87 protein-coding genes are annotated in these 88,807 nt (G+C 51.2%); 41 read left to right on the forward strand and 46 right to left on the reverse strand.

Going from position 1 to position 88,807, the window contains the following annotated elements:
• Positions 1-294: 294 nt before the first annotated feature.
• Positions 295-1,227 carry a LysR family transcriptional regulator gene (locus tag H8L47_RS18110; RefSeq protein WP_186955005.1) on the reverse strand — a complete coding sequence of 311 codons (933 nt, stop codon included), beginning with the start codon at positions 1,225-1,227 and terminating at the stop codon, positions 295-297.
• A 101-nt stretch (positions 1,228-1,328) separates the two neighbouring features.
• Here H8L47_RS18110 and H8L47_RS18115 point away from each other — a divergent pair, with 101 nt between their 5' ends.
• Positions 1,329-1,508: a hypothetical protein gene (locus tag H8L47_RS18115; RefSeq protein ID WP_186955006.1), complete on the forward strand. Its 180-nt coding sequence runs from the start codon at positions 1,329-1,331 to the stop codon at positions 1,506-1,508.
• A 31-nt stretch (positions 1,509-1,539) separates the two neighbouring features.
• On the opposite strand, the gene H8L47_RS18120 is transcribed toward H8L47_RS18115, so the two are convergent.
• Positions 1,540-2,094 (reverse strand): GNAT family N-acetyltransferase, encoded by a 555-nt coding sequence (locus tag H8L47_RS18120; protein WP_230413810.1) that lies wholly within the window; start codon positions 2,092-2,094, stop codon positions 1,540-1,542.
• Between the two features lie 100 nt (positions 2,095-2,194).
• Here H8L47_RS18120 and H8L47_RS18125 point away from each other — a divergent pair, with 100 nt between their 5' ends.
• The 3 genes from H8L47_RS18125 to H8L47_RS18135 are packed head-to-tail and all read left to right on the forward strand — an operon-like array spanning position 2,195 to position 4,224.
• Entirely contained in the window at positions 2,195-2,806 is a 612-nt protein-coding gene (locus H8L47_RS18125; protein ID WP_186955007.1) for a GyrI-like domain-containing protein, read from the forward strand.
• Positions 2,807-2,839: 33 nt separating this feature from the next.
• On the forward strand, positions 2,840-3,322 hold the full coding sequence (locus H8L47_RS18130; protein ID WP_186955008.1) for a GyrI-like domain-containing protein: 483 nt from the start codon (positions 2,840-2,842) through the stop codon (positions 3,320-3,322).
• 29 nt (positions 3,323-3,351) lie between these two features.
• On the forward strand, positions 3,352-4,224 hold the full coding sequence (locus H8L47_RS18135) for an AraC family transcriptional regulator (protein ID WP_186955009.1): 873 nt from the start codon (positions 3,352-3,354) through the stop codon (positions 4,222-4,224).
• A gap of 108 nt (positions 4,225-4,332) precedes the next feature.
• On the opposite strand, the gene H8L47_RS18140 is transcribed toward H8L47_RS18135, so the two are convergent.
• Both H8L47_RS18140 and H8L47_RS18145 read right to left on the reverse strand, forming a co-directional pair.
• Entirely contained in the window at positions 4,333-5,091 is a 759-nt protein-coding gene (locus H8L47_RS18140; RefSeq protein ID WP_186955010.1) for a head GIN domain-containing protein, read from the reverse strand.
• A gap of 151 nt (positions 5,092-5,242) precedes the next feature.
• The gene (locus H8L47_RS18145) at positions 5,243-5,449 is read right to left on the reverse strand and encodes a DUF4124 domain-containing protein (protein WP_186955011.1); all 207 of its coding nucleotides are present in this window, start codon (positions 5,447-5,449) and stop codon (positions 5,243-5,245) included.
• Between the two features lie 295 nt (positions 5,450-5,744).
• Between H8L47_RS18145 and H8L47_RS18150 the strand changes: the two genes are divergently transcribed.
• Both H8L47_RS18150 and H8L47_RS18155 read left to right on the forward strand, forming a co-directional pair.
• A complete protein-coding gene (locus H8L47_RS18150) occupies positions 5,745-6,539 on the forward strand; it encodes a class I SAM-dependent methyltransferase (RefSeq protein WP_186955012.1) in 795 nt (264 codons plus the stop codon).
• A gap of 72 nt (positions 6,540-6,611) precedes the next feature.
• Complete coding sequence (locus H8L47_RS18155; RefSeq protein WP_186955013.1) at positions 6,612-7,175, forward strand: YceI family protein; 564 nt, start codon at positions 6,612-6,614, stop codon at positions 7,173-7,175.
• On the opposite strand, the gene H8L47_RS18160 is transcribed toward H8L47_RS18155, so the two are convergent.
• The gene (locus tag H8L47_RS18160) at positions 7,172-8,023 is read right to left on the reverse strand and encodes a DMT family transporter (RefSeq protein WP_186955014.1); all 852 of its coding nucleotides are present in this window, start codon (positions 8,021-8,023) and stop codon (positions 7,172-7,174) included. The genes H8L47_RS18155 and H8L47_RS18160 overlap by 4 nt on opposite strands.
• A 184-nt stretch (positions 8,024-8,207) precedes the next feature.
• On the opposite strand from H8L47_RS18160, the gene H8L47_RS18165 reads away from it, so the two are divergent.
• Positions 8,208-8,672: a GNAT family N-acetyltransferase gene (locus tag H8L47_RS18165; protein WP_186955015.1), complete on the forward strand. Its 465-nt coding sequence runs from the start codon at positions 8,208-8,210 to the stop codon at positions 8,670-8,672.
• Positions 8,673-8,721: 49 nt separating this feature from the next.
• Here H8L47_RS18165 and H8L47_RS18170 read toward each other — a convergent pair whose 3' ends face one another.
• Entirely contained in the window at positions 8,722-10,437 is a 1,716-nt protein-coding gene (locus H8L47_RS18170; RefSeq protein ID WP_186955016.1) for an alkaline phosphatase D family protein, read from the reverse strand.
• A gap of 191 nt (positions 10,438-10,628) precedes the next feature.
• On the opposite strand from H8L47_RS18170, the gene H8L47_RS18175 reads away from it, so the two are divergent.
• On the forward strand, positions 10,629-11,240 hold the full coding sequence (locus H8L47_RS18175; RefSeq protein WP_186955017.1) for a glutathione S-transferase family protein: 612 nt from the start codon (positions 10,629-10,631) through the stop codon (positions 11,238-11,240).
• A gap of 243 nt (positions 11,241-11,483) precedes the next feature.
• Positions 11,484-12,827, forward strand: a complete 1,344-nt coding sequence (locus H8L47_RS18180; RefSeq protein WP_186955018.1) for a reverse transcriptase family protein — start codon at positions 11,484-11,486, stop codon at positions 12,825-12,827.
• Here H8L47_RS18180 and H8L47_RS18185 read toward each other — a convergent pair.
• Together H8L47_RS18185 and H8L47_RS18190 are read right to left on the reverse strand one after the other, a co-directional pair.
• A complete protein-coding gene (locus tag H8L47_RS18185; protein WP_186955019.1) occupies positions 12,824-13,195 on the reverse strand; it encodes a DUF423 domain-containing protein in 372 nt (123 codons plus the stop codon). The two genes, H8L47_RS18180 and H8L47_RS18185, sit on opposite strands and share 4 nt — an antisense overlap.
• 126 nt (positions 13,196-13,321) lie before the next feature.
• The gene (locus tag H8L47_RS18190) at positions 13,322-16,906 is read right to left on the reverse strand and encodes an indolepyruvate ferredoxin oxidoreductase family protein (protein WP_186955020.1); all 3,585 of its coding nucleotides are present in this window, start codon (positions 16,904-16,906) and stop codon (positions 13,322-13,324) included.
• A gap of 379 nt (positions 16,907-17,285) precedes the next feature.
• On the opposite strand from H8L47_RS18190, the gene H8L47_RS18195 reads away from it, so the two are divergent.
• The 4 genes from H8L47_RS18195 to xerC are packed head-to-tail and all read left to right on the forward strand — an operon-like array spanning position 17,286 to position 22,135.
• Entirely contained in the window at positions 17,286-19,616 is a 2,331-nt protein-coding gene (locus H8L47_RS18195) for a methyl-accepting chemotaxis protein (protein WP_186955021.1), read from the forward strand.
• 52 nt (positions 19,617-19,668) lie between these two features.
• Positions 19,669-20,532 carry a diaminopimelate epimerase gene (gene dapF / locus H8L47_RS18200; protein WP_186955022.1) on the forward strand — a complete coding sequence of 288 codons (864 nt, stop codon included), beginning with the start codon at positions 19,669-19,671 and terminating at the stop codon, positions 20,530-20,532.
• On the forward strand, positions 20,529-21,188 hold the full coding sequence (locus tag H8L47_RS18205; protein ID WP_186955023.1) for a DUF484 family protein: 660 nt from the start codon (positions 20,529-20,531) through the stop codon (positions 21,186-21,188). Before dapF ends, H8L47_RS18205 begins: the two co-directional genes overlap by 4 nt.
• 26 nt (positions 21,189-21,214) lie before the next feature.
• Positions 21,215-22,135, forward strand: a complete 921-nt coding sequence (gene xerC, locus H8L47_RS18210; RefSeq protein ID WP_186955024.1) for a tyrosine recombinase XerC — start codon at positions 21,215-21,217, stop codon at positions 22,133-22,135.
• Here xerC and H8L47_RS18215 read toward each other — a convergent pair.
• Together H8L47_RS18215 and H8L47_RS18220 are read right to left on the reverse strand one after the other, a co-directional pair.
• Positions 22,102-23,205 carry an OmpA family protein gene (locus H8L47_RS18215; protein ID WP_186955025.1) on the reverse strand — a complete coding sequence of 368 codons (1,104 nt, stop codon included), beginning with the start codon at positions 23,203-23,205 and terminating at the stop codon, positions 22,102-22,104. The genes xerC and H8L47_RS18215 overlap by 34 nt on opposite strands.
• 234 nt (positions 23,206-23,439) lie before the next feature.
• Positions 23,440-25,695, reverse strand: a complete 2,256-nt coding sequence (locus H8L47_RS18220; RefSeq protein WP_186955026.1) for a PhoX family protein — start codon at positions 25,693-25,695, stop codon at positions 23,440-23,442.
• A gap of 321 nt (positions 25,696-26,016) precedes the next feature.
• Between H8L47_RS18220 and H8L47_RS18225 the strand changes: the two genes are divergently transcribed.
• The 11 genes from H8L47_RS18225 (at position 26,017) to H8L47_RS18275 (ending at position 35,887) form a co-directional block, all read left to right on the forward strand.
• Complete coding sequence (locus tag H8L47_RS18225; RefSeq protein ID WP_186955027.1) at positions 26,017-26,514, forward strand: Fur family transcriptional regulator; 498 nt, start codon at positions 26,017-26,019, stop codon at positions 26,512-26,514.
• 22 nt (positions 26,515-26,536) lie between these two features.
• Complete coding sequence (locus tag H8L47_RS18230) at positions 26,537-27,625, forward strand: CobW family GTP-binding protein (protein ID WP_186955028.1); 1,089 nt, start codon at positions 26,537-26,539, stop codon at positions 27,623-27,625.
• Positions 27,626-27,831: 206 nt separating this feature from the next.
• Positions 27,832-28,236, forward strand: coding sequence for an RNA polymerase-binding protein DksA (dksA, locus tag H8L47_RS18235; protein ID WP_110256573.1), 405 nt, complete (start codon positions 27,832-27,834; stop codon positions 28,234-28,236).
• 261 nt (positions 28,237-28,497) lie between these two features.
• On the forward strand, positions 28,498-28,887 hold the full coding sequence (locus H8L47_RS18240; protein WP_186955029.1) for a hypothetical protein: 390 nt from the start codon (positions 28,498-28,500) through the stop codon (positions 28,885-28,887).
• A gap of 122 nt (positions 28,888-29,009) precedes the next feature.
• Positions 29,010-30,992 carry a TonB-dependent receptor gene (locus tag H8L47_RS18245; RefSeq protein WP_186955030.1) on the forward strand — a complete coding sequence of 661 codons (1,983 nt, stop codon included), beginning with the start codon at positions 29,010-29,012 and terminating at the stop codon, positions 30,990-30,992.
• Between the two features lie 296 nt (positions 30,993-31,288).
• A complete protein-coding gene (locus H8L47_RS18250) occupies positions 31,289-32,680 on the forward strand; it encodes an STAS domain-containing protein (RefSeq protein ID WP_186955031.1) in 1,392 nt (463 codons plus the stop codon).
• Positions 32,681-32,862: 182 nt separating this feature from the next.
• Positions 32,863-33,399, forward strand: a complete 537-nt coding sequence (gene hslV, locus H8L47_RS18255) for an ATP-dependent protease subunit HslV (RefSeq protein ID WP_186955032.1) — start codon at positions 32,863-32,865, stop codon at positions 33,397-33,399.
• 13 nt (positions 33,400-33,412) lie between these two features.
• Positions 33,413-34,750, forward strand: a complete 1,338-nt coding sequence (hslU, locus tag H8L47_RS18260; protein WP_186955033.1) for an ATP-dependent protease ATPase subunit HslU — start codon at positions 33,413-33,415, stop codon at positions 34,748-34,750.
• Positions 34,751-34,776: 26 nt separating this feature from the next.
• Entirely contained in the window at positions 34,777-34,986 is a 210-nt protein-coding gene (locus tag H8L47_RS18265; RefSeq protein ID WP_186955034.1) for a hypothetical protein, read from the forward strand.
• Between the two features lie 18 nt (positions 34,987-35,004).
• On the forward strand, positions 35,005-35,517 hold the full coding sequence (locus H8L47_RS18270) for a GAF domain-containing protein (RefSeq protein ID WP_186955035.1): 513 nt from the start codon (positions 35,005-35,007) through the stop codon (positions 35,515-35,517).
• 190 nt (positions 35,518-35,707) lie between these two features.
• The gene (locus H8L47_RS18275) at positions 35,708-35,887 is read left to right on the forward strand and encodes a hypothetical protein (protein ID WP_186955036.1); all 180 of its coding nucleotides are present in this window, start codon (positions 35,708-35,710) and stop codon (positions 35,885-35,887) included.
• Positions 35,888-35,894: 7 nt separating this feature from the next.
• Here H8L47_RS18275 and H8L47_RS18280 read toward each other — a convergent pair whose 3' ends face one another.
• The 5 genes from H8L47_RS18280 to H8L47_RS18300 form a co-directional block, all read right to left on the reverse strand.
• Positions 35,895-36,893 (reverse strand): NAD(P)H-dependent glycerol-3-phosphate dehydrogenase, encoded by a 999-nt coding sequence (locus H8L47_RS18280; protein ID WP_186955037.1) that lies wholly within the window; start codon positions 36,891-36,893, stop codon positions 35,895-35,897.
• 108 nt (positions 36,894-37,001) lie between these two features.
• The gene (locus H8L47_RS18285) at positions 37,002-37,451 is read right to left on the reverse strand and encodes an SH3 domain-containing protein (RefSeq protein WP_186955038.1); all 450 of its coding nucleotides are present in this window, start codon (positions 37,449-37,451) and stop codon (positions 37,002-37,004) included.
• A 50-nt stretch (positions 37,452-37,501) separates the two neighbouring features.
• On the reverse strand, positions 37,502-37,978 hold the full coding sequence (gene secB, locus H8L47_RS18290; protein ID WP_186955039.1) for a protein-export chaperone SecB: 477 nt from the start codon (positions 37,976-37,978) through the stop codon (positions 37,502-37,504).
• Between the two features lie 163 nt (positions 37,979-38,141).
• Positions 38,142-38,408, reverse strand: a complete 267-nt coding sequence (grxC, locus tag H8L47_RS18295) for a glutaredoxin 3 (protein ID WP_186955040.1) — start codon at positions 38,406-38,408, stop codon at positions 38,142-38,144.
• 14 nt (positions 38,409-38,422) lie between these two features.
• A complete protein-coding gene (locus tag H8L47_RS18300; RefSeq protein ID WP_186955041.1) occupies positions 38,423-38,824 on the reverse strand; it encodes a rhodanese-like domain-containing protein in 402 nt (133 codons plus the stop codon).
• Between the two features lie 107 nt (positions 38,825-38,931).
• Between H8L47_RS18300 and gpmA the strand changes: the two genes are divergently transcribed.
• The 6 genes from gpmA to H8L47_RS18330 all read left to right on the forward strand — a co-directional run bounded on the left by gpmA (position 38,932) and on the right by H8L47_RS18330 (position 44,837).
• A complete protein-coding gene (gene gpmA, locus H8L47_RS18305; protein ID WP_186955042.1) occupies positions 38,932-39,678 on the forward strand; it encodes a 2,3-diphosphoglycerate-dependent phosphoglycerate mutase in 747 nt (248 codons plus the stop codon).
• A gap of 7 nt (positions 39,679-39,685) precedes the next feature.
• Positions 39,686-41,023 carry a murein hydrolase activator EnvC family protein gene (locus H8L47_RS18310; protein ID WP_186955043.1) on the forward strand — a complete coding sequence of 446 codons (1,338 nt, stop codon included), beginning with the start codon at positions 39,686-39,688 and terminating at the stop codon, positions 41,021-41,023.
• 16 nt (positions 41,024-41,039) lie between these two features.
• Positions 41,040-42,524, forward strand: coding sequence for a S41 family peptidase (locus tag H8L47_RS18315; RefSeq protein WP_186955044.1), 1,485 nt, complete (start codon positions 41,040-41,042; stop codon positions 42,522-42,524).
• Positions 42,525-42,591: 67 nt separating this feature from the next.
• Complete coding sequence (locus H8L47_RS18320) at positions 42,592-43,350, forward strand: HesA/MoeB/ThiF family protein (RefSeq protein ID WP_186955045.1); 759 nt, start codon at positions 42,592-42,594, stop codon at positions 43,348-43,350.
• Between the two features lie 33 nt (positions 43,351-43,383).
• On the forward strand, positions 43,384-44,028 hold the full coding sequence (locus tag H8L47_RS18325; protein WP_186955046.1) for a glutathione S-transferase family protein: 645 nt from the start codon (positions 43,384-43,386) through the stop codon (positions 44,026-44,028).
• A gap of 29 nt (positions 44,029-44,057) precedes the next feature.
• On the forward strand, positions 44,058-44,837 hold the full coding sequence (locus H8L47_RS18330; RefSeq protein WP_186955047.1) for a spermine/spermidine synthase domain-containing protein: 780 nt from the start codon (positions 44,058-44,060) through the stop codon (positions 44,835-44,837).
• 22 nt (positions 44,838-44,859) lie between these two features.
• Here the strand turns inward: H8L47_RS18330 and H8L47_RS18335 are convergent, their stop codons facing one another.
• The 7 genes from H8L47_RS18335 to pabB all read right to left on the reverse strand — a co-directional run bounded on the left by H8L47_RS18335 (position 44,860) and on the right by pabB (position 52,886).
• Positions 44,860-45,255, reverse strand: coding sequence for a VOC family protein (locus H8L47_RS18335; protein WP_186955048.1), 396 nt, complete (start codon positions 45,253-45,255; stop codon positions 44,860-44,862).
• Between the two features lie 28 nt (positions 45,256-45,283).
• Complete coding sequence (locus H8L47_RS18340; RefSeq protein WP_186955049.1) at positions 45,284-45,649, reverse strand: hypothetical protein; 366 nt, start codon at positions 45,647-45,649, stop codon at positions 45,284-45,286.
• Positions 45,650-45,666: 17 nt separating this feature from the next.
• Positions 45,667-46,470, reverse strand: a complete 804-nt coding sequence (locus H8L47_RS18345; protein ID WP_186955050.1) for an ABC transporter ATP-binding protein — start codon at positions 46,468-46,470, stop codon at positions 45,667-45,669.
• Positions 46,470-48,299, reverse strand: coding sequence for a branched-chain amino acid ABC transporter ATP-binding protein/permease (locus tag H8L47_RS18350; protein WP_186955051.1), 1,830 nt, complete (start codon positions 48,297-48,299; stop codon positions 46,470-46,472). The genes H8L47_RS18345 and H8L47_RS18350 overlap by 1 nt, the downstream gene beginning before the upstream one ends.
• The gene (locus H8L47_RS18355; protein WP_186955052.1) at positions 48,299-49,348 is read right to left on the reverse strand and encodes a branched-chain amino acid ABC transporter permease; all 1,050 of its coding nucleotides are present in this window, start codon (positions 49,346-49,348) and stop codon (positions 48,299-48,301) included. Before H8L47_RS18355 ends, H8L47_RS18350 begins: the two co-directional genes overlap by 1 nt.
• 265 nt (positions 49,349-49,613) lie before the next feature.
• The gene (locus H8L47_RS18360; RefSeq protein WP_186955053.1) at positions 49,614-50,777 is read right to left on the reverse strand and encodes an ABC transporter substrate-binding protein; all 1,164 of its coding nucleotides are present in this window, start codon (positions 50,775-50,777) and stop codon (positions 49,614-49,616) included.
• A 243-nt stretch (positions 50,778-51,020) separates the two neighbouring features.
• Complete coding sequence (gene pabB, locus H8L47_RS18365) at positions 51,021-52,886, reverse strand: aminodeoxychorismate synthase component I (protein ID WP_329605466.1); 1,866 nt, start codon at positions 52,884-52,886, stop codon at positions 51,021-51,023.
• 202 nt (positions 52,887-53,088) lie between these two features.
• Between pabB and H8L47_RS18370 the strand changes: the two genes are divergently transcribed.
• Positions 53,089-54,399, forward strand: a complete 1,311-nt coding sequence (locus H8L47_RS18370) for a sensor domain-containing diguanylate cyclase (protein ID WP_222616589.1) — start codon at positions 53,089-53,091, stop codon at positions 54,397-54,399.
• Positions 54,400-54,403: 4 nt separating this feature from the next.
• Here the strand turns inward: H8L47_RS18370 and H8L47_RS18375 are convergent, their stop codons facing one another.
• From H8L47_RS18375 to argB, 5 genes are all read right to left on the reverse strand, one after another.
• Complete coding sequence (locus H8L47_RS18375) at positions 54,404-54,847, reverse strand: Mpo1 family 2-hydroxy fatty acid dioxygenase (RefSeq protein ID WP_186955055.1); 444 nt, start codon at positions 54,845-54,847, stop codon at positions 54,404-54,406.
• 40 nt (positions 54,848-54,887) lie between these two features.
• Complete coding sequence (locus H8L47_RS18380; RefSeq protein ID WP_186955056.1) at positions 54,888-55,655, reverse strand: helix-turn-helix transcriptional regulator; 768 nt, start codon at positions 55,653-55,655, stop codon at positions 54,888-54,890.
• Positions 55,656-55,783: 128 nt separating this feature from the next.
• Complete coding sequence (gene slmA / locus H8L47_RS18385; RefSeq protein ID WP_186955057.1) at positions 55,784-56,359, reverse strand: nucleoid occlusion factor SlmA; 576 nt, start codon at positions 56,357-56,359, stop codon at positions 55,784-55,786.
• Positions 56,360-56,476: 117 nt separating this feature from the next.
• The gene (locus tag H8L47_RS18390; protein WP_186955058.1) at positions 56,477-57,175 is read right to left on the reverse strand and encodes a pyrimidine 5'-nucleotidase; all 699 of its coding nucleotides are present in this window, start codon (positions 57,173-57,175) and stop codon (positions 56,477-56,479) included.
• 33 nt (positions 57,176-57,208) lie between these two features.
• Positions 57,209-58,141, reverse strand: coding sequence for an acetylglutamate kinase (gene argB, locus H8L47_RS18395; protein WP_230413811.1), 933 nt, complete (start codon positions 58,139-58,141; stop codon positions 57,209-57,211).
• Between the two features lie 98 nt (positions 58,142-58,239).
• Between argB and H8L47_RS18400 the strand changes: the two genes are divergently transcribed.
• The 5 genes from H8L47_RS18400 to H8L47_RS18420 all read left to right on the forward strand — a co-directional run bounded on the left by H8L47_RS18400 (position 58,240) and on the right by H8L47_RS18420 (position 60,482).
• Complete coding sequence (locus H8L47_RS18400) at positions 58,240-58,824, forward strand: sigma-70 family RNA polymerase sigma factor (protein ID WP_186955059.1); 585 nt, start codon at positions 58,240-58,242, stop codon at positions 58,822-58,824.
• On the forward strand, positions 58,821-59,051 hold the full coding sequence (locus H8L47_RS18405; protein WP_186955060.1) for a zf-HC2 domain-containing protein: 231 nt from the start codon (positions 58,821-58,823) through the stop codon (positions 59,049-59,051). Before H8L47_RS18400 ends, H8L47_RS18405 begins: the two co-directional genes overlap by 4 nt.
• Positions 59,048-59,269, forward strand: a complete 222-nt coding sequence (locus H8L47_RS18410) for a cysteine-rich CWC family protein (protein WP_186955061.1) — start codon at positions 59,048-59,050, stop codon at positions 59,267-59,269. The genes H8L47_RS18405 and H8L47_RS18410 overlap by 4 nt, the downstream gene beginning before the upstream one ends.
• A gap of 67 nt (positions 59,270-59,336) precedes the next feature.
• On the forward strand, positions 59,337-60,044 hold the full coding sequence (gene folE, locus H8L47_RS18415; protein WP_186955062.1) for a GTP cyclohydrolase I: 708 nt from the start codon (positions 59,337-59,339) through the stop codon (positions 60,042-60,044).
• A gap of 12 nt (positions 60,045-60,056) precedes the next feature.
• On the forward strand, positions 60,057-60,482 hold the full coding sequence (locus H8L47_RS18420; protein WP_186955063.1) for a BLUF domain-containing protein: 426 nt from the start codon (positions 60,057-60,059) through the stop codon (positions 60,480-60,482).
• 175 nt (positions 60,483-60,657) lie between these two features.
• On the opposite strand, the gene H8L47_RS18425 is transcribed toward H8L47_RS18420, so the two are convergent.
• The 4 genes from H8L47_RS18425 to H8L47_RS18440 all read right to left on the reverse strand — a co-directional run bounded on the left by H8L47_RS18425 (position 60,658) and on the right by H8L47_RS18440 (position 63,140).
• Positions 60,658-61,221, reverse strand: a complete 564-nt coding sequence (locus tag H8L47_RS18425; protein WP_186955064.1) for a LemA family protein — start codon at positions 61,219-61,221, stop codon at positions 60,658-60,660.
• Between the two features lie 46 nt (positions 61,222-61,267).
• A complete protein-coding gene (locus H8L47_RS18430) occupies positions 61,268-61,927 on the reverse strand; it encodes a BON domain-containing protein (protein WP_408057715.1) in 660 nt (219 codons plus the stop codon).
• Positions 61,914-62,510, reverse strand: a complete 597-nt coding sequence (locus H8L47_RS18435; RefSeq protein WP_186955066.1) for a phosphoheptose isomerase — start codon at positions 62,508-62,510, stop codon at positions 61,914-61,916. Before H8L47_RS18435 ends, H8L47_RS18430 begins: the two co-directional genes overlap by 14 nt.
• A gap of 231 nt (positions 62,511-62,741) precedes the next feature.
• Positions 62,742-63,140 carry a YraN family protein gene (locus H8L47_RS18440; RefSeq protein WP_186955067.1) on the reverse strand — a complete coding sequence of 133 codons (399 nt, stop codon included), beginning with the start codon at positions 63,138-63,140 and terminating at the stop codon, positions 62,742-62,744.
• Between the two features lie 58 nt (positions 63,141-63,198).
• On the opposite strand from H8L47_RS18440, the gene rsmI reads away from it, so the two are divergent.
• Positions 63,199-64,113 carry a 16S rRNA (cytidine(1402)-2'-O)-methyltransferase gene (gene rsmI, locus H8L47_RS18445; RefSeq protein ID WP_186955068.1) on the forward strand — a complete coding sequence of 305 codons (915 nt, stop codon included), beginning with the start codon at positions 63,199-63,201 and terminating at the stop codon, positions 64,111-64,113.
• A 101-nt stretch (positions 64,114-64,214) separates the two neighbouring features.
• On the opposite strand, the gene H8L47_RS18450 is transcribed toward rsmI, so the two are convergent.
• The 6 genes from H8L47_RS18450 to H8L47_RS18475 all read right to left on the reverse strand — a co-directional run bounded on the left by H8L47_RS18450 (position 64,215) and on the right by H8L47_RS18475 (position 71,281).
• Positions 64,215-65,363, reverse strand: coding sequence for a septal ring lytic transglycosylase RlpA family protein (locus tag H8L47_RS18450; protein ID WP_186955069.1), 1,149 nt, complete (start codon positions 65,361-65,363; stop codon positions 64,215-64,217).
• The gene (gene rodA, locus H8L47_RS18455; RefSeq protein WP_370868654.1) at positions 65,360-66,469 is read right to left on the reverse strand and encodes a rod shape-determining protein RodA; all 1,110 of its coding nucleotides are present in this window, start codon (positions 66,467-66,469) and stop codon (positions 65,360-65,362) included. Before rodA ends, H8L47_RS18450 begins: the two co-directional genes overlap by 4 nt.
• 2 nt (positions 66,470-66,471) lie before the next feature.
• On the reverse strand, positions 66,472-68,481 hold the full coding sequence (gene mrdA, locus H8L47_RS18460; RefSeq protein WP_186955071.1) for a penicillin-binding protein 2: 2,010 nt from the start codon (positions 68,479-68,481) through the stop codon (positions 66,472-66,474).
• Between the two features lie 41 nt (positions 68,482-68,522).
• Positions 68,523-69,041, reverse strand: coding sequence for a rod shape-determining protein MreD (mreD, locus tag H8L47_RS18465; protein WP_186955072.1), 519 nt, complete (start codon positions 69,039-69,041; stop codon positions 68,523-68,525).
• A complete protein-coding gene (gene mreC / locus H8L47_RS18470) occupies positions 69,038-70,072 on the reverse strand; it encodes a rod shape-determining protein MreC (protein ID WP_186955073.1) in 1,035 nt (344 codons plus the stop codon). Before mreC ends, mreD begins: the two co-directional genes overlap by 4 nt.
• A gap of 165 nt (positions 70,073-70,237) precedes the next feature.
• Entirely contained in the window at positions 70,238-71,281 is a 1,044-nt protein-coding gene (locus tag H8L47_RS18475) for a rod shape-determining protein (RefSeq protein ID WP_162061166.1), read from the reverse strand.
• Positions 71,282-71,570: 289 nt separating this feature from the next.
• On the opposite strand from H8L47_RS18475, the gene gatC reads away from it, so the two are divergent.
• The 4 genes from gatC to gatB all read left to right on the forward strand — a co-directional run bounded on the left by gatC (position 71,571) and on the right by gatB (position 75,346).
• Positions 71,571-71,873: an Asp-tRNA(Asn)/Glu-tRNA(Gln) amidotransferase subunit GatC gene (gene gatC / locus H8L47_RS18480; RefSeq protein WP_186955074.1), complete on the forward strand. Its 303-nt coding sequence runs from the start codon at positions 71,571-71,573 to the stop codon at positions 71,871-71,873.
• Between the two features lie 14 nt (positions 71,874-71,887).
• Entirely contained in the window at positions 71,888-73,342 is a 1,455-nt protein-coding gene (gatA, locus tag H8L47_RS18485; RefSeq protein WP_186955075.1) for an Asp-tRNA(Asn)/Glu-tRNA(Gln) amidotransferase subunit GatA, read from the forward strand.
• Complete coding sequence (locus tag H8L47_RS18490; RefSeq protein WP_186955076.1) at positions 73,339-73,815, forward strand: hypothetical protein; 477 nt, start codon at positions 73,339-73,341, stop codon at positions 73,813-73,815. Before gatA ends, H8L47_RS18490 begins: the two co-directional genes overlap by 4 nt.
• 73 nt (positions 73,816-73,888) lie before the next feature.
• Positions 73,889-75,346, forward strand: coding sequence for an Asp-tRNA(Asn)/Glu-tRNA(Gln) amidotransferase subunit GatB (gene gatB, locus H8L47_RS18495; RefSeq protein WP_186955077.1), 1,458 nt, complete (start codon positions 73,889-73,891; stop codon positions 75,344-75,346).
• Positions 75,347-75,414: 68 nt separating this feature from the next.
• Here gatB and H8L47_RS18500 read toward each other — a convergent pair whose 3' ends face one another.
• The 9 genes from H8L47_RS18500 to H8L47_RS18540 all read right to left on the reverse strand — a co-directional run.
• The gene (locus H8L47_RS18500; RefSeq protein ID WP_186955078.1) at positions 75,415-76,776 is read right to left on the reverse strand and encodes a TolC family outer membrane protein; all 1,362 of its coding nucleotides are present in this window, start codon (positions 76,774-76,776) and stop codon (positions 75,415-75,417) included.
• Positions 76,777-76,778: 2 nt separating this feature from the next.
• Entirely contained in the window at positions 76,779-78,134 is a 1,356-nt protein-coding gene (locus tag H8L47_RS18505) for an HlyD family type I secretion periplasmic adaptor subunit (protein ID WP_186955079.1), read from the reverse strand.
• Positions 78,131-79,978 (reverse strand): type I secretion system permease/ATPase, encoded by a 1,848-nt coding sequence (locus tag H8L47_RS18510; protein WP_186955080.1) that lies wholly within the window; start codon positions 79,976-79,978, stop codon positions 78,131-78,133. Before H8L47_RS18510 ends, H8L47_RS18505 begins: the two co-directional genes overlap by 4 nt.
• A 598-nt stretch (positions 79,979-80,576) precedes the next feature.
• Positions 80,577-81,884: a glycosyltransferase family 4 protein gene (locus H8L47_RS18515; protein WP_186955081.1), complete on the reverse strand. Its 1,308-nt coding sequence runs from the start codon at positions 81,882-81,884 to the stop codon at positions 80,577-80,579.
• A 97-nt stretch (positions 81,885-81,981) separates the two neighbouring features.
• Positions 81,982-83,598, reverse strand: coding sequence for a tetratricopeptide repeat protein (locus H8L47_RS18520; RefSeq protein ID WP_186955082.1), 1,617 nt, complete (start codon positions 83,596-83,598; stop codon positions 81,982-81,984).
• Between the two features lie 16 nt (positions 83,599-83,614).
• Complete coding sequence (locus tag H8L47_RS18525) at positions 83,615-84,208, reverse strand: class I SAM-dependent methyltransferase (protein WP_186955083.1); 594 nt, start codon at positions 84,206-84,208, stop codon at positions 83,615-83,617.
• A gap of 86 nt (positions 84,209-84,294) precedes the next feature.
• The gene (locus H8L47_RS18530) at positions 84,295-84,999 is read right to left on the reverse strand and encodes a SapC family protein (RefSeq protein WP_186955084.1); all 705 of its coding nucleotides are present in this window, start codon (positions 84,997-84,999) and stop codon (positions 84,295-84,297) included.
• 252 nt (positions 85,000-85,251) lie between these two features.
• Entirely contained in the window at positions 85,252-86,742 is a 1,491-nt protein-coding gene (locus H8L47_RS18535) for a tetratricopeptide repeat protein (RefSeq protein WP_329605467.1), read from the reverse strand.
• 200 nt (positions 86,743-86,942) lie between these two features.
• Positions 86,943-88,807: beta strand repeat-containing protein (locus tag H8L47_RS18540; protein ID WP_408057716.1), on the reverse strand; the 1,865-nt coding region annotated here is incomplete at its 5' end.

Raw genomic sequence — 88,807 nt, forward strand, 5'->3', positions numbered from 1 at the left:
TCATTCTCACCGGCTGGTTTTGCATGTCTATGCAAACCGGGAAATGGTGTAGTGAAGTGTTGAAGGATCTCATTCGTGGTACCTCCTGTCATGGACCGAACTATAGCGGACCAGCAGGAACAGGCAAACACCCCCACATTGCACCGCGCAGATAGCACGGGTGATGGACCAAGCAGTGGCACTATGCAGATAGCATGGGTTGTTGTAAGTTTGCCGGAATGAATGGAATGCCCACCCCTGGTGGGCTTTTTGCGTTTACGGCTCGTTCTTAATTGCAGTGCATCAATCTTTGCACTATTTCAATGCCGCTTCCAGTGCATTACCGGCAATCTGCATAAAGGCGCGGACCCTTGCTGTATTGCGCAGATCCACATGGGTCAGCATCCATAAGGGCGACTGCAGAGCTGGAATTGGTTCAGACAGCGCGCGCAAACCGGGCACATCACTGGCCACAAATTCCGGCAAGATACTAATACCCATGCCGGTCTTGATCAGGGCTGTCGCACTGGGAAAATGATCTGCACGTGCCACCACGACTTGGGATGGCACATGGGTATCAACCCAGCGGTCATAACTCCTGTCCTGACCATCAAAACCTATCCAGGGAAAATCCCGCGTTAATGCCTCCAGCGGCAACAGGCTTTGTGGCTTGATTGTTGCTAAACAAGGTGCCGCATGCCAGCCATACACGCGTATCCTGACTTGTCCTAGTTGGCGCCCAACCAGGGTATCAGGCACGTCAGCCGACATGCGTATTGCCACGTCGGCTTCGCGTCGCGCCAGATCCACTCTGGCACGAGCAGTGCGCACCTCAACTTCAATCTGGCTGTGGTGGGCATGAAATGTTGCCAATGCAGCGGGGAGCAAGTACATGGCGACAACATGGGCGGTGGTGACACGCACGTGTCCAGTGAGACGGGTATCGCCACCGACGATTTCGCGTTCAGCCTGTGCGATCAGGGTTTCACATTGTTCAGCGGCACGCCGCAGGCTTTCGCCAGCTTCTGTGCAGACATAGCCTGTGCGCAAACGCTCAAACAGGCGCACGGCCAGCTTTGCTTCCATGGCTTCTACACGGCGTAATACTGTGGAATGTGTGACTCTCAACACTCTTGCGGCGGCTGATAACGAACTGCCTCTGGCTACTGCGAGGAGATAGCGCAAGTCATCCCAGTCCAGACGTGCGGCATCTGGACCTTCAGGGATGGGTATATTTGAAGCGGGCATACTGTGCATTTATGCGTATGAAAAGCGCAAATTTGTCGATTTCCTGTGCGTAGCTTAACACCTATACTGCCCCGGTGAACAGTATTGCATAGGGAAACAACATGAATAGAAAAACTGGAAATGGCGCCAAGCTTGCCACACAAGACCAGCCTGACAGCATATTCGGCAACTTATGGGCAAGCTGGCGCGCCTGGATCGACAGGCTCAATGCGCGCATAAATGCGCAGCCCATGCCACGCCATCATCGTCTGGGTTCGTGGCAGCACATCAAGCATAAATAAACAGTATGCAAATAAATCAATCGTGCATGCATCAAGCCAGCAGTTTGCGCATGCGGCTGAGCGGGGCAATCACGCCGCCTGGCAAATCGATCTGGAAGCGTTCAAACACCTGGAAACCACAGGCAAGATAAAGCGGCTCACCCGGCATGGTAGCCGCGAGCTCCAGCACGGCAAAACCTGCGGCCTGCGCCTGGGCGCTACAATGTTCCAGTAAAAGACGGCCCAGGCCACGTCGTGCCGCTGACGGTTCTACAAAGAAAGCGCGTATTCGTGCCGCTTCTGTCGCCGGATCTAGCAGTTCATCTACGCCGCGCTTGGCCTGGTCGCCGCCAAACAGGGTCTTGCGTTTGCTCCAGCCACCGCAGGCCATCATCTTGCCATGTTCTTCAATGACAAAATAAGTCTGGTCATGGATGAGCTGGGTGTCGACTCCAAATACATGCGTCAACAGGGCCAGTGCTTGCTCTGGTGTGTAAAAGTTTGCGCTGAGCTGTATTGCGGAACGGGCAATCAGTGCTTGCATGGCGGCGATGTCAGCTTCCGTGGCACAACGTATCGTCAAATTGGTGTCCATTATGGTATTCATCATTTCCCTTTTATAGCGATCTGCTGCAAGTCCGCAAGATTTGTCAAATCCCTTCATGCTAAGGTACCTACTTCTCTGACAAGAAGAACAGCCCATCATCATGGAAAAACTGGATTTGAAGAAACAATTGAAATCTGTCTATCAGGCATCAGCCAAGAGTGTGACTGGGGTAGATGTCCCTGCATTTAATTTTCTCATGATAGACGGCCAGGGTGATCCAAATTCTTCTGATCACTATAGCGCCGCCGTGGAAGCCCTGTTTACGGTGTCCTATACCCTGAAGTTCATGATCAAGAAAAGCAGTGCGGCGATTGACTATGTCGTCATGCCACTGGAAGGTCTGTGGTGGGCAGATGACATGGCCGCCTTCGTGGCGGACCGTAAAGGAGAATGGCGCTGGACCATGATGATCATGCAGCCGGACTTTATCACTGAAAAGATGACGGCCGAAGCCATCGCTGCAGCGGGCAAGAAGAAATCACTGCCAGCATTGCAGCAATTACGTTTTGAAAGTTTTGCAGAAGGTCACTGCGCACAAGTCCTGCACAAAGGCCCATTCACTGAGGAAGGCCCGACCATAGACCGCCTGCATCAGTACATCAACGAGCACGGCAAGCTGACAGGCAAGCATCATGAGATTTATCTCAGTGATATACGTAAGGCAGCGCCGGAAAACTGGAAGACCATCATACGTCAACCCATGAAAAAGTAAGACACCTCAACCATTCAAGAACAGGATAAAACCATGCAAACAAAAATCGTAGAAAAAGATGTAGAAAAAGTTGTAGAAATAAGCAGCTTCCAGATCAGTGGCCTGCAAGTACGCACCCGTAATGCCGATGAAGCTGATAATGCCAAGGGCAAGATAGGCCCTTTGTGGGGCCAATTCTTTGCCAGGAATTTACCGGAGACCTTGCCCGCAAAAACTGGTGATGGAAAAATCTATGGCGTGTATTCAAATTATGAAAGTGATGCAAATGGCTTGTTTGATGTGACTGCTGGTGTCGCTGTCATGGCAGCCTCGGCAGATTTGGCCAACCTCAGCATCGCTGCCGGGCGCTATATGATGTTTAACTGCGAAGGGGAAATGCCTGCCGCCATCATAGAAGGCTGGGGCAAGGTCTGGTCTTATTTTTCCAGTGATACAGCACATGAACGCCTTTATCTGACTGATTTTGAAGAATATCAGGGGTCACAACAAGCAGCCATCTACATAGGTATAAAATAAGCAGCAACAACATTTCCACCAAGGCCAGCATGTCCGCATTGTCCACCAGTCCAGCCCTGCAAGTCAGCTATGAACGTCGTCTCTCACGCGTCACCAATTACCTGCATGCCCATCTTGATGAAGATCTGGACTTGAACAAGCTGGCCGAAATCGCCTGCATGTCGCCCTATCACTGGCACCGTATCTACCGCGCCATCCATGGCGAGAGCGTGGTGGCAACCGTCAAACGCCTGCGTCTGCAAAGAGCGGCAACTCTGCTGGCGCGTAGTGACATGGCGATAGACCAGATCGCAGAATTTTCTGGTTACCCCAACCTGCAATCTTTCACCCGTATCTTTGCTTCGGTATATGGGCAACCACCTGCACGTTACCGCAAGGAAGGCAGCCATCAGCAGTTCCCGCTGCCGGATGAACTCAGTGGCGACCTGCACTTCCCGGTCAGCATCACCAGTATCGCACCGGTACAATTGCTGAGCATAGAGAATACCGGCAGTTACATGAGCATCAGCAAGACCTTCGATATCCTGACTGGCTGCGCAGCGTCACGGCAATTATTCAGAGAAGATACCCGCTGGATAGGGATTTACTATGACGATGCGATGACAGTGGAAGAAGACAAGTTGCGTTCCAAAGCCTGTATCAGTGCGCCACATCCTTTGCCTGAACAGGCCTTGCAAGCACCCCTGACAATGACTGAACTGCGCGGGGGTAAATATGCGGTGCTGACATACAAGGGACCTTATTCAGACATGCAGCCAGTATACCGCTGGTTCTTTGGCGTCTGGCTGCCAGCATCCGGTGAAGAGATAGATGATGCACCGCCGTTTGAAGAATATCTGAACAATCCGCGAGATACTGCACCCGCAGATTTGTTGAGCAATATTTATATGCCTTTGCGATAAGAAAGGGATTTAGGATCTTTAGCGAGCGTGTGTCGACAGGGTTAGAGCAACATAAACACAGCACATCAGCCTCGATCACACACGCCCAATAAGATCTTAAACACGCTCTCAACCAGGCATATTCCCCTTGCGTGTCAGTTTGCCAGAACCACCTATGGATTTACTGATATTGGGGTCGCCATAATAGGCAACATCTCCTGAGCCACCTATGCTGACATCAAGTTTGTCCCGGGCCCAAACCAGGGCTACACCCGAGCCACCTATCTTGATTTTGACATTTTTTGCTTCCAGCTTGCCGACTTTGATATCACCTGAGCCGCCTATGGTACCGTCAAATTCAGTGGCACTGCCTGCTGCCATGAAATTTCCACTACCACCTATCGCAACTTTCAGGTTGCCAGCCTGCAAGGACTTGATTTGTATATCGCCTGAACCGCCTATCCTGGCTTGCAAGTCTTTGGCTAGCAGTTTGTCAGTCCAGATTTTGCCCGAGCCACTGACAGCAATCTTGTCCAGATTTTTGCAATAGACAATAATGTTCAGTACCTTGGTCCTGGGGTAAGTATTTTTCTCTGCGTTGCGGATTTTCAAATGGCCATTTTCGACTACTGTTTCCACCAGGGCTAGCAAATTATCGTCAGTCTCTACTTGCACACCTTCCTTGTCGCCCTGGCGCAATTCCAGTGTGGCAGGCAAGGCCAGGTCTATGCTGGTGTAGTCACTCATGGGGCGGTCTTGTTTCTGGATATTGCCAGAACCTTCAACACTCTTGCCTGAAAACCAGCCTGCAACAGCAGGCAGACTGGCCAGTGCCAGCAAGACAGCCATTGCCCCCGTGGCATAACGACGAGAAATCGATTTGTTCAACTTGGTCTCCTCAATAGTTTATTGTCGTCAGACTATAGTCAATAAGCCAAGTTCCTGCAAAGGAAAACTATTTGTGACAGGCTTCCTGACGGTTACCTATCGAAGAGATGCAAGGCAAGGTAAACCAGGCAACGGCCAAACTACAATGCGCCTATTTGGCTTTACCGTTGGTATTATTGGGCACTCCGGACTTCAATGGCTTGACTTTGACGACCTTGCTATTGCCCTTGCAGGGTCGGTCTGACCAGGTGACGCGGCCATCAACTTCGCAGCGGAAAACAGGGGTTTGGGCAGATGCCGGTAATGGCAGCAATAGTGTCACCGTCAACGGCAGCGCTAATAGGGAAGATTTTTTCATGGTGTATCTGATGGCTCACTCTGATTTTCCTTCATGAAATCATCTGACAGTGTGGCCAGGTTGCTGACCTGATGATAGGCATGACGGAATCGCGACAGTCTGAGCCTATAATCATTTCTGCGCAAGCATCACAAGCGAGTATTTGTTGATTGCCTGGCGGAATGTGTACTGATCCTGCGCCAAGGCAGCACCAACCGCTATAAGCAAATGATGCGCTGCACGATCAAAGCTTGCCATCTGCGTGGAACGTTTACAGATTCACCCTGTCATATGTTTTTTCCTTAGGAGATTTTGCATGAAACAATTTCTGCTCGCTGTGAGCCTGATCACAGGTATAGGTGCCAGTCAGGCTGCTCTGGCTGACGATGCTTTGAAAGCCGCAATCGCAGGGCAACAACGCACCCCAGCCAATACCGTACGTGACAGTGCCCGCCACCCCTATGAAACCCTGAATTTTTTTGGCATCAAACCCAATATGACAGTGGTAGAGCTGGCACCTGGCGGCGGCTGGTATACCGAAATCCTGGCGCCGTATTTGCGTGAAAATGGCAAGATGATCGTCGCCCTGGGTGACCCGGCCGTCAGTAAGGGTGCCGCCAACTTCAAGCAAAAACTGGACGCCACACCAGCCGTCTACGGCAAAGTAGAAATGGGTGTGTTCACACCGCCAGCCAAACTTGAGTACGCAGCCAAAGGCAGTGCCGACATGGTGCTGACGTTCAGAAATGTCCATAACTGGATAGCAAATGGCGAGCCAGCCATGAAAACCCTGTTCCAGAGTGCTTATGACACCTTGAAACCAGGTGGCGTATTTGGCGTGGTTGAACATCGTTTGCCAGCCGGTAAAACCCAGGACGAAAAAGCCAGCACAGGTTATGTGCATGAAAGCTATGTCATCAAACTGGCCGAGAGCGTAGGCTTCAAGCTGGCGGGGAAATCTGAAGTCAATGCCAATCCAAAAGATACTGCCGACCATGAAAATGGCGTGTGGGCCTTGCCACCTACCCTGGCCAACAAGGAAAAAGACAAAGCCAAATACCAGGCCATAGGTGAAAGTGACCGGATGACACTGAAGTTCGTCAAACCTTAAGGCAAGCTCACTGGCAAGACAGGCAGTAACAGCCTATGATGACTGTTACTGCCTTTTTGATTGGGTGCTTTCATGTTCAAGAAATACCTTTTAGTGTTTGTATGTGGCTATTGCCTGCCTGTAGCCGCTGCTGACAAATACCTGATCGACTCTGAGCATACTTTCAGCAATTTTGAATACAAGCACTGGGGCTTGTCCTTGCAGCGCGGCCGCTTTGACAAGAATAGTGGCAGCATAGAACTCGACATGGATAACAAGACTGGCAGCCTGCAAATTGCCATCGAAGCTGACTCCATCAATACTGGCTCTGATACTTTCAACAATATCCTACGCTCAGAAAATTTTTTCAATGCTGCAAAATATCCAAAGATCTCTTTTCTGTCGAACAGGCTGATCTTCAATGAAGACAAGCTGGTGCAGGTGGAAGGTGATTTGACAATCAAGGATGTTACCCGCAAGGTGACCGTAGATATCACGCATTTCGAGTGCCGCTTCATGATCCTCTACTTGAAGCGTGCCTGCGGTGCAAATGGCAATACCAAAATCCTGCGCAGCGATTATGGTGTTGGCCGCTACGTGCCCTTTGTCAGCGACGAAGTGACTTTGTCCTTCAGTGTTGAAGCCATCAAAGATTAGGTGTACCGGATCACGACTGCGCCTGCTACTGCCAGCATGATGGCAGCCAGGCGTCTGGCAGAAATTGTTTCGTGCAGCACCCAGGCAGCAATTGCCGTGGCAAACAGGATGGAAGTTTCACGCAAGGCCGCGATGGCGGCCACAGGTGCCAGCGTCATAGCCCATAGTGCCAGTCCATACGAAGCGACAGAACCTGCACCACCGGCTATGCCGAATAAATATTTGCCCCTGATATAGGCAAGAAAAGTCTGCCTGTTTCTGAGCATGACAAGTGCCAGCAACACCAACGCCGTCAGCAAGAAAATCCACATGGTATAGGCAGCAGGCGCACCCGACTTGCGTACACCTATACCATCTACAACGGTATAACCGGCGATGAAACACGCATTCAGCAAGGCAAAGCCACGGCTCAATAATGCTTGATTTCCAGCCCCTGTTTTGCGTTCACCAGACAGGCTTAAACCAAGTATGCCCAGTACCAGCATAGCCAGCCCCAACCAGCGCAAGACGGGCACAGCCTCGCCTAAGACAGTGCCGCTGACCAGCGCGACCAGCAATGGTGCCGTCCCGCGCATGAGTGGATAAGCCTCGCTCATGTCACCATGCCGGTAAGCTGCTGCCAGCAAATAGAAATATACCACCTGCAAAGCTACCGATGCCAGCATGAATACCCAGCTACTTGCATCCGGCTGGCGTACAAAAGGCAAGAGCACTACACAAACCGCGCCAGCACCGGAAGTCACCAAGACGGTATTAAAGTATTTATTATTGCCAACCTTAATGACCGCATTCCAGGCAGCATGCAAGAATGCTGCGAACAGGACGACGAGTACAACCAGTGTTGACATGGATATGCAGGCTAAAAGAAGTCGATAAAAAGTAAGCGGATATTAACATTTCCTGCATATGAATTGCTGCGGTGCTTTTCACGGCATTCTCCATATTGTCAACGTAACGGGCAATTTCGCATTTCTCATAAATGCCACTGTAAAATCATGAATGCCAAACATCACTTTCTTACCGTTTATAAAAATGTCGCCAAGCTTACGCCCCGTCCTGATGGATGACTATGCTGTGATCGCTCGCTGGATAACCAGTGCGCAAGCTTGCTCACGCTGGGCTGGGCCCACCGTAACTTATCCTTTTAAGCAAAATGACTTGCCCGCACTACTGGCAAAGCCGCAAGCACAGTCGATAGTCCTGGTTGACGCCAACTTGAAGATCGTCGGATACGCCCAGTTCTGGCCACGGGATGAACAACGTGTGCACCTGGGCCGCATCATCGTTTCGCCAGCGGCACGTGGGAAGGGCTATGGCAGACTATTGTGTGAGCAACTGATGCAGTTGGCCATCACTGAAACAGGCTTGCCCGTGCTCAGCCTGCGCGTCTACCGCGACAATCCGGGTGCGCTGCATTTGTATCAGCAACTAGGCTTTGCAGAGATCGAGGCGGATTCCAATGACGAAGTACTGGCAATGGAATACAAAGTGAAATGAATGGCGAAGCCAGATAGCGGCTTCGCCAGAGAGCCTGTCTCAGTTCATCTTAACCAGCGTAAGTGAAGGTATCCACGCTGGTGGTATAGCTGGAACTGGTGACGGTGCTGACATACACATACTCACCCTTGGCCTGAGTAGGCGTGACGGTGATCAGCATATAGCCACGACGATAAGTGTCTATGTAAGTGATGTCATCCACCAAGGCCTTGATGGTGCCTGCCAGTGTTGCAGGAGGCACGACTGATGGCGGGAACACACTTTCAAAACCGGAGGAAGTCACCGACATGCCAGCAAATTCTGCACCTACTTGCGTGCCATCTGGCAGTGTCAGTTTATTGAACCAGGCATTATGGCTATCACCGGACAAGACCAGGAATTTCTTGCCTGCCGTTTTCAATTTCGCAGCGGAGTTGAACACGGCATCGCGCGCATTTGGATAACCTTCCCAGTTGTCGAAGGTATAGGAAATTTTGGGATTCTTCAGCGGATCAAGCAAGTCTTTTTGCGTCTGTGTTTGCGCCGCTGTCGGGGTCGCTTTGGCCGTCAGATAGGCAGTCACGGATTCTGCGCTCAGATTGGTTTGCAGTACAGACACTGGCAATTGAACGCGCCCCATGACAGTCTGGTTACCCAAGATTTGCCAGGTTGCCTTGGACGAACTCATTTGGCTATCCAGCCAGGCTTGCTGGGTAGTGCCCAGCAACTGTTTGTTTTTGTTAAAGGCATAAGGCAGGAACTTGGGATCAGCCACATCACGGCCTTGTGCATCGACCATGCGGTCTGGTGCCTGTTCGCGACCGATGATGCGGGTATCGAGCATGTGCAGGGACAACAAATTGCCGAAATCAAATGAACGGTAAATTTTCAGCAGATTGGCTGCGTCTGGTGAACGTATTGGCATCCACTCATGATAGACCTGGCTGGCCGCTGCCTTGCGTGCAGCCCAGGTACCCTGCGTTGCAGGATTATGGTTTTCTGCATTATCTATCCAGGCATTGTTGGCGAACTCATGATCATCCCAAATGGTGATCATGGGCATACGCGCATGCAGGGCTTTCAAATAAGGGTCTGCCTTGTGCAGGGCATGGCGGGCGCGGTAATCGGCTACTGTAACGATCTCGCTGGCAGGTGCAGATACGCGGCCTGCGACTTGTGAAGCGGCTGGTGGATAGACACCATCCTTGTATTCATAAATATAGTCACCCAGGTGCAGGGCGAACTGGGCACCTGAAGATACCGCACTGTCATAGGCATTGAAGTAGCCAGCAGGATAATCACTGCAAGAGAACACAGCCAGCTTGACCTGGTCTATATTGCCTACTGGCAGCGTGCGGGTTCGGCCAACCGGGGATACGCTATTATTCGGCGCGACAAAGCGGTAGTAGTATTCAGTATTTGCAGCCAGGCCAGTAGCATCGACCTTGGCGGTGAAACCTGAACCAGAACTTGCTGTTACCTTGCCAGAGAACAGTACAGTCGCAAAACTCGCATCGGCCGCCATTTGCCAGGTCAGGTCCACGCTGACATCTGTCGATATCTTGGCGTGGGTCCACAAGATCACGCGGTCAGCCAGAGGGTCGCCACTGGCGACACCGTAATTAAAAGCTGCCATCTCGCCATTTAACACCGTGGAAGAACCGCCACAGGCAGTTAATACACCGCCAGATGCCATCACGGCAGCGACGGAAGACATCTTGATAACGAAGCCACGTCTGGCAATATTTGCTGGCGCTTTTGAATTTTTCTTCTGATCGTTTTGCATCTGGCTACTCCCCTGGAAAATGAGAGATAGTAGGACTGCCTTATGTCAGGGATATGACGCTAACGACGATTCTCTAAAGAAAGTCTAGAGCATGCACTCTAGTGAATAAAAAGGCGCTGGCGCAGAGTTTGCAAAAACTGGGCATAATGAGTTTTTCCAATTTTTCCAGTATCCCACACCGAGAGGCTCCCATGATAGAAGTCCACCACTTAAAAGAATCACGCTCACGTCGTATTACCTGGTTGCTGGAAGAACTGGGGCTGGATTACACCGTCATCTCGTATGACCGCGATCCCAAGACGCGTCTGGCACCGCCTGAGCTGCAAAAGATACACCCTCTGGGTAAAGCCCCTGTCATACGAGATAAAGACCAGACGCTGATAGAGTCCGGTGCCATCATCGATTACCTGATCCGCACTTATGGTAATGGCAGCCTGGCTCCTGCCGTGGGCACGGCTAACTACAACCGCTATGTACAGTTCCTGCACTATGCCGAAGGTTCAGCCATGTTGCCACTACTGCTGAAGCTGTATGTGAGTCGCCTTGGTGAGGCTGGCGCACCGCTGCACCCACGTATCAACGGCGAGGTGGCAAACCATTTCAGTTATCTGAATAGCGAGCTGGAAAGCCGTGATTACTTTGTTGGCGACAGCTTGACGGGCGCAGACATACAATTATCCTTCGCCATACAGTCAGCAGTGCGCGGCGCAGGTCGTGAAGCCTTCCCTAACCTGACACGCTTTGTCGATATGGTAGCGGCTCGTCCTGCCTATCAAAGAGCCGTAGAAAAATATAGTGAGTAATATCAGCGGCCTGCAATTCGATGCCAGGATTGACAGGTACGATTGCATGCTCTATCTTCGCATTGCGGCGGACCCTGCAAGCTGGCGCTCAGACGCAAGTCCATAGTGCCTCTGCGGGGTTACCCCGCGGCATAAATTTACCTGGTATTTCATCGCGTGAGCCTGCCTGCACTTCATGCAGGACAGCTCACACTATACGAGACTGGTTGCAGGCTCTCCGCCGCCCCTTCATTACCTGAAAGCATGGACACACCCAAGCAGGTCGCCTTAGCCATTGCCGATGCCTTACTGGCAGGTGAATTCAGTCATATCGCACTGATGAAAAACATGAGCTGGGTATTGGGGAAAAAATGGCCGTGGATACCGTCACTGTGCCAAAAAATTTACCTGCATGCTGGCCCGCATTTTTATCATTACAGTCGTCATGAAATGGCCGCACTTATAGTGGATGACCGTGGTTTCGACGATGCCTGGCGTGGTAAAGATAAACCGCAAATCAAACAGTATTGCCTGCAGCCAGCCATTGCACCAGAAAAACCAGCATGGCTGCAAGCTTTGGCCTTGCCTGAACTCAGCAACTCTGCTGATCTGGCAAAACACCTCAACCTGAGTATCGGTGATTTGGCCTGGTTTGCCGATCAATGGCGGCAGGATGCGCAAGCATCATCACAACTGGGACACTATCATTACCGCTGGCTGGAAAAAGCTACTGGCGGTTGGCGCTTGCTGGAAGTACCCAAGTCACGCCTGCGCAATATACAAAGAAAAGTTCTGCAACAGATACTGAACCGTGTGCCGCCGCATGCAGCAGCGCAGGCATTCCAACATGGTCGCTCCAGTCTCAGCCATGCTGCACAACATACCGGGCAGCGCGTTGTGGTGAGACTGGATTTGAAAGATTTCTTTACAAGTATTACCGGCTCCCGCCTGCATGCCCTGTTTGCCAAGCTAGGTTATCCGGAAAAAGTTGCAGGCACGCTGGCACGACTATGCAGCAACCGCACGCCCACCGCCATCGTCAAAGACAAGGCCAGCAACTCACAGGCCTCAGTCAGTTCAGGTCATTTACTACGTAGCCCACATCTGCCGCAAGGTGCACCGACCTCCCCTGCCCTCGCCAATCTCTGTGCATACCGACTTGATATTCGTCTGCAGGCTTTGGCAGATAGGATGCAGGTCAGCTATAGCCGTTATGCGGATGACCTGACGTTTTCTGGTAATGCGCAATTTGAGCAAAGCCTGGCGCGCTTCATCCCGCAAGTAGCAGCTATCGCGATAGAAGAAGGTTTTGTATTGAACTATAGAAAAACCCGCATCATGCGGGCCGCGACCAGGCAGCAAGTCACAGGCATTGTCGTGAACAGCCACTGTAATGTCAAACGCAGCGATTACGATACTCTGAAAGCGATATTGACTAACTGCCTGCGCAGCAACCCGGCATCACAAAACCGCGAAGGACATGCCAACTTTCGCATCCACCTGGCAGGCAAGCTGGCCTATATGCGCATGATCAATCCTGCACGCACGGCAAAGCTGCAAGCCTTGTTCGACCAAATCAACTGGTCAGACACACCAGTGGTGGCTTAACGACGAATTGCCGCCCAGGCCAGCATCGCCCAGCCCGCCAGGAAGGCCACACCACCTATCGGCGTAATCGCACCCAGCACACGTATGCCAGTCAAGGCCAGTGCATACAGGCTGCCACTGAAAATGATGACCCCTGCCAGCATGGCCCAGGCTGCCTTGCGTAACAGGGCATTATCCTGCTGTTGCAACATGATGCCCAGCGCCAGCATACCCAGGCCATGCACCATCTGGTAAGTCACAGCCGTTTGCCAAATAGCCAGCATGTCGGCACTCAGCATTTGCTTCAAGCCATGTGCACCAAAGGCACCGGCAGCCACGCCTATGAACATGAGGATGGCGGCGGTAGCGACGAAGAAACGAGCTTGCATGATGGGTTCCGGGCTAATAGAGAAACGCTATTTTAAAGCCTTGCGGCTTTGCTGACTGAGCAAATAGTCAGGCGAAAAAAAACCGCCACGCAAAACATGGCGGTTTCAAAATTATTTAAGGCTTGATTACGCAGCTTTTTGCGCAGACTGTGCAGTATTAAACTCTGCAATCAGCGTCGCTTCCTTGGCCTTGGCGGCCTTGAAATGCCTTTCCTTGACGTGGCCATAACCGCGTATGTCTTCAGGAATGCTGGCAATCGCCACTGCTTTGGTCAAATTATCTGCATTCAGCAAAGGCAGCAACTTGTTCAGGGTTTGCTTGTACTCGACTGGCAAGGCTCGTTCCATCCTGCGCTCTTCGGTGTAACCGAAAATATCAAAAGTGCCGCCACGCAGGGACTTGAACTTGGCCAGTACGCCAAAAGCTTTCATCATCCATGGGCCAAACTGTTGCTTGATCAAATGGCCCTTGTCATCACGCTTGGCCAGCAGCGGCGGAGCGAGGTGGAAGTTGATGGCGTAGTCACCTTCAAACATGTCAGCAATTTTCTTTTGGAATTTGCCGTCAGTGTACAGGCGGGCGACTTCATATTCGTCTTTGTACGCCATCAGTTTGAACAGGTATTTGGCTACTGCTTCAGTCAGGCGCAAAGGCTTGTTGCCATCGACGAGTTTGCTTTCTGCTGCTTTGACTTGCGCAACAAACTCACTGTACTGGCTAGCGTAAGTTGCATCCTGGTAATCTGTCAGGAAAGCCACGCGCTTGTTGATGGTGTCTTCCAGTGTCGATGCACGTTTCAGTTCTATGACTTGAGCAGGCGTTACCAGACGCTGTACTGCTGCCAGATCATGCGCAGCCAGGCGGCCCCAGTTGAATGCCTGCTTGTTGAAGTCTATCGATACGCCATTGAGTTCAATGGCGCGCATCAAAGCGACTTCTTCCAGCGGAACCCAGCCCTTTTGCCAGGAATATCCAAGGATGAACATATTGGTGGCGATATTGTCACCCATCAAGGCCGTGGCTATCGAGGCTGCATCTATCATGTCTACGCGGTCGGCACCACAGGCTTTACGAATATCATTCTCTGCTGATTCAGCCGGGAATTGCCAGTTCGGATTCTTGATGAAAGTAGAAGTTGGTGAACCATTGGCATTGATGGCGGCATGCGTGCGGCCATCACCCATGCGTGACAGCGCATCCTTGCCTGCTGTCACGATGAGGTCACAGCCTATGACCAGATCAGCCATGCCTGTGCCTACACGGGTTGACTGTATGTCGTCAGCCTTGTCAGCCAGGCGTACATGTGACATCACCGCACCACCTTTTTGCGCCAGACCTGTCATGTCCAGCACGGAGCATGCTTTACCCTGTAAATGCGCAGCCATGGCCATGATCTGGCCTATGGTGATAACGCCAGTACCACCGACACCGGTAACCAGTACACCGAAAGGTATCTTGGTATCAGGCAAGGCTGGATAAGGCAGTGTATTCACGTCGAGTGCATTGCCCGGTTCAATTTTTGCTTTTGCCGGTTTCTTGAGCTTGCCGCCTTCAACGGTGACAAAGCTGGGGCAGAAACCTGTGACGCAAGAAAAATCCTTATTGCAAGAAGACTGGTTGATCTGGCGTTTGCGACCAAATTCGGTTTCCAGCGGCTCTACTGACAGACAGTTCGATTGCACTGAGCAATCGCCACAGCCTTCGCAGACTGCTTCATTGATGACTGCACGTTTGGCAGGATCAGGGAAGCCAGGTTTGCCATCCTTGTCGAATTTTTTCCTGCGGCGGCGTTTTTCAGACGCACAGGTCTGGTCATAAATCATGGCCGACACGCCTTTGGCCACGCGCAGTTCGCGCTGCACGGCATCCAGTTCGCTACGATGGCGCACGGTGACGCCTGGCGCCCATGGATAGCCTGCACCATATTTTTCTGGCTCATCAGTAACGACGATAATAGGGCCGACGCCTTCAGCAGCGATCTGGCGGGAGATCATGCCAGGGTCCAGCGGGCCATCAAATTCTTGCCCACCCGTCATGGCGACGGCATCATTGAACAGGATTTTGTAGGTGATATTGACTTCACCCGATACCGCAGCGCGTATCGCCAGCAAACCCGAGTGATAGTAAGTACCATCACCCAGATTACAGAACACATGGTTCTCGGTGGTGAACGGTGCCTGGCCTACCCAGGTCACACCTTCCGCACCCATGTGGGTGAAGGTGGAAGTTTCACGGTCCATCCAGGTCACCATGTAATGGCAACCGATACCAGCCAGGGCACGACTGCCTTCAGGTACTTTAGTCGATGTATTGTGCGGGCAGCCGGAACAGAAATGCGGCACACGGTCTTTGTTAGGATCAGGTTTGGAGATCACATTCAGCATGGATTCCTTGGCTTCCAGATAGGCCACGCGCTCTTTGACGCGTTGCTCTACCGGATGACCAGCGAAGTAGCGGCTGATGCGTGAAGCAATCGCCCTGGCGATCTGTGCCGGGTTCAATTCATAAGTCGCGGGCAGCAGCCATTCACCATGGCCTGATCCATGCAGATTACTCCACTCACCACTGTCATCGAATTTGCCGACCACGCGTGGACGGACTTTGTCTTCCCAGTTATACAGTTCTTCTTTTAAAGCGTATTCAAGAATCTGGCGTTTTTCTTCGACGACGAGAATTTCTTCCAGGCCGGTAGCAAATTCACGCACACCTTCCGATTCCAGCGGCCAGGTCAATCCTATCTTGTACAGGCGTATGCCTATGTCTTTGGCGACTTGTTCATCAATACCCAGGTCAGCCAGTGCCTGACGGGTGTCGAGGTAAGATTTACCGGCAGTGATGATGCCTATCTTGGCAACCGGGCTATCCCAGATAATTTTATTGAGCTTGTTGGCACGCGCATAGGCCAGGGCCGCATACCATTTGTAGTTGTTCATGCGGATTTCTTGCGCCAGCACCGGGTCTGGTGTGCGGATGTTCACGCCATCGGCGGGCAAGACAAAATCTTCAGGAATAACTGGTTTGACGCGATCAGGATCAATGTCGACCACGGCACCGGATTCCACGATGTCAGTCACGCATTTCATCGATACCCACAGGCCGGTATAACGCGACATGGCGATGCCATGCAGGCCGTAGTCCAGATATTCCTGCACGGTAGATGGATACAAGACCGGGATACCGCAGGCTTTGAGGATATGTTCACTCTGATGCGCTGCAGTGGAAGACTTGGCGGCATGGTCATCACCAGCCACTACCAGTACACCACCATGTTTTGAGGTGCCAGCCAAATTTGCATGTTTGAATACGTCGCCGCAACGGTCTACACCAGGGCCTTTGCCATACCACATGGCAAACACACCATCATATTTCGCGCCAGGGAACATATTCACCTGTTGCGTGCCCCAGACTGTCGTGGCTGCCAGATCTTCATTCACGCCCGGGTGAAATTTGACATGGTGCTTGCCAAGATGTTTTTTTGCCTTGGCAGCGGTCAGATCGACGTTGCCCAGAGGTGAGCCACGATAACCGCTGATATAGCCGCCGGTATTGAGGCCCGCTTTTTCATCGGCCTGGCGCTGCAACATCATCAGGCGTATCAGGGCCTGGGTGCCGGTCATGAAGGCGCGGCCGCGCTCCAGCGTAAATTTATCGTCCAGGGAAATATTGTTGTCGATCAGCGCCTGCTGCTCGGCTTTGAGGGGTGCGTTCATGGGGTCTCCGTGCTTTTTTATCGTGTGGCAATGGTGTGCGCAACAAAACAGAATCACCTTGTGAGTGAATCATATACTTTTTAATGTAGATTGAATGATGAAAGGCGAACTAGTTCAATCTACTCAGTTATGGGTCGCACATTACCATGCTGTATTGCTCAACCCAATGGACAGTGCCTCACAAAAAGACCAGTACAGTATGACTGACACCCAAGAAAAGTGTACTGGTCACCATGAATTCAGTATTGAAATATTTGTTTTTTATGCATTCAATTTCTATCGTATCAATATCAATAATCTGGGAGAATAGGCTGTAAGCAGAAGCAGGCCCACAGCAAATCAGGCAGTGAGGCAATGATGCCGTAACGCAAGGATTCGTATGTCCGTGAATAAAACCAGTCTGACCGACAAGATCATGCACCCCTGTACAGTGCTGATGAGTAAGCTCAGTTTGCGTAGCAAATTGCTGGGCATCTTTATTCTTTTGCTACTGCCTTTGTTGTTTTTTGCCAGCCTGACGCTCAAGCAGACCCACGATGAAGCCTTAAAAGCGCATGGGGGCTTATTGGGAGTTGAGGCGAATGGCCTGATCATGAAAGTCGTGATACAGACACAGAAACACCGCGGCCAGGTGAACCTCAAACTATCTGGCCAAAATCTGGATGATGACCTGCTTAAAACCCGGTCTGACTTAAAAACCAGCCTCGATCAGCTTGATTTGTTCCTCAATAACAACACCACCCTGGGCTTGCAAGCGCCATGGAAAGCCAGTGCTGACGAACTCAGGCAACTCGCAGCAGGCCAGATCGCCGCCAATGTGAAAGACAATGTTGCCCAGCATAGCCGCCTGATCAGGCAAAGCTTGCAGTTTTCTGCCCTGCTCAATGAAAGGGCGGGATTGCTGACGAATAGCGACAGTGCAAATTTTCTTTTGCTGGACGTCTCCATGCGCAAGCTGCCAATCTGGATAGAACATCTGGCACTGTTGCGGGGGCTGGGTGCCAGCTATATCAAAACCGGGACCATGGAATTCCCGGAAAAAGCAGGCATATTCTCACGGCTGGATGCCTTGCAGGCTTCCATGAATGGCGTGGTTGATCTGGATGAGGCAATGCAGCGCGCAGGCTTGAACGTGGCCACAGCAGAACAGACCGCTTTCGAGGCATCGCAGGCATTTGCAGCGCTAACCCGTAAAAACCTGTTGGCAGAAAGCATCAACGGCGAAGCCAATACCTATTTTGCCCAAGGCACACTCGCCATAGAAAAAGCCCTGGTATTGCAAACCCAGATGCAAGGCAAGCTGAGCGGGATACTGACAGACAGCAGCAAACAGATGGATTTGTATCAAAACCTGCTGAGCCTGGGCATAGCGCTTATTGTCATCCTCAGTTGTTATCTGGCACTGGGCTTTTATCGCGACTTCATTTCCGCCTTGAACCAGGTCGGGCGGGCAGCCCATGCTGTTGCTGCTGGCGACCTGACAAATCACATACGCATCATAGGCAAGGACGAGCTTGCGAAAACCGGCAATTTGCTGGAAGCCATGAATGGCAATTTGTCACGACTGGTCGCCAATGTGCGCAGCAATGCCAGCATGGTGGCTCAACTTGGCGAGGGCCTGGCGACGAACATCAGTGACCTGACTGTCAGAACCGAGCAACAGGCATCGAGCCTGGAACAAACATCGGCCAGCGTAGATGACCTTGCCGATACAGTGAAAAAAAATGCCGACAGTGCCAGGGCGGTCGACAACCTGGCAGCAAACTTGCGATTGATTACCGAATCGACAGGCGACGACATGCGTGCAGCAGTCGATTCCATGAATGGCATACACCAGAGCGCCCGCAAAGTGCAGGAAATCGTCAGCCTGATTGATGGCATATCTTTCCAGACCGATATTCTGGCGCTGAATGCGGCAGTAGAAGCTTCGCGTGCGGGTGAACATGGGCGCGGTTTTGCTGTTGTTGCCAGTGAAGTGCGCAGCCTGGCGCAACGCAGTGCCGACTCTGCCCGTCAGATCAGACGCCTGATTGATGATTCTGTGCAGAGGGTGGATCAGGGTGTCAATCAGATCAACAATGTCAACATGACACTGACTGATATCGTCGGCGGCATCCGCGAACTGGCGAATAATATCAATGCTATTTCTGTCGCTTCCAGTGAGCAAAGCAATGGCCTGTCGCAAATCTCTGAAGCCTTGCGCCATCTCGATGAAATTACCCAGAGCAATGCACAGATGGCAGAACAGGCCAAACATGCCTCCATCAGCCTGGAAGACAAGGCCCATGCGCTAACCAGGGCGGCATCTGCCTTCAAATTATTGCAAGGTACAGCCGATGAAGCGCATGCCCTGGTCAAGAAAGCCGTGACCTTGTATCAGTCCAGAGGCAGGCCTGCACTGCAAATCATCACAGCCAATACCGACAAACTGTATGCCGACCGCGATATGTATGTGTTTGCCTTTGACCGCAATGGGCAATACCTGGCTTTTGCAGGCAATGCCGCCAAGCTCAAGATCAACCTGTTTCATGTGGATGGCCTTGATGGCCGCAAACTGGTCAGGGATGCCTTTGATTTGCCTGAAACCGGCGGATGGGTCAATTACACGATTGTTAATCCAGTCTCGAAAAAGACGGAAGCAAAAACTTCTTATATAGAAGTGGTCGATGACAATCTCGTATTGGGTTGCGGGGTCTATCAACTGGAGTGAGATGAAAACGCCAGAAGCACATGGGCTGTGCGACTGAGGATATAATCACTGCATGAAACTCAAATTCACCAAAATGCATGGTGCAGGTAATGACTTTGTCGTTATTGATGCCATCAACCAGCACATCAATTTCACTCCTGCGCAGTGGAGGCTGATTGCCGACCGCCGCTTTGGCATAGGTGCAGACCAGATCCTGGTGGTTGAACGCCCGGAAAGCCAGGATGTTGACTTCCGCTACCGCATCTATAACGCTGACGGTGGCGAAGTTGAGCAATGCGGCAATGGCTCGCGTGCCTTCGTGCAGTTTGTCCTGGAAAAAGGCCTGACCAGCAAGTCCAGTATACGGGTGGAAACCATGTCCGGCATCATAGAACCACGCATGGGGGAGGATGGTAATATCACTGTCAACATGGGCGCACCAATACTGGAAGCTGCCCAGGTGCCATTCAATGCCGAAGGTCTGGAGTCCAGACCAGAGGGAAATGACAGCTTGTGGCCGCTGGACATCAATGGCAAGCAGGCCTGGATTTCTGCTGTGTCCATGGGAAACCCGCATGCGGTGCAAATCGTAGCTGCTGTGAATGACTTCCCGGTTGCCGTTGATGGCCCGCTCATAGAGCACCACCCACGTTTCCCGCGCCGGGTGAATGCTGGTTTCATGGAAATAGTGGCACGCCAGCAGATACGCCTGCGCGTGTTTGAACGAGGTGCCGGTGAAACCCTGGCTTGCGGTACGGGTGCCTGTGCGGCAGCCGTGGCTGGAATACGCCGTGGCTTGCTTGATAGCCCGGTACGTGTCAGCATGCGAGGTGGCGAACTCTCTATTGCCTGGGCAGGAGAAGGACAGCCAGTCTTCCTGAGCGGCCCCGCCGTCACCGTCTTCGAAGGCGAAATTAATTTAACAGAAACACAATGAATTCTACCGATATCGCCACCTACCTGATACAGCATCCGCATTTTTTTGAAGAACATGCCGAGTTGCTTGGTTCCATCAAGCTCACCAGCCCGGTCATGGGACGTGCCATCTCACTGCAGGAAAGGCAGATGGAAGTCGTTCGCGAAAAATATCGCAGCCTGGAATTGCGCATGGCAGACTTGCTGCGTATCGCCGAAGAAAATCATGATATCAGCCAGAAATTCCAGCGCTGGACGCGGGCGCTTTTATTGGCACGCAATGATGTTGATCTGCCACATGCCTTGACCCAGGGTTTGCAAGACATTTTTGAATTGCCACATGCCACCCTGCGTTTGTGGAATGTCGCAGAAGATTTTGCTCATACCTGGTTTGCCAGCTCCACCAGTGATGATGCGCAATTGTTTGCCAAGGGCTTGACTACACCTTATTGTGGCAAGAACCATGATTTTGAAGCGGCAGCCTGGCTGGAAACTGATCAGGTGATTGAATCCCTGGCGATGCTGCCTTTGCGCCTGTCGGCAACCGGGCCTACCTTTGGCTTGCTGGTATTGGGTTCACCTGACCCTAATCGCTATACCAAGGACATGGCCACAGATTTCCTCAGCAAAATTGCCGATACCAGTAGTGCGGCCCTGAGCTGTATGGTGGACATGTAAGGTTTCACTTCCCGCTGAAGGTTGGTATGAATACGCAAGATCAGTATCTGGCCAATTATCTGGAAGTCTTGCGCAGTCAGAGGCAATTGTCGCAGCACACGCTGGACAGTTATTTGCTGGATTTGCATGAACTTATCAAGCTCGCCGGGACCGCCGAACTGCTGAGTCTGACGACACATCATATACGGCGTTTTGCTGCACAGATGCATGCGGGCGGACAAAACGCCCGTAGCATTGCCCGCAAGCTATCCAGCTGGCGCGGCTTTTACCGCTGGCTGCTGGAAGAGCACGATCTGGCCGCGAACCCGGTAGAGGGAGTACGCGCCCCCAAGAAAGGCAAACCCTTGCCCAAAGCGCTGGGGGCGGATGATGCGGTGCACCTGGTCGCCCATAAGGGTGGGGACCTGCCCACAGCACGCGCCAACCGTGCCATGTTTGAACTCTTGTATTCCAGTGGATTGCGGGTATCTGAACTGGCCAGCCTGGATGTGATGGCTGTCAATGAGTCCGGCTATAGCTCGGCGGGCTGGGTTGATCGCCAGGAGGGTGAAGTGCATGTCACTGGCAAAGGGGGCAAGCAACGTATCGTGCCTGTTGGCAAACCCGCGCTGGACGCATTACAGGACTGGCTGGCTATTCGTCCTACGCTGTTAAAAGCTGACCCGCACCCGCTATTCTTAAGCGAGCGTGGCACACGTATTTCTGTCCGTCTGATACAACTGCGCCTGAAGGCACATGCACAAACGCTGGATATACCAGCGAATGTGCATCCACACATGTTGCGCCATTCCTTTGCTTCGCATGTACTGCAGTCGTCCGGTGACTTGCGCGCAGTGCAGGAAATGCTGGGCCACAGTTCGATTTCAGCGACCCAGGTCTATACCTCGCTAGACTTCCAGCATCTGGCCAAAGTCTACGACCAGACCCATCCGCGCGCTAAAAAATAGCGCAAGACATCAACGCAATACCATTTCAACGCGGCGATTTTTGGAACGCCCGGCTTCAGCCGCATTGGATGCGCGTGGAGCCAGCGGCCCGACACCTTTGGGATCAGACGGCCATCAGGGATACCATAGGTTTTCAGTGCATCCACCACGGCCTGGGCACGTTTACCGGACAAAGTCATGTTGTAGTCGAGTACTCCCTGGGTATCGGTATGGCCAACAATGTAGACAGCTGCGGTATTGCCCTTCAGGTATTTCGCCATTTCATCGAGTTGTGGTTTGGATTCTGGCTTGATCACCGCTTTGTCGGTGTCGAAATACAGTCCATAAAAACTCACCGCGCCATTGGCAGCCAATTCCTTGCTGATCGCATCAGCGTCAACGGTGACGATATTTTGTTCCATTGCTTTGGGTTCCAGCACTTCTACCAAAACGGCAACGCGGTCATTCATGCTGTCGGTAACATCACCCATGGCGCCACCAGAATTGAGTGCTGCATACACACCCACATAAGTCGTCGCTGGCCCCGTACCTTTTTGCAGCAAGGTATAGCGCAGATCCTTGACACCATCAAACACTGCCTGCACAAAACGATTGCGGTTGGCATCATACCCCTCACCCTGGACATGGGTACGCTTTTCGTTCCAGTTGTATTTCAGGTTCTTGAAGGAGGGGCCGCAGCTGTCGTTATCACACTGGAATGCAGGCTTGAAGCCTTTGCTGGCCAGGCTGTCAGTGAAGTTGCGGAACACTTCCAAAGACGAGCGCCCTTTCGGCACTATGTAAACTGTGCGGGTCAGCGCACCTTCGGCCTTTTGCACTTTGGAGAATTTCTTGTTGCTGCTGTAGTCTGGCTCAGTCGCAGGGCCAGCCGGGAAGGAAAATTCATCATAGGCTTTGCGCGTCTGCAACAGGATACTTGAGCCCTGGTAACGCCCGGTCAGTGGATGATCCTTGGCATTCGGTGCATCTGTTGTCAACACTTTTTCATAGGCTGGATCCGTTGCCGCATGGGCCAGCGAACTGATGAGCAACGGTAGGACCAGCAAAGACGATTTCAGCACATTGTGCATGATTTTCCAAGCTCTTTGGGAATAAAGTTCTCCACAATAGCTAACAAATGTGGCACAGGATTTTGCTAGAAAGTGCCCATTTCTATTTACTTATAAAAAAAGATGAAAGCAGTGTATCCACGCTCCCAATAGTAGAAAGACGAAGGCCGTTCGAGAAATGGCGACAGCACAAACTCGCTCCCCAAAAAAAACGGCACATTCACATGTGCCGTTTTTTCGAAGCAAAAACTATTATCAACTACCGATACGGCCACCGTCATTTTTTGTAATCACGATAGTAGCTGAGCGTGGGCGTTTGCCTGCACCATAGCCAGCGTTGCTTGGCCACTGGCTGGTGTATTTGCTTGGATCAGCAATGTTTGCCATTGCTGTCGTCTCGCCAGGATGTTGTATATTGACAAACAACGCTTTTCCATCTGGAGTTTCGGCGATACCAGTCAATTCACAAGCCACTGGACCAACCAAGAAGCGTTTCAGTGTATCTGCTGTTGGTTTTTTACCTACATAAGTGCTGACATCCAGTGTCCCACCTTCTTTTTTTGGATAGCTCAAAGTGACTTTCGCGCCATCACCGACTTGCCCTGGCAAACCTGCAAGCATCATGCAATTAGTCACATCAGTGTAAGCACCGTCATCTGTCTGTATCCAGCAGATTCCGGTAGCAGGGCTGAAAGCAAGTCCGTCTGGGCTGGACATGTCTTGATCATTTGTCAGGCTGGACAAATTGATTTTGCCAGCATCTGCGCTTGCTTCAGCGGCAAACAGATAGACATCCCATGTAAACACCAAAGCAGCAGAACCATCGGCACCTTCCTTCATGCGCAGAATATGGCCATTCGGATTGCCGTTTTGAGCGGTCGTACCCTTCATGTCGGTATAGGCACGTGGGTTGGCAGAATCAGGTACCAGTTGTGAGGAGCCTGTTGGATCAACATTGCGATTGCTGTTATTGGTCAGTGAGTAATAGATTTCACCATTGGCCGGGTTTGTTGAACACCATTCTGGTCTATCCATCTTGGTTGCACCCACTGCATCTGCAGCTAGGCGTGCATTCACGCAAATATCTGCTTGATCAGCAAATTTGTAAGTAGCAAAGTTCGCGATGAGAGGATTACTCATACTCAACTCTACCCATTTACCGCTTCCGTCTGCGGAGAACTGAGCTACAAACAATTTTCCACTATCAAGATACTTGTCGCCTGTAGCCAAAACATTGCTTGACGTTGCATCCGCGGCATCCCAGTTTGCTGTCGACACAAACTTGTAGATGTATTCGTTACGGGAATCATCACCCATGTAAACCGCCAGCGGTTTACCTGCGACTGGCTTACCAAAAGCTGCACTTTCATGCGCAAAGCGACCAAGGGCAGTACGTTTTTTTGCCAGTTTGGTTTTATCATAGGCGTCCATCTCGACGATGTAGCCCATACCGTTCATCTCATTACGGTAGTCATCGCTACCATTTGCAGAAGTGCCAAGCTTGCTGATATTCCAGCGTGCATATTTGTCATCCGTACCACCTGTTTCCCAGCCATGACGGGAATTACCTCCCTGGGAACTGCCATAACGCTTAAGTGCAACAACACTCTTGTCACTTGCCCGTGCTGCATCATCAGCTGCGCCGCGTGTGAAGTAACCTGCCCAGTTTTCCTCACCTGTCAGGAAGCTATTCCAGGGTGTTTTTCCTGTACCACAGTTATTCAACGTGCCACGCGTTTTTTGTCCATTGCCAGAGTACTTTGTGACAGCCAAGGCGTTTCCACGCACAGGGCCCGAGAGCTCCATGTCAGTCAAGCAAGTGAAGCGACGATTGAAGCTGGAATCTTTGACATATTCCCACTTGCTGCCAGTTTTGCGAACCTCAACAAAAGACACACCGTGCAGGGCCGTTTCTTTATCAACTTCCACTGCGGGGCGTGGCAATGTGGAAGTTCCGCCATTAGCATGAATGAAAAATGAAGAGCGCGTCTGGTCAGTAGTCGCCTCGTGATTTACGCCAAGCAAGCCACGTTCTACTGAACTAGCAGACGGCTTGCCATCCGCTGATAAACCGAACCATTCCATGCCGTCATGATGATCGCCGGCACGGTTCTCAAAATCGGTATCCGTACCGTCGTTTTTGTAAGCTGGTGTAGCTGCTGTCAGCGGATCACCCAAAGCATATATAGCAGTAGCGGTATAGCCAGCAGGCACAACAACTACGTCAGCCAGACTCTTTGCAACTGCGGTGAAACCTAACAGTTTTTCAACTGGTGTAGTAACAACCGGTGTTGTTGAGATTGGTGCAGCGGTGTCATTTGATCCACCGCAAGCTGCCAGACCGACACTGCCAAACATGGCACTGACTGCCGTAGCTACGCCACCACGCAGCATATTGCGACGGCTGACACGAGTCTCCAGGACTGAGCTGAAGTGCTCGTTCGTCGTTTCGTTGTATCCAATGTCATCAGGATCAATTGCTTTGATGTTGCGATCGCTAGGTTTGTTCATGGCTGAGTTTCCTTGGTATCTTAGGGAGGGACAGAAGCGCAGGAGTCTAGCTGGCAAACATGACATGTAAATGACATAGTAACGATTGCATGCTGCAGGAATGCGCATTCAGAAGATGAAAGTTACGCGACAGCTGATGCAGTAGTTGATTTTGGAGATAGTGATATTGCCTGCACCTGGGCTTGCAAGACTTCCTGAATTCCATTTACAAACATGCGGCTAGCAATCACACATGTTTTGCAACTGAATTGCATTTTGAGGCATAATACAGCTATGGCGCATGCCAGTTCTTGTGTCAGCCAGTAAAACCATGGACTTACGATGAAATTGCCGACCAACCGAGCCAGACCGGCCGCCCCTGCATATCACAACACAGCCTCCAGCCTGCTGTCGGGAGCGGGTGTGCGTGTGACCGGTGCACGCCTGAATGTCTTGTCAGAATTACTGGCCAGCCAGCGCGCCCTGTCCCATCTCGAAGTACAGGATGCTTTGCCAGAGATGGACAGAGTCACCTTGTACAGAGCGCTGGATTGCCTGACCGATGCCGGGCTGGCACATAAAATTTCTGGCGATGACAGGGTGTTTCGCTATAGCACAGGCAGTGAAACTGCCGGTAGCAAGGAACATCCGGCCCAGCATCAGCATGGGCATTTCAAATGTACGCGCTGTGCAAGGGTATTTTGCCTTGATGATGCCAAGCAACCAGTTGGCTTGCGTGAGCAATTGCAGGCAAGCTTGCAAACCTCTCTGGGACGAGGCTTTCAAAGTCACGATATAGAGCTGACCATCAAAGGCTGGTGCGCCGACTGCGCAAAGTAAACTGTAACTGTGAGAAAAAATCATGGCATTAATTCCTACCACTATCCTCACCGGCTTTCTCGGTGCTGGCAAGACCACGCTGCTGAACCGTATTTTGCAAGAAGAGCATGGCCACAAGATTGCTGTCATTGAAAATGAATTCGGCCAGGAAAATATAGACAATGAAATCCTGGTGCAGGACAGCAATGAGCAAATCGTGGAAATGAATAATGGCTGTGTCTGTTGCACGGTGCGCGGTGACCTGATCGTCGCGCTAAGCAAGCTGATACAGCAAAAGAATGAAGGCAAGCTGAGCTTTGACCGCGTCATCATAGAAACCACAGGCCTGGCCAACCCCGGCCCGGTGGCGCAAACGTTTTTTGTCGATGAAGAAGTTGGCACCTATTACATGTTGGATGCAGTTGTTACGGTAGTCGATGCCCGCCATGGCATGCAACAACTTGACGAACATGAAGAAGCCCAGCGCCAGGTTGGTTTTGCCGACAAGATCCTGCTGTCGAAAACTGATCTGGTCGATGCAGAAGCAGTGACGGCATTACGCGCCCGCCTGGCACGCATGAACCCGCGTGCACCCATCAGCGCCGTCGATTTTGGCAAGATTGCCATCAGCGAAGTGCTGGATCTGAAAGGCTTCAACCTGAATGCCAAGCTGGATCTGGACCCCGACTTCCTGCGTGCGGAAGAAGAAGAGCATGCGCACGAGCATGATGCCTGCGCTGACGATTGCACCCATGAACATCACCAGCACAAAGAACATGGTGATCACGGTGACCATGCTCCACACGTACACAACCACCATCACGCCCACCATTCTGACGATATCGCTGCCTTTGTCTTCAAGAGCACCCGCCCTTTCAATACCGGTCAACTGGATGAGTTTTTGGGTGGCCTGGTACAAGTCTTTGGACCGCGCATGTTGCGTTATAAAGGCGTATTGTTGATGGAAGGCGCAGACCGCAAGGTCATCTTCCAGGGCGTGCATCAAATCATGGGGACGGATGTCGGGGCCAAGTGGGGAGAAGATGAGTTGCGCGAAAGCAAGATGGTGTTTATTGGCAAAAATCTACCTAAAGACATATTTATTCAAGGTTTGGAGCATTGTTTGGTATAAACTAGCGGGCTATTGAAGTCAGACGTTGTCTGTCGTGCAAGTGGCATTCATGCAAATGTCATTTACTTTATCAATAAGGGGAGGATAATTGTCTGGGACAAATGTTGTTTCAGATTTGTTCTATGTATTAACCCGTCGTATCGAAAGTTAGCGAAGTGGCAACTAAATCACCTAAATCGACTGCTACAGTCAGCGCACCCGAAGCTCTGCTCACGGAGGAAGAAATCCTCAAGATGGGCGAGAAGGACTATATGAACGCTGCACAACTGGCATTTTTCAAGGCCCGTTTGCAGCAGCTTGAGAAGGATTTATTGAAGAACGCCGACGAAACCACCGAGCATCTTCGTGAAACCGTATTAGTACCAGACCCGGCAGACCGTGCCACGATAGAGGAAGAACACGCGCTGGAATTGCGCACCCGCGATCGTGAACGCAAATTGCTGAAGAAGGTACAGCAATCCATCAATAGTATTGATGAAGGCGATTACGGCTGGTGCGAAGAAACCGGTGAACCCATTGGTGTTCCACGCCTGCTGGCGCGTCCAACAGCGACCCTGTCGCTGGAAGCACAGCAAAGACGTGAAATGAAGCAAAAGTTGTACGGTGACTGAGCATTAACATCAATTTGTAACGCTTCTGGCTCACAAAAGCGTGCGGTGGCAACTGCGCGCTTTTTTATTGCCACAATATGCAACCAAGTTGCATACCAATGAACTTTTGCGCGATAATTCGTTCTTAATGCTGGTTCTTATTTGTCACACATAATGTGCTTTAATCCATTTAATTTGTACAATGACAAATAAATGTCGGTTTTTTACGACATATTCTCCAGCATTTTTTACTGCAAGATAAACCGGAAATTCAAACTGAAGATGTTACGGCCCCTACAGATCAATACGCACAATAGCAAACGCTGGTTGCTGTGCCTGCTATTGCCTGTCTTATTGTTCACACAATGGCTGGGGCTGGCACATAAGATTTCGCATGCTGGCTGGAACGGCAATCAAGCCCCTGCTGTTGTGCTGCAGCCTGCTGCGCAACTTGGCGCTTTCCTGTTCGGCAGCCAGGACGATGGCAATATCTTGCACTCTTGCGCCCTGTATGACGCTGCGACAGCAGCAGAATACCTGCAACATCTACCGGATGCCATGGCCAGCCATAGCAGCAAGGCAGTCGCTGGCTCCCGCGCAGCCATACTGAGCTGGCTGGCAGCCCTGCAAGTCCCCTTCTCTTCCCGCGCCCCACCTTCCCTGCTTGCATGATGAAAGCCCTGGCTTCCTTTACGAGGCCTGAGGTTATTTGATTTTTCAGGCGCAATGCTTGCGCCTGAGGTCTTGTCATTCTTCGCTCTATTTTTTGCCTCATTTCGCAAACAGGAAACACCATGGTTTTTCAACGCACACTGATCACCAGCGCCGTGCTGGCCCTTTTGACGCCTACCACTCAGGCCCTGGCCGAAAGTGCCCCCGGCAATACAATCAACACTGTCACCGTCACTTCCAATCCCATCAGTAACGATGAGAATATGCAAGTGCTTACCCCCGCCAAGATTCTTTCTGGACCTGAACTCAGGGCCAAAGTCGGCACTTCTCTGGGCGACACGCTGGGGAGCGAACTGGGTGTATCCGCTTCCGGTTTTGGTGCTGGCGCATCGCGCCCGATTATCCGTGGCCTGGAAGGCCCAAGGGTCAAGATCCTGCAAAATGGCATGTCTGTGGCGGATGTATCGAGCCTGTCGAATGACCATGCAGTCGCCAGTGAAAGTGCTACTGCACAGCAGATAGAAGTCTTGCGAGGTCCGGCGGCCTTGCTGTACGGCAGTGGCGCCATAGGCGGGCTGGTCAATGTCATCGACAACCGCATACCCACTGTTTTGAACAAGAAAGTGACGGGCGAAGCTGAAGTACGTCTGGGTACGGTGAATCAGGAAAAGAGCCTGTCGTTTTCCCTCGACGGCTCCAGCGGCGTCATTGGCCTGCATGTGGATGGCAGCAGCCGCGACACGGGAAACTACAAAATACCTGGCAATGGAAGTATGCCTTCCAGCTTTACCCGTGAATCTTCTTTGACAGCCGGCGCCTCGCTCATCCAAAACTGGGGGTATATAGGTGCGGCTGTACAAACACTGAATGACCGCTATGGCATACCAACGGAAGAACGTTCTTTCATCGATTTGAATCAAAACCGTCTGGATATTGATGGCTTGCTGAATTCACCATTAAGTGGTTTCGACAGCCTCAAATATAAATTCAGCGCGACCGACTACAAGCACACAGAAAAATCCGAAGATGGCACACCCATCACCAATTTCAAGAACCAGATGCTGGAAAGCCGCATCATCTTGTCTCATCCATCCTGGGCAGGTTGGCAAGGTAGCTGGGGTTTGCAGACCGAGCAGGTAAAGTTCTCTGCCTTGTCTGCTGAAACTGGCCGTGCCGACACTGTGCCCAACACCAAATCCACTTCTGTTGCTGCCTTTTTTGTAGAACAAAAACAATTTGCCGATGTCATGGCCAGCACAGGTATGCGCTTTGAAAATGTGAAGCGCACCCCGGACGCCAGTACTGGACTGAAAGCGCGTGATTTCAACTTGTTCTCAGCCTCTCTAGGTGGTCTGTGGCAATTTGATAAATCTTATGGTGCAGGCTTGAGTCTGTCATGGGCGCAGCGTGCACCGGCGACAGAGGAATTGTATTCAGCTGGCCCACATGAATCGACGGCCACTTTCGACATTGGTAGTGTCGATATGAAGAAAGAAGCTTCACGTAATCTGGAACTCAGCCTGCAAAAGACGCATGGCCTGCTGCGCTGGAAAATCAATGCCTTCTTGAACAAGGTGAATAATTACATCTACGGCCATACTAACGGTATCAAAGTAGATGAAGCAGGCATGCCCGATGCTGATGCCGAATTCACTTTGCGCAACTGGTCGCAGGCATCGGCCACCATACGCGGCGGTGAAGCCGAGATCAGTTACAATCTGCTGGGTGAAGGCTGGTCAGGCCGTGCTTTTGCCGATTATTCGCGCGGCAGTCTCGATAATTTGGGCAATTTGCCGCTGCAACCAGCAACCCGTACCGGCTTTGACCTGACTTACCGCACTGGTGGCTGGCGTGCGGGTGTGAATGTCTTGCATGCTCAGCGCCAGGACAGACTGGCTAGTTTTGAGGCTTTTGTTACACCAGCTTATACCAAGGTTGATACCAGCGTGACTTACACCCACCCTTACCAGAATATGCAACTGACCTGGTTCCTGATGGCGAAGAATCTCCTGAATCAGGATATCCGTCTTTCTACTTCAGTGTTGAAAGAAACCCTGCCACAACCTGGTAGAAATGTCATGGCAGGGCTCAGAGCCAGCTTTTAATGTTAAAAAATCAGCTAAGAATTGCAAGAAAAATGTAAGCAGATGTAATTGACACTTAAGTTATTAATTCATAAGCTGTTTGTATAGGAGGCGGTATCCGCCTCCATTTTCTGCAAAAATGCTGCTTTTTTGCAAGGTTTTCGACGATCATGGGGAGCAGTTAACAGAACATTCGACGAAAAACTGTTTCTTGTAGTTGAGCCCAGTCAACCATTCACACGGAAATCAGAATATACTAAGCACTCGTCAAATTCGCTGCCGGACTGTCAGCGCTTCTATTCTTATTCGGGAACAAAGTGGGGATTTTTTCTCTTTTCGGTAAAAAAGGTGTCAAGCAAGAAGATCGCTCCACCGAGAAATCTTCTTCGAGAAAGACGCGCTCCAAGAATGGTAATACCGTCATTGGCGGTTTCCAGGACAGTGAGGTTTTTAGCAATTCGATTATTGCTCAGCGCCATATCGCCCGCGCTACCGAGAGAAAAATAGATGCCATAGAATTTGAAATGTCGCGCGACATCGTCAAAACCCGTCCGCCGACCTTTACCAAAACTGATCTGGGCGCACCGACCGAGCCGCTGGAAAGAAAAGCGCCGCCAGTAGAATTCCAGACCACATTGCCGATGATGATGCCTACAGATTATCTGTTGGGGCAAAATTCGGAAATGTCAGCATCTGCTCTCGCCTATAGCGAAACCGTCCCGGTACTTGAAGAAGCAGCCATCCTGTTTGCCAGCGGCCAGAATGAAGTCGCCGAGCAAATGCTGGCTTCTGCCGTGCATAACCACGAGCTTGGTGGTGCCACGGAAATTGGCTGGCAAATGCTGTTTGACCTGTACCGCATTACCAATGACCAGCACAAGTTTGAAAGCCTGTCGCTCGATTACGCCAATAAATTTGAAACCTCACCGCCACTGTGGCCTGAAAATCAAACCGCCAACGACAACGATGCCGAAGTTCAGGGCGACACCACGGTAGCGAATGTCAGTTTTCCTGCCAAACTCGATAGCGGCACCATCAAGTCACTGGAAAAATTGCAGGTAGCTGCAGGCAAGAGCAAAAGCTTGCGCCTGGATTTTTCGCGCGTCAAGGAAGTAGACCCCATAGGCTGCGGCTTGTTATTGCGCGCACTCAAGGGCTTAAAAAAATCCGGTCATGACTTGATGCTGGTAGGTGCCAAAGACCTGGCAGATAAAATCCGCAGCATTTTGCTGGTGGGCCGCCGTGATGAAACCGAAGCACCCTGGTTGTTGTTGCTGGAAATTTTGCAATTACTGCATTTTGAACAAGCCTTCGAAGAAGTCAGTATGGATTACTGTATTACTTTCGAAGTGTCGCCTCCTTCATTTGAAGCGCCGAAGAACAATATCACCAGCGCCATGCCTGAAGTCCAGGAGCAGGAAGAAGCAACTGACCGCTATATGATGCCAAAAGTGGTCGAAGGCAAGACAGAATTCCTGATATCCAATATTGCCCTGCAGGCAGAACAGCACAATCCGCTGATTCTTGATTGCACCCGTCTGGAAAGGGTGGAATTTGGGGCCTCTGCACAATTGCTAAATGGCCTGGCACCGATTGCCAGCAAAGCTGGCATGAATATACGCTTTGAAGGCGTCAATTATCTGGTCATGATGTTATTCAATGCCATGGGCCTGAAAAACATCGCCAGCATCATCCCCCGCAAGCACTAAACTCAAAAAGGCAGGCAAGCAGCCTGCTGCCGGGTGAAACATGCACCCGGTTTTTTCATGCTTGCAATTCAGAAAAAACACCCCATTTTCAACAAAACAGGCAATTTGGCCTGCTTTCCCTGCTTGCTACTGGCTTATGGCTTGATCAGTTTGCAGGAATGGCAATATTCTTTGAGGTTCATATGGAACAATTTCACGGCACCACCATTTTGACGGTGCGACGCGGTAATCTGGTGGCCCTGGGTGGCGACGGCCAGGTGACACTGGGCAATATCGTCATGAAGGGGACTGCCCGCAAGGTACGCAAGCTGTATCACAACAAGGTGCTGGCAGGTTTTGCTGGCGGAACTGCAGATGCCTTCACCCTGATAGAACGTTTTGAATCCAAGCTGGAAAAACACCAGGGCCATTTGATGCGCGCCTCTGTGGAACTGGCCAAAGACTGGCGCACAGACCGCATGTTGCGACGCCTGGAAGCCATGCTGCTGGTAGCTGACAAGGATACAACACTGGTCATCACCGGTAATGGGGATGTGCTGGAACCCAACCAGGGGATAGGCGCGATAGGCTCGGGTGGCACGTTTGCTCAGTCCGCCGCGATTGCCCTGTTTGAAAATACTGACTTGTCGCCCATCGACATCGTCAAAAAGTCACTGACTATTGCTGGTGAGTTGTGCATTTATACCAACTTGTCGCACACCATAGAAACACTGGAATAGATTGGAATATGCAATGAACATGACCCCGCAAGAGATAGTCTCTGAACTTGATAAACATGTGGTTGGCCAGTCCAAGGCCAAGCGCGCTGTCGCGATCGCCCTGCGTAACCGCTGGCGCCGTCAACAGGTGCAAGAACCGCTGCGCCATGAAATCACGCCTAAAAACATCTTGATGATAGGACCTACCGGCGTAGGCAAAACCGAGATCGCCCGTCGCCTGGCCAGGCTGGCTGATGCACCCTTTATCAAGATAGAAGCCACCAAGTTCACTGAAGTTGGTTATGTCGGTCGTGATGTTGATACCATCATACGCGACCTCGTCGATATCGGCATCAAGCAAACCCGCGAAGCGGCTACCCGCAAAGTGCGCGCCCGCGCCGAAGATGCGGCAGAAGACCGCATCCTCGACATCCTGTTGCCGCCAGCGCGCGATTTTGGTTTCCAGCCTAGCGAAACCGAAGCTGCACCTGCTGACAATACTACCCGCCAGACTTTCCGCAAGCGTCTGCGTGAAGGTGCGCTGGATGACAAGGAAGTTGAAATCGAAGTGGCAGAAGGTGTAGCACACATGGAAATCATGGCCCCACCTGGCATGGAAGAAATGACCGAGCAAATCAAGACCATGTTTTCGGGCATGGGCAATGGCCGCAAGAAATCACGCAAGCTGAAAATCAAGGAAGCGATGAAGCTGCTGATAGAAGAAGAAGCGGGCAAACTGGTCAATGAAGAAGAATTAAAGCAGGATGCGATTCGCAATGTAGAGCAAAATGGCATCGTCTTCCTCGATGAGATCGACAAGATCGCTTCGCGTTCAGAAACTGGTGGCGCAGAAGTTTCACGCGCTGGTGTACAGCGCGACTTGCTGCCACTGGTAGAAGGCACGACAGTGAATACCAAGTACGGCATGGTCAAGACTGACCATATCCTGTTTATTGCTTCCGGCGCTTTCCATCTGGCCAAGCCGTCTGACCTGATCCCTGAGTTGCAAGGCCGCTTCCCTATCCGTGTGGAACTGGAATCTTTGTCCATTGCTGATTTTGAACGTATTTTGACAGGCACCGATGCCTGCCTGACACGCCAGTACCAGGCTTTGCTGGCAACGGAAGAAGTGCAGATAGACTTCACACCTGAAGGCGTCGAACGTCTGGCTGGTATCGCTTATTCAGTCAATGAAACGACAGAAAATATCGGTGCCCGCCGCTTGTACACGGTCATGGAAAAGCTGTTGGAAGAGATTTCTTTCAATGCCCACCAAAATACCGGCAAGACTGTGATCATTGATGCGGCCTATGTCAATGAACGCCTGGAAGCCCTGTCGGTGAATGAAGATCTGTCACGCTACGTACTGTAAATTAATTTATAAATCCGGGGTTTGGTATGGCAAACAAGGCGCTGGCAACACGACAACGCATGCAGTTTCGCGTTGAGCCTTCACAAGCCCCGGCCAAAGGCCGAGGTAGTCAGACCAAGAAAGTCTTGCCTGACTACCTCGGCAGCAAGAATAGAAATACCAAACCCCTATCTCCACCTGTGAATGCTACAGTTCATGTCACGGCCAAAAGCACAGACAAGCAGGGGAAAGATTAACTTTTCTGGAATTCACCCATGTTTACCACTTCTGCTGCCAGCGACCAACCCGATTACCCCATGCTGGCACGCCAGTTGGCCAGCGTACTGGAAGGTGAGCGCAATCTAGTCACCAATGCAGCCCAGTTTTCTGCCTTCATCTACAGCAGCATCAGCGATTTGAACTGGGCAGGTTTTTACCTGTGCGCACCGGCCAGCAAACCGGATGCAGAGTTTCCCAATGATTTGCTGTTAGGCCCTTTCCAGGGCAAGGTTGCCTGTACCCGTATTCCTTTCAAACGCGGGGTATGTGGTACGGCAGCTGCAGAGCGGCGTACTGTGCTGGTAGAGGATGTGCATGCATTTCCCGGACATATCGCCTGCGACTCTGCCTCGAATTCTGAAATCGTCATCCCCTTGATTAAGGATGGCGTCATTTACGGTGTGTTTGATATCGACAGCCCTCGTCTGAAGCGCTTCGGAGCAGAAGACCAGTTGGGTCTGGAAAATCTGCTCTCCATCTTTATTGCGGCGACGGATTTGAACCAGTAACAATACCAGCCAGAAATGTGGCAAGCAACAGACAAAGACCATGGTAGCCATGGTCATTTTTGTTAAGCTATGTCAAAACTGCTTAAGTTCGTGCTTTGCCGCTCTACACTGAGTTATCCACACTTGGTAACCACAGCAGCATCAGGGAGATGGCATCATGGCAGGATGCAGACGCCGGAAAATGCTACACATGCACAAACAGCCTTTGCGCAGACGTGATGTGTTGACACGCTTTATGGTCGACCTGGGCATTCACTATCTTGAGCTCATGGGCCTGACAAAAGCCATGCACTTCTTGCGCAGGCACCATGTGCCTGATACCGTCATCGCCCGTGTCTTGCATTCCCCTGAGAATCGACGGCGCTATTAAGATAGTCTTAGTGGATTTCCTGCTTGGCATCCCTGGCCAGCAAACGACTGATCATCTCTTGCAAGGATATTCCATCAAACAAGACACCTGCCACTGCATCGGTAATCGGCATTTGCACCCCCAGGCGCTGAGCCAGTAAACGCACTGCCTGGGCGCAACGCACGCCTTCTGCGACATGACCCAATTCCTGCACGATGGTCTCCAGAGATTTGCCCTGGGCCAGTGCCAGGCCAACCTTGCGGTTACGAGACAGGTCTCCAGTACAGGTCAAGATCAGATCACCCACGCCCGTCAAACCCATCAGGGTTTCTGAGCGGCCACCAAGAGCGACGCCGAGACGGCTGATTTCTGCCAGACCACGGGTGATCAGGGCGGCACGCGCATTCAGGCCCAGGCCCAGGCCGTCGGCCACGCCAGTAGCTATCGCCAGGATATTCTTGACGGCACCGCCTACTTCAACGCCGACCATATCGTCACTGGAATACACGCGCATGGCATTCACATGCAGGGCTTGCACCACCAGGCGGCTGAGTTCGCTCGATGTAGATGCTATTGTCAGCGCACAGGGCAAGCCTTTGGCGACTTCTTGTGCAAACGAGGGCCCAGACAGGGCACCAAAAGACACCCCCGAGCCCAGCACTTGCCCGGCCACCTGATGTGGCAAAAGCTGGGTTGATTCTTCAAAACCCTTGCATAGCCAGATGATGTTATTGGGCTGGTAGGCCTTACAGGCTTCCAGCGTAGAGCGCAAACCCGAGACTGAGGTGGCGATCACCAGCAAGCCTTCGGAGCCAGCCGCATGCGCCATGGCAGCAGCAAAATCCGCCGTGACCTGCAAGCTCTCAGGGAACGGGAAGCCGCGCAGATAGCTTTCGTTTTGCCTGTCTGTCTGCATGGCAGACATGGCAGCCTGATTACGCCCCCAAAGCAAGACATTATTTTTTGCTGCAAAGGCAATTGCCATCGCCGTACCCCAGGCCCCTGCACCCAATACGCTGATATTCATACTAGTCCCTGACTCCTGCTTATTTTAATAACCGGGTAGATGTAAAAAAAGGACAGCAGGCTGTCCTTTTTTGCAAACTGTCATCTGCCTAAACATGCAATCCAGGCACTACAAGCCCCAGACTTCATTGACTTTGACAAAACCAAGCTGGCCGTCGCGGTGCTTCACTTTAACCCAACCCGCCACCGCAGGCTCGGCCATTTCCAGCAAGACATGCTTGTCGGCACTGAACACAAGGGGCGAGGATTCGTCTGCAGTTGCCCTGATCTTGGCATTGGCTGCACGTACGATGAGACTGCGGCGGGTGATCAAGTCTTTTGACTCGACCCAGCTCATGTCGCCACTGACATCACGTACTTTACTCCATGCGCCGGAAGTAAACACCACTTCCACCGGCATACCTCGTGGGGCGACCGCCAATTTACCACCTTTGGCAGAAGGTGCATCGTACATGATCACCGGCGAAGCACCGATAGCACGGAACTCCAAAGCCTGAGCAGCACTACTCGCGAGCAGCGTCAAAAACAGCAGAGGCAAGGGCTTCAGCAGGCGTGGCATGGCTATCTTTCTCATACTAATCCGGCCTGGGCCGGATTAGTATCAATTAATTACTGAATTGTTGTAGGCGCTTCAGTGTTGGCATTTGCCTGTTCAGCAGCAATTGTCAAACGTTGCGCATAGAAAGCTTCAAAATTGATTTCCGACAAATGGATAGGAGGGAAACCAGCACGTGTGATCGCATCAGCTACGTTGGAACGCAGATATGGATAGACGATGTTAGGGCAGCCGATACCCAGCAGAGGATCGAGTTGATCTTCAGGGATATTGCGCGCTTCGAAAATACCAGCTTGTTTGCCTTCAACCAGGAAAGCCACTTTTTCGCCGATTTTTGCAGTAACAGTCACTGTCACTGTGGATTCGTAGATGCCATCTGCAAGCTTTTCAGAGCCAACATCAACGGACACTTCTATGCCAGGGGCTTCTTGTTCCAGGAAAATTGCTGGAGAATTAGGCTGTTCAAGCGACAAATCTTTCAGATAAACGCGTTGAATTTGGAATACGGGCTGCAGATTTTCGTCAGACATGTGAAACTTTCTAAAATTCTAAAAGATTAATAATGAACAGCGAGACTGGCAGATAAGGCCGTTTCCAGCCATTTCAAGATCGCAGCGCGCTATTGTAGCAAGTAGTCTGCAAAAACAGCAATTTACCGCGCAAACCCATAGAAAATCTGGCAAATCCCTGTTTTTACTCAAGCGGATTCAGCAAAGGATCAAGTTTACCCGCCCTGTCGAGGGCCGAAATGTCATCAAAACCACCTACATGGGTGTCGCCTATATAGATTTGGGGCACAGTGCGGCGACCGGTTTTCTTCATCATCGCTTCGCGCATACCAGGGTCCAGATCAACCCGGATTTTTTCTATATCGTCCACACCCTTGGACTTCAACAGGCGTTCAGCCATCGTGCAATAAGGGCAAACGGCTGTGGTATACATGACTACATGGGCTTTCATGATGCTCTCCTGCTTCACTTTACTGTTGGCAAGCCTTGCGACTTCCAGGAATCTATACCACCATCCAGGCTAAAAACCTGGTTGAAACCAGCTTTGCTGAGCAAACTGGCAGCGCTGGAGGAACGCACGCCGGAAGCGCATACCGTAATAACAACATTGCTTTTTGACTTTTCTATCTCTTTCAATCTGTCGTTCAATGCTGACAGCGGGATATTTTTAGCATTTGGCAAATGTCCGGCAGCAAATTCTTCTGCACTACGAACATCCAGCACCAGGGTTTTACCCTGATTCATGTATTGTGTGGCTTGAAAATGCGATACCTTGGCACCACGTCTTTGTAAAGCAGGTATCAGCAATGCGCCGCCAGAAATAATGGCGAGACCTAACCAGAATATATTGTCAAGAATGAATTTCACAGGATTCCAGTAGTAAGAATGGTTATCAGAAGCGCGTCATTATAAAATAGATGGCGCAATCGCATACTAATTCACTCATCTCATCTTATCTCACCCTCTAGCACACTATGTATAAAATCGTTTTAATGCGCCACGGCGAATCTACCTGGAACCTGGACAACCGTTTTACTGGCTGGACTGATGTTGATCTGACAGCAAAAGGCGTGGCAGAAGCCACCCAGGCAGGCAAGCTGCTCAAAGAAGCGGGCCTGACTTTTGATCTGGCCTATACCTCGGTACTGAAACGTGCGGTCCGTACGCTGTGGGGCACACTCGATGAAATGGATTTGATGTGGCTGCCAGTGATTCATGACTGGCGTTTGAACGAGCGCCACTATGGCGCCCTGCAAGGCTTGAACAAGGCTGAGACAGCGGCAAAATATGGTGACGAACAAGTGCTGGTGTGGCGTCGCAGCTACGATACGCCACCACTGCCACTGGCAGAAGATGACGACCGCACTTCCTTCAATGACCCGCGCTATGCTGGCCTGAAACGCAGCCAGATCCCGCTGACTGAATGCCTGAAAGATACAGTTGCCCGCGTGATGCCAGCGTGGGATGACAGCATTGCCCCGGCAATACGCTCCGGCAAGCGCATCCTGATTTCTGCTCATGGGAATAGCCTGCGCGCCCTGATCAAGATGCTGGACGGCATCAGCGACGACGACATCGTCAACCTGAATATCCCGAATGGACAGCCACTGGTGTATGAACTGGATGCCGACCTCAAACCGATCAAACATTATTATCTGGGTGACCAGGACGCGATCGCCGCTGCCTTGCAAGCCGTGGCCAGCCAGGGCAAGTCCAAGTAAGTGTTGAATGCCATTTAAATCCAAGTCTTTACTTGCAGCCTTGCTGTGCCTGTCACTGGCAGGTACGGCATCGTTGGCTGTGGCTGCCAGCAGTGCCCGCGCCCAGCAAAAAAACAAGGCAGAAACTGACAGGGCCGAGTTGCAAAACCGCCTGAAAGCCCTCAAAACCGATATCAATAAAACAGAAACTGCCAAGGACAATGCCAGCGACGCCCTGGCCGAGTCCGAAAAGTCAATTTCAGAAGCCAACCGTTCTTTACGTGACTTACAGGCAGAACAGGCGCAGACTGAAGCAAAGGTAAAACAACTTTTAGATCAACAACAAGCGTTGACCGACAAGGTTGAAAAGCAAAAAAATCAGTTATCAAATTTCTTACGCCGTCAGTACATACGCGGTGATAGCGACCGTATCAAATTACTACTCTCCGGGGACAACCCCAATCGCATCAATCGTGAACTGCAATACATGAGTTATGTATCGCAAACCCAAGCCAAGATGATCGATGCCTTGCGCGTGAGTCTGCAAGCAGTGGAAAAAAATGCCGAAGAGGCCAAGGAAGCCAAGGCGGAACTTGATGAAATTGCGGATGAAGAAAAAAGTCACAAGCTGGCACTGGAAAAAGAGAAAAAACGTCATGCCACATTAGTAAGTCAGTTGGCAGAAAAATTATATGTACAAAAAAAACAGGCTGATAGCCTGGAAAAAGATGAACAAAGACTGGCAAATCTGGTCTCACAATTAAATAAACTAATTGAAGAACAAGCCAAGGCGGATGCAGCCAGGGCAGCACTGGAAGAAAAACAGCGCCAGGAAAGAATTGCAGCAGCACAGAAAGAAAGAGCCAGACAGGCAGCACAAGGCAAAAAGCCAGCGAAAATCACCAATCCCAATGCGATTGATGACGACGAACCACCCAAACAGGCAAGGGCAGCAGCCCCGCCCGCTGGTGAGTTTGACAAGCTCAAGGGCCAATTGCGTTTGCCGGTAAAAGGAGAAATCCTCGCCAAATTTGGTAGCAAGCGTGCTGACGGGCCTAGCTGGAAAGGCATGTTCATCAAGGCGAGTGAAGGTGCAGAAATCAAGACCATCGCCCCGGGCAAAGTGATTTTTGCCGATTGGTGGAAGGGGTATGGAAATATGGTGATTGTTGACCATGGCGGCAGCTACTGGAGCCTGTATGGCAATAATCAGGCAGTATTGAAGCACGTCGGCGATGTGGTAAAAACGGGTGATGTCATTGCCAGTGCCGGAAACAGCGGCGGTAATGAAGAATCAGGTTTATACTTTGAAGTACGTCATCAGGGACGTGTATTTGATCCTTTGAACTGGATCGTTGTTAAATAGGCTTTAGGTGAATCACATGGGCAGCAAATTCAAGAATTTTGGCTTAATCGGCCTCGGTATGGTTGCCGGCGTGGCAGTTTCCATGCAGTTTTCCGCAGTGGCGCAAAAAGCCACGACGGGTAGTTCCCTGCCGGTAGAGGAATTGCGACAGCTCGCCGACGTCTTTGGCCTCATCAAATCAGATTATGTCGAGCCTGTAGAAGACAATAAGCTGCTGACGGAAGCAATTTCCGGCATGGTGGCATCACTCGACCCGCACTCAGCCTACCTGGACAAGAAATCATTTAAAGAATTAAAAGAAGGTACTCAGGGCAAATTTGTCGGCCTGGGTATTGAGGTCGGTATGGAAGATGGTTATGTCAAGATCATCTCCCCTATCGAAGATTCTCCTGCCTATCGCGCTGGTTTAAAGCCTGGTGATTTGATCACCCGTCTCGATTCTCAGCCAGTCAAAGGCTTGACGCTGGACGAAGCTGTCAAGCGCATGCGCGGTGAACCGAATACCAAGATCACCCTGACCATCGCACGTAAAAGTGAAGACAAACCTATCGTCGTCACGATTACCCGCGAACTGATCAAGCAGCAAAGCGTCAAGGCCAAGATCGTTGAACCTGGCTATGCCTGGGTGAGAATCGCCCAGTTCCAGGAACCGACGGTGGAAGACATGGCCAAGAAAATCCAGGCCCTGTATGCACAAGACCCAGCCATCAAAGGCCTGGTGCTCGATTTGCGTAATGACCCGGGCGGTGTCTTGCCTGGTGCCATCGGCGTTTCTGCCGCTTTCCTGCCCAAGGATGTCCCTGTAGTGTCTACCAATGGTCAGTTGCCTGATTCCAAGGCGACTTTTTATGCCCGCCGTGAATACTATTCTGGCCGCACTTTGAGCGACCCACTGGCGAAATTGCCTGAAGCGATCAAGAACGTGCCTATGGTAGTCCTCATCAACACTGGTTCGGCCTCTGCGTCTGAAATCGTCGCCGGTGCCTTACAGGATTACAAACGCGCTACCATCCTTGGCACACAAAGCTTTGGCAAGGGTTCGGTACAAACCATACGCCAGATTTCTGCTGATACCGCAGTCAAGCTGACTACAGCCCGTTATTACACGCCGAATGGCCGTTCTATCCAGGCCAAGGGCATCGTTCCTGACTTGAATGTAGAAGAAACCGCAGATGGTGATGGTTTCAATGGCTTGCGCGCCCGCGAAGCTGATTTGCAAAAACATCTGAGCAACGACAAGGAAAAAGAAGTTGCCCGTCCTAAAATCGATGAAGTGGAAGAAGAGCAGCGTCTGATCGCCCTGGCGAAGAAGAGCAAACCATTGGAATACGGTGGCGCAGAAGACTTCCAGCTGGCCCAGGCCCTGAATCACTTGAAAGGCTTGCCAGTCAAAGTCACAGAAGCCAAAGTCATCGATAAGGAAGCCAAAGACGGCAAGGATGCTGACAAAGCTGGCAAATCAGATAAGACTGAACACAAAACCGACAGCAAAAAGAAGTAACACCCCCTGAATAAACCCTGATAAAAAGAAAAGGCCGCTTACTTCAATAGCGGCCTTTTTTACAACGATGAACGATCAGCAACTCTTACGCTATTCCCGTCATATCCTGCTCGACCAGATAGGAATAGAAGGTCAGCAAAAAATCACTGAGGCGCGCGCCCTCATCATCGGTGCCGGTGGTCTGGGTTCACCGGCGGCCCTGTATCTGGCCAGTGCCGGGGTGGGCCACATCACTCTGGTCGATAATGACAGTGTGGACCTGACCAATCTGCAGCGCCAGATCATGCATACCACCGCGGCCGTAGGCATGGCCAAGGTCAGCTCCGGCAAGCACACCCTGGAAGCCATCAACCCGGAAATAAATATTATTGCCCTGCAAGAGCGAGCCGCTGAAGCACGCCTGGAAGAACTGGTCAGCCAGGCCAGCATCGTCCTCGATTGTTGCGACAATTTTGCTACCCGCCATGCCGTCAATGCCGCCTGTGTCAAATTCGGTATACCGCTGGTATCCGGTGCGGCCATCAGTTTTGATGGCCAGATCAGTGTGTTTGACAGTCGTGATGCTACATCGCCTTGCTATGCCTGCCTGTTCCCGCCGAACCAGCCGTTTGAAGAAGTCTTGTGCTCTACCATGGGCGTGTTTTCTCCTCTGGTAGGCATCATAGGCAGCATGCAGGCCGCCGAAGCATTGAAAGTCATCATGGGTATAGGCCAGGCACTAACGGGCCGCCTGCTGTTGCTGGATGCCTTGCGCATGGACTGGACCAGCATAGGCATCAGCAAAAACCAGCAATGCCTGGTTTGCGGACAGCCGCACCAGAACTAAGCACTATCAATAAAAACTCATCAAGGACAAAACATGTACACCCTGTATTACTGCCCCGGCACAGCCAGCATGGTCATACACCTGGCTTTATTGGAAATTGGTGCCGCGCATGAATTGAAGCTGGTCGATGTAGAAAAGAAGCAGCAAAAAGATCCTGAGTATCTGCGTCTGAACCCGAATGGTGTAGTGCCGACTCTGGTCATTGATGGCCTTCCTTATCTGGAATCAGCTACCTTGCTGATGCTCTTGTCCGAACGCCATCCTGAAGCAGGCCTGGTACCTGACACAGGCACTGTAGAGCGCGATCAATGGCGGCAATGGATCATCTTCATCAGTGGCAGCCTGCAATCTGCTTTCCGTACCTGGTTTTATCCGTCTGAGCTGGGTTTTGAAGAACATAACGAATCTACCCGAGCAGCCTTGCAAAAGCGTATCGCTGCCATCTGGGATCAACTCGACCAGCATCTCAGCAAGAGTGGTCCTTATCTGCTGGGTGAGACATTTTCTGCTGCCGACCTGCAACTGACCATGCTGATGCGCTGGTCGCGCAATATGCCACGCCCGGCGACTGAATGGCCTGCGTTGAACAAACTGGCCCAGTTGATCATTGCCCGCCCCAGCTGGCAAAAAATGATGGAAATCGAAGGCCTGGAAGTGTGGCCGAAAGCCTCAATATAATGCTTGAGAAATTAAGGCGAAAGCTGGGGATGAATTTATACAAGGCCACGCAGGCAGCCAGCACAGAACTGCCTGAAGTCACCATTGCCGAACACCTGGGTGTACGTACCCTGCATCTCTCTTCAGACGCGATACAGGGTGCCATGCGCATGGCCGTTCCTGACCAGATCGAGCTGGAATATGTGCAGCAAATGATGATGTGGGTGCTGTTCAAGCACGAGCCGCAACACATTGTCCAGCTAGGCCTGGGTGCAGCGTCGCTGACCAAGTTTTGCTACCGCAACTTTGCCGAAGCCAGGGTCACGGCAATAGAACTGAATCCCAAAGTGATCACCGCCTGCCACCAGCACTTCAAGCTGCCAGTCAATGACGAGCGCTTGCAAGTACTGTGTATGAATGCGCTGGATTACGTCAACGACAGCGCCAACCAGGGTAAGGCCGACGTGCTGCAAATTGATTTATATGATGCCGCTGCCGAAGCCCCTGCACTGAGCAGCGCAGCGTTCTACCAGGCTTGCGCCGATACCTTGAATGAAGATGGCATGCTGACCGTCAACCTGTTTGGCAATCCGCACAACTATGAGGCGAATTGCACCGCCAATCTCGCCGCCCTGCAAGAGGCCTTTGATGCAGTAGTATGGCTACCGCTGGTGCATGATGCCAACACCGTCGCCATCGCCTTCAAACAAGCACCCGCAGTAGATTTTGATGACTTGTATGAACGCGCAACTGCGATACGCCTGGCCTATAAATTACCCGCAGCGAAATGGGTGAATGGCTTGAAGGAATGGATGGCGGAACAAATGTAAGTGCAGTCGTCATCAGCAAGACTCAATCTTCCGCATGATGGCAGCACACACACAACTTGTTGCCATCAGGGTCGCGGAAGTATGCGCCGTAATAGTTCGGATGATAATGCAGGCGCAAACCCGGCGGGCCATCGCAAGTGCCGCCGTTTGCCAATGCCGTTTCATAAGCACGTTGCACCGTCGCACGTGATGCCGCCAGCAATGCCACCATTTGGCCATTGCCATGCTGTGCTGGTTCACCATTGTAGGGTTTGCCGATGACGAACAGCGGGCGTGGCTGGTCAGCAGCCATCCAGCCTGCCCAGGGTTTGTCAGCATCCTTGAATTTCAGGACCAGGCCCAGTTCGTTCATTAGTGCAGAATAAAACACATAAGACTTGTCGAAATCTTGTATGCCTATGGATACGTGGGAAATCATGGTTTTTCCTTCGCACTTGTTGCAGCGCTTACTGTGTGAAAATCTTGACTGGTATCTGTGCCTGCTCAGCCAATGTGACGGCATGTTGGGTACCTCGGGCGCAACCAGGTTTGCCATAATCTGCATGAAAAGCCAATACCAGGTCTATGCCCGTCGCCAACATCCTGACATTCAAGCCCTTCCATCCTTCACCGGGGAACGCACGGTAGTCGGCATTGGTTTTTTTCATGGGATCGACCGCAAAACCAAATTCCAGTGCGACTACTTTGGCATGGGCATCAATACCCGGAGTATCGCCAGTAACGATGATGGTATCAGATGAAAGCTTAGCGAATTCGCGGCGTATTGCAGCCTGGCTTTCCCAACTTGTAGACCCTGTAATCAATACTCTCATTTATCATTCTGCTGGCATCAGTGATTCTTCTTGGCCAGCCCCAGATAAGTATCTATCACACGCTGGTCATTCGCCAATTCTGCAGCATCACCCTCAAGCGCAATCTGCCCGGTTTCCAGCACATAAGCATAGTCGGCCACCTGCAAGGCAGCGCGGGCATTTTGTTCTACCAGCAAGATGGCAACCCCGGTTTGTTTGAGGCGCTGGATGATGTGGAAAATTTCCTTGACGATCAGAGGTGCCAGGCCAAGGCTTGGTTCATCCAGCATCAGCAATTGCGGCTTGGCCATGAGGGCGCGGCCTACAGCCAGCATCTGGCGCTCACCACCTGACAAAGTACCTGCTTCCTGGGTGCGTCTTTCTTTCAAACGCGGGAAGAGATCAAACACGACTTGCAACTGGTCAGCATAGTTTTTTTCACCAGCCTGGTAACGGCGATAACTGCCCAGCAAAAGATTGTCTTCCACCTTCATGCTGGCGAACAGTTCGCGCTTTTCTGGCACCAGTGACATACCCTGCGCGACACGGTTTTCTATGCTGACGCTGGCGAGGTTTTTGTCGGCCAATAAGATCTGTCCGCGCATGCTGCCCGTCGCAGGCAAGGCACCGGCGATGGCATTGAGCATAGTCGATTTGCCAGCACCATTTGGGCCGATGACAGTCACGATTTGCCCGGCCCCGACACGTATATTCGCTGGCTGCAAAGCCTCGACCTTGCCATAAAACACTTGCAGGTCTTTGGTTTGCAATAAGGCCAGTTCAGACTGCGATGTGTTTGCCAATACTGCTGGCGTGGTTTCTGGAGAATTTGTGTTCGTCATCAATCTATCCCGCCCAGATAAGCTTCCAGCACAGCCGGATTCTGTTGTACTTCTTGTGGCAAGCCTTCGGCAATCTTGGTACCAAATTCCATGACCACCAGTTGATCTGTCAAATTCATGACGAAATCCATGTCATGCTCGACCAGCAAGATGCTCATGCCTTCTGCGCGCAATTTGCGCAAGAGTTCGGCCAACTCCTGTTTTTCTTTAAAGCGCAAACCAGCGGCAGGTTCATCCAGCAACAGCAAGCTGGGGTCACAACACAAGGCCCGGGCGATTTCCAGTATGCGTTGCTGGCCCAGTGCCAGGCTGCCCGCTTCTTCATTCATGAGATGCGCCAGGCCTACCCGCTCCAGCTGTCTTTTGGCTTCTGCCAGCAGGGAATTCTCTACCTTGCCATCGCACCGCAAAATGCTGGCGATGACTTCCATCACATCGCCACCCTTGGTACGCAGATGCGCACCGATCGCGACGTTTTCGAGTACCGTCATGCTGGCCAGCAAACGCACATGCTGGAAGCTGCGGCCTATGCCCAGCTTGACGATTTCACGCGAAGGCAGGTTGGCGATATCCTGCAATTTACCATCGCGATAAAAACGCACGGCCCCGCTGGTCAGTGGCAAGACGCCAGTCACCAGATTGAACATGGTGGATTTGCCTGCACCGTTCGGGCCTATCAGGCCAACAATCTGCCCGGCACTGACGGTGAACTGCATATCATTGACGGCAACCAGGCCACCGAATTGTTTGCGTGCCTTGTCGATTTCAAGGATGACAGTATCGACTGCAGGCTTGGCGCGCACTGGCAGTATTGCAGCATTTGCGGCTACCTGTATGCCCTTGTCTTCTGGCAGCCATTTTGCAAACAAGCGCTTGCTAAAGCTGGCCAAATAAGGCCAGACACCATCACGGGCACGTTGCAACAGCAAGACCAGTAAGACACCAAACACGATGACTTCAAAATTGCCATTGGCGCCCAAGAGTGTGGGCAGGATGCTTTGCAGTTTATCTTTCAGCAGGGTCAGCAAGGCTGAACCCAGCAAGGCTCCCCAGACATGGCCTGCGCCACCGACCACGGCCATGAACAGATATTCGATACCCTGATTCAAACCAAAAGGTGTAGGGTTGACTGCACGTTGCATATGCGCGTACAGCCAGCCGGAAATACTTGCCAGCATGGCTGCAATGACGAAGATGATGACCTTCATGCGGGCAGTATTGACACCCATGGCTTCAGCCATGACGCCCCCCCCCTTGAGTGCGCGTATGGCGCGGCCTGGGCGCGATTGCAACAGGTTTTGTATGGCGACGATAGACACTAGCAAGATGACCCAGATCAGCCCAAACATGCTACGTCCAGTATCGAGTTTAAAGCCTGCAATGTCTATCGGCGGTATGCCATTCAGTCCATCGTATTTGCCAAGAAATTCCAGATTGCCGAACAGGAAAAACAGTGACAAGCCCCAGGCGATAGTCCCCAGTGGCAGGTAGTGCCCTGACAGGCGCATGGTAATCAGGCCAATGGCAAGCGCTGCCGCCATGGTCAGCGCCAGACCCGCCAGCAAACCCAACCAGGGAGAATAACCCAGAGCCGTACTCAGATAAGCAGTTGAGTAAGCGCCCAGACCAACGAAAGCGGCCTGCCCAAAAGAAGTCATGCCCCCTACCCCGGTCAGCAAGACCAGGCCGAGTGCAACTATCGCATACAGGCCTATGTAATTGGCCAGGGTGATCCAGAATTCTGGCACTGGCAACAGTGGGAATAACAAGACCAGTGCCAGCAATAGCCATTTACCGTGTTTGATACTGTTGGTGAGGAGTGTCTTCATTATTCTTCATCCTCATCATTATGTTTGCTGGAGAGCGAGCGCCACAGCAATACCGGGATAATCAAGGTAAATACAATAACCTCCTTATAGGCACTGGCCCAGTAAGATGAATACGATTCCAGCAAACCCACCAACAAGGCACCCGCAGCAGCAACCGGATAAGACACCAGACCACCGACGATGGCACCGACAAAACCTTTCAGGCCGATCAAAAAGCCGCCATCGTAATACACGGTCGTCATCGGTGCGATCAGGACCCCACACAATGCACCCATGGCTGCGGCCAGGGTAAATGCCAGACGACCCGCCTGGATAGTACCTATACCCACCAGTTGCGCCCCCAGGCGATTGACGGCGGTAGCACGCAGCGCCTTGCCGGACAGGCTGCGTTCAAAGTAGAAATACAATGCAGCAATCAACAAAGCCGAGACTGCAATCACCACCAGACTTTGACCAGATATTTGCATGGCCCCCAGTTCAAAACGGGCATCGCTGAAAGCTGTCGTGCGTGAGCCCTCGGCTCCAAACATGACCAGGCCCATGCCAGTCAGGGCAAAGTGCACGCCGACAGAAACAATCAGCAAGACCAGGGTACTGGCTTCTGCCAGAGGTTGATAAGCCAGTCGATAAATCATGGGGCCCATGGGCACCACTATTGCCAGCGCCAGTAATACTTGTGCGAACAATGACCATTCCTGTACAGCGACATTGCGTGCCAGTATCCAGACTGCCAATGGAAATAGCAGCAGCTTGCCAGCGGATAAAGCCAGCGACTTGACATTCAATGGCTGCTTGCTGCGTAACTGGGTGATCACTTCCTTGCCCATACAAAGCAGGCCAAAGGCCAGTAACAGGCTGGCCGAGTGCGGGAATTTTCCCGACTGAATCGCCGCCAGGCTGAGCGCGCCAAAGGCAACGAATTCACCTTGCGGTATGAAAATAATCCGTGTAACGGAAAACACCAGCACCAGCGCCAATGCCAGCAAGGCATAGATGGCACCACTGGTAATACCATCCTGAGCGAGGATGGCGGCAATTGAAAAATCCATGTAAACCTGACTTTCTTGCTTAGAACCTGATTACGATCTGTAGCGAGCGTCTGCGGGGTAAGGGTAGCAAGAACGTAGCGCAAAAAGCGAAATGTACTGAAGTACATGAGCACTTTGAGCAGCACCAGCACATGATCCCCGCGTGGACTCACATTGCGCACACGCTTAAGATCGTAAACAGCTTCTTACTAGTTCAAGCACAGCCCCCAGACTTTGGGCCGAACAAAAAGGGAGCCGCAGCTCCCTTGATACATCCATCAAACCATCAATTGGCCAGACCGATCAATTTCCATTTGCCGTTCACGATTTGCACCATGACGCGAGAGCGTTGATCAAGACCAAGATGGTCAGTGTCCGTCATGTTGACGATGCCGTGCGAGACTGGCAGGTTGACGGTATTTTCCAGAGCAGCACGCAAGGCAGCACGGAATTCCTTGGTGCCAGGCTGGGCTTTTTTCAATGCGACGTTCACAGCAGATTCCAGCAAGAGGCTGGCATCCCAGGCGTGACCACCAAAGGTGGAGACAGAGCCTGCGCCATATTCTTTTTCATAGGCCTTGACATAGCGCATGGCAGATTTTTTGACTGGATTCTCGGCAGGTAGTTGCTCAGCGACCAGCAAGGGCCCGGCTGGCAACCAGGTGCCTTCACAATCCTTGCCACAAACACGCAGGAAGTCGTTATTGGCGACGCCATGGGTCTGGTAAATCTTGCCCTTATAACCGCGCTCTTTCAGAGTCTTTTGCGGCAAGGCTGCTGGCGTACCGGCACCAGCAATTAACACGGCATCAGGATTGGTCGCCAGGATTTTAAGGATCTGGCCAGTGACCGAAGTATCACTACGGGCAAAGCGTTCATTGGCAACTACTTTGAGTTTGCGCAACTCAGCTATCTTGGAGAATTCCTTGAACCAGCCTTCTCCATAGGCATCAGCAAAGCCGATGAATGCCACTGTCTTGACGCCAGCGTCATTCATGTGGCCAGTGATCGCCGTCGACATGTGCGAATCATTTTGCGGGGTCTTGAAGACCCAGTAACGCTTGGAATCTATAGGCGAAATGATGGCGGATGAAGCCGCCATGGAAATCATCGGCGTTTCGCTTTCTGCCGCGACATCAATCATTGCCAGAGAATTGGGCGTGATGGTAGAGCCAATGAGGATGTCGACCTTGTCTTCGGTAGTCAGCTTGCGGGCATTTTTAACCGCAGTAGTGGTATCGGATGCATCATCGAGGACGATGTATTCGACCTTTTTGCCAGCAATTTCTTTTGGCAACAAGGCAAAGGTATTTTTTTCAGGGATGCCCAAAGAAGCTGCGGGGCCAGTGGCTGATACGCTAACGCCAACCTTGATCTGGGCATGGGCATTACCTGCCAATACCAGCGCTAACATGGCTGGCAATGCCGCCAGTAAAAACTGTTTCTTCATGGGTAGTCTCCTGTTTTGCGATTATTTGCAATATTAATCAATATCAATCAATATGGATAAAAATGCAATTTGCCGACCGCTTGGTCGGTTAATTTTTTTTAAGTGTAACCTTTCCTACGTGCAGGCACAATATTAAAGCTGGATCAAATTCCTGGCTCAAATCTGTGAGCGGAATGTAACTTTATACTTCAGATAGGCAAGTATTGTCAGCCTTATGGATTAAATAGCAAGTTATACGCGCATCTAATTAATCAAATCAACAACAAAAGCACCGCGCAAGGAATTACACAGCATGATTTGCTCTGCTGCCTGCAAATCTGCCAGCGTCAGGTTGTGTTCAGTCAGCTGGTAACGCCTGTCCTCCAGCAGTAACGCCCGCATGATGCCGGGCAAGACACCGTCGTCCAGCGGCGGGGTCAGCCATTTGCCTTCCAGCTTCAGCAAGACTGTGCTGCGCCCACCTTCTGTCAAATGCCCTCTTTCGTTAAAAAACAACATATCAAATGCCCCCTGTTGCTCGGCTGCCTGCCAGGCCTGGTCATATTGCTGGCGCAAACTACTTTTGTGGCGCAGGAACAAATTACGGCTATCGCTGGTGGTGCTTGCCAGCATGACTTTGGGCTTGGCTGGCAAGGGACTTAACACTGCAGTACGCACATCCAGTTCTCCGCTGGGATTTAATGCCAGGCGCAGTCTGTGTGGAATGGTCGCGGGCAAGGCGTCGCAGACTTGTTGCAACTTCAACTTGATCAGCTCATGGTCCCAGGCAAAACCAAAATACTGCGCCGATGCTTTCAGCCTTTGCAAATGTTTGGATTGATGACGGCAGCCTTCTTCCTGCGTTGCATGCATGGTTTCAAACAGTTCAAACTGTGGCAGCAGGCCCGTCAAAAAGCGCGCCTTCAAATGGCATTCGGCATATTCCTCGCTGGCTACGCTGTCATAGACGATGCCTGCGCCTACACCCAGCACACCACGGCGCAATACAGGCTCTACATCATCCAGCGGTGTTTGCAACTGCAAAGTGCGTATTGGAACAGACAGGCAAAAATCACCCAGAGCACCCACCTGTGCTGGTGGATCAAACCAGCCTATCGCACCAGTGTACAAGCCGCGTGGCTCAGCTTCCAGTTCACGGATAATTTGCATGGTGCGGTGTTTCGGTGCACCAGTAATCGAACCACATGGGAACAGGGCTGTCAGTATCTTTTCCAGGTTCAGGCCATCCTGCAAATCTGCCTCCACTGTGGAAGTCATTTGCAAGACGCTGGAAAAACGATTCACTTCAAATAATTTTGGCACTCTGACCGTGCCGGTCTTGGCGATGCGGCCCAGATCATTGCGCAACAAATCAACGATCATCAAATTCTCTGCGCGGTTCTTGCTGTCGGCGGCAAGTTCGGTTGCCAGACGCTTATCTTGCTCTGCATCGCCGGTCGCTGCTGCAGTCCCCTTCATGGGGCGGGCCAGCAGCTTCCCCTGTTGCTGGCGCACGAACAATTCTGGTGACAGCGAGACAACCGCCTCACCATCTGGCAGGCAGATTAAGGCGCCGTATGGCACAGGCTGACGCTGGCGCAAGCGACTATATAAGGCCAGTGGTGTGCCATAGCTGTCAAAATGCAGGCGATAGGTGTAATTGACCTGATAGGTATCCCCTGCTGCAATATATTCCCTGACCCTGGCTAGCCCTTCCTCAAACTGGCTGGCGTCTACGTTAGCTTGTATTCCCGCTATTCCGGCAATTTCGTCCGGCCTGGTCTGCGACAGTAAAAAAGCAGCGACTTGCTGACTATCGAGGACGTGGCATTGCCTGAACAAGAGTATGCGTGACACAGCTGGTGTCGGATGTTCAGCGATGCCCTGCAATTGCGCGCCAGTTTCATAAGCCAGCATGGCCAGGGCAAAGCTGCCCTGCTGCAAAGCCAATTCTGCTTCACGCCACAGTGGGGGCCATTCTTGCGCGCTGCTGCACACCAGTATTTTTTGCAAATCGCAGTAATAGCGGGATTGCGCCACTTGCGCGTGCGCATCATCAAGCAAGGCGAAACATTCCTCCGGCTGTGGCAGAGGAAATGGCAAAACAGGATTGTTGGAAAAATCTGACACGCGGATTCAGGCTAACAGGAAGATGTGCCGCAGTTTACTCGCAGATGCCGGATTCTGCATACAGCAGCGTATAAAGCCAGCAATTAGAGAAGAAGTATAGAGTGCTGGCACTTTTTTTATGACATCATTCTAGCTGGTAGGTATAGTCGCTGATATTCATGCACAGACAGTCATTTCTATAGGGCAATTCGCAATATTTCTCATGCAAAACACTTATTTCAGGCTGCCTATGGCAAAGCGTATTTTCCGCCAGAATTTGCTGGGCATGACTTGGGCCTTGCTAGTAGCTTTGCTCCTGGGCTTGATCTTGTCTGCCTGCCTGCTACAAAAAAACCTGCGCGCAGAAGCCTTGTACAAGGCCGATATCCTGGCCAGTAATATTGCGGATGCCATGATCGCCAATGATATGCGGCAATTGCAAAGCCTGCTGCTGAATGCGACCAATACCGCCGACATGCTGACTGCTAACGTCTATGACAGGAATGGCCAGCCACTACTGGCCTGGACACCGCAGGGTCAATTGATCAAGACCAGTGGCGTAGCAGCCGCTACTTTGCTCAGGCATCATGCGGTGAATTCAGGCCCTGGCAGTTTCACTGCGAACAGCCCGGTGCTGAGTGGCACCACGCTGATTGGTCTGGTACGACTGCAGCTGAGTACCTGGCCACTGTACCAGCATATCCTGGTGTTTTTGCTGATTGCCGGCTTCTTGTCTGTCTTTATTACAGTGCTGGCAGCTTACTGGCTGACGAACCGTCAGTTGCGCTCCATGCAACCCATCATGGATTTAAGCGTGATTGCTGAAAAAGTGGCAACCCTGGGAGATTACAGCCTGCGCGCTCCGCAAGACCCGGAACATGAATTGGGTAGTCTGAACATGCATTTCAATCTCATGCTGGCCCGTATGGAAGCCTGGGAAAACGATATGCAAAGCGAAGCGAAGGAAAGGCGCGAAGCGGACAGTCGCCTGGCTATTTTGAATAACCACGATAGTCTGACCAAGCTGCCCAACCGCCATTACTTCCACAGACTGCTCAGCAATTGCCTGGAAGATGCCGTCGCCAATAATGAAATGGCGGCGCTAATGTTCATCGATCTTGACCATTTCAAGAACCTCAGCGAAAGCTTTGGCTATGATGCGGGCGACCTGATCCTGGCGACCATGGCAAACCGCCTGTGCGGGGTCTTGCGCAGCACCGATACCTTATGCCGCGTCGATGGCGATGAATTTGCGGCCATCATGCCGAATGTTGGTAGTCTGGAAGTGGTAGAGCATCTGGCTGAAAGACTGGTACAGGCCATCAACCAGCCCATGACTTTGCGCGGCCAGCAAATCTTGCTGAGTGCCAGCATAGGGGTAGCCTGCTGCCCCTTGCATGCCAAGGAACAGCGGCTATTCCTGCATCATGCAGATATTGCGCTGAAAGCCGCCAAGGCCCATGGTCGCAATACCTGGCGTTTGTATAGCAATGACTTGCCCAAGACTTCGCAGCCAGTGCAACTCAGCATCTGATATCTCAATAGGCAATATGCAAACGGCGGTATAAGAAGCTCAGCACAAACAAGGGTCCAATCAGCAGGAAACGTATATCTTCAAAGAAAGATGGTTTCTTGCCTTCTATCTTATGGCCGATGAACTGGCCTATCCAGGCAATCACAAAAATACCCAGGGATATCTGCCACATCAGGTGCTGCGGCAGTTGCGAGAGTATCCACAACATGGTGCCCGACATTGCCAGCATGCCAAAGGCAAAAGGTACTGAGAGTGTCATGTAATAGATCAATGACAATATCGTGGCGGCCAGGGCGGCCAGCGGATGCACAGCCCAGATCAGGCCGAGGAAAGAAAACACAATCACGGGTACGCAGACAAAATGGATCAGTTCATTAGTGGGGTTAAGATGGCTTTCGCTGTATTTCGCCAGCAGTTGCTCTATCTGTCTGGAATTGCTTTGTTGCATGAGGGTCTCCTGAGTATTGTTATACCCCCAGAGTAATCCATCAAATGACATCCTGCTTGAACGCAATCGCCATCCTGTGCAATTCTGAGGGTGCCACCCCCATCATGTTGCGGAAGGTGCGGCTCATATGGGCCAGGTCGGCAAACCCGGAAGCATGAGCAGCGGCGGTCATGTTATTGCCCTGGGCAACTGCCGCCACCGCTTCCACCATGCGCGACCACAGCAGATAGCGAGACAAAGACATGCCAGTCTGCTGGCGGAATAAGTGGGTGAAACGGCTTTCAGATAAATGCACGCGCCTCGCCAGACTCTGACCACTGCAATCTGCGCCATGACTGGCGGCAATGGCGTCCAGCGCACAGAGGATGCGGCTATCGAGGGAATTACTGCTCAGACTTTGCGGCAAGGCACAGGCTTGCCAGGTTTGCCGTATATGGAGCGCACCAGCCATATCCAGTGACTGGTGGCGATTATCCAGGAGACTGGTTACCAGTGCCTGAAATTCAGGCTGCGTCCCGAACTCTGCCTGCAAATCCGTCCCATTCAACTTCACTGCCTCCGGCATTTCCAGGAACAGATGTGCCAGCATGCCGCCGTCGCTGTCTATCTGGTGGGCATCATGCGGTGCAAAGCTGGCGCTGCGGCTTGCCGTCCAGTCATGCTCTGTGTTCAGTCGGGTGCGAAACGGACGTTCCAGGCCGTAGCTGAGTTGCAACGCAAAATGGGTATGCAATGACGAATCTATGCCTGGTGAAATCACCAGAGCGGCTCCACGCCACAGGAATAAACGTCCGGGTTGCTGAGGCATCTTCATCGGTGGCTGTCGAAATCCTGTATGGATAAAACAAGGATATGATGCGTCAGCCAGCGATGAAGTGCAATGAGGCCTTATTGATTAACTGATCAACTCAATATCAACTCAATATCAACGCAATATCAACGCAACAACAAGGCGATATGCATGTTTGCCTGTTCAGTCGGCAACAGTTTGAAGCCCGTCTTGGCAAAACGCAACCAGCGCCCCATGACAAAACTGCACAAAAGGCTGGCACGGGCTTGCGCCTCTTCTTCAGCAAAATGCCCCTGGCTGGCTGCCAGGCGTAAAGACTGACGGAATGCCATTTCCATGCGCTCGGCCAATTGGTTCATGCGCAATTGCAGGCGCTCATCTTCATTCACCAGAGCGTCACCAATCAACACGCGTGTCATACCGGGATTGCGTTCGGCAAAATTGAGCAACATCAGGATGGTGGACTGGGCTTGCACCATGCCATCTTCCTGGCTTTCATTGATCTGGTTAATCAGACCAAAGACGGAGGTTTCGATGAATTCAATCAAGCCTTCAAACATCTGGGCCTTGCTGGCGAAATGGCGATACAGCGCCGCTTCTGACACGGCGACTTTGGCAGCCAGTGCAGCGGTCGTGACCTTTTCACCTTTGGGATGCTCAAGCATCGCCGCCAGCGTCTGGAGTATTTGTAATTTACGTTCGCCGGGTTTGGTGCTGGCCATAGTGTCAAATAGTGGATTCAAAAAGGGGATGCAGCAATTCAGCCACATCCGGGGCGAGATTTTAAAGACCAGCCGGCCAGTGTGCAATCCCCAGTCACATTTTGTCTGTACGCGGCTTCAGGCGCGCAGACGGTGGATGTGGCGGGCGAGTTGTATGACGGATTTTACTTTGACGTCGGCACAGGCGGCAGCTCTTTTACGCTGATGGGCAGGAGTATACCCTGTGACCCAGGCGGTGCGCAGACCTTCTTGCTTTGCTGCAAGTAAATTCTCTACACTATCTTCCACCAGTATGCAGTCTCTTGCCTGCTTGCCATAAGTCGCCAGCAACTTGCGCAGATAAGGGCGCGACGGCTTAGGCTGCAATTGACCATGCACACGCATGGCCTCCACCGGGATATGCGCATCGAAATGCTTGTGCAAACCCATATGCCTGAGTACCCGGCCTGAGTACACGCGCGGTGCATTGGTCAGCAGAATCTTTTTACCAGGCAAACGGCGCAACAGCTTTTTCAAACCGCGCTCATGCCGGATCATGCTGCTAAGGTCATCGAAATGATGGACCTCGTGCAAAAATTCATCTGCCCTGACGCCATGATGCCTGACCATGCCCAGCATGGTGACGCCATAACGGGCATAGTATTGCTGGCGTATGGCATTCACACTTTCAGCATCTGCAGGCTGACCGCCTTGCCCAAGTACACGCGCCAGGAAAGCATTCATGTTCTGGCTGATGACTGGGAAAATCGCATGTGAAGCATTGTGCAGCGTATTGTCCAGGTCAAACAGCCACAAGGGCTCGGAGCGTCTACGCATGAGGCAGGCGCTCCACCAACTGATATTGATTCATCAATGGCTGCGTATCATGGTACCGAAGGCTTGTTCGGTCAGCACTTCCAGCAACAGCGAATGTTCGATGCGGCCATCAATGATATGCACGGTGTTCACACCGGACTTGGCAGCGTCGAGTGCTGACGAAATCTTGGGCAGCATGCCACCAGAGATGGTGCCGTCGGCAAACATCTCATCAATTTCACGCGCTGACAAGTCGGTCACCAGATTACCCTGCTTGTCGAGCACGCCAGGGATATTGGTCATCATGATGAGCTTTTCTGCTTTGAGGATTTCGGCAATTTTGCCAGCGACCAGATCCGCATTGATGTTGTAAGCCTGACCATCTTCGCCAAAACCGATAGGGGAAATGATAGGGATAAAGGCATCATCCTGCAGCGCTTTGACAACAGCGGGGTTGATTGCATCTATTTCACCAACATAACCGATGTCAAGCATAGCGCCCGGATTCTCGCGGTCAGGCATCATCATCTTGCGGGCGCGGATCAAGCCGCCGTCCTTCCCGGTCAGACCTACTGCCTGGCCACCGTAGTGGTTAATCAGCATGACGATATCTTGCTGCACTTCACCACCGAGCACCCATTCAACGACTTCCATGGTTTCTTCATCTGTGATACGCATACCCTGGATGAAAGTCCCCTGCTTGCCCATTTTTTTGAGCGCATTATCAATTTGCGGGCCACCACCATGAACCACGACCGGATTCATGCCGACCAGCTTGAGCAAAATGACATCGCGGGCAAAGCCATGTTTCAGGCGTTCTTCTGTCATGGCATTGCCACCGTATTTGACAACGATGGTTTTGCCATGGAATTTACGGATATAAGGCAGGGCTTCCGCCAGAATTTCCGCCTTGATCGCGGGCTCTACACCTGCCAGTCGATCTTCGTGTGCAGAGGTTTCTGCCGGGTTAGCATTCAAATCGCTCATAATGACGGTATCCTGAAGGTATCATAGTGGGTTGTTTCATCAACCCTGAATTTTACAGGATTTGCGGCGAAAGCTTTCCCAATTCAGTCACGAGACTTATGACATCGATCCCAGATTTACATCAGCAACTAGAAAACCTGCGTCCAGGCTTGTATCGGTTTGCACAATTGCAACTACGCAATGAGTGCGCGGCAGAAGATGCAGTGCAGGAAACCTTGTTGGCGGTACTGGAAAAGCCAGACAGCTTTGCGGGCAATTCTTCTCTGCGTACTTACGTGACAGGCATTTTGAAGTTCAAGATCATCGATCACCTGCGTTCACTGAAAAAAGAAAAGCAGCTGGAGATCAAGGATGACGAGTCAGAAGACGATTTGATAGACAGTTTATTTAATGCTAACGGCCATGTGATAGGCACGGCCACTGCCTGGGGTGCTCCTGAAGCGACACTGCAGCAAAAAGATTTTTTTCGGGTGCTGGAAATCTGCCTGGAAAACCTGCCCGCCAAAACTGCGCGTGTATTCATGATGCGAGAGTGGCTGGAACTGGAGACAGAAGAAATTTGTAAGGAATTGGAATTGAGTACGTCTAATCTGTGGGTAGTCCTCTATCGTGCGCGGTTACGCCTGCGTGAATGCCTGGACCTGAACTGGTTTGGCAAGGTGTCGTCAGGAGAAAAAATATGAGTGTCTTTATTGTTTGCAAACAAGCGCATCAGCTTATTTCCGAGGGCTTGGACCGTCCGCTCAGCTTATCCGAGCGCACCCAGTTAAAAATGCATTTGGCGATCTGTCGCTCCTGCACCGGCTTTGACGGACAGATGTCTTTCTTGCGCAAGGCAATGAAAAAAACTGCCAGCGAAGGTTTGCCCGCAGAAGCCGACAATATTGGTCGCGAAGACAGTGTGAAATGAGCGTTTGCCCACGATGCCAGGCTGAATTTACCTGTGCGATGGCGGACAATACCGGACAGGCATGCTGGTGCACTGCCCTGCCACCGATTGCGTTCAAAAAACTGCCCGATGGTGAATTGAAGATGGACGCCAGCTGCTTTTGCCCGCATTGCCTGCCACTGTGGAAAGCAGAACGCGAAGCCGAATACCAGCTTAATAATATGCCGCCTGCGGCCTAGATCACACGTCCGCAACACCAGTTTGACAATTCAGTTACCATAGACTTTTTAAATCACGGTTTTCAGCATGTCGAACGATACGCCCCTTGCTTATAAAGCTGTCAATATCCCCGTCTCTCAGCGCATACGTGAACGCATCACGGCCAGCAAGACGCGTTTTCACGCCAATGACAATATCGCCCGTTTCATAGAAGCTGGCGAAATGGATGAATTGCAGGCTGAAGTAGAAGAAAAACTGCGTGCCGTGCTGGAAAGCCTGGTGATAGATACCGAAAGTGACCACAACACTCAGGATACTGGCCGCCGCGTCGCCAAGATGTTTATACAGGAAGTATTCAAGGGCCGTTATGTGCCCATGCCTCCGGTCACCGAATTTCCGAATGCCTCGCATTTGAATGAATTGATGATCATAGGCCCGATCACGGTGCGCAGTGCCTGTTCACATCACCTGTGCCCCATCATTGGCAAGGTCTGGATAGGTGTGATGCCGAACGAACATTCCAACCTGATCGGCCTGTCGAAATATGCGCGTATTGCTGAGTGGGTCATGAGTCGCCCACAGATACAGGAAGAAGCGGTAGTACAACTGGCGGATACCCTGCAAGAAAAAATGCAGCCAGATGGTTTGGCCGTGGTCATGGAAGCAGACCATTTTTGCATGCATTGGCGTGGTGTGAAAGACATGGAAACGGCCATGATTAATAGTGTGATGCACGGCTCCTTCCTGAAAGATGCGAACCTGCGCCGTGAATTTTTATCCCTGATCAAACGCTAACCAGGATTTATCATGCTAGTACGCTTACTTTACGCCAGCCGCGTCGTGGATGAAAAAATGTGCGATGTCGTGCAATCCATCGTCAGCCAGTCACGTCAACATAATCCGCAACACGGGATCACGGGTGTGCTTTGCCATAGCGACCAGGTATTCATGCAAGTGCTGGAAGGTGGCCGGGAAGCCGTCAACACCCTGTACAGCCATATCCTGCGCGACGCCCGCCATACCGATGTGATCCTGCTTGATTATGAAGAGATCCTGGAACGCCGCTATGCAGGCTGGACCATGGGCCAGGCAAACATGGGCAAGATCAATCCTTCGATTTTGCTCAAGTATTCGCCTTTGCCTGTGCTGGACCCGCACCGCATGTCAGGGAAGATCTTGCTGGCCCTGATTGATGAATTGATGGCGACCGCATCCATAGTCGGGCGCACCTGAGAACCTGAGCCACTAGTGGACTCTGGGTATAAAGGAAGATTATTTGGTGGCGTGCTTAACATTTGAGCGCAATTTCCGCGTTGACATGCCTTCAACGACGTTGCAATTTATTTCGTCTGTTGTGGGCGTCTAGGGCTTGTTGCAGTTTCCTATATCCGACAGACTGCGAGTAAATCTAAAGTACTGGCGCCGCCGCCTGCATTAATTCGGCCGCCTGGAAACCAAACATATTGGCAATCGCGGGGCCTGGGAAACTCTCCATATCCTGATTGTATTGCACTGCGCAGTCGTTGTAAGCTTGGCGTGCATGGGCAATCTTGTTTTCTGCATCGTTCAACTCTTCCGTTAATCTCAGCATAGCAGGAGAGCTTTGCAATTCTGCACAAGATTCTGCAATGGCAAACATCCTGCCCATCGCCACAGTTAATCTGTCTTCAGCAGCCGACAGATGCAGTATTGCAATGCCAGCAAGGGGATGGCTAGCAGTGAGGGCATTTGCCTCGACCGCCTCATTGAGTGCTGCAATGACTGCCTCCAGTGCTTCCCTTTCTTGCTTGATATAACTCTGGGCAATCTCAACCAGGTTGGGTATCAGTACATAGCGACGCTTGAACTGCGCATCAATTTGTGTATAAGCAGTTTTGATGCGCTTGCGCGCGTTCAGTAAACGCTTGTGTACACCCAGGACCCAGAATGAAAATAGTGTGACGATGACCGATAAAACGATCATTGCAATCATGTTTTCTCCAGAAAGAACAAGACCGGCTTATGCCGGTCAAAATGGTTTAATTATCGCTGGGTGGGTTCTTGTCTGGAGTGGCCTGGTAGGTTTTCAGCTCTTCTTCGCTGATGTATTCGAATACCTTGACCACCTTGCGCACCCCACTGATGCTGCTGGCGATATTTGCTGCATGCGTGCCTTCACGCTGGGTAACCCGGCCCATCAGGTAGACGACACCTGCTTCCGTCACTACTTTAAAAGCATTTGCCGAAATATCCTTGGTGTCTACAAAAGTGGCCTTGACCTTGGTGGTAACCAGGGTATCGCTGGAGCGGGCAGACAAATCCGACGCACCTGCAATCACTAACTCATTGGTCACCGAAACAACGCCTTCGACTGCACGCAGCTCGCGCTCTGCTGCCGACTTGGCGTTTTCATCAACCACTTCACCGGTCAGCAAGACACGGCGATTAAAGGAATTAACATTCACATGACCATTTTTTCCCAGCAGGCGATGGACACGGGTTTCACCCTTGATAACAATCGCCTTGTCTTCGGTTTGCGCACCAAAGGTACGCCGATCCGTCGCGGCAAAAGTCCCCATGACGGCGCTACCTACCACCATTTCAACACAGCCTTGCAGGCTCATCGCCGTTACGCAACATAAACCTATTACAGCTACAGGTCTGGCCAGCTTGCTCCAGGACTTCTTAATCATCAGCATCACCTCCAAATAATGCGGCATCTATGCCGTCACACAAACAATGTATAGTCAACAAATGCACTTCCTGTATGCGGGCAGTCCTGTCATGCGGTACGCAGATATGGACATCAGCCTCAGTCAGGATATTCGTAATTTCTCCGCCGCCCTTGCCGGTCAGCGCCACGACACGCATATCCCGCTCAAGTGCAGCGTTAATAGCATTCACCACACTCAGCGAATTGCCGGACGTGGACAAAGCCAGCAAGATATCGCCTGACTGGCCAAAAGCCTGCACCTGCTTGGAAAATACTTCATTAAAACTGTAGTCATTCGCCACCGCAGTCAGAATCGAGGTATCTGTCGTCAGGGCCATGGCCGGTAAAGGCAGGCGCTCACGCTCAAAGCGCCCAACCAGCTCGGCAGCAAAATGCTGGCAGTCAGCCGCAGAACCACCATTCCCGCAGGCGAGTATCTTGTTACCGTTAGACAGCGCCGAGAACATGAGTTCCACTGCGTCTGAAATAGGCTGGGCCAGCTCTGTGCCAGCCCGCAACTTTAATTCTGCACTTTCCTGGAAGTGCGCCAATATGCGTTGATTTGTCATAATGCTTACTTAGTCTGATTGCGTCAGATTATACGGCAGGCGAGGCATTAGTGGACTGTAACAGTGAAAGCAGAGTGCCTGTCACGTGCGCACCGACCATGGCTGCGTTGCAAATGCTCGCGATAGTCCCACTATCGCTGTGCATGCTTCTGTCCTTGCCTTGCCCTAGTCGTCGGGCACGCGCCCTTCACTTCAGCTTTCACTATTCCAGTCCCCTCTCCTGTCATTTCCTCAAGCGACGATAACATTCTTTAGCCAGTTGATCTCTGCACCATCTATGGCCACCAGGTCAAAGCGACAAGCGGGCTGGGTCTTTTTTGTCAACAGATAGACCTGAGCGGCATGCACCATGCGCCTTTGCTTGGCCGGTGTGACGCTGGCAATGGCGCCACCAAACTGCATGGAACTGCGTTTCCTGACTTCAACAAAAACCAGAACCGCACCATCCTGCATGATGAGATCAATTTCCCCGCCTTTGCACAGGAAATTCTGTTGTATCAGTTTCAAACCAGCTTTTTGCAAATACACCAGCGCCTGGCTCTCTGCGTCGTCCCCAGTACGGCGACGACTGGTGCGCTGGTCTGCATCCGCTTTACTATCCTGTAGTTCTAAAGTCTTTGCGAGTCTCATTGGCGTACAATCTCGGCTAATTCATTTGCTTAACTTGCATACTAATAAAGGAACAGGCATGAGCGCCACCGACAACGCACTGTTCACGAGTGCCACTGTGATTGAGGCAGTGACCAGGCAAAATTATCCGGCAGCGACATTATATGTAGTCGCCACCCCTATCGGTAATGTTGCCGATATCTCCCTGCGCGCCCTGCATTTGCTGTCGCTGGCAGATGCCATCGCTTGTGAAGATACCCGCAATACAGCGCAATTGCTATCGCGTTATGGTATCAGCAAACCCCTGATCGCTGCCCATCAGCATAATGAGCGCGAAGTGGCTGAAAAAATACTGGCCCGTTTGCAAGCTGGCGAGCGCATCGCCCTGGTATCCGATGCAGGCACACCCGGTGTGTCTGACCCTGGTGCCAAGATCGTCGATGCTGTCAAACTGGCCGGTATGCCAGTCACGCCCTTGCCGGGCGCGTCAGCCGCCATCAGTGCCTTATCAGCCAGCGGCCTGATCCATGACCGTTTTTATTTTGTTGGTTTCCTGCCTGCCAAAGCCGGGCAGCGCGACAGCATATTGAGGGAAGTGCAAGCCATCCCTGCCAGCCTGATTTTTTACGAAGCTCCGCACCGCATCATTGAAGCCGTGGCTGCCATGCGCGCCATCTTTGGCGACACAAGGCGCATCGTGCTGGCACGTGAAGTCAGCAAACTGTTTGAAGAAATTCATCGCTGCACCCTGGCTGAGGCTGGAAGCTGGCTGGCCGCTGACAGCCACAGGGAAAAAGGGGAATATGTGGTCCTGATCGAAGCCGCCGCAGCAGTCGCAGATGAGCAAGAGCTGGAAGCTCGCAGGGTATTGCAGATTTTGCTGGAAGAATGCTCAGTCAAACAGGCAGCAGGCCTTGCCGCACAACTGACAGGGCAAAAGAAAAATGCCCTGTATCAAATGGCACTGGAAATGAAGCAAGGCGACCAAGAATAAATCTTAGAACGTGTTTTCGGTCTGTAGCGAGCGCGTGTCAGCGGGTGAAGAGCAGCGCATGAAGCCCGATCACGCACGCTCAGTATGATCGCAAACACGTTTTAGCGCTGTACTACCAAAGGCTTGCCCACTCCAAGCTCACCAGCCTGGGCAATCGCCGCAGTTGCTTCAGTGCGATTGGCAAAAGGACCGCTGACCAGGCGGTACAGACTACCTTGCTGCACGATGTCAAAGCCAAGCAATTGGCTGGTGGCCCTGCCCTTCAAGTGATTCATGATGGCTTCGGCATTGGCGCGTATTGCATAGGCACCAAATTGTATGTAATAACCCGGGGTCGCTGCTGAGGCTGCATTCGCAGCGTAATTAGCTGCCACCGTGGTTGCGACTGTTGTCACGGGCTGGGTAAATTTTTCTATTGGTTTGTTTTCCTGGGCGGCCAGCAATTCTTCCATGCTCATGGTCGCCGTCGGGTTACTGCGCACAATTGGCGCTTCCCTGGCTGGCACTGGGGTGCTGGTTGCCAACACTGGCTCCTGGCGTACGGGCTGGATCGGCTGGTTTTTGCGGTTCTCCGCCATTCTTTCTATATCGGCGGGTAATAAACGCTCAACCTCGATCTGGCTGCTGCCCTTGCCGATGACATCCAGCTTGAGCGCTGCGGTGTACGACAAATCGATAATGCGACTGGCGTGGAACGGACCGCGGTCATTGACGCGCACTATGATTTGCTTGCCATTGCCGATATTGGTCACCCTTGCATAGGACGGTATCGGCAAGGTGGGATGCGCTGCAGTGATTTTATACATGTCGTACAGCTCACCGGATGAAGTCTTTTGGCCATGGAATTTTTTGCCATACCAACTACCCACACCGCGCTGTATGAAAGGGGTGGTGCTATCTGCTATGGGTGTATAGGTTTTGCCAAATATGACATAGGGCTTGTTACCCGAGCGCGAATAATTTTCCAGTGTGGGAATGGGGTCTACCGTATTTTCCAGCCCTTCGGGAATGTTTTCTCCGGGACCATCATCCTTGTAGTACGCGCCACGGCCAGAATTTGCCTTGGGCAAGGCAGCGGCCTGATTGGCTGAAGATTTATTGCTGGATGACGGGCGTGGACTATCTGCAATAATGATATTTTGTTTGGGTGCGCTGCCGCAGGCAACCAGCAAAACAGCGCTGGCTGCCTGCAGAGACAGCCGCCAGTATTTAGTCGACTTGGCAATTATGGCTGATACGCGCAAACTCATGTCTGCACCAGTTTGCGATTACGCTGTATGCTCATCATGATTCCCAATCCCATTCCTAGTGTCACCAGTGCCGTACCACCATAACTCATGAACGGCAGGGGTACACCGACTACCGGTACGATACCTATCACCATGCCCATGTTCACAAAAGCATAGGTAAAGAATATCATAGTTATAGAACCAGCCATCAAACGTGCAAACAGGGTCGGTGCATTGGCGGCGATCATCAGGCAGCGCAAGATCAGTAAAAAGTACAGACTGACCAGGATCACATTGCCGACAAAACCAAATTCCTCAGAGAAAACAGCAAAGATAAAATCTGTCGTGTGTTCCGGAATAAATTCCAGATGGGACTGCGTCCCTTTCAAGTAACCCTTGCCATGCAAGCCACCAGAGCCGACAGCAATGGTGGATTGTATGATGTGAAAGCCCTTGCCCAGGGGATCGCGGTTCGGGTCGAGCATGGTCAATACCCTGTCCCGCTGGTAATCATGCAACATTGGCCAGACCACAGTAGGGATAAGAACGACGGCGGCTACGCCCAGGGAAATCAAAAATTTCCACGACAAGCCAGCCAAAAATACCACGGTAAAGCCCGCCGCCACGACCAGCATGGCAGTACCCAGATCTGGCTGCTTGGCGATCAAAGCCACGGGAATACCCAGTATTACTGCGCCGATGACAAAGTCGCGCCAGCGCAAGGCACCTTCACGCTTTTGAAAATACCAGGCCAGCATGAGCGGTGTAGCAATCTTCATCATCTCTGATGGCTGCATGTCTATGCCCACATGCAACCAGCGACGTGAACCTTTTTTGACCAGGCCAAATACAGCCACCGCGATCAGCAAGGCCACACCAAAAGTATATATGGGTATCGCAAAACGCATCAAGGTCTGTGGCGGAACATTCGCCATCACCCACATGATGAAGAAAGACACCAGGATATTTCTGACATGGTTTTCGACGCGGCCAGGGAAATCCATGCCTGCCGAATACATGGTCATGATGCCGATCGACATGATAAGAAAAACCAGTATCGCCAGGGCTGCATCAAATACAAAAACATGCGAGCGGATGAAATGCCAGTTAATGCCATTTTTTTGCATATTCAATCCTTATTGCCTATCGTTTCACCACCTGGTTTGGGGCCTGGATCAGGTTCGGCCGGTGTCTTGATTTCGGCATCAGAACGGAACAAGGCCATATCACTTTGTGGCTTGGGCTGTGGCGGTACTTGCTCCTTGCTATCTTTGCTGTCCTTGTCTTTTGGGCGCTTGCCCAGCAAGTAGTAGTCGAGCGCCTTGCGTACGATAGGTGCAGCTGCTTCCGAACCAAAACCACCATTTTCCACAATAATGGCAATCGCGATTTTGGGATGATCAGCAGGCGCAAAGGCAGTATACAAAGAGTGATCTAAATGCCTTGCCGCCATGGTTTTGGCATTATATTTTTCCCCTTTTTTGATACCTACCACCTGTGCAGTGCCAGTCTTGCCACCGGAAACATATTCCGTCCCCTGAAATACCTTGGCTGATGTACCTTCTTTGGCCACTCCGACCATGGCATTTTTGATGAAGTCTATATTTTCCTGTTTGAGTGGAATACGACCACTTTCCTTGGGCACAGTCAAGGTTCTTTGCCTGGTTTGCGGGTCTTCAGTCATTTTCACCAGATGTGGTTTCATGATGATGCCGTTATTCGCCAGTGTTGCCATGGCATGCGCCATTTGCAAAGGAGTGAAAGTATTTTGTCCCTGGCCTATGCCCAGTGAAATAGTGTCACCCAGTACCCAGCGTTTTTGTTCCGGTTTTTTAAAAGCAGCCCGCTTCCATGCACTGGAAGGCAATAAACCGCTACGTTCATGTTCCAGGTCGATGCCCGTCTTTTGTCCAAAACCAAACGGTGCCATGAAATCATGCATGACATCCACAGTCAGGTCATTGGCCAGGATGTAATAGTAGGTATCGCAGGAATGCACTATAGACTTGTACATATCGACCATGCCATGCCCACCAGGTTTATCGTCCTTGAAGGTATGATTGCCAAAGGTGAAGTAACCAGGATCAGAAATGGCCTGCGAAGTAGTGCGCCTTCCCAGTTCCAGTGCGGCCAGGGCCATGAAAGGTTTATAGGTTGATCCGGGTGGGTATGCACCAGTCAAAGGACGGTTCAGCAGAGGCTTGTCTTCAGAAGTATTCAACTCATTCCAGCTTTGCTGGTCTATGCCCTCGACAAACAGGTTAGGGTCATAAGTAGGCTTGGAAACAAAAGCCAGCACATCACCAGTAGCAGGCTCAATAGCCACCAGTGCGCCGCGCCTGTCACCAAAGGCTTCTTCCACGACTTTTTGCAACTCAATATCGACCGACAAAATCAGGTTCTTGCCAGAGGTCGGTGCTGAACGTGACAGCACGCGCACAGCCCTGCCACCGGCAGCCACTTCAACTTCTTCAAAACCGGTATTGCCGTGCAAGACTTTTTCGTAGCTTTTTTCCAGGCCTTCCTTGCCTATGTAATCCGTGCCATTGTAGTTAGCGGCATCTTCCATTTCATCGATAATCTCAGCATCCTTGGGGCTGATGCGACCTATGTAACCAATCACATGCGAGGCCGAATCCCCCTGGGGATATTGACGGAACAAGCGCGCCTGGATATCGACACCGGAGAAGCGGAAGCGTTGTGCAGTAAACCTGGCGACTTCATCATCAGTGAGACGGGTGCGTATGGGAAGACTCTCGAAACTTTTTGAGTCTTCCAGCAATTTGCGGAAACGCTTGCGGTGCTTGGGTTGTATATCTACCAAAATTGCCAGCTCATCGATGAGGACATCCATGTCCTTGCGAATTTTTGAAGGTGTGATTTCCAGCGTGTAAGCAGAATAATTGCGCGCCAGGATGATGCCGTTCCTGTCCGTAATGAGACCACGGTTGGGTACCACGGGAACGATATCGATACGGTTTTCATCTGCCAGCAAGGCATAATCATTATGCTTGACGATCTGCAGCCAGACAAAGCGGGAAATCAATGCGGCAAAACACAGAAACACGAATACGCCGATAAAAATCAGGCGCATGCGGAAATAATGCAGTTCGCGTTCCGTGTTCTTAAGTTCTGTCATAGTGAAAAAATTGAAACAGGCAGCAATCGGGGGCAACAGGTTCAGATAGGACGGGTATGGTCTTTATCTTTGGCCCGCCTTTGTGGCGCCAGCAGTAGCAAGGTGGCAACCGGCCACAGCACGGTGGTCACCAGGCTGACCGTAAAATAGGCCCAGCCAGGGAAATGTGCATCCGGTGCTACCAGCATGCGTACCGCAAGCTGCACCAGTTGGGCAAACATGAACAAGGGGAAGACATGCAGAGATTGCGTCAAAGGATGAAACCACAGAACGCGTCTGTGTATCATGATGGCGAAATACGACAGCAGAGTGTATGCCAGGGCGTTTTCCCCCATGTAGATGGAATCATGCACATCCATCAGCAAACCCATGGCAAAAGCCACGCCTATGCCGACTTTGCGCGGCTGGTGTATGGTCCAGAATACCAGCACCAGTGCGACGAAATCAGGCACCCCCACCCACCCACCCCATGGCAGGAAATTCAAGAAAAAAGCGACCGAGAAACTGAGGGTGATAAATACCGGATTGACCGGCAATAGTATGTAATGCGGGCTATTCATTTGGTGGCTTCCTTACCATTTGCTGCCGCTGCATCTTTGGGCGGCGCTTCTTTCACCGGGCTTTCCCTGGCCGGTAAATCCTTGATGGGCTGGTCTACCGGTTTGATGTCGCTTGCTGGCGCTGCCGCATCGCGTGTCACCTTGCGATTGAGTTTTTCTTTCTTGGCGCGTACATCTTCGGTATCAGGACGTGTCAGATTGTCGGTGGACACCAGCAAAACCAGCAATTGCTTGTTACGGTCTATACCAGCCGTCGGTACACAGAGTATGCTTTCAAACGTGGTGTTGGCCTTGTTTTCCACTTGCACCACCTTGGCAACTGCCAGGCCTGGAGGGTAGATGCCATCTATGCCTGAAGTCACCAGTTGGTCACCGTTTTGTATATCGGCATTGGTAGTAAGGCGCATGTCCAGATAGCTTGACTGACCGCGGCCATAAGCCACACTGCGCAAGCCATTGCGCAGAATTTGCACGGGGATGGCCTGGTTTTTGTCTGTCAATAAAGTGACTTCTGCCGTCAGCGGGAAAATCCGTGTGACCTGACCAACGACACCCTTCTCATCAATCACTGGCTGGGACAGGGCAATACCATGTTTTATGCCGCGATCAATGATCACCTTACGGGTGGCCGGGTCACGCGCATCGTAAATGATTTCGGCCATGACAGACTTGACTTGTAGCCGCTCACGGGCATCCAGCAATTTGCGCAAATGAGCATTTTCTGCCATCAAATGCCCAGTCTGCTGCAGAGTATCGGCATTCTGGGTTTGCTGGCGTTTCAACTGGACATTTTCTTTTTCCAGTTTGGTGACTGAGACAAAATAATCCGAGGCAAGCTTGATGGTATCACGCGGCATAACGGCGACCATTTGCACCGGATACAGCACGCTGCCCAATACCTGCCTGACCAGAGTCAGTGATTTCAGACGGGCATCAACCACTAGTAGAAAAATCGCCAGAACGGCAAAGAAGACCACCCTGACGCGCGCAGAGGCGCCTTGCTTGAAGAGTGGTGGTGGGCTGTAATCCATACTTTACCGGTGTTTCTCAATGAACAGCGCAACAAGCATATAAATTGCAATCAAATCAGCTGTGCGTCAGTCATCAGAACTGATGCATGCCTCATCAAATACGGGATTGACAGCCAACATCAGCGCTGGCTGCCATATCCCACGATGATCCGGTGGTCTTTCTTATTATTCGTAAGAGAAGATCGAACCCAGCTTATCCATGCGTTCCAGTGCCATGCCTGAGCCACGGACTACGCAAGTCAGCGGGTCTTCAGCAACGATGACTGGCAAGCCTGTTTCTTCCATCAGCAGACGGTCGAGATCACGCAAGAGTGCGCCACCACCGGTCAGCATCATGCCTTTTTCAGCGATATCTGCACCCAGTTCTGGCGGAGTTTGTTCCAGCGCGTTTTTAACGGCAGAAACGATGTTATTCAGTGGATCAGTCAGCGCCTCCAGAATTTCATTGCTGGAAATCGTGAAGGAACGCGGAATGCCTTCAGACAAATTGCGACCTTTGACTTCCATTTCCTTGACTTCAGAACCCGGGAAAGCGGAGCCGATTGCCTTCTTGATGGCTTCAGCAGTTTGCTCGCCAATCAGCATGCCGTAATTGCGGCGTATGTAGTTGACGATGGCTTCGTCAAACTTGTCACCACCAACGCGGACAGAGCCCTTGTAGACCATGCCGCCGAGGGAAATGATACCCACTTCAGTCGTACCACCACCGATATCAACGACCATGGAGCCAGTTGCTTCAGACACTGGCAAGCCAGCACCTATCGCCGCGGCCATTGGCTCTTCAATCAGGTACACCTGGGAAGCACCAGCACCCAGGGCGGATTCACGGATCGCACGGCGCTCTACCTGGGTAGAACCACAAGGGACGCAAATGATGATGCGTGGGGATGGTTTGAAAAATTTGGTGTCATGCACCATGCGGATGAATTGCTTGAGCATTTGCTCAGTGACGGTAAAGTCGGCAATCACGCCGTCTTTCATGGGGCGGATGGCTTCAATATTACCCGGTACCTTGCCCAGCATTTGCTTGGCCTCTTTACCCACTGCCTGAATTGTTTTCTTGCCGTTAGGGCCGCCTTCTTGACGGATCGCAACTACGGACGGTTCATCAAGTACGATACCCTGTCCACGTACATAAATCAGCGTGTTGGCCGTCCCCAGATCGATCGCCAGATCATTTGAAAAATAACTACGTAAAAAACCAAACATGTATTGTCCTGTGTTTAACTGATTGTGGGCTCAACCTACTTTATTGGGCTGCGCTACCGAATTTTTGACCCTGCCGTTTTTTTCACCGGGAACCAGCCAGCAACCTCTTCACCAAGCTTAACTGAGCATGTTAGGGGATTTAGCAAGCCATTTAGGGCATTAACCCGCCATTCTACCTTATAATCTGTTTAAATTTATTCGATACCAACACCTAAATTATGCTTTTGGTGGTCTGTCGAATTATGTATTTTTTGACACTCTTTTTCGCGCAAAAATGCGCCCCTGAACTATGTCACTGACACTTGAAGATGTGAAAAGAATTGCCAATTTGGCAAAAATAGAAACCTCTGCTGAGGAGGAAGTTTCTACCCTGGAGAAACTGAACGGTATTTTCTCCCTGGTCGAGCAATTAAAGGCAGTCGATACTACAGGTGTTGCGCCTTTAAGCCACCCAATCGCTGCCCTGCTGCCGGAAATGGCTTTACGCCTGCGTGAAGACGTGGTCAGCGAGAGCAATCATCGCGAAGATTACCAAAAGCCAGCGCCAGCGACACAAGATGGCTTGTATCTCGTACCCCAGGTTATTGAATAAGCAATAGAGTCCACATGCATACCAAAACAATTTCGCAATTATCCGCCCTGCTGCAAAGCAAGCAGGTATCCGCCACCGAACTTGCCGAGCATTATTTGAACCGTATTGCTGCCAGTGACCTGAATGCTTTTTTGCATGTGAATCCTGCATGGACTTTGCAACAGGCCGCAGCAGCAGATACACGTCTGGCCAGTGGTGATGCAGGCGTCTTGACGGGCGTACCTATCGCCCATAAAGATATTTTTGTGACCCGTGACTGGCGCTCGACTGCCGGTTCACGCATGCTGGAAAATTATGTCAGCCCCTTTGATGCGACTGTTGTCGAGCTGTTCAGTAAGGCAGGTACGGTCACGCTGGGTAAATTGAATTGCGACGAATTCGCCATGGGTTCATCGAATGAAAATTCCTATTTTGGCGCGGTGAAAAACCCCTGGGACAAAACTGCCGTACCTGGTGGTTCTTCTGGTGGTTCAGCAGCCGCGATTGCTGCACGCCTGGCACCGGCAGTGACTGCAACCGATACCGGCGGTTCTATTCGTCAGCCGGCATCGTTTTGCGGCGTCACTGGCATCAAGCCTACCTATGGCAGCGTGTCACGCTATGGCATGATCGCTTTTGCGTCTTCACTGGATCAGGGCGGCCCTATCGCCCAGACGGCCGAGGACTGCGGCATCTTGCTGAATGCGATGACAGGTTTTGATGCCAAGGATTCGACTTCACTGGAACGCAAAAAAGAAGATTTCAACCGTGACCTGAACAAGTCTTTGCAAGGTTTGCGTATCGGCGTCCCGAAAGAATTTTTCTCTGGCGGCCTGGCTGCAGATGTGGAACAGGCTGTACGCGCGGCACTGGTTGAATATGAAAAACTGGGTGCCACACTGGTAGAAATTTCTCTGCCAAAAACCGAGTTGTCCATCCCTGTGTATTATGTGATTGCGCCAGCAGAAGCTTCTTCTAATCTGAGCCGTTTTGATGGCGTACGTTATGGTCATCGCGCAGCAGAGTACAAAGACTTGAATGAGATGTACAAAAAGTCCCGTGCTGAAGGTTTTGGTGCTGAAGTCAAGCGCCGCATCCTGGTCGGTGCCTATGTGCTGTCGCACGGTTACTATGATGCCTACTATTTGCAGGCACAAAGAATACGCCGCCTGATCGCGCAGGACTTTGCTGCTGCGTTTGAGAAATGTGATGTCATCATGGGACCAGTAGCGCCGACCGTGGCCTGGGACCTGGGTTCCAAGGCGGATGATCCGGTAGCCAACTACCTGGCCGATATTTTCACCTTATCGACCAGCCTGGCTGGCTTGCCTGGCATGTCCATCCCTTGTGGTTTTGGTCAGGGTGAAAAAAATGCCAAACGTCCGGTAGGTTTGCAAGTTATTGGTAATTATTATGACGAAGCGAAACTGCTGAATGTGGCCCACCAGTTCCAGCAAGTCACAGACTGGCATACGCGCAGCCCTGTATGAGCTTGAAAATCTTCCTGAGCGCAGCCATGTGGGTGATATGCGGAACTTTGTCTGCACAGACACTGGACACACGTATTGCCTGCACACAAACGCTGCAGGAAGATGCCGAAGGCGAGCGCCTGATTTACAGTGACCAGGCACGCATGCAATTGAACGGTGTGCAGATCACTGAGTTTCAATGGGAGTCTTCCGTATTTCGCAGCAATCGCGGACATGAGTGCAGCATAGATACTGAAGATGGCCTGGAAGCAGAATTGACAGAAAAAGGCTGGCGTGTACGGCTCAGGAATGCCCAGTCTGCAAGGGAGAAGCGTGGTTATGATGTAGCGCGTGGCTCGCAATGCAGCATACGCCTGGAACGTGAAGGTGATGCCCTGCATATCAAGCCTACGTGCTCTGCGCTATGTGGCTCACGCAGGAACTTTTCAGAGCTGACAGTGAATACCAAAACCGGGCTTTGTACCTACGAGTAATGACATGAATTGATTTGCTGCCTGTTTGCGAACGAACAGGCGCAATAAGTTAAAGATAAGACGAGGAAATATTATGCAATGGGAAGTCGTTATCGGTTTTGAGACGCATGCGCAACTCAAGACCAACTCAAAAATTTTCAGCGGCTCTTCAATCCAGTTTGGGGCCGAACCCAATACCCAGGCCAGCCCGGTTGACCTGGCCCTGCCTGGCGTGCTGCCAGTCATGAATAAAGGCGCGGTAGAAAAAGCCATACAGTTTGGCCTGGCAGTTGGTGCGCTGGTCGCGCCTGAATCCATCTTTGCCCGCAAAAATTATTTCTACCCTGATCTGCCCAAAGGCTATCAGATCAGCCAGTTTGAAATCCCGGTAGTGCAAGGCGGCTTCGTTCCCTGCGTCTTTGAAAAAGATGGCAAGACCGAATTCAGGAATATAGAACTGACACGCGCCCATCTGGAAGAAGACGCTGGCAAATCCATGCATGGTGTAGCTCAAGACATGACAGGCATAGACTTGAACCGTGCAGGCACGCCCTTGCTGGAAATCGTTACCGAGCCTGTCATGCGCAGTGCCGCCGAAGCAGTGGCTTATGCCAAAGCGCTACATTCACTGGTGACTTGGCTGGACATCTGCGATGGCAATATGCAGGAAGGTTCTTTCCGTTGTGACGCCAATGTGTCAGTGCGCCCGGTAGGTCAAAAAGAATTTGGCACACGTTGCGAAATCAAAAACCTGAACTCTTTCCGTTTCCTGGAAGAGGCGATTAATTATGAAGTGCGTCGTCAAATTGAATTGATTGAAGATGGTGGCAAAGTCATTCAGCAAACACGCCTGTATGACCCTGATAAGAAAATCACGGAAAAAATGCGCGACAAGGAAGATTCGATGGATTATCGTTACTTCCCTGATCCCGACCTGCCACCACTGAAAATCAGCCGTGAATGGGTAGAGCAAGTTCGCGCCACCATGCCGGAACTGCCATCCGCCATGCGCCAGCGCTTCATTGAGCAACTGGGCTTGCCTGAATATGATGCGACTATTTTGACCCAATCCAAAGGCATGGCTACTTATTTTGAAGCCGTGGTGACTGCTGCTGGTACGGCACAAGCCAAACCTGCGGCAAACTGGATGATGGGTGATGTGGCTGCAACCCTGAACCGTGAAGGCCTGGATATCAACGCTATCCCGGTCACATCTGCACAGTTGGCAATATTGTTGCAGCGTATTGCTGATGGCACGATTTCCAACAAGATTGCCAAGGAAGTGTTTGCTGCCATGTGGCAAGCGCCATCACCAGACGTAGGTGCCGTCGACAAGATGATCGCGTCCATAGGCGGACAAATTTCTGACGTGAATGTGCTCGGAAAAATCATCGATGAAGTCATGGCTGCGAATCAGCAATCTGTCGATGAATACCGCGCTGGTAAAGAGAAGGCTTTCAACTCTTTAGTGGGTCAGGCGATGAAGGCGACCAAGGGCAAGGGCAATCCTGCACAGGTTAATGAATTGTTGAAGAAAAAACTGGCGGGTTAATTCCTCTCGCCCAAGAAAAAAACGGCACAGGCTTCAAGCCTGTGCCGTTTTTTCTTTATGCGTCAAAATTAATTGATGGGCGAGAAAAAACCCGCCACGGTCTGCAAATCTTCTACCTTGACAGTACCTGCGGCAACGCGCAATTTCAAATAGCTGATCAGGTAATTGTATTTAGCCTGCGCCAGATCACGTCTTGCTGCAACCAGTTGCTGTTCTGCACTGAGCACATCCAGATTGATGCGCACACCACCTTTAACGCTTTGCTTGGTCGCTTCCACCAGCATGCTGGCTGAATTGACGGATTTTTGCAAGGCGGCTATCTTGACGACACTGCTTTGCACAGCATTGTGCTGCTTGCGCAACTCTATTCCTATGCGGCTGCGTGTCGCATCCAGCTCTGCTTTGGCTTTGTCGCGATTGGCCACTGATTGATTGCTGATGGCACTGACATAACCACCGGAATAGATAGGTATCACCAGTTGCACGCCTATGCTTTTTACCGTTTGATCCTGGCTGTAATTGGTCACACTGTCTGAAACTGAACGGTTATAAGTCGCGTTTAATTCCAGCCTGGGTGCATGACCTGCCCTGCTTTTGCTGATTTCATGCTCGGCCACTTCCAATGAGTATTTGGCAGCGGTGATTTCTGGGTTATTTTCAGTTGCGATCGTCATCCAGTCTTCGAAGGTGTTCATCACTACTGGAGCAAGTTGAAAGTCTTTGCGCAAGCCATCAAGCTGGCTGGTATCGAGACCGGTAATTGCCGTCAATGTATTGCGCAAATTGGTCAGATTATCGCCAGCCTCTATCACTTGTGCCTCAGCCACATCCAGTTTGGCTTGAGTTTCCAGCATATCTGTCCGGGTACCCTCACCTTTTTCAAACAGACGCTCATTGATGCGCTTTTGTTCTGCATAGGCGTCACGCTGGGCGCGGAACAAATCCAGTTGATCTTCAGCAAATTTGGTATCAGCGTAAGCAGTTACCAGACGTATCATCAAATCTTTGCTACGGGCAGAAAACATTGCATCGCTGTAATTGGTTTGCGCGATACCCTGTTTGTAACGTGCCGTTGTATCCAGATTGAATAAGACCTGGCGCAACGACAGTGTATTGGTCAGGCTGGTGTACTCATATTCATTGATAGTCGGCTTGCCACCCGAAAACAGCGTTGGCGGGCCGATAGTATCGGCCTTGTTTTTACCTGTTCCATAATTGAACTGTATGCTGGGCAACAAACCTGCGCGACCGATTTTCCTGAATTCCTGCCCAGCGATATTTTCCGAAACTGCAGAACGATAGGTGGGGTCGTTCAGCAAAGCAGCTTCATAAGCTTGCAACAAACCTATGGCCGAAGCCTGTCCTGCCGAAGCCAGCAAGATGCTGGCCGCAGAGGCGATCAGGCTCAGGTGTTTCCATGATTTTTTCATGATTACTCCTCAGTCATTGCAGAATGCATACGATCAATAATCGGTTTCAGCAAGTAGTTCATCATGGTGCGGCCACCTGTGCTGACGAATAGTTCAACCGGCATACCGGGACGGACTTGCAGATGGGCGAGCATTTTCTTGCCCTCAGGTGCCACTTCTGCGCGGACTTTATAGAATGCCTGGCCAGTTCTTTCATCCAGAGTACGGTCAGCCGATACCTGGGTAATGATGCCTGGTATATGCGGTGTGGTATTGGTGTTGAATGCCGAGAAGATCAATTCGGTTTTCAAACCAGGATGTACCTTGTCTACCAGATTCACTGGCAGCATGGCTTCCACGATCAGGGCATCATCCTGAGGAACCAGTTCCATCAGCTTGAAACCACTAGGCACAACTGCACCTTTGGTGAATACATTCAGGCCAACGATAGTGCCTGCCACAGGCGCTTTTACCATGACATTATTCAAATCAAAATCCAGTGCCGTCAAGCGATTTTCCAAAGCTTCTGCTTCTTTTTGCGTGTCAGACAATTGTGTGCGGATTTCTTTTTGATAGTCTTGCTGGCGCTGAGATTTGCGCAAGCCCAATTCCATGATCTGGCGTGATACGCGGCCCATGTTGCCCAGGTCTTCAGAAATGCTGCCGTTCACCTGGGCATAAGTGCGTTCCAGGTCCAGCAAGCGATTGCGGGCGATATAACCTTCCTTGGCCAGGTCACGCATACCGTCAAGCTGCTCCTTGAGGAATTGCTGTTGTTGCTTCTTGCTGACCATGGATTCTTCCAGGCCCTTCAATTGCGACTTCAAACCGGCGATATTTTCATCCACCGCACCCAGTTCACTCTGTATGGATATCTGGCGTGTCGTGAACAATTGCTGTTGCAGCAAAATCGTGTTGGCGACGCGGGTATCATTCCTTGCCTGTTCCAGTTCCTTGGGAAAGCTGATGGACTTGGCATTCGCCCGCTCAGCCAGCAAGCGGGCTTCCACTGCCTGCGAAGTGAACAATTGCACCCTGGTGATTTCAGCCGCGGACTTGGCACTGACATTATTCATCTTCAGCAAAACCTGGCCTGCGGCAACAACATCACCATCCTTGACCAGGATTTCATCTACCGTACCACCTGTTTGATGCTGGATGACTTTGCGGCTGGAAGCAACTGCGACGTTGCCGCTCATCGGCACGCCCTTATCCAGCTCAGCAGTAAATGCCCACAGCAAGAAACCAAACACCCCCACCACGATGATGATCCAGCCGAGGCGCGCATAAGCACGTGCGTCTGTGTTGACTTCCAGTATTTCTACGTTGTGGGTAGTCACATCCGTGACGTCACCCTTTTTGACCAATGCATTTTTCATGATTTTTCCTGTTCTGCAGCTGCGGCATTAATTCTTGCCTGTGTATCTGCTGGTGGCTCCGAAGCTGCCGACTGCAGGCCGTTCTGAGCCGGATCTTGCTGGGCCGCCTGTTGCGCCGCTGCTTGCTGGGCTTGCTGCATTTGTTGCATCTGCTGTTGATTGGCCTGATTCAGGGCAGCCAAAACCTGGTCACGCGGACCAAAGGCCTGCGCCACACCATCGCGTAACAACAAGAGCTTGGTGGTAGCACCCAGAATAGTCGTGCGATGAGTAATCAGGACAATAGTTTTGCCGCGCTGGCGCAGGTCATTGACCGCCATAACCAAAGCTTGTTCACCGATATCATCGAGATTCGAGTTTGGCTCATCGAGTACCAGCAGCGAAGGATCGTCGTACATGGCACGGGCCAGACCGATACGCTGTTTCTGACCGCCTGACAAGCCCGCACCACCATCACCCAGACGGGTGTCATAACCTTGCGGGAAATGCAGAATCATTTCATGTACGCCAGCACGCTTGGCGGCCAGAATAACTTTTTCGGAATCGACTTCACCAAAACGGGCAATGTTTTCTGCAACGGTACCGCCAAACAATTCTATGTCTTGTGGCAGGTAACCGATGTTTGGTCCGAGCTGGTCTTTGTTCCATTGATAAATGTCAGCACCATCCAGACGCACCTTGCCAACGGCCGCAGGCCAGACACCTACCAACAAACGTGCCAGTGTTGATTTACCAGAACCTGAAGGGCCGATCACACCAAGCACATCACCTGGCTGCAATGCCATCGACAATGCTTTGAGCACTACCACGGTAGAACCTGGAGCCGCTGCAGTCACACCTTCGACCGACAAGGCACCCAGGGGTTTAGGCAAGTCCATGCCTGCTTCACGCGGTGGATTGTTGGCCAACAGTTCATTCAGGCGGCCATAAGCACCTTTGACTGTACTCCATTGTTTCCATACACCGATCAGTTGGTCGATAGGACCGGTTGCCTTACCCAGCAAAATAGAACCAGCAATCATCATACCTGGTGTCATCTTGCCTTCGATCACCAGCAAAGCACCAAAACCCAGCACCAGAGACTGTACGGAGACACGCACAAATTTACTGATAGCCGTGATAACGCCTGACTTTTCACTTGCTTCTGCCTGCAATTGCAGGAAACGGCCATGCAATTTGAACCAGCGCGACATCAAGTTGGGCAACATGCCCATGGCTTCAATGACTTCCGCATTGCGCAGATTATTGGTCGCCAGATTACTGGACACAATGGCCATGGTATTGGCTTCGGTCAAAGGCTTTTTGGAAACCACTTCATTGGCGTAGGCCAGCACTACCATGATGATCACTGCGCCCAGAGCAAACAAGCCCAGGTAAGTATCAAACATGAAGATCACTGCCAGGTAGATCGGGAACCAGGGTGCATCAAAGAAGGCAAACAAACCCGAGCCTGTCAGGAACTGGCGAATTTGCGTCAGATCCTGCAATGCCTGGCCAGCATTGCCACCACCACGCTTCAGATTTTGTTCAAATGCAGCGGTATAAATACGCTTGTTCATTTGCATATCAAGTTTGGCACCGAGACGGATCAGGACGAAGCTGCGGATATATTCCAGCGCACTCATCAGCGCGTAGGCACCCAACATCAGCAATGTCAACATCAACAAAGTGATTTCGTTGCGGCTTTGCAAAACACGATCGTAAACCTGCAACATGTACAGGGAAGGTGCTAACATCAACATGTTAATGATGGCACTGAATATGCCAACGGTTCTGAAGGCACTTTTAAAGGTCATCAAGACCTGTGCTATTTCAGTTTGTGGAAGTTTTAATTTCGAGATCATTTGTATTCTTTGCACACTGAAGTGCTAAAAACATCGCAATATAAAAGGTGGCCGCTGAATGGATACACTCTGGGTAAGAGAATTCATCTGCATATTTAGGGCAAGGCGGCATTATCCCTGTTCACAACTCAATTAAATGTGATGTACATCACATTTTTCGAAAGCGTAACACAAGTTTTGCGCTTTTAAAACGCCTTTCGTGCGTCTATCCCCTCAGATTTTGGATACTCCCGGCTGTATGTTAAAAAATATTCTTTTTTAGCTGCAAGGCTGCTGGCATTTTCTGCATACTCCCCAAAATGTTAACTGATTCTAAAATCTGGCGAATACGAGCTTTATTCAAATGGCAATTATTCTCTGGCAAAAAATAGTGGGGAATTTTGTGCTCAAGCAAAGTAAATCACACTTGAAATAGGTATGGAGAACACCATTTACACAAGGGACATGCTGCACCTATCAACTCATTGCGACAAGTTGCAGGATCTGCCCGGACAGATATAGTTTGCTGCACATTGCACCTGAATACCAGTCAAAAAAAAACGCCCCACAATATCCGTTGCGGGGCGCCGAGTTCTTAATGGTCTTGCTGGCTACACATTTATTTTAACTCAATTACTACTGTGTTTACAACTGACTCAGTAGATATCTCGTTTTGAATGTTAAACTTTGTGTCTTCAGCCAGACTTTGTACCCATTCCAGTTGGGCAGGCAAACATACTTTTTGCAAGTCATAGAATTCACAGGCAAAACGGCGGGCATTTTCACCCAGGCGCTGCCGTTCTTCGGGTTGATCAAGCAAATCACAAACCTCTTGTGTCAAAGCCGCTGCGTCAAAGAAATCGACCAGCCTGCCAGTTTCATTCTGACGTATTGCTTCACGCAGGGGCTGTGTATTTGAGGCGACGATGGCACATCCCGCACTCATGGCTTCAAGCAAGCTCCAGGAGAGTACAAAGGGGTAGGTCAGGTACACATGAACGCGCGATAATTGCAGCAAGGGAATGAAATGCTGGTAAGGGATATTGCCAAGGAAATGAATGCGCTGCATGGCGCTTTCCGGCAATTGTGTACTGACTTCGCTGAGGAAAATCTCTTTCCAGGATTTGCCACTGGCTGACTTGGCACCATAGCTGACATCATCCCCACCAACGATCAATACCCTTGCGTTCGGCCTTTGTGCCAGTATCTGCGGCAATGCGCGCATGAAAATGTGGTAACCACGGTAGGGTTCAAGATTGCGGTTGACGAAGGTGATGACTTCATCATCGCGCGTCAGCGTCAGGCCATCACCTAAAGTCAGTGCAATGCCAGGGTTGGGGGCGATCATGTCGGTGTTGATGCCATCATGAATCACACTGATACGTTCGCGGAAAGCGCTGGGAAAAGTACTGGCCTGCCAGTGTGTCGGCGAAATGGCGGCATCTGCCAACTCTATGTGCAAGAGATTATTGATATTCTTTAGATGTATCTTACAGGCTTGCTCTATGCTGTCGGATGAAAATTCGGGGTCAAAGCCAACATCGGCACCTGATGCGTGATAAAAGAATTCCGCATAAATACCCAACTTGGCCTTGGGCCAGACCGTTTTCAAAAACAGGCTTTCACCCCAGCCCGGATGAGCAATGATGACATCTGGCACGAAGCCCTGTTCGCGCAACTGCAGGGCTGCACGCATGGCGGCTTCGCCACGGATGACCTTGGGCTCACTGTCCGCGAGCCAGGGATGGATGTCGGCACTCGTGCCACGCGCCACCTGATAGGGAAACACCTTCACACCGTTCCAGAGGGAAGGCGGTTTCTTTTGCATGCTCAGCGCCACCACCTCATTGCCAGCATCCGCAGCCAGCGCCGGTGCCAGATGCACAAACTGGCCGGGGAAATTTTGATGAACGAACAGGATTTTCATAGTACAAATTGGCAAGAAATACGGGCAAATGGAATTGCAACAGTATAAACGTTATTCAGTTCTGGTGATGCAGGCAAATACCCCGCTCTGAACACAACTAGGAGGGTATCAAATGATGAGCAAATGCCTGCATGATACCGTCAGGACGTAAATGATGGGCATCAATATGCCATTGTTGATTGGATTTACCGTTCCCACCGTCTGTCATGGTGAACACATCAAGAAAATCCATGCCCATTTCCAGGGCTTGTCGTTTTAGCTGAGTATTGAACAGCGACAAAAACTGACCAAAATGCTGCAACTCTGCTTGCGTATGGACACTCTCATCCAGATGATGGGCTGGCACACCGCTGACAATCATCTTTAGCTTGCGTGCTTGCGCCTGAGAGGAGACAAAATTCAGATAAGCTGCCACGGTGTTGTGCACGCGCTGCTCCAGGCTGATTTCGGTGGATTTTTTGCTGGCCTTATATATACCCCCATCAATGCGGCAATCAATTTCACCGATGGTAATCAACACCGACGACACTGGTGGAATGGCCTGCAAGTAGTTATTCAGTGCTTGCTGGTAATGATTGGTGCTGGCATGGCCTATACGCCATTGCGTGCATCCCTCTATCCACAAGCCTTTGCATTGCAAATGCTGGTCATGATAAGCGAGCACCAGATTATGTGCCGATAACATGTGGCTTTCACCAATAACATACAGCATGCCTTGCGCCTGTGGAATTGCTGACTGCTGCCTGAAAGATTGCCACCAAAGTTGTATTTTCAGCATGAAGACACAGTAAATCAAAGACCCCTTGTCTTTGATCTGCACATTCCCAAGCATCTCTTTTGCCACATGCAGCAAGGCTTCAACATTGGCAGGGTTACCAAAGACATAGTGCAGTATGGCCAATTGCAGGGCCGCATTTTGCCTTGGAAAACCAGTCGTCGTCAGTGCCAGTACTTTAGAATAATGCTCGACTGACTCGTTCAGATGACCTGTGATTTTGTAGATATTGGCCAGACAAGCATGCAATTCTGCATTATCTGGCGCAATACTCAAGCCCTGCTGATAACTTTGGAAAGCTTCCTGCAGTCTTTCCAGCTTCAATAGTGCATTGCCGCGATTATTCCATGCCTGGAAATGCCCGGGATTAGTCTTCAGCACTTGTTCGTAATCAAGTAAAGCCCGCCCATACTGGCCCATATCCATATGCAGATTGCCGCGATTAAAGTAGGCATCCGGGAAGTCTGGCTGCTTGTCAAGGGCCCGTGCATAACAAGCCAGGGCCTCAGCCTCCCGCCCCAAGGCGCTTAATGCATTTGCCTTGTTATTGAGCGTCTCGGCAAAATCTGGCATGGATAGTAAAAAGCGGTCATAACTGGAAATGGCCTCTGTATGGCGCTCCAGATCAAGCAAGACATTGCCAATTGATGCATGGATGATGGTATGAGCGGGGTTGATCGACGCCGCCAGAGTCAGCAAATCCAGAGATTGCTGCAATTCGCCTTGGCTACGCTTGATCATGCCAAGAAATTGCAAGGCTTCAAAGTGTCTGGCATTGATTGCCAGTATCTGCAGATAAATTGCCTCTGCTTCAGGCAATTGTCCACCTTGATGCAAGGCCAGTGCTTTTTGTAACAACTGCGCGGCTTGAATGCCACTATTTACGCTGTTGCCCGACTTCGTGAGCACAGGCTGGGCTTGCGTTTTCTTTTTATGCATTCTGCACCACTCAGCATTATTTCAATTGCGCAAGCACCAGATTTTGCACTTCTTCGGCAGATCTTTTGTTTTTGCTGCCTACTGCCCACAAATCAAACGCTGACGGCCTGGATGCCGCAACGACCGTTTGAAAACCTGCTTCGGCCAAGGTGTTCATCAACACTTTTTGTGTAAAACCACAACGATGTGCCATATACAAATTGCCCTTTTCCATCGCTGGGCGATGACCATAGAGTATATCCAAAGGTGATATCGGGCCGGCTGGCGAAATATATGCCGGTTCCAGCAACTTATCTTCAGCAACCAGTTTGCAGACGGATTGCAAGTCAGGACAGGTGACCACAAAGATGCCATCGTCCTTTAGTACACGCAAAATTTCTTTTAGTGCGACAGGTACTTCATGCGGATAAAGATGCTCAATGTTGTGCGAAGAAAACACGGCATCAATAGAACCGGATTGTACGGCGCTCATATCCGTCAGCGTCCCCTGTATGTCTGGCTTGACGGAAGGATCAATATCAAAGCGTATTTCCTGCCAGTCATTGGACTGAAAATAGGGTGTCGTTCCAGACTTGCTTTGTGGGCCGCAGCCTACGTGTAGTAATTTCAAAGTTTCACCTTAAGTTTGAGTCAAAAAGAAAATGGGGCATAACAGCCCCATTTTCTATTCACATGCCAATGCGCGTCAATGACAGATTATTGCACCTGGTCAGGACGGGAGGATGCCAAAGCAACTTTAGGCAGATGGCGGAAAGAAGCCCAGTGCAATTCCAGCAGACTCATCAAACCACTACGTACCCAGCGCGCCAGTGTAGCATCGTCCAGCGCCAACACTTTTTCACGGTCTACAATGCGGAAGCCACCGATAAGGTGTACTTCATTTCCTTCACGGAAATTGAGGTCTTTTGCTACCAGAACGCCTGCTGTTTCCAGCTCATTGAGGATGACACGGCCTTCGCGCAGGTTCTTTTCATAGCTGTTCAGCAGTTCCACCACTTTGGCAAAATGCGGGTTGAATTCTGCCTTGTCAGTAAACACCGGTTCGCCTTGTTCGGTGTTGAACTGTGGGGCATCCATATCGGCTGCCAACAGGTATTCATCCGTGTCACCGATGCGGCCCAGAATGAAAGGATAGCGGCGTACATGTACTGGCACATAGGTGTCAGTCCATTCGTTTTTGTCATTCAGGAATACATTGCGCTCTCTCAAGCCCAGCACAGCGATTGCATTCAACAAGCCGGATTTTGTGAACAGGATAGGATAGCATTCTGCGGCTTCCGGGATCTCCGTTGGTGCCAGAGGAGCTGTAGTCAGCGCACGGGCGAAGGCAAAATCTGGTGCTGGTTGAAAGCGCAAAGAGCCATGCAGGTTCTTGTCCAGGGTTTGAGCATTTTGAAACATAGTAAAACTCCAATAACTAGAAAAAGCCCATTTCCATTGATGGCATGGGTTAAGCGCCAGGCTTAGATGGCATTAAATCGTCTATCAGTATTTGACCGGAACACGACTACTCACATTGAAATATAGGCATTTCAGTCAAAATCAAGTGCAGTATTGTATCAGCAGGTTTAAGCGATGGCGCTTTTTTCAGCAGCAGAGAGTGCGGTAAGGATATCGCTCACCTACCCAGACCTGCCTGAGGCTTATGCGCACTTAAGTCAACTTGCGCCAGATCAGCAAATACCCTGGTATGGCTTGGAGGTTTTCCATCCTGATAGTTTGTGGCAGACATTGCAGAATGGCAAAACCATGTTGTGATGCCAACTCGCCCAGATAGCTTAATTGATGTGCATAGCGGCCACTGCTGCGCAGAGTGTAACCCTGGCTAGTTGGTTCTTGCGTTTGCACCTCGTCAGCAGCTTCGACAGAAAATGCAAACAAGCCCTCTGCTACCAGCAAGCGTTGGACTTGGGGAATAATCCCATCAAGTTGCCCAAGATAAACAAATACATCGGCAGCAGTGACCACTTCATAACTGGCGTTGGTTTCCTGTACACACGCACTGAGTAGATCAGCCTTGATCAACCTGTGATACAACTGCCTTGCCTGCGCTTTAAGCAACATCTTTTCTGACAAATCGACACCAACCAGTTGTACCGCCAGCGGTGCCAACTCTTTCGCCACCAGGCCTGTGCCGCAACCGAGATCCAGGATGCGCCATGCTTTTGTATTGACTGTCCGTAACCGTCTGAGTTCTTTGCCTATCATCTGGGGGATCTGATATTCAAGCACCTCTTGCAAATGCTGGTCAAAACGATCGGCATAATCGTCAAACACCTTGCTGACATAAGTCACGGGTGCTTGCGCACTGTTCTGCCCACTTAACACATTGATGAAATGTAGGGCATTCCCCAATTGTGGATCCAATGCAATGGCGCGTTGATAACTGCTTATTGCCTGCGCATTTTCGCCTGCATCTTTATATATATTGCCCAGGGTATTATGAATCTCCGCCAGACTGGGCTGCAAGGCAGCGGCACGCTCTGCGCATTGTATCGCCGTTTCCAGCTCCTTGCGCTTTTGATAAATCAATGCAAGATTATTCCAGGGTTCTGCCAGCGCAGGATTGAGAGTTGCCGCATGTCTGTAGGCCAGTATTGCTTCATCTGACTTTCCCATGTCCTTGTACACATTGCCTATGTTGCTATGTGCCTCCGCATAGTCAGTCTTGAGTGCACATGCTTGCTGAAAACATTGCAAAGCTTCAAGCAACTGACCGGATTCACGCAGAGAGGAACCCAGATTGTTATAAGCAAAGAAATTGCTTGGATTGTTCTTCAATGAGATTTGAATGTAGTGTATCGCCTGTGCATGATCTCCTTGCTGGTGAGCAGTCACTCCGAATAAATGCTGGGCATCTGCATGCTCAGGATGCACCTCCAGTATCTGTTGATAAAATTTTCTGGCAACATCAAGCTGCCCACCTCGGTGCATTGCGAGGCCTTGCTCCAACCAACTGGCAAGCTGGTTTTGCGTTGCTAGCTTTTGCTTTTCTGCAGACGCATGCGCAGCCTCATCGGCAGCCATGCAACACTGCTTGTATTTCTTCCCACTGCCACAAGTGCAGGGATCATTCCGACTCAGTTTTTTCATGGTCATTACGCAAGTGGGTAAAAATAGAGATACAAGATTTATCGCTTGCATGCTAACAAATACTTGTCACGAATCACACATTTTTGTGGTAAATCTTTAACTGTCAGTCATCATTATTCAGCCGCACAAGCAGCCTATAAAAAAACCCACCGCTTTGCAGAGGTGGGTTTTTTATTTTCAACAGCTGGGAGGATGTTCTCTCCCAGCTGCATGGGTAGCTTGCTACCCATTTTCCTGCATAGCTTACTGAATTAAGCGATGAAGTCGCCGGCAACGATAGAACCTGCGCCAGTGATTTTAACGATAAAGTCAGTTGCGTCAACTGTACCTACAGTGCCACCGATGTTTTGGAAAGCATAAGTACCAGCTGCTGTACCTGCGGCTACAGTGATGACGTAAGCCTGGGTGTTAGCTGCCAGAGTCGCGCCAGCTGCTGTTGCTGCTGTGGCGATTGCTGCTGCCAGAGTTGCTACGTCAGCGTTAGCGATGTTCAGTGCGTTCAATGTTGTTGCGTTAGTGCCTGTTTTGAACACGTCAGCGCCAGCAACTTTGAAGTTTGCCACTGTATCGATATTGCCCATAACAGAACCAGTAGTGATAGTTTCAGCACCAGTTGCAGTTGCAGACAGGTTGATTGTATCAACACCTGTACCGCCGGTTACTGTTACTGCTGTAGCTGCTGTACCCAACAGGTTCACTGTTTGGCCGCCTGTACCCAGAACAACTACGTCGCCTGTTGCGCCTTTGGAGTAGTTCAGAGTTACACCAGCACCGTTTTCGTTAGTGAAAGTGTAGCCAGTTGCTGCAGAGCCAGTAACGTTCACTGTTTCTAAGCCTGTGACCAGAGCAGAGATATTCAAGTTAGCGCCGATAGCACCGATGTTCAGTGTATCTACACCCAAGCCGCCGTCCAGCGTTGTTGCGCCAGCGATTTGTGTTGCTGTGTAGTTGAATGTATCTGCACCTGTGCCACCAACAACGCTCACTGTGTTAGTACCAGCAGTGAATGTGTTAGTACCGTTAGCCAGTGTGAAGCGTTCCAGCGCTGCGTTAGCAACGATAGTACCAGCTGTAGTCAGAGCGATAGTTTCTGTGTTACCAGCAGAAACTGCACCTGTGAAGCCATTGTATTGCGCTGCTGTCATGGTGTACACGCCAGTTGCTGCCAATGTCAGGTTTTCAAAGCCTGCGATGTTGGAACCAGCGATATTCGCGCCAGCTGCCAATACCAGAGTATCTGTACCTGCACCTGCACTGAAAGTACCAGCGTAAGTGAATGCACCCAATGTCAGTTGGTTAGTACCTGTACCCAGGTTTACATTACCAGCTGCGAAGGATGTACCAGCACCTGTCAGGTCAACAGTATCATTGCCTGTGCCACCGTTCACTGTAGTAATACCAGTGGTAGTTGCACCGAAGTTGAAGCTGTTAGCTGCATTAGCCAGGTTCAGAGTTTTGATGTTGGTGATAGTACCGCCTGTTGTAGTGTTGCCGATATTAACAGTCAGTGCATCACTCAAAGTGATGACATCTGTATCAGCAGCATTACCGTTGACAGTTGTACCATTCAAAGTTGCGCTCAAACCTGTGAAGTTGTCGTTCACGTTCAATGTGCTATTGAATATTTGGCCAGCTACCAGTGCTGTTGGGTTCAGTGCTGTACCGCCACCGTTGACTGGGTTAGTACCAACAACACCTGTTGTTACTGTTGCGCCGCCAGATACTGTCACTGCATTGGATGTAGTGATGTTGTTCACGCCACCGCCAGTTGCATTGGAAGAAGACGTTGTGTCGATTACCAATGTGCCGCTAGTAACAGAGATCAGGGACAGATCGATGTTGTTCACGCCAGCGATATCATCAATGATAGTCAGTTGATGTGGAACATTGCCAGTGAAAGTGATCACTGGTGTGCTCAGGGACAGAGCAGCACGAGCAGCAACCAGAGCAGCGTACTGAGAAGCAGTGATCACAACAGCAGAGTTTGCAGTGATGTTTTCAATGTTGGACAGTTGTGCACCAGCCAGGTTGATCGCACCGTAAGTGACCAGTGTATCGTTACCAGCACCCAGGTTGATCGTGTCTGTGACAACGCGAGCAACTGCATTGACTGTGG

It is taken from the genome of Undibacterium umbellatum (assembly GCF_014284125.1).
GTDB lineage: Bacteria > Pseudomonadota > Gammaproteobacteria > Burkholderiales > Burkholderiaceae_D > Undibacterium > Undibacterium umbellatum.

Coding starts and splice junctions, on each gene's coding strand:
- H8L47_RS18110 (WP_186955005.1), bottom strand. CDS start 1,227: ATGCCCGCTTCAAATATACCCATCCCTGAAGGTCCAGATGCCGCACGT.
- H8L47_RS18115 (WP_186955006.1), top strand. CDS start 1,329: ATGAATAGAAAAACTGGAAATGGCGCCAAGCTTGCCACACAAGACCAG.
- H8L47_RS18120 (WP_230413810.1), bottom strand. CDS start 2,094: ATGAATACCATAATGGACACCAATTTGACGATACGTTGTGCCACGGAA.
- H8L47_RS18125 (WP_186955007.1), top strand. CDS start 2,195: ATGGAAAAACTGGATTTGAAGAAACAATTGAAATCTGTCTATCAGGCA.
- H8L47_RS18130 (WP_186955008.1), top strand. CDS start 2,840: ATGCAAACAAAAATCGTAGAAAAAGATGTAGAAAAAGTTGTAGAAATA.
- H8L47_RS18135 (WP_186955009.1), top strand. CDS start 3,352: ATGTCCGCATTGTCCACCAGTCCAGCCCTGCAAGTCAGCTATGAACGT.
- H8L47_RS18145 (WP_186955011.1), bottom strand. CDS start 5,449: ATGAAAAAATCTTCCCTATTAGCGCTGCCGTTGACGGTGACACTATTG.
- H8L47_RS18150 (WP_186955012.1), top strand. CDS start 5,745: ATGAAACAATTTCTGCTCGCTGTGAGCCTGATCACAGGTATAGGTGCC.
- H8L47_RS18155 (WP_186955013.1), top strand. CDS start 6,612: ATGTTCAAGAAATACCTTTTAGTGTTTGTATGTGGCTATTGCCTGCCT.
- H8L47_RS18160 (WP_186955014.1), bottom strand. CDS start 8,023: ATGTCAACACTGGTTGTACTCGTCGTCCTGTTCGCAGCATTCTTGCAT.
- H8L47_RS18165 (WP_186955015.1), top strand. CDS start 8,208: ATGTCGCCAAGCTTACGCCCCGTCCTGATGGATGACTATGCTGTGATC.
- H8L47_RS18170 (WP_186955016.1), bottom strand. CDS start 10,437: ATGCAAAACGATCAGAAGAAAAATTCAAAAGCGCCAGCAAATATTGCC.
- H8L47_RS18175 (WP_186955017.1), top strand. CDS start 10,629: ATGATAGAAGTCCACCACTTAAAAGAATCACGCTCACGTCGTATTACC.
- H8L47_RS18180 (WP_186955018.1), top strand. CDS start 11,484: ATGGACACACCCAAGCAGGTCGCCTTAGCCATTGCCGATGCCTTACTG.
- H8L47_RS18185 (WP_186955019.1), bottom strand. CDS start 13,195: ATGCAAGCTCGTTTCTTCGTCGCTACCGCCGCCATCCTCATGTTCATA.
- H8L47_RS18190 (WP_186955020.1), bottom strand. CDS start 16,906: ATGAACGCACCCCTCAAAGCCGAGCAGCAGGCGCTGATCGACAACAAT.
- H8L47_RS18195 (WP_186955021.1), top strand. CDS start 17,286: ATGTCCGTGAATAAAACCAGTCTGACCGACAAGATCATGCACCCCTGT.
- dapF (WP_186955022.1), top strand. CDS start 19,669: ATGAAACTCAAATTCACCAAAATGCATGGTGCAGGTAATGACTTTGTC.
- H8L47_RS18205 (WP_186955023.1), top strand. CDS start 20,529: ATGAATTCTACCGATATCGCCACCTACCTGATACAGCATCCGCATTTT.
- xerC (WP_186955024.1), top strand. CDS start 21,215: ATGAATACGCAAGATCAGTATCTGGCCAATTATCTGGAAGTCTTGCGC.
- H8L47_RS18215 (WP_186955025.1), bottom strand. CDS start 23,205: ATGCACAATGTGCTGAAATCGTCTTTGCTGGTCCTACCGTTGCTCATC.
- H8L47_RS18220 (WP_186955026.1), bottom strand. CDS start 25,695: ATGAACAAACCTAGCGATCGCAACATCAAAGCAATTGATCCTGATGAC.
- H8L47_RS18225 (WP_186955027.1), top strand. CDS start 26,017: ATGAAATTGCCGACCAACCGAGCCAGACCGGCCGCCCCTGCATATCAC.
- H8L47_RS18230 (WP_186955028.1), top strand. CDS start 26,537: ATGGCATTAATTCCTACCACTATCCTCACCGGCTTTCTCGGTGCTGGC.
- H8L47_RS18240 (WP_186955029.1), top strand. CDS start 28,498: ATGTTACGGCCCCTACAGATCAATACGCACAATAGCAAACGCTGGTTG.
- H8L47_RS18245 (WP_186955030.1), top strand. CDS start 29,010: ATGGTTTTTCAACGCACACTGATCACCAGCGCCGTGCTGGCCCTTTTG.
- hslV (WP_186955032.1), top strand. CDS start 32,863: ATGGAACAATTTCACGGCACCACCATTTTGACGGTGCGACGCGGTAAT.
- hslU (WP_186955033.1), top strand. CDS start 33,413: ATGAACATGACCCCGCAAGAGATAGTCTCTGAACTTGATAAACATGTG.
- H8L47_RS18265 (WP_186955034.1), top strand. CDS start 34,777: ATGGCAAACAAGGCGCTGGCAACACGACAACGCATGCAGTTTCGCGTT.
- H8L47_RS18270 (WP_186955035.1), top strand. CDS start 35,005: ATGTTTACCACTTCTGCTGCCAGCGACCAACCCGATTACCCCATGCTG.
- H8L47_RS18275 (WP_186955036.1), top strand. CDS start 35,708: ATGCACAAACAGCCTTTGCGCAGACGTGATGTGTTGACACGCTTTATG.
- H8L47_RS18280 (WP_186955037.1), bottom strand. CDS start 36,893: ATGAATATCAGCGTATTGGGTGCAGGGGCCTGGGGTACGGCGATGGCA.
- H8L47_RS18285 (WP_186955038.1), bottom strand. CDS start 37,451: ATGCCACGCCTGCTGAAGCCCTTGCCTCTGCTGTTTTTGACGCTGCTC.
- secB (WP_186955039.1), bottom strand. CDS start 37,978: ATGTCTGACGAAAATCTGCAGCCCGTATTCCAAATTCAACGCGTTTAT.
- grxC (WP_186955040.1), bottom strand. CDS start 38,408: ATGAAAGCCCATGTAGTCATGTATACCACAGCCGTTTGCCCTTATTGC.
- gpmA (WP_186955042.1), top strand. CDS start 38,932: ATGTATAAAATCGTTTTAATGCGCCACGGCGAATCTACCTGGAACCTG.
- H8L47_RS18310 (WP_186955043.1), top strand. CDS start 39,686: ATGCCATTTAAATCCAAGTCTTTACTTGCAGCCTTGCTGTGCCTGTCA.
- H8L47_RS18315 (WP_186955044.1), top strand. CDS start 41,040: ATGGGCAGCAAATTCAAGAATTTTGGCTTAATCGGCCTCGGTATGGTT.
- H8L47_RS18320 (WP_186955045.1), top strand. CDS start 42,592: ATGAACGATCAGCAACTCTTACGCTATTCCCGTCATATCCTGCTCGAC.
- H8L47_RS18325 (WP_186955046.1), top strand. CDS start 43,384: ATGTACACCCTGTATTACTGCCCCGGCACAGCCAGCATGGTCATACAC.
- H8L47_RS18330 (WP_186955047.1), top strand. CDS start 44,058: ATGAATTTATACAAGGCCACGCAGGCAGCCAGCACAGAACTGCCTGAA.
- H8L47_RS18335 (WP_186955048.1), bottom strand. CDS start 45,255: ATGATTTCCCACGTATCCATAGGCATACAAGATTTCGACAAGTCTTAT.
- H8L47_RS18340 (WP_186955049.1), bottom strand. CDS start 45,649: ATGAGAGTATTGATTACAGGGTCTACAAGTTGGGAAAGCCAGGCTGCA.
- H8L47_RS18345 (WP_186955050.1), bottom strand. CDS start 46,470: ATGACGAACACAAATTCTCCAGAAACCACGCCAGCAGTATTGGCAAAC.
- H8L47_RS18350 (WP_186955051.1), bottom strand. CDS start 48,299: ATGAAGACACTCCTCACCAACAGTATCAAACACGGTAAATGGCTATTG.
- H8L47_RS18355 (WP_186955052.1), bottom strand. CDS start 49,348: ATGGATTTTTCAATTGCCGCCATCCTCGCTCAGGATGGTATTACCAGT.
- H8L47_RS18360 (WP_186955053.1), bottom strand. CDS start 50,777: ATGAAGAAACAGTTTTTACTGGCGGCATTGCCAGCCATGTTAGCGCTG.
- H8L47_RS18370 (WP_222616589.1), top strand. CDS start 53,089: ATGCAAAACACTTATTTCAGGCTGCCTATGGCAAAGCGTATTTTCCGC.
- H8L47_RS18375 (WP_186955055.1), bottom strand. CDS start 54,847: ATGCAACAAAGCAATTCCAGACAGATAGAGCAACTGCTGGCGAAATAC.
- H8L47_RS18380 (WP_186955056.1), bottom strand. CDS start 55,655: ATGCCTCAGCAACCCGGACGTTTATTCCTGTGGCGTGGAGCCGCTCTG.
- slmA (WP_186955057.1), bottom strand. CDS start 56,359: ATGGCCAGCACCAAACCCGGCGAACGTAAATTACAAATACTCCAGACG.
- H8L47_RS18390 (WP_186955058.1), bottom strand. CDS start 57,175: ATGCGTAGACGCTCCGAGCCCTTGTGGCTGTTTGACCTGGACAATACG.
- argB (WP_230413811.1), bottom strand. CDS start 58,141: ATGAGCGATTTGAATGCTAACCCGGCAGAAACCTCTGCACACGAAGAT.
- H8L47_RS18400 (WP_186955059.1), top strand. CDS start 58,240: ATGACATCGATCCCAGATTTACATCAGCAACTAGAAAACCTGCGTCCA.
- H8L47_RS18405 (WP_186955060.1), top strand. CDS start 58,821: ATGAGTGTCTTTATTGTTTGCAAACAAGCGCATCAGCTTATTTCCGAG.
- H8L47_RS18410 (WP_186955061.1), top strand. CDS start 59,048: ATGAGCGTTTGCCCACGATGCCAGGCTGAATTTACCTGTGCGATGGCG.
- folE (WP_186955062.1), top strand. CDS start 59,337: ATGTCGAACGATACGCCCCTTGCTTATAAAGCTGTCAATATCCCCGTC.
- H8L47_RS18420 (WP_186955063.1), top strand. CDS start 60,057: ATGCTAGTACGCTTACTTTACGCCAGCCGCGTCGTGGATGAAAAAATG.
- H8L47_RS18425 (WP_186955064.1), bottom strand. CDS start 61,221: ATGATTGCAATGATCGTTTTATCGGTCATCGTCACACTATTTTCATTC.
- H8L47_RS18430 (WP_408057715.1), bottom strand. CDS start 61,927: ATGCTGATGATTAAGAAGTCCTGGAGCAAGCTGGCCAGACCTGTAGCT.
- H8L47_RS18435 (WP_186955066.1), bottom strand. CDS start 62,510: ATGACAAATCAACGCATATTGGCGCACTTCCAGGAAAGTGCAGAATTA.
- H8L47_RS18440 (WP_186955067.1), bottom strand. CDS start 63,140: ATGAGACTCGCAAAGACTTTAGAACTACAGGATAGTAAAGCGGATGCA.
- rsmI (WP_186955068.1), top strand. CDS start 63,199: ATGAGCGCCACCGACAACGCACTGTTCACGAGTGCCACTGTGATTGAG.
- H8L47_RS18450 (WP_186955069.1), bottom strand. CDS start 65,363: ATGAGTTTGCGCGTATCAGCCATAATTGCCAAGTCGACTAAATACTGG.
- rodA (WP_370868654.1), bottom strand. CDS start 66,469: ATGCAAAAAAATGGCATTAACTGGCATTTCATCCGCTCGCATGTTTTT.
- mrdA (WP_186955071.1), bottom strand. CDS start 68,481: ATGACAGAACTTAAGAACACGGAACGCGAACTGCATTATTTCCGCATG.
- mreD (WP_186955072.1), bottom strand. CDS start 69,041: ATGAATAGCCCGCATTACATACTATTGCCGGTCAATCCGGTATTTATC.
- mreC (WP_186955073.1), bottom strand. CDS start 70,072: ATGGATTACAGCCCACCACCACTCTTCAAGCAAGGCGCCTCTGCGCGC.
- H8L47_RS18475 (WP_162061166.1), bottom strand. CDS start 71,281: ATGTTTGGTTTTTTACGTAGTTATTTTTCAAATGATCTGGCGATCGAT.
- gatC (WP_186955074.1), top strand. CDS start 71,571: ATGTCACTGACACTTGAAGATGTGAAAAGAATTGCCAATTTGGCAAAA.
- gatA (WP_186955075.1), top strand. CDS start 71,888: ATGCATACCAAAACAATTTCGCAATTATCCGCCCTGCTGCAAAGCAAG.
- H8L47_RS18490 (WP_186955076.1), top strand. CDS start 73,339: ATGAGCTTGAAAATCTTCCTGAGCGCAGCCATGTGGGTGATATGCGGA.
- gatB (WP_186955077.1), top strand. CDS start 73,889: ATGCAATGGGAAGTCGTTATCGGTTTTGAGACGCATGCGCAACTCAAG.
- H8L47_RS18500 (WP_186955078.1), bottom strand. CDS start 76,776: ATGAAAAAATCATGGAAACACCTGAGCCTGATCGCCTCTGCGGCCAGC.
- H8L47_RS18505 (WP_186955079.1), bottom strand. CDS start 78,134: ATGAAAAATGCATTGGTCAAAAAGGGTGACGTCACGGATGTGACTACC.
- H8L47_RS18510 (WP_186955080.1), bottom strand. CDS start 79,978: ATGATCTCGAAATTAAAACTTCCACAAACTGAAATAGCACAGGTCTTG.
- H8L47_RS18515 (WP_186955081.1), bottom strand. CDS start 81,884: ATGAAAATCCTGTTCGTTCATCAAAATTTCCCCGGCCAGTTTGTGCAT.
- H8L47_RS18520 (WP_186955082.1), bottom strand. CDS start 83,598: ATGCATAAAAAGAAAACGCAAGCCCAGCCTGTGCTCACGAAGTCGGGC.
- H8L47_RS18530 (WP_186955084.1), bottom strand. CDS start 84,999: ATGTTTCAAAATGCTCAAACCCTGGACAAGAACCTGCATGGCTCTTTG.
- H8L47_RS18535 (WP_329605467.1), bottom strand. CDS start 86,742: ATGCAAGCGATAAATCTTGTATCTCTATTTTTACCCACTTGCGTAATG.